Here is a 111,078-nt window from a genome sequence, read left to right on the forward strand (position 1 = left end):
CGGCCGCCCGAGCTACGGAGCGGGGGTGGCCCACTTCGTCCTGCCGTACGCCTACGCCACCAGTGACACCGCATTTTCCCGCAACCAGTTCATCGTCATCGCGCTCGCCCCCGTGGTCGTCATCACCGCCGTCGGCGTCCCGGTCATGTTCGCCCTCTCGTGGCCCGCGTTGCTGTTGCCCCTCGCGTTGAACATCGGCGGTGCGGTGGGTGATCTCTGGATGGTCACCACCCTCCGACGCTTCCCCACCAGCGTGACCGTGGTAGACGACGCGACCGGCCTCTCGGTCTACGGAGATGCGGCGGACACACCACCGGCACAGCCACGCGGTGTGGTTCGTGCCGCAGCGATGGGCTTTGGCGTGTCTGTCGGAATCCTCATCCTGCTTGCGCTCCTCGCGCCGATTCTCCTCGACGTAGCGGGCGTCACCGCGCTCAGCCTCGGCCCGCCGGAGACGCCCTGGAGCATCTTCCAATTCGAGAGCGGTCCCGACGGGTTTTCCTCCTCGCTCGGCCTCGGTGGCATTCTCGGGGTAAGCGGCGCGGTGGGCCTCGCCTACGGCCTGTTCGCCGCCGGTCGCACGCCGACCGCCTGACTGGACCACGACCTATTTCCACTGGCGCTCGAATCGTCTGATATGCTCGATTTACGAAGTGACACCGTGACGCGCCCCGACGACGCGATGCGGGAGGCGGCCGCGAACGCAGCGGTCGGCGACGACGTGTACGGCGAGGACCCGACGGTCAACGAACTCGAAGCCCGCGCCGCCGACGTCATCGGGAAGGAAGCGGCCCTGTTCGTCCCCTCCGGGACGATGGGCAACCAGATTGCAGCGAAGGTTCACACAGAGCCGGGCGACGAAGTGCTCGTCGAACGCGAGAGCCACATCTACAAGTGGGAACTCGGTGGCCTCGCCCAGCACTCCCAATTGCAGGTTCGCACCGTAGACGGCGGCGAGCGCGGCGTGCTCACGCCCGCAGCGATTCGGGAGAATTACGTCGAGGCGGACGATCACATGGCCGGCACCGGCCTCGTCTGCGTCGAAAACACCCACAACGCGAAGGGCGGTGTCGTCGTCTCACCCGACCAGATGGACGCGGCCGGGAAGGCGGCCCACAACCACGGCGTCCCGCTCCACGTGGACGGCGCACGCATCTTCAACGCCGCCGCGGCCGCCGACGTGCCCGCCAGTCGGTTAGTCGCGGAAGCCGACTCGGTCATGTTCTGCCTCTCGAAGGGCCTCGGAGCGCCCGTCGGGTCGATGCTCGCCGGCGACGAGGCGTTCATCGAAGCGGCCCGTCGCGTGCGAAAACTCATGGGCGGCGGCATGCGACAGGCGGGGATGATTGCCGCACCGGGCCTGCTGGCGCTCGAAAACCGCACGCGCCTCGCCGAGGACCACGAGAACGCGACGCGACTGGCCGCAGGGTTGCGAGGGCAGGGTTTCACCGTCCAGGAACCGGAGACGAACATCGTCCTCGTCGAGACGGGCGACCGGACGACCGACGAGTTCCTCGCAGCCTGTGAGGAAGCGGGCGTCCTCGGCGTCCCATTCGCGGCGGGCGTCGTGCGATTCTGTACGCACTGGGACGTCTCTCGTGAGGACGTAGACACAGCAATCGACGCCGTCGGGCGGGCGCTCGCCTAACGCCGGCCGCCGTCCATCCCCTCGCGGAAGGCGAGGAGCGTTCGTCGCATGAACAGATAGACAGCGAGGATGAACGAGAGGAACACCACGACGAGTCCGACGAGGACGAGCGTATTGGCGTCCATGCCAAATATCATGCAATTTCGTTCCCGCTACGCGGGGAAAGTCGTTTCGGGGTCGATCATGTGCAAACATTGATAGCTCCTGGCTCGAAACCGAGAGACGATGCCTTTGCTGCCCTCCTCCCCCTCGTCCGAGGCCGGCGACGATGCCGTCCCTCGCGTCATCGGCGTCGACAGCGAGGACGCAGACGCTCTCCTCGGGGCGCTCTCCTCGGAGACCGCCCGCCGAATCCTGACGGAACTGCACGACGAACCGGCCCACCCCTCTGCGCTCGCAGCCCGTATCGACTCGTCGCTCCAGAACGTCCAGTACCACCTGGAACGCCTCGAATCTGCGGGGGCGATTTCGGTCGTAGACACCATTTACTCGGAGAAGGGCCGTGAGATGAAGGTGTACGCTCCCGCGGACAAACCGCTGGTCATTTTCGCCGGGCGCGAACAGGAGACCGGCGGCCTGCGAAACGCCGTCGCCCGCCTGTTCTCCGGCGTCGCGATTCTCGCGGGTGCGAGTCTCGCCGTCCAGGCGTGGGCCGGTCGAAACGGCCTGGGACTGGGCGGCGGGAGCGACGAAAGCGCGACCCAGACGGCGACGACGGCCGCCCAGACGGCAACCGCCTCGGCAGACGGAGGCGGTGCCGGCGGCTTCAGCGTTGCCGAGGCAACGACGGAGGCCACGACGGAAACGGCCACACAGACCGCAGAAGCCGCGACGTACGCGACGGACGCCGCGACCACGGCGACACAGGGAGTTGGCCTTCCCCCCGGAGCCCTCTTCTTTGCCGGTGGGGCTATCGTGCTGCTCGCGTGGGCAGTAGTGACCTACAGGGATAGGTAAAATCCCTCTTTGACCTTACCGAGATTACATTTGCACAGGTTGCATACAGAGAACTGCGGCTGAAAAATGCCGGCCCGTACCCGCTGACGTCCGACCGTGTGGGGTCACGTCAGCCCTCCAAACGGACCTGCTGGCCGGTCACCCAGACGCCCTCGACATCACGGTGTCGAACGGCTCGTGGCGACCACCCAGCAGCACATCATCTCTCTATCGAAAACGTGTCGAAGGCCGCCCCGGTTGGTTCGATGAGGCGGCCTTCCACGTGGTCATCGAAAACCTCGAGCTCCGCGTGCGCCGGCCGATACCAGCGCGGGTCCGCGTGGCTGCCCGGATTCAGAAACCCGATGTCACCCCGTACTTCGTAGCCCGGCTGATGGGAGTGGCCGAATACGACGAGGTCCGCGTTCGACTGTCGTCCGAACATCGTGAGCGACGTGTCCGTGTGGCGATGGCCGTGCGTGAGGGCGATTCTGAGGCCGTCGAACTCAACGACGCGCTCTGCGGGGAGTCGCTCGCGGACGGCGCTCACGTCCGAGTTTCCGTACACCCCTTCGAGCCGCGTTGCTTCTTCCTCGAAGGCGTCGAGTGCGGCGGCGGTGTAGAAGTCGCCCGCGTGGAGCACGAGGTCGGCCTCGGCGACGGCGTCGAGCGTGCGCCCGCTGAGGCAGTGGCCCGCGTCGCCGTGGGTGTCTGAGACGACCGTAATCATGCCGGTTACTACGCATCGGTGACACATGACTCCCCCGGAACGATTTTTGCCCCGGGATGACAGGTATCGATAATGGCCGGAAGCAAATCCGTCGTCTACGCCGCTCTGTTCGCGAACGGAGCGATTTCTGTGCTCAAGTTCTTCGGCTTCCTGCTCACGGGAAGCCCCGCGATGCTCTCCGAGACGTACCACTCGATTTCCGACACCGGGAATCAAGTGTTCCTCCTCATCGGCATTCGTTACGGCGAGAAAGAAGCCAGTCGCGACCACCCCTTCGGTTACGGGAAAGCGCAGTTCTTCTACTCGTTTCTCGTGAGCGTTCTTCTGTTCGGCATCGCCGGATGGGAGAGCGCGCGCCACGGTTACGACGCCATCATGCACCCGCATGTCCCGAGCACCGGGTCTGTCACCTTGCTCGGCGCGACCGTCCCCTCCGTCTGGGTGAACTACGCAGTCCTCATCGGCGCGATTCTGTTCGAGAGTTACGCGTTCAAGAAAGCCTACGACGCGATGAAAAAGCAAATCGACCAGCACGAGTGGTCTGGCTTCCGTGAAGCGTTCAAAAAGACGAGCGACGTGACGACGCTGACGGCGCTCACCGAGGACACCATCGCGCTCGGCGGGGCCGGTATCGCCCTCGGGGGTATCTATCTCACTCGCGTGACCGGAAACCCGATTTACGACGCCACCGCCGCGCTCCTCATCGGCCTCATGCTCATGTCCTTCGCCGTCGCCCTCGCGTGGGAGAACAAGCGTCTGCTGCTCGGCGAGAGCCTCCCGATGACCGAAGAACAGGACCTGCGGGACATCGTCCGCAACTGGAAGGGCGTCGAGAAAATCGAAGACTTTCGGACGGTCTACTTCGGCCCCGAGCAGCTCATCGTGGTCGCAGACGTGGCCTTTAGAAATGGCTTCGACACCGAGGAAATCGACGATATCATCACCGAGATGGAGGACGCCCTCAAGGCCGAAGAACCGGGCGTGAAGAAGGTGTACATCGAGCCCGAAGTGCTCGAGTGAACCGGTGGCGGCCACTTCCGTTCCGGTCGGCGAAGTGTTTTAACCGATTGCGGCGAAGTTTTTGCCAACGTGGCAGACGAAGGGTACCTGCGGTTCTTCCCGTACGACGCGCCCTACGAGAACCAGCACGAGGCGATGGACCGCATCTACAACTCGCTCGCCCGCGAGCAGGACGTCCTCTTCGAGGGGGCCTGCGGGACTGGCAAGACCCTCTCTGCGCTCGTCCCTGCTCTCGAATACGCCCGCGAAACGGGCAAAACCGTCGTCATCACGACCAACGTCCACCAGCAGATGCGTCAGTTCATCGCCGAGGCGCGGGCGATTACGCGCAAAGAACCGATTCGCGCCGTCGTGTTCAAGGGCAAACGCTCGATGTGCCACATCGACGTGGGCTACGAGGAGTGTCAGGTGCTTCGGGACACCACCCGCGAGTACGTCGAAACCGAGCAGGACAGAGAGCAGTTAGAGGACCGCCAGCAGGAACTGCTCGAAGCCAGCCAGTCGGGCGAGGAAGGGGCCGCAGAAGCGAGAAGCGCCGTCATGGACGAACTCGAAACCCTCGGCGACGACCTCGCAGACCTCGAATCGAACGTCTGTGAACACTACTACAACAACCTCACCGCGGACACGAGCGAGTTCTTCTCGTGGCTGTTCGCGGACGTGCGCACCCCGGACGACGTGTACGACTACGCAGAGCAGCGAAAGCTGTGTGGCTACGAACTTCTGAAGGAGGGAATGGAGGGCGTCGACCTCGTCGTCTGTAACTACCACCACCTGCTTGACCCGATGATTCGCGAGCAGTTTTTCCGGTGGTTAGACCGCGACCCCGAGGACATCATCGTCGCCTTCGACGAGGCGCACAACATCGAGGACGCCGCCCGCAAACACGCCTCGAAGACGCTCACCCAGAACACGCTCGACCAGGCGCTCGACGAACTCGAAGACGCAGACGACCCGCGCAAGCAACCGGCGAAGAACGTCATCGGAGCGTTCCGCCGGGCGCTCGAAAACGTCCTCGACGACAACCTCAGCTACGGTGAGAAAAAACGCATCAAAGAGAACTGGAAAGACGTCACCATCGCCAACGACGACAGGCGCGACGATCTGACGCTCGCGTTCCTCCAGCAGTATTCCGGACAGGGCATCTCACAGGACCTAGAGCAGGCACAGGCGCTCGGGGCCGCGCTGGACCAGACGTACGAGGACAACTACAAGAACGGCGACACCACCACGCGACAGGAGTGTCAGACCCTGCAGGCCGCCCGCTTCATCGCCCTCTGGATGGAGGAAGGCGCGAAAGGCGGCCAGCATCCGGTCCTTTCGGTGCGGCGCAACGAACAGACAAACGAGGTGTACGCCCGCGCCGAACTCTACACCTGCATCCCCCAGCAGGTCACCCGGACGCTGTTCGAAGAGGTTCACGCGAGCATCCTGATGAGCGCGACTCTGCGCCCGTTCGACGTGTTCGAGGACGTGGTCGGCCTCGAAGACCCGGCGACGATGGCCTACGGCCTCCAGTTCCCCGAAGCGAACCGCCGCACGTTCGCCGTGGAGACGCCCGCACTGTTTTCGAGCGAGCGCGACAACCCCGAAACGCAGGCCGAGATTGCAGACGTGCTCAGAGACGCGATTCGGATGACGCCCGGCAACACGCTCGTCTTCTTCCCGAGTTATTCGGAGGCCGAACGCTACTTCGGGATGGTGAACGGAACGGTGGACGCGAAACTGTTCCGCGACGAGCCTGGCCAGTCGGTCGAAGAGATGCGAAAGGCGTTCTCGAGTCACGACCACGCCGCCCTCTTTACCTCGCTCTGGGGAACCTTGACCGAGGGAGTGAGCTTCGACGGCAACGACGCCCGCTCTGTCGTCGTCGTCGGCGTCCCGTACCCGCACCTGAACGACCGGATGGAGGCGGTGCAGGCGGCCTACGACGCCGCCTTCTCCGACCGTGGCCGCGACGCTGGCTGGGAGTACGCCGTCGAGATTCCGACAGTCAGAAAGACCCGGCAGGCGCTCGGGCGCGTGATTCGGTCGCCCGAAGACTTCGGAGTGCGGGCGCTCGTGGATAAACGCTACACGGAGGCCGCCCGCCGCGACATGGGCAAGTACAGCGTGCGGGGGACGTTCCCGCCAGAAGAGCGCAGCGAGATGCTTGACATCGCGCCGGACAAACTCAAGTTCGCGATGCTCAACTTCTACGGAGACATGGACGCCTGGGGGCCGGACGGCCCGCCCGCACCCTAGGCCGGAAGCCGAATCCTGCTCGCGACCTCGCGGTGTTTCGCGTCGAACAGTTCCAACTGCGAGACGGTCCACGTTATCGGGTCGATGTCGACGTCGAGCGACCCGCCTCGCCCGAGCGTGATGTGTGGAGTGTAGTCGTCGCCTTCGAGGCCGGCGACCGGTTCGAAGGTCGCGGCGAGGCGCTTGTGGAGTTCGACGAGGCCGGGGCTCTCGATGGCGAGGTAGACGACCGGCCCTGGGCCGCGAGGCGGTTGCTCGAAGGAATCGATGCCCGTCACCCGCGCCTCGAAGGCGGGTGCGCCGGCGAGCGCCTGCCGAAGACGCGATTCGAGCGTGTAGAAGTCTTCGTCACCCAGCCGTTTGACGAGCAGTGTGTGGCGCTCGCGGACCCGGTCGAAGCCCACGAGCTGTGGAAAGAGGTCCGCGGCGAGGCGCGAAACCTCACCGGGAACTGGAACGTTCAGGCTGTACACTCAGATAGTGTCGAGGAACCAGAGAACGATAAGCGCGATGATGATGAGGCCCATGATAGAGCTCATGAATTCGAAGGCGAAATCGAGGACACTGAGGACGATTTCGAGGACGACCCAGACCACGACGAGGCCCAGAATGAGCTTTAGCAGGTCCTCTACGTTTATCGAACGGAGTGCATCTGACATAGTCAACGTTTCTCACGATTAGATAAAAATTCTCCGGGAAATGAATGTCAGCGTGAGTGTTCACGGTGATGAGATGGCAAACGACAGTCGGGTTCCCGGGAGAAGTCAACGAAAGATTATAATGAACGATGACGTACGACTACGCGAACGGACGAGTTACCATGGTACAAGTCGAATCCCTACTCCTGCCGTTGTTGATGGGGGTGTTTCTGGCTGGCGTCGTCGCCTACCTCCTTCGCAACGGACCAGTGCGGTCCCTCTCGACGCCGGACCGCGACGTGACGACCCGTCTGACCAACTTCGCACACCATCCCGCGACATGGGTGCTCGGCTTCCTCGTCCTCGCCGTGGGCTTTGGCGGCGGCATCATCCTCTACATCAGCGACGATATGGTGTCGTCGGAGGTCAACCAGGCCGTCGGCATCGTGCTGGCCGTCGCCGCGGTCGGCACGTTCGCAGGATTCCTCTTTTCTGGCGTGTACGGCTCTGCCCGCGCTCGCGGGTTGACCAGTGCACAGGCGACGATGGTCGGTGGCTGGGGCATCGCGCTCCTGTTTCTCGGCGCAATCGTCCTGAAACTCGTCACCGCCGGGTGATTCACACCCGGCCGGGCCGCCAGTACAGTAGCGTCGCAGCGACGAGGAACGCCGCCGTCGAGATGTCGAGTGAGTAAATCGACGCGGAGGCGAGCAGCCCGGCCGACCCACCGACGCCCGCGACGAGCGTGGCGAGCAGGGGGAAGCTACAGGCGAGACAAGAGACGAGGCCAAACACGGCCGAGACGGCGGCGCGGGTCGCATCGAGCAACGTGACGTAGAACAGGTAGGCGAGTGCGAGGTAGCCGATGACGCGATACGGGATGAACGAGACGTGCCCCCACGGAGCGGTGTAGAAGACTCGCGGGCCGAAGCCCGGAGCCGACATCGTCAGTTGAAGGCCGCTCGGCAGGTGACTGTGACCCACCTGGAGCGCGGCGATTTCGACCAGTCCCGTGAGGAACGCGAGGACGAAGAAATAGACGCCCGCGATGCAGAGTGCGAGTATCCTGACGGGGCGAGTCGGCCGAATCGGCTTCGCGTGGACGACGGCCCAGAGACCCACGTTGATCCAGAGAAACGGGTAGACGAGGTAGCGATAGCTGCTCACGGTGGTCGTCGGCAGGGTGAGGTAGGCGAGCACCGCGAGGAGTTCGATGGCAAACAGCGCCGCCCAGAACGTCACGCCCATTGGCAAGGCGCGGCGGGCCTGTGCGACCGTCGGCGTCATGTAATCGAGTACGACGCCGCGAGCGTCAGCGCGAGCGCGGCAAGCAACCCGATGAGCACGACCACGGTCACGGCCCGCGGTTCGGTCAACAGGTGCTGGTAGTAGCCCGCGACGAACAGCGCCTTCACGAACGAGAGGACGATGATGACCGCGAACGCCGTCCAGTAGGCGAGGCCGGCGAATTCGATTAACACCTGTGCCGTCGCCATCACGAAGAGGACGACGTAAATCGCTGCGTAGAGTTTTGTTGAGGTCATATTTGTTCACCTACAGGATGTAGAACAGCGGGAAGAGGAACAGCCAGACGATGTCCACGAAGTGCCAGTACAGCCCGAAGTACTCGATGGACCGGCCTTCACCCATGTACGCCCCCCGCCAGGTGCGTGCGAGCAGGTAGAGGATGATGACGAGGCCGACGATGACGTGGGCCGCGTGCAGTCCCGTCGTCAGGAAGAACGTCGAGGTTCGGACGTTCGTCGAGAGCCAGAGTCCCTCGTGGAACAGTTCGACCCACTCGATACCCTTGTTGATGAGGAAGCCAATACCGAGCAGGAACGTCGCTGTAAGGGCGGCGAGCAGGCCGCGGCGACTCTTCTTGTGGGCGGCCACGAGCGCGAGCACGATGCTGAAACTGCTCGTGAGCAAGAGGTAGGTGTTCACCAGCCCCGGGATAGGGTCGTGGGGAACTGGTTCCCACTCTACCCAGCCGAAGGCGACGCGGATGAACACGTACGACCCGATGAACGCGCCGAACAGGACGACGTCGGAGGCGAGGAAGATCCAGACCCCGAGTTTCGTGTTCTCGATGTTGGCGAAGGGCCAGCGCTCGCCCATCGGTTCCGCTGGGCCGTGGAACTCCTCTAAACCCATGTACACGAGCGCGGCGAGGCCGAGGACGAACCCGGTGACGCCGACGACAACGTAGAAGCCCCCGGCGAAGCCCGGTTCGAGTTCGCCCTGATGGAACCCGGAGAGACCGAGGAACGTAAAGAACGCCGCGACGCCGATGACGAACGGCCAGATGCTCGCGTGGCTCGCGTGGTGGTCGTGGGCATCGACGACGCCGCCGTCGGTGACCTCACCGCCGTCGGTCGCCTCGGGCGTCTTATCGAAGGTGAGGATGCCGGAGCCGTAACTCGGCGTGCCGGGGAAGTTGTCGAGCGGTGGCGGCGAAGAAACGGCCCATTCGGCCGTCGTCGCGTACGTCCACGGGTTGTCGTCTGCCTTCTCACCCGCCCAGAGGCTCGTCGTGAGGTTGTAGAACATCACGAGGAACGACGCTCCGAGGATGAAGCCACCGACCGTCGCGAGCTGGTGCCAGGTGATGAGCGCGACGTTGTACTCGAAGACGCGCCGGGGGGTCTCCCACGCGATGAACATCGGGAAGTAGAGCAGGTTGAACCCGACGAAGTAGAGCACGAAGTGGACCTTTCCGAGGAACTCGTTGTACATCCGCCCACTCATCTTGGGGAACCAGTAGTAGAGGCCGCCGAACAGTGCCGTCACCCCACCGACCATCACGTAGTGGAAGTGAGCGACCACCCAGTAGGTACCGCGGAACTCGTAGTCGAGGACGACTGCGCCGAGGAACACCCCGGTGATGCCGCCGATGATGAACAGCAACAGCGCCCCGAACGAGAACAGGAAGGGCGTCGTAAAGCGTATTCTCCCCTTTATCATCGTATAGATGAGCGCGAACACCATCAGGTCGAACGGCAGCGAGATGCCGATGGTGGTCGCCATGAACAGCGTCTTAATCTGGAGGTTAATCGAGGTGAGGAACATGTGGTGCATCCACACCATGAAGCTCTGGATCGCGACGAGCACCATCGCGGCGATGAACCAGCGTCGACCCACCAGCCGTCGGCCGGTGAACGTCTGGAACGTCTCTGCCATCACGCCGAGGGCGGGGAAGAAGACGATGTACACCTCGGGGTGACCGAAGAACCAGAACAGGTGCGCCCAGAGGACGGACCCCGCCGGGTTGTCGAAGAAGTACGTCGTCCCGAGCAGGCGGTCAGAGAGCAGGATGATGAGCGCCGCGAGCAGTGCCGCGAACGCGAACAGCATCATCCAGACGGTGAGCAGGATGGTCCAGGAGAAAAGCGGCATCCGCCGGAGGGTAAGCCCTTTCGCGCGCATCCGGTGCATCGTCGTGAGGAAGTTCACCGAGGAGACGGTGACGGAGGCGACGAACAGCATGAGCGCGAGAATCGCGGTGCTGGCCCCGACTTCGGGGGTGAACACCGGCGCGTTGAGCGGGGCGTACATCGTCCAGCCGCCCGAGAACGTCCCCTCCTGGAAGAACGAGACGCCGAGCAGGAGGCCCGAGGCGAGGTAGAGCCAGTAAGAGAGGGAGTTGAGTCGCGGGAAGGCGAGGTCTTTCGCCCCGAGTTGCAGCGGTACGACGTAGTTCGCAAAGCCGAACGCGAGCGGCGAGAGGAACCAGAACACCATGATGAGGCCGTGCAGCGAGACCGTCTGGTTGTACGCCGACGCAGAGAGGATGCTCGGGCCGGGCGTCCACAACTGCACGCGGATGAGCAGTGCGAGGATGCCCCCGAACACGAGGAAGAACAGCGCCGTGACGGTGTAGAGGATCCCGATGTCCTTGTGGTTCGTCGTGACGAGCCAGCGTTTGACCGAGGAGGTGGGCGGGAGCCCCGTCTCTGTCTCTGCGGGTTCGAGGTCGCGCTCTGCGTCCGTCGTCGGCAGGCCGCCGTCGGTTTCCACCCCGTTCGCCTCGTCAGTCGTCGGTCGGTCGTCGAATGTCATGCAATCACCTTCGCAGTCGTCGTCTGATTTGCGGGCGTCGTCTCATTGGTCGCCGTCGTGTTCGCGTACCAGGCGTCGAACGCGGCGCGCTCCATGACGATGATGTCAGCGCTCATGGCCGAATGACCGGTGCCACAGAGCTCGAAACACTCAGCGCGGTAGGTTCCCGGTTCCTCTGCGAGCCCCCAGGTCGTCGTCTCCTGACCGGGGATGGCGTCAGTTTTCACTCGCAAACCGGGAATGCCAAAGGCGTGGAACACGTCCTCAGATGTCACGACGAACCGGACGCGCTGGTCTTCTGGAATCCGGAGTTCGCCCGACGTCGTGTGGCCGTTTGGATACTCGAACTTCCAGCCGAACTGGAAGCCGGTGACCTTCACGACCATCTCGTCGTTCGGTTGGGCGGCCGCTGGCTGTTCGACGAACAGGAGCGTGCCGTAGGTCCAGGCAATGAGGGAGAGAACGATGACCGAACTGAGGAAGAACGAGAGGAAGAGTTTCCGACCGCCGCCACCGCCGGTGGGGAGTTCGCCGAGCATCGGCCGGTCTACGGCCTCGTCCGTGCGCCCCGGCGTGTCGCGGTACTTGTACGCGTTGTAGAGCATGTATGAGATGACGACCACGCCAACGAGCGTCCCGAGAACGAGAAACACGAGGAAGATTTGCTGGAAAACGTTGGCTCTCGTACCACCTGGAATTAGCCCACCGGGACCCCCGTTGAGGAAGATGCCGAGGACCGCTGTCACCCCATTCATTGTCACAATCGATTATTACATTGATTTTACCACACTTATTGATTTCGGGGGACAGCACCAATCTGCGGTCGTTTCTGACAGTGTTCGCCCTGTAAACTGGACGCACGTGTAGTTCAGTCGGGGCAGGCAGGCGAACACTTTTGCCAGTTGTCGTGCAATGGAACCCCATGGCTGACAATGACACTCAATATGTTCCGGAGCTATCGGACGACCTCTCGGAGACTGACTTCGACCGGTTGACCGGTGTTATTACGGACGGGTTCATCGGTGCCATCGGCGGACTGGTCGGGACTGCCGTGATGACGGTGGTGCTGGTCGTGGCCGCGAGCCTCGGCGCGTTCGAAATCAACCAGTTCGCCTTGTTCGCTTCGCTGTTCGGCGCGGACTTCCTGCTCCCGAACAATCCGACCGCAATCGGGTACGGGGCGTTCCTCATCGGCGGGATGGTGTTCTGGCCGCTGATGCTCGCCTCGCTCGGCGCGTATCTGCCCGGCGAGAAGTACGCGACGAAGGGCCTCTCCTTTGGTTTCGTCCTCTGGACGGGCTTCGCGCCAGCGTTCTACACTGGCTTTGGCGGCCTCGCGCTCGCGCTCTACCTCCTGTTGACGCTCATTGGCCACTTCGCCTACGGATTCACGCTCGGGTCGGTGTTCGACTACTTCTCGACCCGGCCAAGCACGCTCGTCTGAACCCGCAACCTTTTTGTACGACACCCCCAAGGAATTCAACACATGCAACGGACTGCCGTCGTTGGCTCACGCGTCTCTGTGAGCACGGCGTCCGTCTCCTTCTCCGTGCGACCGCGACCGGGCCTCTAGGCCCTTAATCACATTTCTCCATCGTCCGGTTCGCATCACGTCCTCAGAACTCACAACCGCTGGTTCTGAGCGTCATCACCCATCGTACACACCACACCAATGACAACAGAATCCACCAAAGTCGCCCTCGCCTTCTCCGGCGGGCTCGACACGACCGTTTGCGTCCCACTGCTCGAAGAAGAATACGGCTACGACGAAGTCGTCGGCATCACCGTCGACGTCGGCCAGCCAGCAGAAGAGTTCGCGGAAGCCGAAGAGACCGCAGAAGCCCTCGACTTAGAACACTACGTCATCGACGCGAAAGCCGAGTTCGCGAACCTCTGTCTCGACTCCGTGAAGGCCAACGCCGACTACCAGGGCTACCCGCTCGGCACGGCGCTCGCCCGCCCGATCATCGCCGAAGCCATCCTCGAAAAGGCCCTCGACGTCGGCTGTACCGGCATCGCCCACGGCTGTACGGGCAAGGGCAACGACCAACTGCGCTTCGAGGCCGTCTGGCGCGAATCAGACCTCGAAGTCATCGCCCCCGTCCGCGAACTCGGCCTCACCCGCGAGTGGGAAATCGAGTACGCAGCGGAGAAGAACCTCCCCGTAGAGGGCGGCAACGAGGGCGCGTGGAGTATCGACACGAACCTCTGGAGTCGCTCCGTCGAGGGCGACGACTTAGAGGACCCCGCCTACATCCCACCCGAGGACATCTACGAGTGGACCACTGCGCCCACTGGCGAGACAGAACTCGTCGAAATCGAATTCGAGAACGGCTATCCCGTCGCCATCGACGACGAGGAGATGGACGCCGTCTCCGTCATCGAGTACCTGAACGAGTTCGCCGGGAAGTTCGGCATCGGCCGCACCGACATGATGGAAGACCGCATGCTCGGCCTGAAAGTGCGCGAGAACTACGAGCACCCCGCCGCGACGGTGCTGCTCAACGCCCACGAGGGCTTAGAGCAACTCGTCCTCACCAAAGAGGAACGCTCGTTCAAGCAGCAAATCGACGCCCAGTGGTCCGAGAAGGCCTACGAGGGCCTCGTGAACGCTCCGCTCGTGAAGGCGCTCGAAGGCTTCATCGACACGACCCAGGAGCGCGTCACCGGCACGGTGACGGTGAAGTTCCAGGGCGGACAGGCCCGCGTCGTCGCGCGCGAGAGCGAGTACGCGGTGTACTCTGAGTCGGCCGCCTCGTTCAACACCGAGACGGTCGACGGCATCACGCAGGCCGATGCGACGGGCGTCGCGAAGTACCACGGCTTCCAGTCGCGCCTCGCGAACTCGATTCTCGCGGAGGCTAAGCAGGAAGCACCCACCCCGATGGCGGACGGCGGCGAGGACCAGTGAAGATGGTAGAGGAGTTCGCAGACGGTGACGTCGTTCGGCGGGAACGCTTCAGCGGCGGCCCCGCCCGCGGATTCCTCTCCTCGATGGACGCAGACGCTCGCATCTTCACCGCCGACCTCGAAGTCGACCGCGCCCACGTCCTGATGCTCGCAGAGCAGGGCATCATCGACGAGACGGAGGCGGGCCAGATTCTGCAGGCGTTGAACGTCGTCGAAGTGGAGGGCTTCGCGGCCCTGCCCGACGGCGAGGACATCCACGCCGCCATCGAGACGGCAGTCATCAACCAAATCGGTCCCGTCGGCGGGAAGATGCACACCGCACGCAGTCGCAACGACGAGGTAGCGGCGTGCATCCGCCACCGCTTCCGCGCGGACCTGCTCGATGCCGCCGAGGCGACGCTCGCGTTCCGCGAGGTGCTCGTGGAGGTGGCCGAGAAACACGCAACGACGCTCATGCCCGGATTCACGCACCTCCAGCCCGCCCAGCCGACGACGGTTGGTCACTACCTGCTCAGCTACGAGCAGGCGCTGTCACGGGATACAGCGCGTCTCATGGACGCCTACTCGCGTGTAAACCAGTCGCCCCTCGGCGGGGCGGCCTTTGCGGGCACTCCGTTCGACATCGACCGCGAGCGCACCGCGGAACTGCTCGGGTTCGACGGCGTCCTCGAAAACTCGATGGACGCCAGTTCCACGCGGGATTTCCTCGTGGAGGGCGTGAGCGCCCTCGCGAACCTCGCGACGACGCTCTCGGGACTCGCAGAAGACATCGTCGTCTTCGCGAACAAGGGGTACGTCGAACTGTCTGACGACTACTCTTCGACGTCCTCCATCATGCCCCAGAAGAAGAACCCCGACACGCTCGAACTCGTCCGCTCGACGGCGGGCAACGCGAGCGCGGGCCTGAACGGGCTGCTCACGACGCTCAAGGGACTGCCCCGGGCGTACAACCGCGACTTACAGAACGCGACGCCCCACGCCTGGGCCGCCGCGGACGCCGTGCTCGAAGCGACGAACGTCGCCGCGGGCGCGGTGGCGACGGCGACGTGGCAAGAGGAAACACTTGCTGCTGAGGCGGGGGCCGGGTTCTCCACGGCGACCGGCGTCGCGGACCTGCTCGCGATGTCCGGCGTCCCCTTCCGCACGGCCCACGAGGTCGTGGCGACCGCCGCGGAGGAGGGCCAGGACTACGAGACGATCGCGGCGGCCGCCGAGGACCTGCTCGGCGCGCCCCTCACGGACTATGTCTCCAAAGAAGCCGTCGAGGGGGCACTCGACCCCGCACAGAGCGTCGAGAGCCGTGATTCGCAGGGTGGGCCTGCCGTGAAGGCGGTCACTTCCCAACTCGAGACGGCCACTGACGAACTCGAATCAGACGGCGAGTGCGTAGCGTTCCACCGCGAGAACCTCCAGGAGAGCCACGACGTACTCCACGACGAGGTGAGCCAGTATGCTTGAACGACCGCCGTCCCCTCGAGGGGCGAATAACACATCTGGAATTTGATAATGCGAATTCAGAAAACGCGAATATTGCCAGTTCGTTGCGGTTAGACGGCAGTCTGTTCATTATTTTTCCTTGACAAGTTCGATGGATTTATAGGGGTTCGGGGAGGAGGAGCAACCACCATGGCAGAATGTGTCGAATGTGGAGCCGACGTGGCGCTTCACGACGACTTGGAAGTGGGAGAGATCGTCGATTGTACAACCTGCGGAGCCGAACTCGAAGTAGTGGACGTAAACCCGCCAGTCCTCGAGAAGGCCCCCGAGCTGGAAGAGGACTGGGGGGAGTAAATTGCAGGCCACGAACTCCCAGCTGACGATGGCTCAGAGGTGGCTCGCATGAACGTCGGCATCCTCTACTCGCGCATCCGCAAGGACGAGAAACTCCTGCTCGCGGAACTGCGCGACCGCGGTCACGACGTGACGAAAATCGACGTCCGCAAGGTGCAGTTTGGCCTCGACGAGGCCCCCGCCATCTTCGACGACGTGGACATCGTGCTCGACCGCTGTCTCGCGACCAGCCGGAGCAAGTACGCGACCCAGTACGTCGCCGCCTACGGCATTCCGGTCGTGAACAGCCCGGAGACCGCCGAGGTCTGTGCGGACAAGGCGAAAAACAGCCTCGCACTCGCACAGGCGGGCGTGCCGACGCCCGCGACGGACGTGGCGTTCACCAAGGAGGCCGCGATGGCGTCCATCGAGCAGTTCGGTTACCCGTGCGTCCTCAAACCCGTCGTTGGGTCGTGGGGCCGTCTGATGGCCAAAATCGACTCGCGGGACGCCGCCGAAGCTATCTTAGAACACAAGGCGACGCTCGGGCACTACGAGCACAAGGTGTTCTACATCCAGGAGTTCGTGGACAAACCGGGTCGCGACATCCGCGTGCTCGCGACCGATGGCGAACCCGTCGCCGCGATGGTCCGCAGTTCAGAGCACTGGCTGACCAACGCCGCGAAAGGGGCGAAGACGGAATCGTTCGAACTCGACGACGAGGCCAAAGAACTCGTGAAGAAGGCCAGCGACGCCGTCGGCGGCGGACTACTCGGTATCGACCTCATGGAAACGGGAGCCGGATACACGGTCCACGAGGTCAACCACACCGTCGAATTCAAGGCACTTACTGACGCCACCGACGTGGACGTGCCCGCGGCCGTCGTCGATTGGCTCGAATCCAAAGTGAAGGTCGAGGTTCCCGCCTGATGAGCGAGCACCTCTCTGCCGCCGTCGTCGGCGGCTCCGGCTTCACCGGCGGCGAACTCCTGCGCCTGCTCACCGGCCACCCCGACTTCGAGGTGGCCCAGGCCACGAGTCGCGAGTACGCAAACAAGTCCGTCGGCTCCGTCCACCCGAACCTCCGGGGGACGGACCTCCGCTTTACGCAACCTGACGACCTGGAGAGCGTGGACATCCTGTTCGCCGCGACGCCCCACGGCGTCTCGATGCAGCACATCGACGGCTTCCAGGAGGCCGCGGACACCGTCGTGGACCTGAGCGCGGACTTCCGCCTCCAGACCACGGAACAGTACGACCAGTGGTACGACGGCCACGAACGTCCCGAGTTGCTCGAAAAGTCGGTGTACGCGCTGCCGGAACTCCACCGCGCGGACCTCCCCGGCGCGGACCTGATTGCCGCTGGTGGCTGCAACGCTACGGCGACGATTATGGGGCTCTACCCGCTGTTCGAGGCGGGCATCCTCAGCGGCGACGAGCAGGTCGTCGTCGACGTGAAAGTCGGGTCCTCTGAGGGTGGTGCGAGCGGTGGGAAAGCCTCCTCGCACGCAGAACGCTCGGGCATCGTCCGCCCCTACGCGCCCATCACGCACCGCCACGAAGCCGAAATCGAGCAGGAACTCGGCCTGCGCGTCTCCTTTACCGTCCACGCCGTGGACATGATTCGCGGCGCGGCGGCCACCTGTCACGTCTTCCCGAACGAACCCGTCTCGAAGGGTGACCTCTGGAAGGCCTATCGTGGAAGCTACGAGGACGAACCGTTCGTCCGCATGGCTTCCGGCGGCGGTGGCGTCTATCGCTACCCCGAACCCAAGGCGGTGGCCGGGACGAACTTCGCCGAAGTCGGCTTCGAACTCGACGCCCGCAACAAGCGCCTCGTCGTGTTCTCGGCCATCGACAACATGATGAAAGGCTCCGCCGGGCAGGCGATTCACGCGGCCAACATCGCCCTCGGCTTAGAAGAGACCGCAGGCTTAGACTTCCTCGGCCTGCACCCCGTGGGGGCCCCGTAGATGACGACGGTCGTTAAGATAGGCGGCGCACGTGCCGTCAACCCCGAGGGCGCAGTTGCAGACATCGCGTCTCTCGTCGAGGGAGGCGAACAGGTCGTCGTCGTCCACGGCGGCTCTACCGCCGTCGACGACACCTTAGAACGCCTCGGCGAGCAACCCGAGTACGTCGAGACCCCCGGTGGCGTCGTCGGGCGCTTTACCGACGAGACCACCATCGAGGTGTTCAAGATGGTCATGCCCGGCCTGCTAAACACCGACCTCACGACGCTCTTGCAGAACGCAGGCGTCAACGCAGTCGGCCTCTCCGGCGTGGACGGAAAACTGCTTTCCGGCCCCCGGAAGTCGGCCGTCCGCGTGCTCGAAGACGGCAAGAAGAAGATTCGCCGCGGCGACCACTCGGGGAAGATTACCGACGTGAACGCCGACCTGCTCGAAACGCTGCTCGCGGGCGGCTACACGCCCGTCGCGACGGTTCCCATGCTCGCAGACGACGGAGTTCCCGTCAACGCAGACGCAGACCGGGCGGCGGCCGCCATCGCGGGCGCACTCGGTGCGACGCTCGTCGTCCTCACGGACGTGCCGGGCGTTCTCGCCGACCCGGACGACGCATCGACACTCATCTCGCGGGCGACGACGCCCGAGGAGTTCGCCACCATCGAAGACGCCGCGGAAGGGTTCATGACGAAGAAGGTCATGGCCGCGACCGAGGCGCTCTCCGGCGGGGCGGCCGAAGTCGTCGTCGCAGACGCGAACGCAGAGGCACCCCTCACCGCCGCGGTCAACGGCGGTGGGACCCACATCACTCCCGGCGCACTCCAGTCATGAGCGGCTTCGTCTTTTCAGAAAAACCGATTCGTATCGACTCCGGCAGCGGCGTCACTCTCACCGACGAGGGCGGCACCGAGTACCTCGATTTCGGTGCAAGCTACGCCTGTACCCCGCTCGGACACAGCCACCCGGCGGTCACGGAAGCCGTCTCCGCCCAAGCCGAGCAACTGACCTACGTGCAGGCGTCCTACCCGGTTTCCGCCCGCGACGACCTGTACGACCGGCTCGCGGACCTCGCTCCCGGCGACATCTCGAACGTCTGGCTCTGTAACTCCGGAACGGAGGCGAACGAGGCGGCCATCAAGTTCGCTCGCAGCGCCACCGACAGCACGAAAATCGTCGCGACGACGCGCAGTTTCCACGGCCGCACCGCCGGCGCACTGTCCGCGACGTGGAAGAAGAAGTACAAAGCGCCCTTCGAACCGCTCATGGACGGCGTGGAGTTCGTCCCCTACGGCGACGAAGCAGCGCTCGCCGAGGCGGTGGACAACGAGACGGCGGCCGTACTCCTCGAACCGATTCAGGGGGAGGGTGGCATCAATCCCGCACCCGAAGGCTACCTCCAGGCGGCCCGTGAAGTTACCGAGGAGACGGGTGCGGCGCTCGTCTTCGACGAGATTCAGACCGGCCTCGGCCGGACGGGGACGCTCTGGGCCTGCGAGCAGGCGGGCGTCGTCCCGGACATCCTGACCAGCGCGAAGGGGCTCGCAAACGGCCTCCCCATTGGCGCGACGCTCGTCGCCGACTGGATTGCCGAGGACGCCGGACCACACGGTTCGACGTTCAGCGGCGGCCCGGTCATCTGCGCGGCGGCGAACGCCACGCTCTCGACGCTCGTCGACGAGGAGATACCAGCCCACGCCGCCGAAATGGGCGACTACCTCACGAGCCAACTGGAGGCGAAAGTCGGCGACGAGGTCCGCGACATCCGCGGCGAAGGCCTGATGGTCGGCGTCGAAGTCAAACGCGGGGCGAACCGGATGCTCCGCGACTTCGCCCTCGACCACCAGATTCTCGCGCTGCCCGCCGGACGGACCGTCGTCCGGTTCCTGCCGCCGCTCGTCATCGACGAGTCGCACGCAGACACGGTTGTAGACGCCCTCGCCGAGATACTGAAATGACCGACCCACAGACCCTCCTCGCGGACCTCGTCTCGATTCCCTCGGTGAGTGGCGACGAGGCCGCAGCCGCAGAGCGCCTCGCTGCCTACTTCGAAGAACACGACCGCGAGGTCTGGATTGACGAGGTTGGCAACGTCCGCGCGCCGGGCGACGACAGCGTTCTGCTCACCTCGCACATCGACACCGTGCCCGGCGAGATACCCGTGGAAATTGCGCCCGCAGAAGACGGCTCCGGAGACGCCCTCTGGGGCCGCGGCAGCGTGGACGCGACCGGTCCGCTCGCCGCGATGGCGGCTGCCGCCGTTTCGACCGGCGCGAGTTTCGTCGGCGTGGTGCGCGAAGAGACCGACTCCCTCGGCGCGCGCCACCTCGTCGAGACCCGCGAGTCGGTTCCCGACGCGGTGGTGAACGGCGAACCGAGCGGCTCGAACGGCATCACGCTCGGCTACCGCGGGTTCCTGCCCGGGACGTACATCGCGACGAGCGAGTCCGGGCACACCTCCCGGCCCGAGAACAACGCACTCCAGGACGCCATCGCGTGGTGGAGCGCGGTGGCCGAGGAGTTCGCCGTCCCCGAAGACACGCCCGTCTTCGAGCAAGTGACGGCGAAACCAACCGCCTTCCACGGCGGGACGACCGAAGACGGCCTCGCGGTGGAAGCGACCGCCACCATCCAGTTTCGCATCCCGCCGAGTCTCACCGCGGACGACATCCGCGAGATTGCGGAGTCGCACCTCCACACGGGAACCATCACCTGGCGTCGCCACATCCCGCCCGTGATGATGAGTCCCCGGACGCCAATCGCCCGGGCGTTTCGGGTGGCGATTCGCAAAGAAAGCATGAAACCGCGCTTGCTCCGGAAGACCGGCACGAGCGACATGAACATCTTCGCCGGCGAGTGGGACTGCCCGATGGTGACCTACGGACCCGGGAACTCTGACCTGGACCACGCGCCGAACGAACACCTCCCCCTCGCGGAGTTCGACCGCGCCGTGTCGGTGCTCGAATCCGTCTGTGAGAACTTGCAATCATGACCCGTCACTTCCTCGATATCGACGACCTCTCGACCGACGAACTGTCCGACGTGCTCGACACGGCGACCGAACTGAAAGCCGCCGTCGAAGCCGGCGAGCAACACGAGTGGCTCTCGAACCAGACGCTCGGGATGCTGTTCGAGAAGCCGAGCACGCGAACGCGAATCTCTTTCGAGACGGGGATGACCCAGTTGGGCGGACACGCCATCTTCCTCGGTCCCGACGACATCCAGTTGAGCCGCGGCGAACCGCTCAAGGACACCTCACGAGCGGTCTCGCGGTACGTCGATTTCCTCATGGCGCGCGTGTTCGACCACGCCGACCTCGTGGAACTCGCGACGTATTCGGACGTGCCCGTGGTGAACGGCCTCACCGACGACGCCCACCCCTGCCAGACGCTCGCCGACCTGCTCACCATCAAAGAGCAGTTCGGTGGCTTCGACGACGTGTCGGTCGCATGGGTCGGCGACGGGAACAACGTCGCCCAGTCGTTCGTCCTCGGCGCGGCGATGGTCGGCCTCGACGTGACGGTGGCGACGCCCGAAGATTACGAACTCGACGAGGCCGTCGTCGGCACGGCGGCCGGCCTCGGGCAAGCCCCCGACATCACGACCGATCCGCAGGAGGCAGTTGCGGGCGCGGACGTGGTCTACACCGACGTCTGGGTCAGCATGGGCCAGGAGAACCAGCGGGCGATGAAGTTGGAGGCGTTCGACGGCTTCCAGTTGAACGAGACGCTGCTCGACGACGAGACGCTCGTCATGCACTGCCTGCCCGCCCACCGCGGCGAGGAGATTACCGACGCCGTGATGGAATCCGAGCGCTCCATCGTCTGGCAGCAGGCCGAAAATCGCATGCACGCCCAGAAGGCGCTGCTCACCTTCCTCGCCGACGCCGAGTGACTGATAACGGTTGCTCGCGTCGTCTCCGCCAATGGCGTCACCCCTCGTCGTCGATGCAGGCGAACTGACCGCAGACGAGATTCTCACCGCAATCCGCGACGGCCAGCGCGTCGTGGTCAAAACGTCGATGCTCGGCACGCCGAAGCAAGTCACCCTCCGGTACGACGGCGACGTCTTCTACTGCGATACGCCGACCCGACTGCACAAACACACGACCGAAGAGGAGATGCGAACGTGCATCCTCAAAAACGGCTACACCCGCGACGCGGCGGAAGCCGACGAATCGGGGTAAGCCACCGGTAACGCCGGGTTTTATTCGCATCCCGGACATATTGCGGGCATGGTATCGGCCGATCCAGACCCCCAGCGATTTCGCGATTTGATGGTCGGCGGCGAGCCGGGCTTCGAGGGCGTCATGACCTGCGTCTTCGACATCCAGACCCACGAGAGCCGCACCTATCTCATGTTGCTCGACAATCCCGGCAGCACCGTCGCCGAACTGGCAGAGCAGATGGAGCGCGACCGGAGTAACGTCAATCGCTCGCTCGCCACGCTACTGGAAAAAGGCCTCGCAAACCGCGAGCGCCGCCTGCTCGACGGTGGTGGCCACGTCTATCAGTACACGGCAACCGACCTCCCCGAAGCCCGTGAACTCATGCACGAGACACTCGATGAGTGGGCCGCCTACGTCCACAGTCGCATCGACGAGTTCGGCGAGGAGAAAGAGGGGTAATTCGGCGCCCGATTCTTACACCAATCGCCTCCTTTTTGCATCCACACTGCTTTGGCGCGAACAATGACGAATCTCCAGCTGGAACCAGAACCCGAGGTTCCCGACGTCGCCGACGACGGCGTCTGGCTCGCGTGTATCGAGTGCGGTGAGGCCCACGCACCCTTCGACGACATCCTCTACACCTGTCCCGAGTGCGACGGCCTGCTCGAAGCCCGCTACGACGAGTACCCGACGTTCGACGACTTCTCGGGCCGAGGAGTCTGGCGCTACAGCGCGACCATGCCCGTCGAGATGGGCGTCACGCTGCAAGAGGGCGACACGCCGCTCTACCCGGTTCCTGAAATCGAGGACGAAGTCGGCGTTTCGTACCTCCGCATCAAGCACGAGGGCATGAACCCGACGGGCAGTTTCAAGGACCGCGGCATGACCGTGGGCGTGCAGGTCGCCCGCGTCCTCGGCGTGGACCGCCTCGCGTGTGCGAGCACGGGGAACACGTCTGCGGCACTCGCCGCCTACGGAACCCGCGCCGGACTCGAAACGCTCGTCTTGCTGCCAGCCGGCAAGGTCGCCGCGGGCAAGGTCGCACAGGCAAGCCTCCACGGGGCACGCATTTTGGAAGTCGATGGCAACTTCGACACCTGCCTCGACATCGTCTCGGACCTCGCAGACCGCGGCGAAGCCTACTTACTGAACTCGCTGAACCCGTTCCGCTTAGAGGGCCAGAAGACGATTGGTCTCGAAATTCTCGAATCCGTCCGCGACGAGACCGGAGAATTCCCCGACCGAATCGTCCTGCCCGTCGGCAACGCCGGGAACACGGCGGCGCTCTACAAGGCGTTCCGCGAACTCGTTGCCTCGGGCGAACTTCCGGAAGACGAAGTGCCGAAACTGACTGGCGTGCAGGCCGAGGGTGCAGCACCGATGGTCGAGGCCATCGAAAACGGCGCGGACGAGGTGACGCGCTGGGACGAAGTCGAGACGAAGGCGACGGCCATCCGCATCGGGAACCCGGTGAACGCGCCAAAGGCACTCCCCGGAATTCGCGCGACGGGCGGGACGGCCATCGCCGTTTCGGACGAGGAGATTACCGACGCTCAGCGCTCCCTTGCAGAGGAAGGCGTGGGCGTCGAACCCGCGAGTGCGGCCTCCGTCGCGGGCCTCCGAAAGCTTCGTGAGCAGGGCGTCATTTCTGCTGATGAGCGCGTGGTCTGTCTCACGACGGGCCACCTGCTCAAGGACCCCGACGCGGCGGCGGCCGCGGGCCGCGACCCCGAGCCAGTGCCGGGCACGACCGAGGGCGTTCTCTCGCATCTCTCGGAGTAAACCGAGAGACGGCGGCGGTTCGTGAGACGTGCGTGTGCTCCGCGTCTCACGTCCGTCTGACTCACATTCATGTGGGAGTGTGACATAGTGTGTAATCCCCGAATCATGTCACAGCGAAGTCGGCTCGATAGTCCGCGTGGGGTGGACGACGACCTCTCTCCCAACAAACGCGCAATGTACCAGACGAGAATCGCCGCGCTGAAATCAGAAATCAAGAGCCTCGAAGCAGAGCTCAAGGCCGCAGAACAGCGTACTGAGGCCATCGTCGACCAGTACGAGCAGATTCTCGAAGCACGCACGAGTGCCCCTCGTGAGGCAGACACGGATGCAGACCCAGATTCCCACCAGACAGCGCAGACCGCGAAAGAACGCGTCCAACAGTTCCTGACTCGGTAGCCCCCACTGTAAGCGACTCCCACCTCGGTTCGGGGCCGTTCTCACCCCCCCTTCCTCCAATACTCGTCCGCCAGAGAGCGCTCAGTCGTCGAGCGTAATCGTCCGAATCTCGATGATGCGCTCGTCGTTCTCGATGGTTTCCTTGCTTTCGGCCGTGAGTTCGTCGTCTAAGTTGTAGACCGAAAGCGCCTCTCCGCCGATGGTTTCGCGGGCGTTGAACATCCCCGCGATGTTGATGCCGGCGTCGCCGAGGACCGTCCCGATGAACCCGATGACACCCGGCGCGTCGTAGTTGCGGGCGACGAGCATCTGGCCGTGCGGGATGGCGTCCACGCGGTAGCCGTCGATGCGGACGATGCGCGGGTCGTTACCCGCAAAGAGCGTTCCGGAAACGGCGAGTTCGTCGCCGTCTTCGTTCCCGACGGTGACCGTGATGAGACTCTGGAAGTCCTCAGACTGGTGAGACTTCGACTCGACTACGTCGATGCCGCGCTCGTCTGCGATACGCGGGGCGTTTACGGCGTTGACCTGCCATTCGAGCGGTTCGAACACACCCTTGAGCGCGCTCGCCGTCACGAGGTCGATGTCCTCTGCGGCGATGTCCCCAGCGTAGGTGACCTCGACCTTCCCGATACGGTCGCCGTAGAGCTGGGCTGCGACCTTGCCCGCCGTCTCCGCGAGGTCGATGTACGGCTTGACCCGCGGGAAGGCACTCTCGTCCATCGACGGCGCGTTGAGCGCGTTCATGACCGGTTCTTCTGCGAAGGCGGCGAGAATCTGGTCTGCGATGCTCGTCGAGACGCTCTCCTGGGCGGCTTCCGTGCTCGCACCGAGATGTGGCGTGACGACGACGTTATCGACCGAGAGCAGCGGGTTGTCCGGCGAGATTGGCTCGTCCGCAAACACGTCGAGGGCCGCGCCCTTGAGCACGCCGTCGGCGCAGGCCGCTGCGAGCGCCTCCTCGTCTACGATGCCGCCGCGGGCGCAGTTGACGACGTAGCCGCCTTCTAACTGGGCGAGTTCTGCTTCGCCGATGAGGTTCGCCGTCTCGGGCGTGAGCGGCGTGTGAATCGTGAGGAAATCCGCCTTCGAAAGACAATCAGAGAGGTCCACGAGTTCCGCGCCAATCTGGGCGGCGCGGTCCTCGGAGATGTAGGGGTCGTAGGCGACGAGGTCCATGCCGAGCGCCCCGAGGCGCTTTGCGACTTCCTGGCCGACCCGCCCGAGGCCGAGGATGCCGAGGGTCTTGCCGTTGAGTTCCGTCCCGAGGTAGTCGCCCTTGGCCCACTCGCCCGCTTTCAGGCGGATGTGTGCCTGCGGGATGTTCCGGGCAGCGGCGAAGGCCATCGCGACGGTGTGCTCTGCAGCGGCTCGCACGTTCCCTTCGGGTGCGTTCGCGACGATGACGCCGTGTTCGGTGGCGGCGTCGATGTCGATGTTGTCCACGCCGATGCCGGCTCGCCCGACGATGATGAGGTCGGTTGCAGCCTCGAACACGGCGGCAGAAACGTCAGTTCCAGACCGGACGACGAGTGCGTGTGCGTCAGAAACAGCGTCGAGGAGTGCATCACCTTCGACGTCGTAAGCCGTCTCTACATCGTGGCCCGCTTCACGGAGTTGCTGAAGCCCTGCCTCAGCGATGGGGTCCGTGACGAGTACGTTCATGTCTCGGCAGAACGGGGCGTGAAGGTTAACGCTTTCTCCACTCGCTACAAATGCCGCCTTCTCCCGGTAGTAGCACGACGCTCTGTGCATCGTGACCTTTTATATGACTGACTCGAAGGACAACATGACGTGAGGGATTCTGAGCGCGGCGACGGTGCTGATTCACGCACGTCTGAGTCCCTACTCCGTGCCGACGCCGTCACCGAGGGAACGAACGTTCTCATCGCAGGCCCAGCGATGACCGAAAAGCGCCGTCTCGCGCTCTCGCTCGTCGGCGGCGCAGACGACAACGGCGCACTGTTCATCACCACGAGCAAGAACGCGACCCAAATTCGCCGCGAGTTCGAAGCGGTCACGGGCGGGTCTGGCGATGCCCTCCGCGTCGTCGACTGTGTGGGCGGCGACCAGCAGTTCGGCCGGGAGAGCGACGACAGGCGGACGAGTTACGTCTCGTCTGCGGCGGACATGACCGGCATCGGCATCGCGGCGACCGGCATGATGCAACAACTGTACCGCGACGACTCGGTAGAAGACGTGCGCGTCGGCCTGAGTTCGCTTTCGACGATTCTCATGTTCGCGGACCTGAAACGGCTGTACCAGTTCACGCACGTGCTCACCGGCCGCATCGAGAGCGTCGGCTTTCGCGGGGTGTTCACGCTCGATTCGACGGCCGCGGACGAAGAGACCCTCAACATTCTCAAGCAACTGTTCGACGTGTACGTAGAGACCAGAGACACCGACGACGGCCTCGAACTCCGCGTGCGCGGCGACGACATCGGCCCCCGTGAGTGGACGCCGTACTAATTTCGAACGAGCAATTCCTGCCCGGTTGACGAAGTCATTCTCGCTAACGTCTGCCGAAGACGGAACGCTCAAGTCCCATCGCCCGGCGGATTGCGTATGGAACTGGTCGCATTCGACTTCGACGGGACGCTCTCCGATTCGGAGATGACGGTCCTGCTCGGAGACCGCTGTGGCGTCGCCGCCGAGATGGCGGACATCACGGAACGGGCGATGAACAACGAACTCAGCTACGCTGAGAGCCTTCGCTCGCGGGCAGAACTGCTCGCCGGCCTCGCAGACGAAGAAGCGCAGACGGCCTTCGACGCGGTTCGCCTGCGTCCTGGCGCGGCCGACCTCATCCGCAAACTCCGCGAGGCGGGCGTCCACGTCGCCATCCTCACCGGCGGATTCGAACGCGGCGTCGAGGCGGCGCTCGCCCGTGAAGGCGTCTCCGTCGATACCATCGTCGCGAACCGCCTGCTCGTCGAAGACGGTGAATTGACGGGGGAAGTCGAAGGGCCGCTCATCGAGGGCACGAAAGACACGGCGCTCGAAAACCTGACCACAGACCTCGGCATCGACCTCCGAGACACCGTGGCCGTCGGCGACGGCGCGAACGACCTGCCGATGCTCAAAGTCGCGGGCCTCGCGGTTGGCTACCTGCCGAAACCGGCGGTCAGGCCGCACTGTCAAATCGTCGTCGCGCGGATGGACCGCCTCGAAAAAGTGCTTACAGAAGACGGCGTCCTCTAGTTCGAGGCTGCGTCTATCGCCTGGTCTAGGTCCGCGAGGATGTCCGCTGGGTCTTCGAGACCCACGGAGAGGCGGACGAGGTCCGGCCTGACGCCGCTCGATTCCTTTTCCTCCTCGGTGAGTTGCTGGTGGGTCGTACTCGCCGGGTGGATAATGAGCGTCTTCGCGTCGCCGACGTTCGCGAGCAGACTCGCGAGTTGCGTCGATTCGGTCATCTTCTTGGCCGTCTCGTAGCCGCCTTCGAGGCCGAAGGTGAGCATGCCGCCGTAACCGCCGTCTAAATACTTCGTCGCGTTGTCGTGGGTCTCGTGACTTTCGAGACCGGGGTAGGTCACCCACGCCACGTCCGGGTGGTCGTCTAAGTACTCGGCGACGATCTGGGCGTTCTCGCAGTGGCGCTCCATGCGCAGTGGCAGCGTCTCCAGTTTCTGGAGCGTGGTCCACGCGTCGAACGGCGACTGTGGGTTACCGAGGTCGCGTAGGCCGCGGGCGAGCGCCGTCACGGTGAACGCCGCCTCGCCGAAGCGTTCGCGGAAGTTCACGCCGTGGTAGGCGGGGTTGTCTTCGGTGATTTCTGGGTAGTCGCCGTCCTCCCACGGGAAGGTTCCCGAGTCGATGAGTGCGCCGCCAACCGTCGTCCCCGCGCCGGTAATCCACTTGGTCGTGGAGTGCCAGATGAGGTCTGCGCCGTGGTCGAACGGGTTGCACAGATACGGCGTCGCGAACGTGTTGTCCACGAACAGCGGCACGTTGTTCTCGTGCGCGATATCGGCAAGACGCTCGAAGTCCGGCGTCACGAGCGCGGGGTTGCCGATGGTCTCGACGTGGACGTAGGCGGTATCCTCGTCGATGGCTTCCGCGTAGCCCTCGTAGTCGAGTGGGTCGACGAAGCGCGTGGTGACGCCACGGCGCGGCGCGGAGTGGCTGAGGTAGGTGTGGGTGCCGCCGTAGATGGCCGACGACGACACGACGTTCTTGCCCGCCTCCGCGAGGATGAAGTTCGCGAGGTCGAACGACGCCATGCCCGAGGAGGTGGCGAGTGCGCCGACGCCGCCTTCGAGTGCGGCGAGGCGTTCCTGCAGCATCGTCACGGTCGGGTTCATCAGCCGCGAGTAGATGTTGCCCTCCTCTTCGAGCGCGAAGAGGCGTGCTGCGTGGTCTGCGTCGTCGAAGACGTACGAGGTCGTCTGGTGAATCGGTGGTGCGCGTGCGCCCGTCGCCGGGTCGGGGTCCTGTCCCGCGTGCAGGCTCTGGGTCGCAAAGCGCGGCGAATGCTCGTCTGTCATTGTTCGTGCCCCAGTTATTTCTACAAGTAATATAAAAGTATGCAATATGCCGGGCAATAATTGCCCCGGGCTACGACAGACGATTGGATTGACAAGTTATACGAACCGTCCCGCCGATGAGAATGACTATGCTTCGGGCGATTTCGCGACGACTGGTCGGGTTCGTGAGCGACTACCCACTCAAAACGACTGGTGCCGTGGCGGCCCTCGTCGCTGGCGCAGTCGCCTACCGGTCGCTTACAGCAGTCGCGACTGCCGGCGGCACGAGCACGATGGGCCTCACGCCGACCCACCTCCTCGAATTCGCGAGCACCCACCCGGCCTACGTGCTCGCCCTCGTTGTCGGTCTCGGGTTCGTCGCGCTCGCGGAGTAGTCAGTTCCCGAAGAGACTCGTGTGGACGGGCGCAAACTGGCGGTCTGATTTGTCCGTGACGGTGTCGGTCACGGCCCGCCCACCGACGCCCGCTTCGAGGAAGTCGGCGAGTGGCGGGCCGACCTTCTCGGGTTCGACAAGGAACGCGTCGTGGCCGTGGTCGGACGTGATTTTGTGGTGGGCCGTCGGCGTGTCGTTCTGTCTGAACGCGACTGCGAGGTCCTCCGCTTGCTCGGTGGTGAAGTGCCAGTCACCGGTAAACGAGAGGAGGAGCGCCTCGCCGGTGAACGCGCCGAGCGCGTCCGCATCGGACTCGTAGCCCGCAGACAGGTCGTAGTTGTCCATCGCCCGCGTCAGGTAGAGATAGCTGTTGGCGTCGAAGCGTTCGACGAACTTCTCGGCCTGATAGTCGAGGTAGGATTCGACGTCGCGGTAGGGGAAGAACGCGGCCGCCGGGTCCACTGGGAACGAGTCGCGAGCGGCGTCTCTGCCGGCCGACCGGCGACCGAACTTGCGCTCCATCGAGTGCTTCGAGAGGTACATCGTGTGCCCAATCTGACGGGCGAGCGCGAGGCCGTCTTTCGGCGCGGGGCCGTCGTAGTAGTCCCCGCCGTTCCAGTTCGCGTCGGTCGTAATCGCTCGCCGCGCGATGGCATCGAGGGCGAGACACTGGGAGTCGAGCCGGGCGGCGGTGGCGACGGCCACGACGAGGTCCACCTGGTCGGGATGGCGCTTGGCCCAGTCGAGGGCGTTCATGCCGCCGACGCTCCCGCCGACGACGGCGTGTAGATTCGGGACGCCGAGGTGGTCGAGCAGTTCGCGCTGGGCACGGGTCCAGTCGCCGACGGTCACCGGCGGGAAGTCGGTCCCCCACGGGTCGCCCTCGGGACCTTCGCTCGCCGGGCCGGTCGAGCCGTAACACGACCCCGGAACGTTCGCGCAGACGACGTAATATTCGGTGGTGTCGATAGCCTTGCCGGGGCCGACGATGTCGTCCCACCACGCCGTCGCCTGGCCGCCGTGGCTCCCCCGGCGGAGGCCCGAGACGTGAGCACTCCCAGTGAGAGCGTGACAGACCAGTACCGCGTTTTCGCCCGTGAACTCGCCGTAGGTCTCGTAGGCGAGCTCGAGATTCGGAATCGACTCGCCACACTCGAATTCGAACGCGCCGAGTTCGGCGACGTCGTGGGTGTTCATGGCAGTGCCTCGGCTAAATCTGCGATGATGTCGTCCACGTCCTCGATGCCGACCGAGAGCCGAATCAGGTCCGGCAGGACGCCGCTTTCTAACTGTTCTTCCTCCGTGAGCTGGGCGTGGGTCGTGCTCGCCGGGTGGATGAGCAGCGTCTTCGCGTCGCCGACGTTCGCGAGGAAACTCGCGAGATCGGTGCGCTCACAGACGCCCTTGGCCGCGTCGTAGCCGCCTTTCGGGCCGAAGGCAATCATGCCGCCGTAGCCTCCCGAAAGGTACTTCGAGGCGTTGTCGTGGGTCTCGTGGTCGGGGAGTCCGGGATACGTCACCCACTCGACGCCGGGGTGGTCTGCGAGGAACTCGGCGACCGCCTGGGCGTTCTCGCAGTGGCGCTCCATCCGAAGGGGGAGGGTTTCGATGCCCTGGAGCGTGACCCACGCGTTAAACGGTGACTGCCCGCTTCCCGTGCTCCTGACGGCGCGGTGGCGGGCCGTCTCCACGAGTGCCCGGTCGCCAAAGCGCTCCGCGAAGTTCGTCCCGTGGAAGGCCGGATTCGGCTGGCCCACTTCAGGATAGTCGTGCCAATCGAACTCGCCGCCGGCGATGAGTGCGCCGCCAACCGTCGTTCCCGACCCGTGAAGCCACTTGGTCGTCGAGTGCCAGATGAGGTCTGCGCCGTGGTCGAACGGGTTGCACAGATACGGCGTCGCGAACGTGTTGTCGACGAAGAGCGGTGCGCCGCGTTCGTGCGCAATCTCCGCGATGCGTGCTAAATCGGGCGTCACGAGCGCCGGGTTCGAGATGCTCTCGACGTGGACGTAGGCGGTGTCCTCGTCGATTGCCTCGGCGTAGGCGTCGTAATCGAGCGTCGGAACGAACCGCGGTTCGATGCCTCGATTCCCCGCCGTGTTCGAGAAGTACGAATGAGTACCGCCGTAGATGGAAGCCGCGGAGACGATGTTGTCGCCGGGGCGGGCGAGCGTCGTGGTGGCGGCGTCGAGGGCGGCCATCCCCGCCGACGTGGCGAGTGCCGCGCTCCCGCCTTCGAGCGAGGCGAGACGGGCTTCGAGCATGGCCGTCGTGGGGTTCGAAAAGCGCGAGTAGATGTTACCGTCGTCTTCGAGCGAGAACCGGGCGGCGGCCGTCGCCGCGTCCGGGAAGACGTACGATGTCGTCTGGTAGATGGGCGGGGCACGCGCCCCTGTCGCAGGGTCCGGCTCCTGGCCCGCGTGCAGACAGCGCGTGGCAAAGCCCGGCCGCTCTGAGTCAGTCATGTGTCTGACTCATATTTCTCTACGTTTCTATAACTGCCAGTATAGGCAATACCTGCTGGGTGCGGATTCGGAGGTGTAAAAGGTGGGTCAGCGCACGAATTCGGAAGCTGCGAGCAGACGATGGTGCGCTGGGAACGCACTTCTGAAATCGGGTAGACGACTTCCTCCGCGGGGAGTTCTTCTTGCTCACTGAGTTTCGAGAGAGTTACAGAGCAACTAACGCGCCTGATAGTCACTCTATTGAGAATGTCCGGAGTGCGTCTTTTGGCGGTGAATGGCTCATTATTCGCCAAGCACAGAGGTTTAGCCCGTACAGGTGCTTCCTACTCGTATGGTCGGGTCCGACCGATTTCGCCTCGCGCTCGTGGTATTCGTCGTCCTGTTCGCCCAGGTCCTCCTGTACCCTGGCGTCCCGGACCTGCTCGCCGCGCTCGGCGCGACTACCAGCCTCGACGCTGGGATGTGGTTTCTCACCGCCGAGTTCCTCGGCTTCGTGCTGTTCGCCGGCCTCTGGGGCACGCTGAGCGACGCCACCGGCCGCAGAGCCCCCTACATCGCGCTCGGCGCACTCGGCGGAGCCGTCGGCTACGCCCTGCTCGCGTCGCTTCCGGTCGTGGGCGTCTCCGCCTTCGGCGCGGTGCTCGTCCTCCGATTCCTCCAGGGAGCCGTCACCATCGCCGCCTTCTCGCTCGCGATGACAATGCTCATGGACTTAGACGGCGGTCACGGCAAGAACATGGGTGCTGCGGGCATCGCCATCGGCCTCGGCACCGCACTCGGCGCACCGCTCGGCGGCCGGCTCACGACAATTGACCCGCTCGCGCCGCTCTATCTGGCGAGCGGCCTCCTCACCGTGGTCGCCTTCCTCACGATATTCGTCACCGACCGCGCCCCGAAGAATCACGACGGCCTCGCCGCGGCTCTCGCCGGTCTCCGCGCGAAACCCGTCCTCCTCCTGCCCTACGCCTTCGGCTTCATCGACCGCCTGACGGCGGGCTTTTTCGCCCTCGTCGGGACGTTCTACTTCCGGACGGCCTTCGGCCTCGACGCCGCCCAGACCGGTCTCATCCTCGCGCTGTTTTTCGTCCCGTTCGCCCTGCTCCAGTATCCCTTCGGCATCCTCTCTGACCGCATCGGCCGGGTCGGGCCGGTCGTCGTCGGGTCGGGCCTCTACGGCGTGGCCGTCATCGCCGTCGGCGTCGTTCCGACGCTGGACGCCGCCCGCGCTGGAATGGTCGTCGTCGGCATCCTCGGCGCGCTCATGGCCCCGGCGACGATGGCGCTCGTAAACGACCTCTCGCGGGACACCGAACGCGGCATCGCCATGGGCGGGTTCAACATCTTCGGGAGTATCGGCTTCCTCACCGGCATCGTGGTCGGCGGGGCCGTCGCGGACACCTACGGCTTCCTCGCCGCCTTCCTCGTCGCTGGTGGCCTCGAAATCGTCGTCGCACTGGTCGCGCTACCGGTGTTCGTGCGACTGAACCTGGAGAAAAAATCGCTGTTCGGCGCGGAACCCGACGCAGATTAGCCGACCGTGATGAGTTCGTAGCCCCCGGAGACGAGTTCGCCCACGTCCGGGCCGTGGTTTTCCCGTCCGCCGAGGAGTTCGACGCCCGCCACTTCGACGTCGTCGTAGACGCCGAAGGCGTTTGCACAGTAGCCACACGCACCAGCGATGAGGCCGCGCTCTCGTGCCTCGTCGTAGTACGTGTTCACCGGGTTGTCCGGCTTTTCATCGAGGACGGCGGGCCACTCGGTCGCCGCGCCGTCGAAGTAGACTTCTGCGGTGTACCCGGCGTCGTCTAAGTCCAGCGCGTACTCAATGCCGTTCGCTGCGGGTCCGATGCTCTTTTTGTCCGCGTTCAGGAGAATCGCGAATTTCTTGTCGGCCATTTGCGTCCGGGCCTGTGGACGGTCGAGAGGTAAGTGGCAGGCGGGTGGACGACGTGTTCGCACAACCAACCCAGGTAAAAGAGCCGCGTGTTCAGCCGTCCAGTTCGGCGCGAGCCGCGTCGAGTCCGGCTTCCGTGTCGGCGTCGAATCCGGCGTCGTTCATAGCCTCGCCGACCGTCCGAATGCCTCGGAGAATCTGGTCGTCATCTAAGTTCCCCATGTTCGAGACGCGGAAGATACGCCCGCCGAGGTGGGCCTGCCCGCCGCTGATGGAGACGTTGCGCTCTTTGACGGCGTCGAAGAAATCGCTCGGCGATTCTTTGATGCTCTCGGGTAGCGAGACGGCGGTGAGCGTGTTCGAGTAGCTCGAGTCGTCGTTGAGTGCGGCGAACAGCGAGAGACCCATCGCCTCGAATCCGGCGCGGAAGGCGGCCGACTGACGGCGGTGGCGGGCGATGCGCGTCGACATCGTCTCGTCTTCGATTTGTTCGACGGCGACCGCGAGCGCCCGAAACAGCGGGACGGCGCTCGTAAACGGCGTCTGATGGGAGTCGGCCTTGCGCAGATGCCACTCCAGGTCCTCGTAGAAGGGAGCGCTTTCGCCGTCCAGATGCTCGACGGCGCGGTCTGCGACGTACATCGCGCTCACGCCGGGCGGTGCGGCGAGCGCCTTCTGGGAGTCGGTGATGGCGATATCGACGTTCCAGTCGTCGATTTTGAACTCGTCGCCGCCGATGCTGGTGACGCCGTCCACGACGAAGCGAGCGTCCGCGGCGGCGACGAGTTCGCCGACCTGCTCGACCGGGTTCAGAATCCCCGTCGAGGTTTCGTTGTGAACCATCGTCACCACGTCCGTCTCGTCGGTGATGACGTCGGCGACGGCGTCGAGGTCGAACGATTCACCCCAGTCGACTTCGACGGCCGAAACCTGCGCGTGGCGGTCTGCGATGCGCTTGAACCGACGACCGAACTTGCCGTTTACGAGCGCGACGACCTCGCTGTCGTCGTGGGTGAGGTTCGCGACGGCGGCTTCCATGCCCATCGTCGCCGTGCCGTTCAGAATGAGGCTCGTTCCTCCCGCGGACGTACAGGACCCGTCGAGCGTCGAACATTCGAAGATGTAGTCGAGCCCGGACTGCGCGCGGGCGTAGGTCGCTTCGAACTCGGCCGAGCGGTGAGAGACCATAGACCCATCCATGGCTCGTCGCACGGCGTCGGTTATCGGGACTGGTCCTGGGTTCAGCAGGAGGAACTCCTCCGACATATCTCCCACTTCGAGGCCCAACAGATAACCCCTGTGGGTTTGGCCAAGTCTCGCCAGTGTTCAGGCATGTTCACACGCGACTGTCGGCGCCGTGCCCCGGAGATTTTAGCACCGGGCGACCGAAGCGTCGGTAATGACCGACGGCGACGACAATCCCTATCTCGACGACCCCGAAACCGAGTTTCGCCCCCTCGCCGACCTGAGCGAGGACGAAGCAGCCGAGGAGGTCGAATTGCTTCGCGAGGCCATCCGAAATCACGACCGACGGTACTACGTCGAAAACCAACCACTCATCGCAGACCGGGTCTACGACGCGCTGTTCAGCCGCCTCCAGGACTTAGAGGACGCCTTCGACCTCTGGGCGGAAGACAGTCCGACCCGCCGGGTGGGCGAGGAACCGCTCGACGAACTCGAAACCGTCGAACACGTCGCCCCGATGAAGTCCATCGACTCCTCCGGCGAGGAGACCGACGTGCGCGCTTTCGACCAGCGCGTCCGGAACGCGGTCGGTGAGGTGGCCTACTTCTGCGAACCGAAGTTCGACGGCCTCTCGGTCGAAGTCGTCTACGAGGACGGGCGCTACGTTCGGGCAGCCACCCGCGGCGACGGCGTCACGGGCGAGGACGTGACCGCGAACGTGCGAACCATTCGATCTGTCCCCCAGCGGCTCCACGGTGATCACCCCGACACCCTCGTCGTGCGCGGCGAGGTGTTCATGCCCCGAGACGCCTTCCAGGCGCACAACCGCGAGCGCATCGAGGCCGGAGACGACCCCTTCGCCAACCCCCGAAACGCGGCGGCAGGGACGCTCCGCCAACTCGACCCGCAGATTACCGCACAGCGACCCCTCGACTGTTTCTTCTTCGGCGTGCTCGAATCGAGCCGCGAGTTCGAAACCCACGAGGAGCAACACGATTTGCTTCCCGAGTGGGGCCTCAAATCATCCGCCCGGTCGAAACGCGTGCCCGACATCGACGGCGCAATCGGGTATCGAGACGACCTGCAGGCGGCCCGAGACGACCTGAACTACGAAATCGACGGGACGGTCATCAAGGTGAACGACCTCGCGGCATGTGCGGAACTTGGCTCCACGTCGCGAGCCCCGCGGTGGGCCTACGCCTACAAGTTCCCGGCGCGAACCGAGCAGACGCGCATCGCCGACATCGTCGTGCAGGTGGGCAGAACCGGCCGCCTGACGCCCGTCGCCCTGCTCGACCCGGTGGACGTGTCGGGGGTCACCGTCTCCAGAGCGACCCTCCACAACCCCGGCGAAATCGAGTCGCTGAACGTGAACGTGGGCGACGAGATCCGCGTCGAGCGCGCCGGAGACGTGATTCCGTACGTCTCGGAAGTTGTCGAGAAACACTCCGAGGGACACTTCGAGTACCCAGACACCTGCCCTGTCTGTGACAGTCCGGTCGAGCGCGAGGGGCCACTCGCGTTCTGTACCGGCGGGTTCGCCTGCCGCGCCCAACTCGAACGCGCCGTCCAGCACTACGCCAGTCGGAGCGCACTCGACATCGAGGGTCTCGGCGCAGAGAAGGTGGTTCAACTCATCGACGCCGACCTCATCGAGACCATCGCCGACCTCTACACCCTCTCGCGGGAGGACCTGGTTGAACTCGAGGGGTGGGGCGAGAAGAGCGCGGACAACCTGCTCGCGGAACTCGACGCCGCAAAACAGCCCGCCCTCGCTGACTTCCTCGTCGGACTCGGCATCCCGTCGGTCGGGCCGACCACGGCTCGGTCGCTCGCCCGAGAGTTCGGAACCCTCGACGCCGTCATGGAAGCAAGTGAAGCAGCGTTACAGGACGTGCCGGACGTCGGTCCGACGGTCGCCAGTGACATCCACGCCTTCTTCGACTCCGAGGAGAACCGCCGCGTCATCGAGCAGTTACGCGAGCGCGGTGTCGAACCCGAGACGGCAGAGACGGCCGCCGGAAACGAACTCGACGGTCTCACCTTCGTGTTCACCGGCAGTCTCTCGGAGATGACTCGCGGCGAGGCACAGGAACTCGTCCAGCAACACGGGGCGAACGCCACAGGAAGCGTCTCCGGGAACACCGACTACCTCGTCGCCGGGGAGAATCCGGGCGCGAGTAAAACGAACGATGCGGAGGAAAACGACGTGCCGATTCTCGACGAGAAAGCGTTCTGGGACCTGCTCGAAACAAAGGGCGTCACTGCTTCCAGATGAGCCCCGAGATGTCTCCCGAGAGGACGACTTCGTCCGCCTCGTTCGTACACGTCGTGGTCGCGTCGATATTGTAGCGGTCTTCTCGCTCGTCGATGGTGTCGAGAACCATCTCGCAGGTGATGGTTTCGCCGGTGAAGACGGGTCGGCGAAACCGAAACTCCATCGTGTGCGCGAGGAAGTTGATGTCGCCGCCGAGTTTGGTGGGGAGGGTAGCGGTGAGCAGGCCCTGAGCCATGAGTCTGCCCTCCTCGTCGGGTTCGGTGTGGCGGGGCTGGTCGTCACCGCTAATCTCGCCGAACTGGTGGACGTCCTCGTGCATGAAGCGACGCTGGTGCGTGTAGGTCTCGCCTTCTTCGAGCTGCATCAGTGGCGGAGGCCACGAAGGCGGGAAAGAAAGGTGTTGTGCGCCTCAGAGGTCGGCGTTCTCGAAGCGATAGTAGCCAATCGCGAGAGGGACGGCGGCCCAGACGAGCAGGACGAGCAGGCCGAACCACGGTTCCATGAATACCGACGGCACGTTTCCAGCGGACTGGATGCCCGCGTTCGCCGGAAGCACCAGGCCAATCGCGTTGCTGTAGGCCGAACTCGGACTGATGTTCGCAATGAACAGGTACCAGTCAGGCGGATTCGGGGTGAAAAACACTCCTTCAATCGCGTAGAGGAGCAGCGACGGGATGAACCCCCAGACGAACTCGAAGAGGACGAAGAAGGCGAACACGAGTGCCGTGGCCTTCGACGCAGAGCCGGTCGCGCCGGAGATGCCGACGCCGACGCTCACGAACACGACGCCGAACAGGAGCGTGAGCAGGGTGAAGCCGACGAACGCCGACGCGGAGAACGAACTGTAGAGCACGACCACGACGACGGCCGCGAGGACGAACCCGGCGAGGATGGCCGTCGCGAGGACGCCAGAACGACCGAGCAGTTTCCCGAGAACCACGTCTCGGCGGGTGTGTGGGAGCGCGAGCAGGAACTTCAGACTCCCGCTCTCGCGTTCTCCGACGATTGCCTTGTACCCGACCAGCAGCCCCGTGAGTGGGACGAGTGTGCCGACTGGCCCGAGCAGGAAGACGATGAGGCCGACGGTAGAGAGTGCTCTGTTCCCGGCGGTCGGCGCGATGTATTCGGCGAAGACGTACGCCGCACCGACGGCGAAGAGGACGAATACCGTGGCGAGCGCGATGAGGACTTTCGAACGGATGGCGTCCGCGAAGTCCTTCTTCGCGACGGTGACGGCGGTCACGCCGAAACCTCCGTGTACGAGGCGAACAGGTCTTCGAGCGACGCCTCTTTCGTCGAGAAGTCGGTCACGGTCGCGCCGTTGTCTTCGAGCGTGGTGAGGACGCGCGTCTTCGTCCCGTCCTCGCAGGCGACTGTGACCGTGTCGTCCTCGTGAGATACGTCGAGCACGCCCGGCAGCGAACGGACGGCGTCGAGCGCGCCGTCAGGAAGTGCGGCGACGGTGATGACGAGCGTCGTCCCCGCGCCGGTCTCGTCTCTGAGCGCAGAGAGCGTGTCCTCGGCGACGAGTTCGCCCTTCCGGAGAATCCCAACGCGGTCACAGATGGCTTCGACCTGTTCTAAAATATGACTGGAGAAGAACACGGTCGCGCCGCGGTCGCGTTCTTCGGTGATGATGCGACGCATCTCGCGGGCCCCGTTCGGGTCGAGGCCGGTCGATGGTTCGTCCAGGATGAGCAGTTCGGGGCTGCCAGCGATGGCCATCGCGAGTGCCAGTCGCTGGCGCATCCCCTTCGAGTACCCACCCGCTTTCCGGTCGCCCTCGCCTTCGAGGCCGACTCGTCGGAGGAGTGCGTCGGGGTCGTCGCTCGCCTCCTTCGATTCGATGGCGAACTCGACGTGCTTGCGGCCGGTCAAACGGTTGTACATCGAGAAGCCTTCGGGGAGGACGCCCGTCTGCTGGCGAACCGCGAGGCTTTCGGCCTGCGCGTCGTGGCCGAGGACGGTAACCGTCCCCGCCGTCGGGCGGATGAAGTCGAGCAGGAGGTTGATGGTGGTGGACTTTCCCGCCCCGTTCGGGCCGAGAAAGCCATAGATTTCGCCGCGCTCGACCGTCAGGTCGAGGGTTTTCAGGGCGGCCACGTCGTCGTATCGCTTGGTGACGTTGGCCAGTTCGATGGCGGCCATACGTGGCGCTTCCGCGCTTTCGGTGAAAAGTGTTGGGTCAGACTTCGTCGTCCGGGTCGTGGCGCTCGGCCATCCGCGCGGCCTCTTTCTCGTAGCGTTCGCGCGTCTCCTCGTCGGCTACGTCATACACGTTTGCCGGGTCGGCGCTGATGGCGGCGGTGGTCGGAATACGCCCGAGGGCGGCCGTCGAGCGTTCTTTCGGCAGGTACCGCGCGCCGTCTTCGGTGGCGTAGACGAGCGAGATGAGTCCCTTGTCGTCGTAGGTGCGATGGACCAGCCAGAGGCGCAGGGAATCGTCCGTGTCAGGTGACATCTACGGCCCCGTTAGGGAGTGGATACGTTTAATCTGGCGGGACCGGTCGCCGGTCGCGGACGCGCAGGATACGACGTTCGTCCGACACTTCGACCTCGGTGAGCGTCCGGTTCGCCGAGCCGTTAAATATCGCTTTCAACGCACCAGAAACGATATGCTTGTGGAAACGAATGAAACGGGCTGAAACGGTGGTAAAACGGTCGTACACCCTTATCCTGCGGTCACCAGATTGGACAGGTGCAAACCATGAACCAATCGAGGAGTGGGGAACACACGGACACAGGATCGCGCACGTGGACTAGACGCGCCGTCGTGGGCACGGTGTGTGGCACCGCGATCGCCGCGGTTGCCGGCTGTACCGGCCCCGGCGGGTCGGCGAACAACACGACGACGACCGAACAGACGACCATCGGTGAGACGACCAGCGAGGAGATGACCGAAACCACGAGCGAAGAAACGACCAGCGAGACCACTACGACGATGAACGAGACGACGACCATGGACAACGAAACTACGACGATGGGCAACGAGACGACCACGGTCAACGGGACGACAGGAACTACCGAGGAGGAGACGACAGAAACAACAGAGGAGACGTAGGGACGGCGGGGAAGCGAGGAGCGTTCGGGGGAGGGGAGTGAGGCGGAGGCCGCGCGTTACGTTCAACCGTCTCCGGGCGATACGAGGGGTATGGACGCGGCCGCCCTTCGGGAGCAGGCGACATCCCTCCCCAGCGAGCCGGGGGTCTACCAGTTCCTGGAGGGCGACACCACGCTCTACGTCGGGAAAGCGGTCGACTTACGCAGTCGGGTGCGGTCGTACGCCGACCCACGCAGTTTTCGCATCGGACAGATGGTCGAACGCGCAGAGACCGTCGACTACGCCGTCACTGACACGGAGACGCAGGCGCTGTTGCTCGAAGCGAACCTCATCAAGCGCCACCAGCCGAAGTACAACGTCCGGCTGAAAGACGACAAGTCATATCCACTCGTCCAGCTCACGGGCCACGAGTACCCGCGCATCGAAGTGACCCGCGACCCCGAGCAGGGCGCGACCGTCTTCGGCCCGTACACGAACCGTCGCCGGGTGGACGAAGTGGTGAAGGCCATCCGTGAGACCTACGGTATCCGGGGCTGTTCTGACCACAAATTCGCCGGGCGCACTCGCCCTTGCATCGACTTCAACATCGGGCTGTGTACTGCCCCCTGCACCGGCGAAATCGGGAAGGGAGCCTACGTCGCCGACGTGGATGCTGTCGTCCGCTTTTTCGAAGGCGAGAGCGGCATACTCACGGAACCGCTCGAGGCCGAGATGGAACGCGCCGCCGCCAATCAGGAGTTCGAGCGGGCGGCGAATCTGCGCGACCGCCTCGACGCGGCCCGTCGGTTTCACGGGGGCGGCGGTGACGTCGTCGCCAAATCGGGGAGCGAGATGGTCGTGGACGTGCTCGGCGTCGTCATCGAGGGCGAGACGGCGACGGTGGCCCGCCTGCACAGCGAGCGCGGCCAACTCGTCGACCGCAAGCAGTACACTATGGACGCCCCCGAGGGTGGCGAGGAACGGGTCGCTGCCGTGCTCGCTGCGTTCATCCCGCAGTTTTACGCCGAGCGAGAGTTGCCCGACGCCATCTTGCTGCCAGAGCGCCACGACGACCCGGAAATCGACCGATGGCTGGAAGCCGAAGGGGTCTCCGCCCGCGTACCGGGCGCGGGCCGCGAGGCGACGCTCGTCGATTTGGCGCTCAAAAACGCCCGGCGGTCGCCGGCAACCGACGAGGGTCGGGCACTCGGCGACGCCCTTGGCATGGGTCGAATTCGTCGCATCGAGGGGTTCGACGTGAGCCACGCCCAGGGGAAGGCCGTCGTCGGGAGCAACGTGACGTTCGTGGACGGGTCGGCAGCGAAGGCCGACTACCGGCGGAAGAAGCTCACCGACACGAACGACGACTACGCGAACATGCGTGACCTGATTCGCTGGCGGGCAGAACGCGCCGTGGAGGGTCGAGACGACCGCCCGGACCCCGACCTCCTGCTCATCGACGGGGGCGAAGGGCAGTTGAATGCCGCCCGCGAGGCACTCTCGGAAGTCGGGTGGGACGTACCAGCCATCGCTCTTGCGAAGGCAGAAGAACTCGTGATTACCTCCGAGGGGACCTACGACTGGCCCTCGAAGGCACCGCAGCTGCACCTCCTCCAGCGCGTGCGCGACGAGTCCCACCGCTTTGCGGTCCAGTACCACCAGACGCTCCGCGACGAGGTGAAGACCGTCCTCGACGACATCCCCGGGGTCGGTCCGGAGCTGCGAAAGCGACTCCTGCGACGGTTCGGAAGCGTCGATGGCATCCGGGCCGCCTCGGTGAGCGAGTTGCAGTCGGTGGCCGGCGTCGGTGCGTCGCGGGCCGAGCAGATACGCCGTCGCCTCCAATAGTCAACGAGGCTAACAATTAACTCGGGGTACTGAGAAGTGACCGTATGGATAGCTTCTTCTACCAACTCGGAAAGCTCTCGAGAGGCGCAGACGGGGGCGGTCTGGGTCGTGTAGTCGCGCTCGCCGCCGCCGTGGTTCTGTTCCTGGTCCTCCTCTCGGTTCTCGACGGAATCGCGATTCTCGGCCTCCTCGCCCTCGCCGGGGCGGCCATCATCGTCGCGAAGTCCGTCGTCATCGTCCAGGCCTACGAAAAGCAGGCGCTCACCGTCTTCGGTGAGTTCCGCGACCTGCTCGGTCCCGGTATCCGATTCGTCCCGCCGTTCGTCTCCGAGACCTACGCGTTCGACATGCGGACCCAGACGATGGACGTTCCAGAGCAGGAAGCCATCACCCGCGACAACTCGCCGGTCATCGCGAACGCGGTCCTCTACCTCAGAGTGACCGATGCAAAGCGGGCGTTCCTCGAAGTGGACGACTACATGCGCGCCACTTCGAACCTCGCCCAGACGACGCTGCGCGCTGTGTTGGGTGACATGGAACTCGACGACACGCTCTCGCGGCGTCGCGAGATAAACGACCGCATCCGCCGCGAACTGGAAGGGCCCACCGACGCGTGGGGCATCCGCGTCGAGGCGGTGGAGGTCCAGAACATCACGCCGAGTCGCGACGTGGTCGCCGCGATGGAAGAACAAACCTCGGCAGAACGTCGCCGCCGCGCGATGATTCTCGAAGCGCAGGGTGAACGGCGCAGTTCCATCGAGCGCGCTCAGGGTGAGAAAGACTCCTCGGTCATCCGCGCACAGGGTGAAAAGCAGGCCCAGATGTTAGAAGCGCAGGGTGACTCCATCGCGACGACGCTCCGGGCACGCGCCGCGGAGGCGATGGGCGAGCGGGCCGTCCTCGACAAGGGACTGGAATCGCTCGAAGCCATCGGGACGAGCCCCTCCACTACCTACATCATGCCACAGGAACTGACCTCGCTGGTCGGCCGCTACGGCAAGCACCTCACCGGGAGCGACGTGAGCGCGAACGGCGAGGAACTTCTGAGTCAGGCGTTCGACGCAGAGACCCGCGAGTTGCTCGGGCTGGACGACATCGACGAGATTCTGAAGCAGGTAGAAGTGGCGGAGGCGAATACGGTGCCCGAAGAAGTCGAAGCCGAGTAGCAATTTAATTTTCAATAAGACAATTTCAGTTGTTTTATGCAGTTCCACCGGGACGTGTGCGTATGGCTTCGGACGACGCCACGACGACGGCCACGGGTACGACCACGCTCGACGCTTCGTTCACGGAGATGAGCGAGATTCTGATGCCGAACGATACGAACAATCTCGGCCGCGCCCTCGGTGGCTCTGTCCTCCACTGGATGGACATCTGCGGGGCGATTGCAGCGCGACGCTTCTGCGAGGGGCAGGTCGTCACCGCGTCGATGGACCACGTCGATTTCACGGGGGCTATCGACCTCGGAGACATCGTCACGCTCGAAGCCTACGTCTTCGACACCGGTCGGACGAGCATGGACGTGAAGGTGAACGTTTCCGCAGAACGCCCGAGCGAGGGTGAGTGCCAGCAGACGGCAACCTCGTTTTTTACCTTCGTCGCCCTCGACGAGGCCGAACAGCCGGCCACGGTTCCCGACCTCGACTGTCCGACGACGAAGCAAGAAGGGCTGCGCGACCTCGCGCTCGAACAGCGGCGGGCGCGTCGGATGGAACTCGCGGCCGCACTCGAATGACGGACGCAACTGGACTGGCGATAACTTCATATAACCCGTCTTTCTGTCCATCTCAAGCCACCCGATGACGACAGGACTGTATGGAGATACGACGCGCCACAGAAGCCGACTTCGACGCCATCAGAGACGTCGCCTACGCCGCGTGGAAGGCGACCTACGACGACATTCTGGACGAGGACACCATCACTCGGACGGTCGAAGAATGGTACGCGCCCGACGCGCTTCGAACCCTCATCGACCAACGGGAAACCGACTTTCTCGTCGCCGACGATGGCGGGGTCGTCGCGTTCTGCCACGGCGTCTCGACCGCGAACGAGGGAGACATCGTCCGCCTCTACACGCATCCCGACCGCTGGGACGAGGGTATCGGCTACCGACTCTACGAGCGATTCCGCGACGACCTGCGCGACGACGGCGTGGCCGAGATGCGAGCCATCGTCGTGGACGGCGATGAAATGGCGGAGACGCTGTTTACGCGAATGGGCTTTCGAAAGTCGGGGTCGGGCAGCGTGACGATGGCCGACCAGGAAGTGGCAGAGTCGGTGTACTCACGGGCGGTTTAGTTACCAGTCGAGCGACCCACCGCTCTGGTACTCCGTGACCTTCGTTTCGAAGAAGTTCTTCTCCTTGTTCAGGTCGACCGCCTCCGACATCCACGGGAAGGGGTTGTCAGTGTGGAACTGCTTTTCTAAGTCCAGTTGTTGCAATCGACGGTCTGCGATGTACTCGACGTATTCTGCGAACTGTTCCGCGTTCATCCCGAGAATCGCGTCCGGACAGGCCTCGCGGGCGTATATCTGTTCGAGTTCCACGGCCTCGACGATGAGGTCGGTCACCTCCGCATCGAACTCCTCGGTCCAGACGCCCGGATGCTCGCGGCGAATCTCGTTTACGAGGTCCACGCCGAAGGCGAGGTGGACCGACTCGTCGCGCATGATGTACTCGAACTGCTCGCCGATGCCGACCATCTTCCCCTGTCGCTTGAGGGCGAGCATCATCGCAAACCCAGCGTAGAAGAAGATGCCTTCCATGATGACGTAGAAGCCGACGAGGTCGCGTAAGAACGCTCGCACGTCGTCGTCCGTCTCGATGGTGAAAGTCGGGTCGTCCACCACCTGCGTGAGTTCGACCACGAATTCGTCTTTCTCAGCGATGGAGGGAATACGGTCGTACATTCCGTAGATGTACTCGGGGTCGAGGCCGAGCGAGTCACAGCAGTAGATGAACGTGTCCGTGTGGATGGCCTCCTCGTAGGCTTGCCGAAGGAGGTACTGGCGACACTCGGGGGCAGTCACGTACTCGTAGAGGGCGAGGACGATGTTGTTCGCGGTGAGCGATTCCGCCGTCGAGAAAAATCCCATGTTCCACTCGACGAGGCGGCGTTCCTCGTCGCTCAATTTCCCGTTTTGCCACTGGAACACGTCGTCCTGCATCGGAACCTCTTCTGGCGTCCAGTTGTTCGCGACGCCCGCCTTGTAGTACTCGCGGGCCCACCCGTAATCGATTGGCAGAATCTTGTTCGGGTCGTGTTCGGTGGTGGTATCGAGGAGCGTCATTGGCAGGACTCGCAGGTCGGGTCGGAGACGCGACAGAGGTCTCCCTCGTCTGTGTTCGATTGCTCGCCGCGGGTCTGGGTCTTCCCGTATTCATCTAGGTCGAGGGTGGACTTCTCGATTTGACTCGCGCCGAGCGTTCTGAGGTAATAGGTCGTCTTCAGGCCGAGTTCCCAGGCGGTGGTGTAGATGTCGTCTAAGAGTTTGCCGTCGGTGGCCGGGAAGAAGACGTTGTGGCTCTGGCTCTGGTCGATCCAGACGCCTCGCTGGGCGGTGAGGCGCAACTGGTGGCGCGGGTCGATTTCGAACGCGCCGCGGTGTTTCTCGCGAAGTTCCGCGGGGATGTCTCGAATCTCTTGAATCGAGCCGTCGTGGTACTTGATTCGGTCCACCATGCCCGCATCCCAGAGACCCGCAGCTTTCAGGTCGGCGACGAGGGACTCGTTTACGACGGTGAACTCCCCGCTCATGTTCGACTTGACGTAGAGATTCGAGTAGATTGGTTCGATGGAGGGCGTCGTCCCCGCAATCGTCGAAATCGTCGCGGTGGGAGCGACCGCCATCGTATTCGAGTTGCGCATCCCGTGGTCGGCGACGTGGTCACGGAGTTCGTTCCAGTCGAGACGTTCGGTCACGTCGAGGGGAATCTCCCGGTAGCGTTCGGCTTCGAGCAGGTCGATGGTGTCCTGTGGGAAGATTCCACGTGACCACTTCGACCCCTCGTAGGAGTCGTACGAACCGCGTTCTGCGGCGAGTTTCGACGACCCGAGAATCGCGTGGTAGGAGACGAACTCCTGGGCTTCGTCCGCGAAGACGACCGCTCGTTCGGAGGCGAACGGGATGTCCTGTTCGAGGAGAGCAGCGTGAAAGCCCATGACGCCGAGGCCGACAGGTCGATGGCGCAGGTTCGACCGCTCTGCTTCCTCGGTCGGGTAGAAGTTCAGGTCGACCACGTTGTCGAGCATTCGCATCGCTGTCTCGACGGTGTCGGCGAGTTTCTCGCGGTCGAGGCCGCCTCCGGTGACGTGTCGAGAGAGATTTACCGAGCCGAGATTGCAGACGGCCGTTTCCTCCGCGTTCGTGTTGAGCGTGATTTCGGTACACAGATTCGAGGAGTTCACCACGCCGGCGTGGTCCTGTGGCGACCGGACATTACACGGGTCTTTGAACGTAATCCAGGGGTGACCCGTCTCGAACAGCCGGGTGAGCAGTTTCCGCCAGAGGTCTTTCGCGGCGACCTGCTCGTACTGGCGAAACTCGCCCGCCTCGGCACGGCGCTCGTACTCACGGTACTTCTCTGTGAACTCCTGACCGTAGGTTTCGTGGAGGTCGGGCACCTCGTCGGGAGAAAAGAGCGTCCACTGCTCGTCGGCCTGGACGCGCTCCATGAACAGGTCTGGAATCCACGCGGCGGTGTTCATGTCGTGGGTGCGACGGCGCTCATCGCCCGTGTTCCGGCGCAAATCGACGAACGCCGGGAAGTCGAGATGCCAGCATTCGAGATAGGCGCAGGCCGCGCCGCGACGCTTTCCCGAGCGGTTGATGGCCGCCGTCACGTCGTTCGAAATCTTGAGGAACGGGACGACGCCGGTGGATTCGACGCCCGTGCTCTCGATGAGTGCTCCCGCTGCCCGGAGATTCGTCCAGTCGTTGCCGAGGCCCCCGGACCACTTCGAGAGATTCGCGTGCTGTTTGTAGGCGTCGAAGATGTCGTCCAAATCGTCGCGAACGGTGGTGAGATAACACGACGAAAGCTGTGGATGGGCAGTTCCGGCGTGGAACAGCGTCGGTGTCGAGGTGACGAAGTCGAGCGATGAGAGGACGTCGTAGAAATCGACGGCGTGGTCGATTCGTCGCTGTTCGTCCTCGTTCAACGCGAGACCCATCGCCACGCGCATCCAGAACGTCTGGGGGAGTTCGAGCGGTTGTTCGTCCGTCTCTGGGCGCAGGAAGTACCGCTGGACGAGCGTCTCCATTGCCATATAGTCCAGTCGGTCGTCGCGTGACGGGACGAGACAGTCTGCGAGTTCGTCAAGGTCGTACTCGCCCATTCGGGCGTCGAGCAGGCCGCTGTCCACGCCCTCGCGGATGCTCGCCTTGAAGTGGTCGCGATACGCCCTATCCACGTCGTCGGAGAGCGGTGTGCCGAGCAGACGTTCGTAGTACCCACGGCGAAATACGGCGGCCGCGAGGCGGTCGAACAGGGGGTCGCGCTCGATGCGAGCAGTGAGCGACTGGACGACGGCCTCAAACAGTTCTTCGCGCGACGTCCCGTCGTAGAGGGTGCGTTCGATTTCAGAGACGAGTTCGTTGCGCACGTCGGGTGCGAGCGACCCCTCGACGCTCCCCGATGCACGGTCGAGTATCGTCTGTACCGAGTCGGTCTGTGAGTTGGATTGTTGGTAACTCATGGATAGATTTCAGCCGAGCGTTGCCACTCAGAGCCGGCGCAGAGCGCCGCTCGAAACCGAGAGCGGCCTCGGCCGCGGTGTATGCAGTCGTGCTCCGCCATCGCGGTTAAACCTTTCCAATATTGGTTTCAATAAAACAAATTTAGTTGTATTAAGAGGCCGTGAGTGCAACTCGACGTGTATCCGGGCAACGGTCGTGGAAAAATCGTGCGAACCTCAGGCTTCGCCGGGGGCCGGGACTCCGTCGTCTGCGTCGAGATCGAACTCCTTTCTGAGTTTCTGGATGCGGTCCCGGATGTCGGCGGCCAGTTCGAACTCCAAGTTGTCCGCCGCCTCCTGCATCCGGTCTTCGAGTTCGTAGATGAGGTCCAACGCCTCGTCGTCCGTCTCCGGAGTCACGCGGGCGACGTTGCGCTGTTTCTTCTTGCTCCCGGGGAGACTCGTCTTCCCGACTTCCTTCTGGATAGTCTGGGGTTCGAAGCCGTGTTCCTCGTTGAACTCGGTCTGAATCTGCCGACGGCGCTGGGTCTCGTCGATGGCCGTCCGCATCGCATCGGTCGTGTCGTCGGCGTAGAGGATGACCTCGCCGTTGACGTTGCGGGCAGCGCGTCCCATCGTCTGGATGAGCGTCGTCGAAGACCGGAGGAAGCCCTGCTGGTCTGCGTCGAGGACGGCGACTAGCGAGACTTCAGGAATGTCGAGGCCCTCGCGCAGCAGATTGATGCCGACGAGCACGTCGAACTCGCCGAGGCGCAGGCCGCGAATCAACTCGTGGCGCTCCAGCGTATCCGTCTCGTCGTGCATGTACTCGACCGCCACGCCAGCCTCCTCGAAGTATTCGGTGAGGTCTTCTGCCATGCGTTTCGTGAGCGTCGTCACGAGGACGCGCTCCTCGCGCTCGACGCGCTCTGCGATTCGGTCGAGTAGGTCTTCGACCTGTCCCCCCGCCGGTGAAATCTCCACCTTCGGGTCCACGAGATGCGTCGGACGAACGATTTGTTCGACGATTTGCGCCGAGTGTTCACGCTCATAGTCTGCCGGCGTCGCACTCACGTACAGCGTCTGGTCGGTCTTCTCCTGGAACTCTTCGAAGGTGAGCGGCCGGTTGTCGTAGGCCGTCGGGAGACGGAATCCGTTGCCAACCAGCGAGTCCTTTCGCGATTTGTCACCCGCGAACTGACCCTTAATCTGTGGGAGCGTGACGTGGGATTCGTCGATGACGGTCAGGAAGTCGTCGGGGAAGTAGTCGAGCAGCGTGTACGGCGGGTCGCCCACCTGCCGGTTGTCGAGGTGGACCGAGTAGTTCTCGATGCCGGAGCAGTACCCCGTCTCGCGCATCATCTCTAAGTCGAACGTCGTGCGCTCTTCGATGCGCTGGGCGGCGATGAGGTCGCCCTTGCGCTGGAAGTAGTTGATGCGGTCTTCGAGGAGGTCCTCGATTTCCTCGATGGCCTGTTCCAGACGCTGTTCTGGAATCGAATAGTGCTCTGCAGGGTGGACGAGGACGGCCGGTTCCTCGCTTTTGACCCCACCCTCCAGGGTGTCCACCTTCAACATCCGGTCGATTTCGTCGCCCCAGAACTCGATGCGGACGGCGAACCGGCCGTACATCGGGAACACTTCGAGGGTGTCGCCGCGGACGCGGAACGTCCCGTTCGTGAAGTCGACGTCGTTGCGGTCGTAGTTCAGGTCCACGAGGCGTTTTAGCACCTCGTCGCGGTCGATTTGCTGACCCTGCTCTAAGCGCAGCGCCATCGATTCGTAGTTGCGCGGGTCACCGAGGCCGTAGATGGCGGAGACGGAGGCGACCACGATGACGTCGTCGCGGGTCAGCAGCGAGCGCGTCGCCGAGTGGCGCAGGCGGTCGATTTCCTCGTTGATGGAGGCGTCCTTGTCAATGTAGGTGTCCGTCTGCTCGATGTACGCCTCTGGCTGGTAGTAGTCGTAGTACGAAACGAAATACTCGACTGCGTTGTCCGGAAAGAGGTTCTTGAACTCTTCGTACAACTGGGCGGCGAGGGTCTTGTTGTGGGCGATGACGAGCGTCGGCTTCTGTATCTCCTCTATCACCCAGCTCACCGTGTTCGTCTTCCCCGACCCCGTCACGCCGAGCAGGGTCTGGCGGTCCATTCCCTCGCGAAACCCTGCCGCGAGTTGCTCGATTGCTTCGGGCTGGTCACCCGCAGGGTCGAACGGCGCTTCCACCCGAAACGGTCGCCCCTTTCCCGGTTGGTCTGGGGACAACGGACCGGAATCACTCATTGGCCGGTGTTGGGCCCCGAGCCACTTGACCTGTGTGCCTGCCCACTCAGAGAACGCCGTCGAACGACGGGGTGAGCGCCGCCCAACCGTGCTTCCTGACGTGCAACGAGAGGGCACAGACGAGGGCGATGACGCCGGCCACCGTGGCGATGGCGAAGGCGACGCGATACCCTGCGTCGGTGTAGATGCGCGACCCGGCCACCGTCTCGCCGGTCCAGTAGGCGTCGAGGATGACACCCATCAGCGTCGGGAACAGCGCCGCGCCGATGTAGCCAAGGGTGTTCACCGTCCCCGTCGAGACGCCGCTCGCGGCGCTGTCGTGGCGCTCCTTGATGACCGTGTAGGCGATGGCGAACCCGCCCATCAGGAAGCCGATGAGGAAGAACATGGCCGCGACGAAGGCAAGCGGGGGCGTGCCAGAGAGTGCGACGCCGCCGAGGACGGCAGTGTAGACGAATCCCGCGACGACGAGAATCGCCGTCCGATTTTCGAGGCGGTCAGAAATCCACCCGAAGGTGGGCGGGCCGAGGACGAGACCGACGCTCCCGAGCAACGTGTAGGTCGACGCCTCGGTCACGGTCAGACCGTACTGCTGGACGACGAAGGGGACGCCCCACAGGCCGAGCAGCGTGATGTTGACGCCGATGATGCAAAACAACATCAGCCCCGCGAGCCACGTCTCGCGTTCTCTGAGGACGCCACCGAGGTTCGACGCGACTTCAGAGAGCGAGAGGGCGGGCGAGGACGGAACGCCGTCGATTGGGTCGAGGCCCGCTTGCTTCGGCGTGTCGCGGGCAAGGACGTAGATGGCCACCGCGAGGAAGAAGCCAAAGCTACCGAGGACGAGAATGGTATCGCGCCACCCGACACCCGCCACGACGATGGCGAGGGGCGTCGTCGCGAGGATACCGCCGAGCCCCGAAACCCCGACGGTCAGGCCGTTCAGGGTGGCGAACTCGTTCGCCCGATACCAGTTCGCGACGAATCGGAGGATGGAGATGTAGATGACCGACGCGCCCAATCCGAGCAGGGCGCGGCTCGCGAACGCCGTGACGAAACTGTTCGCAAAGGCGAACGCGACTGCCCCGATACTCATGACGAGGACGGCGACGGTCGCGGTTTTTCTGATACCAGCGCGGTCTACGAGCACGCCGGAGGGTAACTGGAGCGCGGCGTAGATGTAGAAAAACGCAGCGTGCAACGTGCCGAGACCCGCGCCGGTGGTGTCGAATGCGCGCATCAGCTCGTCCGCGAGGACGGCAGTCGAGAGCCGATAGAGACTCACGAGGATGAACGCGACGGCGAGGGCCCCCCACACCACCCACCGGCGACGGGACGGGTCGGACCAGAAGTTCACGTGCGGTGTGACAGTGAGTGTCGTAAAAAGTGTTCACGAAGCGGCAGAGTTGCCGTCAGTACTCGAATTGGAGATTTTCCGGATGTTCCGACACGACCCACCAGCGGGCTTCCTCACGCGGATGGCGACGCTTCAGGTGCGTCGTGAGCGTCGCGTGGTTCGAAAAGTCTCGGCCACAGAGGTTGCACCGGTGGTGGTTGTTGTGTGGCATACTATACCAATCGACGGCGAGAAGAATGAATTTGCGTGCTGGACGACCGACGAATCGGTGTAGAAGACGGTGGGGGGAGCTATCGAGTCACCGCCAAACGCACCGGTCAGCAGACCGGTTTCGGGTTCACTCCCATGCCTTCGAGCGTCTCCGTATACTCTCGGTAGGCCGCCTGCAGTGCCTCGCTCGCGGCGTCGAGTGCGGTTGCCCAGTCCTCCTCTGCGTCACAGAGTTCCGCGAGCGCGGCGACCGCCTGTTCTTCCTGCTCGTCCAGGTCGCTCGAAAGGTCACGGAACAGCTGGGAAGTCTTCGGGTCTGCCTTCCCGACGAAGAAACCGACGAGTTGCTTCTTCGACGCCCGGGCGACGAGAACGCGCCCGCAGAACCCGCCGAGGCGGGCGATGGGGTCTTCGAGGTCGCGGAGGTAGGTCTGAATCGCCGGGACGCGGTCGCCGAGGTCATCGTCGTCGAGTTTTGCAGCGACCTGCTCGTAGTGGTCGTACTCGTCTTCGGCGGCCGCCTCGAACACGGCGCGCGCGGTGTCGTTTTCCTCAGACTCCGCCCATGCCTCGAACGTCTCTGCGGCGGTGTGTTCTGCCGTGGCGGCGGCCTTCAGGACGGGTTTCTTGTCCAAGTCGCCGTGCGTGTCGGCGTAGAGTGCCTTCGAGGAGCCAAGTCGTGAGAGCGGTGTCTTGTTCTCCTCTCGGACGGTGTCGAGGAAGTCCTCTGGAGTCATAGCATGCGATACGACTGCTCGCCGGATTTATCCATCGGTGTCGGTTACGTCTGCTCCGCGGGCTTTGGCCGGCGAGGGACCCGCACATGTGACAACTGACCGACTATACTATGGCGTCTGCTGTCGTACGGGCTGTAATGCTCCTTCTGGCCACGCAAGTTGGGGGCGACCTCCCTCCGCTTACGGTGGATATGCTGGTCGTTTTCGGCATCGCTCTCCTTGCGTTCAGCCTGTTCGTGAGCGAGCGCGTCCCCGTCGACGTGACGGCGCTCATCATTATGTTCGTGCTCATCGTCCTCGGTTCCTGGACGAATATCACGCCCGAAGAGGGTATTTCCGGATTCTCCAACATGGGAACCATCACCGTCCTCGCGATGTTCGTACTGAGCGCGGGCATCACCCGAACCGGGGCAGTCCAGCGCCTCGGCACACGAATGGCGGCGTACGCTGGAACGGACGAACGCAAACAACTGCTCGCCACGCTCACAGTCGCCGGAATCCCTTCAGGATTCATCAACAACACACCCATCGTCGCGATGCTCGTTCCCGTCGTCTCTGACCTCGCACAGAAGGGGCGCACCTCTCCATCGAAACTCCTCATCCCCCTCTCGTACGCCTCCATGGTGGGCGGCATGCTCACGCTCATCGGCACTTCGACAAACCTGGTCGCGAGCAGCGTCTCCGCACGCCTCATCGACCACCCATTCTCCATGTTTGAGTTCACGAAACTCGGCGTCCTCGTGTTCTTAACGGGGGCGATCTACCTCATCTTCGTCGGTCACCGGCTGATTCCAGAACGCATCAAGCCCGCTGAAAACTACGTCACCGAGTACGACCTCGCGCCGTATCTGGCGGAAGTCGTCGTCAACGAAGCGTCACCGCTGGTGGGTCAACGTCTCCGAGGGGGGCTTCGCAGCACAGAGTTCGACTTCGACGTTATCCAGGTGATTCGAGAGGGAGAGACGTTCCTCGAGCCGTTGGACAGCGTCAGAATTCGTGCGAACGATAAACTCGTCCTCCGAGCGAACATCGACATCGTTCGACGGCTCGTGGCGACTAAAGGGCTGTCGCTCGGGTCGACAGACGGCAGCAGCGACGAAGCGCTTGCGACTGACCTGGGGTCACAGACACTGGCCGAACTCATCCTCCCCTCCTGGTCCGGGCTCTTGGGGCAATCGCTCCGAAGTTCCACCTTTCGACAGCGGTACGACGCGAACGTACTGGCGATCCGCCGCGGAGGTGAACTCCTCCAACAACGGTTGAATCACATTCGCCTCCGAAGTGGTGACACGCTGTTGATTCAGGCGACCGAGGAGAGCCTCGACAAATTGTCGAACGACCGTGACATCATCGTCGTCTCCCAAGCGCCACAACGGGAGTTTCTCGAATCGAAGACATCGCTCGCAATTGGGATTGTCGTCAGCGTCGTCGTCCTCGCCGCACTCGGCGTCCTCGACATCCTCGTCGCGGCAATCGGTGGCGTCATCGCAATGGTTCTCGGCGGTATCCTCAGACCCCACGAGATTTACGATGCCGTCGATTGGGACGTCATCTTCCTGCTCGCCGGCGTCATCCCACTGGGAATGGCGTTCGAACAGACGGGCGCAGCCACCCTCCTCGGTGGCCTCGTTGCGTTGAGCGGCAACGTCCTCCCCCTCATCGGCGTTCTGTGGGTGTTTTACGTCGTCACGGCGCTGATGACCGCGCTCCTCAGCAATACCGCGAGCGTCGTCCTGATGATTCCCGTCGCCGTTTCCACTGCAGCTCAGGTGGGTGCGAACCCGTTCGCGTTCGTCCTCGCGGTGACCTTCGCGGCGAGCGCCGATTTCATGACACCGATTGGCTACCAGACGAACCTCCTCGTCTACGGCCCCGGCGGGTATCGATTCACCGACTACTTCCGGGTGGGTGCACCGCTTCAAGTGCTTCTCTCGCTCGTAACGGTGCTCGGAATCGCGTTCTTCTGGGGTTTGTAGCCGCGTGAGGGTCGACGAGTGGGTTGCGGGACGCGTCGCTACGAGATGCTGTGCACAATAAACGTAGTGATGAAGGCGTTCAGTTCCCGCGCTCGATTGGCGCGTCCACGAGGTTGCCCCACTCGGTCCACGACCCGTCGTAGTTCACGACGCTGTCGTAGCCGAGGAGTTCGGAGAGCGCGAACCACGCAATCGAGGAGCGCTCGCCGATACGGCAGTAGGTGACGACCTCCTGGTCGTTTTTGATGCCCTGGCTCTCGTAGAGTTCGCGGAGTTCGTCCGCGGACTTGAATGTGCCGTCGTCGGTGACCGTCGCGGCCCACGAGATGTTAGCCGCACCGGGGATGTGGCCGCCGCGCTGGGCGGTCTCCTGAAGGCCTGGCGGGGCGAGAATCTCGCCGGAGAACTCCTCTGGACTGCGCACGTCGACGAGCGGAACGCCGCGGTCGATGGCCTTCTCGACGTCCGTGCGGTAGGCGCGAATGCCCTCGAACGGCCCACGAGCGTTGTACGTCTGCTCGCTGAAGGACGGCACCTCGTCGGTGGTTGGGTAGTCGTTTTCGACCCAGTAGTCGCGGCCACCGTTGAGGAGGCGAACGTCCTCGTGGCCGTAGTACTTGAACTGCCAGTAGGTGTAGGCGGCGAACCAGTTCGAGTTGTCACCGTAGAGGACGACCGTCGAGTCCTCGGTGATGCCGTGGCTGCCGAGCAGGTTCTCGAAGTCCTCCTTCTGGAGGATGTCTCGCTCGACCTGGTCCTGCAGTTCAGTCTCCCAGTTGAAGCCGATTGCGCCCGGCGCGTGGGCCTCGTCGTAGGCTTCCGTGTCTACGTCGACTTCCACCAGTCGATACTCGGAGTCGTCGCTCTGAAACTCATCGAGGTGACTCTCCACCCAGTCCGCGGAGACGAGGACGTCTTTTGCGTAATCGCTCATGGTTGCGCTAGACCCTACGCTACCCACCTTCATAGTAGTATGACTCAAGGCAGGTCCGGCCTCTCCTCCCACCTCGCCGTAAGTGTTGCCGGGAGCTACGACGAGCGAAAAACCGGGCGCTGACGCAGTTGGTAGCCAATCAGCGAGTCTGGATACAAAAGGTGGCTTGTGAGAGCGTCTTCGCGAAAGTCCGGAATCCCGGCAACAGCGTCCGGCATCCCCGAGTCGCAGCGCGAAACCGCCGTTAGTGAAGGGTTGAAGCATCGTGCTCGCGTGGCAAGCGTATGGACGAACTCATCGTCTCGGCCGAGTGGGTCGCCGAGCGACTGGGCGACATCGCCGTCGTGGACGTGCGCGACGCCTGGGAATTCGACGGCATCGGGCACATCCCGGGCGCCGTGAACGTTCCCTTCGACAGCTTTCGCGACGAGGACGGCGGCGACGAGGGGATGCTCCCCGGAGCGGACGCATTCTCGCGATTGATGCAGGAAGCAGGCATCGCCCGTGGCGACCACATCGTCGCCTACGACGACACCCACGGCGTCTTTGCCGCTCGATTTCTCGTGACTGCGCAGCTCTACGGTCACGACCCGGCGAAGTTGCACCTCCTCTCGGGTGACTTCAGTTCGTGGCAACTCGAACACGAGACGACGAGCGAAGGGGCAGAGCGCGAGCCGAGCAACTACGAAGCCACGATTCCCGACGACCGCCCGCTCATCGGGGCTGACGAAGTGGCCGCCGCAATCGGCACGGACACCGTCATCGTGGACACCCGCGAGCAGTCGGAGTTCGAGGAAGGGCACATCGAAGGTGCAGTCCAGTTCGACTGGCGAGAACTCGTCGACGACGAGACGCGCGGCATTCTCGCGCCCGACGAGGCAACGGAGATTCTTGAATCAAAAGACATCGTTCCCGAGAAATCGGTCATTCTCTACTGCAACACCGCTCGGCGCATCAGTCACACCTACCTCGTTCTCCGGTGGCTCGGCTTTTCCGACATCTCGTTCTACGAAGGGAGTCTCACCGAGTGGGAACGTCGCGGCATGACGATTGAAACGGGGAGCTAAAACTGCGCGTCGAACAGAGAACTAAAACAGCGTTCCGCGACGCATCTGGCGGTCACTGAGCAGGTCCAGCGCTTCGACGAGCAACGCGATGACGAGCGGCCCGGCGATGAAGCCCATGACACCGACGCTGAGGATGCCACCGACGAATCCGACGAAGTAGAGGCTTCCCGGGAGGTCCGCAGACCACTCGGCGAGTCGGGGGCGAATGAGCGCGTCGGGGACGAACGCGATGACGATTAATCCGAGGACGAGAACGGCCACCGCGGCGTCGATTTCTCCGATACTCACCTGATAGCCCGCGAGTCCAATCACCAGAATGCTCGGGCCGACGATGGGGATGAACTGGAGGATGCCGGCGATGACGGCGAGTGCGAAAAACGACTCGTAGCCGAGCAGGAAAAACACGGCGAGCGCGAGGACGAACGTCCCGAGGGCGGTGGCCGCCTGCAGGACGTAAATCGCGAACAGCGTGTCCCGGATGCGCTCGTGAATCGCCATCACGATGTCGTGATAGTCGCGAGGGATAGGGCGGAAAATCGCCGCCCCGACACCGCGTGGCTCGAGCAGGATGGCGAACACGAGGAAGGTGAACAGTGCCGCCTTGAGCGCGAGGACGGGTGCGGCTTGCACCCCCGAGATGGCGAGGTCAGTCAGTGTATCGTTCGCGTAGGTGATGGCGTCGTCCGTCTGGAGCGTGTAGAAAAACCCGCTGTAGCGAATCGTGATTTCCGGCGGCAGATTCTGGATGAAGTCTACGAACTGATTACGACGAAGGTAGAGGACGATGCCCACGGGCGCGAGCAACGCGGCCACCCCGAGAAAGGCGAAGATGGTGGCAACCGCACTGGCGTAGCGCGGTTTCAGGTGGTACGTGACGAGCCACTCACGGACGGGAAAGAGGACGTACGCCACAGTGGTTGCGAAAAAGACAGTCGCGAGAACGTCGACCAGCAAGGCAGCCGTGAGCAGCGTAAAGAACACAACCAACCCGACGAGGACGTACTGACGCTGGCCAGGTGAGGACACAGCCTACCACTCTGCGCGCAACTGACAAAATACTTGCCACGATTGCGACGGGTGTCACCGTAATATCGAGCGAGTGCGGTGACGAATCCGGCAACTTTCCAGTCGAAATGAAGGGGTTCGAGGCGGTGACGCGGTGAAAATCAGCAGCTCAACAGAACGGAACTGGCCACTCAGGGGGCAACGCCCACGGTGAGCAACGTGCCGAGTTCGCGGTATCGCTCGACCATGTCCGCGCGGGTTTCGAACCCTTCGTGCGGGAAGGCGTCCTCGTCCGGAATCTCGACGTCCCAGTCGCCGATGTGGTCCTGCTCTGCGACGTAGAGCCCCGCGTTGCGGAACGCATCGCGGTACTGCTCGCGCGTCCAGCGCGTCATCTCGACGGAGATGTTGTCCTGCCACTTGTGGGAGTGGACGTTCTCCTCGTAGTAGTTCACCGCACAGTAGAACGTGCCGCCGGGTGCGAGGACCCGGGCGATCTCTCGGAGCGTCTTGTGCGGGTCTGTGGCGTAGTAAAACGCCTCCATCGTCCAGACGTGGTCGATGCTGTCGTCGGCGAACGGCAGGTCGTTGAAGTCACCGACGACGTAGCCCGAATCGAGGTTTTCGGTGTAACTGCGGGCGTTTTTCGCCATCTCCGGCGAGCCGTCGAGGCCGTAGGTTCGACCCGCGTCTTTCGTCTCACGGAGGGCGCGGACGGCGTAGCCGCTTCCCGTCCCGAGGTCGAGAATCGTGTCGCCCGGTTCGACCGGCATCCGAGCGAGTGCGTGTTTCGCCGTGTGCCAGTGGCGGTCTTCCATCCCTTTGTCGCGGCCGTCGGTGGCCCAGGCGTCGAACTCCTGGCGAATGCTCATGCGTGGACAGATGAAGTCGGCCACCAAAACGGATTCGACGTGTTTCTGCCCGGAGCTACTCGACCCACCCCGCCCGGGCGTTTATCCTGCTCGACCTCCGAGAAGGCGTATGGTCGGTAAGAAGCGTCGGTACGCCCTCGCTGATTCGGCGCAACAGGTAGTCGGCGGGTTCCTGCTCGCAGGCCCCTTCGTCGTCACCGAAGAGGTCTGGGTACTCGCACGGAACATGACAGTCTGGCACGGGCTCGTGACCCTCGCGCTCGTCTTCGCCATCGGCTACGGTGCGCTGTACAAGGCGGACGACGGCCGCGACCCGGACCGCGAGGCCGACGTGGGTGGCATTCCCATTCGCTTCGTTTCGCTCATGGCCGTCGCCTTCGGCTCGGTCATCATCCTCGCTATCGCCTTCGCCGCCCCACAGACGTTCCTCTCTGACCTCGCAACAACGGCCCGCTACGAAGTGACGGCAAAAGCCGTCTCCGTCGGAGCCATCTTCAGCGTCGTTGGGGCGGCGACCGCGGACAGCGTGTTCTGAGTACCATCCGTAGCATGCTTCTGGCCGCTCCTGTCACGTCGAGCACACCCGCAGGCTTAAGGTATCGCCGACCGCTCTTTCGCCATATGGATTACGCCCTCGCGATCGAGAACACGCCAGACTCCATCCCGGGCGGCACCGGCCTCCTGCTCGTCCACCCGAGCACCGGGGAGACCGACCGCATCGACACCGATTTTCTCAACACCGACACCGACTACATCCTCGTCATCTCCACGCGCACCACCGCGCGTGAGGTCGAACAAAAACTCGAATACTACGGCGTAGACCGGGGAAAGACCGAAATTCTGGACGCGCTCTCGATCGAACGCGGCTACTCCCGACGAAGTGGCAAGGGCATCCACTACGTCTCCTCACCCGACGACTTGGAAGGAATCGTCCGGGCGACCCGCAAGTTTCTCGAACGCCACAAAGGCTCGAAACTCCGCGTCAGCGTCGATTCGGTCACCGAGATGGCCTACTACGCCGACGAAGAACGCGCCAGAGAAGCGGTCGTCGAACTCCTCGAACTGCTCGACGAACACGACGCCGTTGGCCTGTTCCACCTCGCAGAAGAGGTTCACGACGAATCCGTCGTCACCAACTATCGCGACCTGTTCGACGCAATCATCACGCTCGACGAAGACGGCAACGTCTCGAGCGAGTTCTGAGCGACAGACGGCGAGCGGATTTTCGAAACGTCGGTTACGACGAGCGGTCGGCTCTGCTGTAGGAAAGCGCATTGTTGACTCGAAACTGCACTGTTGACTCGAAAACGCCTCGTCGCCTCAAGGAACCCTCGTCGTCTCGAAGAATCTACGCTTCGCGCAACCGCTCGAAGGTCTTTTCTGCCCACTTCACTGCGTAGGGAGCGCCGTGTTCGCGGTAGGCCTGCGTGTCAAGTGCACCGAAGGGCGCTGGCAGTTCCAATCCGTGTTTCACCGCGCTACAGGCGTACTCGGTCGCGGCGGCGAAGTCCGTCTTCCCGAGGGCGACGTCCCGTGTGAGGTTCGAAAGCCGGGGTTCCATCCGGACGCCGGCGTCCTGCCACGCGTCGAAGAGGTCGGGATGAGTGTCCTGCCACGAGGCGAACACGTCTCGCGTCTGGAGACCAAGGTAGGCGTCGTAGAGGGCGGCCGCTATCTGGTAGGTATCGACCGGTCCGAGCGCGAGTGCGTCGTCGAGGTCACGGTAGGCGTCCCCGAAGAAGGGTAAGAAGTGCTCGGGTTCACCCGTCCCGAGTTCGACGAACGCTTCGGCGATGAGGAAATCGATGAACGCCTTCGGCGACCCCTGCGTTCGGGCTTTCACGAACACGAGCGGCGGGGTCGTCTGTCGTGTCCAGACGACGCTACCGTCCCCGGGCATTCCGATGGTGAAAGTGTTACTCGCGTATTGTGTGAGCAACTGCGGGGCGTCCTCGGGCAGCCATTCGGCTGGATACGAGGTCGGCGAGAGCGAGTCGACGAGCAGTCCGAGACTCTCTGCCTGGTCCGGTGGGAGCGTCTCGAAGTCGGTCTCCGTGTCGAGTACTATCGCTCCGGGTGCGTGTTCGTCACGGACCGCCGCGAGCGCCTCAGAGAGGTCACGCGCGTCGAACATCACGCAGCGAGCGCGAGGCTCGCGATGATAGCGAGCGCGAGCAGTGCTGAAACGCCGACGGTAGTGACCACAATCTTGGTTGCCTGACTCATACCGCGTCTGTTTCCGTGCGAGCGGTTAAAACCTTCAGTTCGCGGCGACGGAGGAGCGGGGAGACAGTTTTGAGAGGCGCGAACGGAGAAACGCGAGCGGTTCGTGTCGAGCTTTGAAGAGATAGGGGAGGAGTTCGACTGGAAACGAACGGTTTGAGAGCAGGGAAAAGCTCGCTAGAAACAGCGGGAACGTGGGGAAGAGAAGTTCGACTGGAGACGGGTTACTTCTCTTCGTCGCGGCCGCCAATCCAGGTTTCCGGGACCTCGATGATGTACCGACCGTTTTCCTGGAGTGCGATGATGTACTCATCGCGGTCGTAGAGCTCCATGAGGTTGAGTTCGTACTGGCCGGGTTCGAGGATTTTGATGCTCTCGAACTGGTCGTTCAGTTCCTCGCGGAGTTCCTCCATCGACGGACGTTCCGCTTTCGGGCTGCCGACGACGCGGCCTTCTGCTGGGGGATTCTTCTCCGGTTTCGCCGGGAGTTCGTCCGGGCTCACCATCTCGCCGCGGGCGCTCGCCTGTGCGCGGTCCTCGCGGTCGACCTCGGATTCGGCCGGTGGTTCAGCGGGCGCTTCGATGATGGAATCGTCGTCGGCCTGTGCCACGGGTCGAGCGGCGTCGGCTGCCCCCGACGCGGAGGCAGGAGGTGTTTCGTCTCGACGCACCCAGTCGCGCACTTTCGTGGTGGCCTTGCCGACCGACTGCGTTACGGAGGACTCGCGCTCCGGTGGCTGTTCCTCCGGGTCGGGAGTTGACCCAGAGGGATAGAACTGGAACTTGTTCCCGCCACAGTCCGGACAGCCCGAAAGCATCTCCTTCGACCCGTCACTGAACTCGTGACCGCAGGACGTACACTGGTGTGGCATTATTGCCGAGTGACGAGGGCGCTGATGAGGTTCTCGTCTTTGTGGAGTGTTTCGATACGGTTCGCCGGCCCGATGACCGTGAGTTTCGCCGTCGAGCGACGACCCATGAGGCGGTCGAGGAGACTGCCGTCCGAGGCATCCTGCTTCGGATAGGTCTCGATTTCGATGCCGTTGAACTCGTCTGGGCTAATCTCGCTCATCGTGACCTCGATGAGTTTCGACTCCTCTGACGGTGAGAGCCCTTCCTCGAGAATCACGATGTTTCCCGCGTGAACGCCGTCTAAGATGGTTCTGATTTTCTCCATGCTGGTGAGCCTGTCCATCCGCTCGCCGCTGAACAGGTCGATTTGCACGCCATCTTTGTTTGTTGCTTCTGCCATACCTAATCACCCGAAGTAGTCCGAAATCTTGTCGTACACTTCGTCCATGTTTTCGCCCTCGAGCGCCGAGAGTGGAATCGTCTCGTGTTGAGGGAACGCATTGCGAATGCGCTGGACGTTCGATCCGTCGAGATCCGTCTTGTTCGCGAGGATGAGCACCGGGAGCTTCTGACTCTCGATGATGCCGATGAGCATCGTGTTCACCTGCGTGAACGGGTCCGTGGAACTGTCGAGGACGTAGATGACGCCATCGACGTCCTCGCGGAGCCAGTGCATGGCCTCTGCGACGCCTTCCGTGGCCTCGCGGGAGCGACGAACCGCGTCGTCCTTCTCCATGTCGTGCTCTAAGAATTCCTTGTAATCGACCTTCGTCGTGACACCCGGCGTGTCGACGATGTCGATGGTGACGGACTTCCCGTTGCGCTTGATTTCGACGTTCTCTTTTCTGCGTGCTCGGCGCGTCTCGTGTGGAATGTGACTCTCCGGGCCGATAGCGTCGCCAGTCCAGTCGCGAGCGATGCGATTGGCGAGCGTCGTCTTACCCGCGTTCGGCGGTCCGTAGATGCCAATGCGCTTCGGCTCGGAGCCGGAGAACAACTTATCGGTGACCCGTGAGATACTATCTCGTAGTTCGGCGAAAATGCCCATTTTGTTACTCGTGTTTCCTTTTTTGAATCATTGTGTCGGAGTGTTCCCAGTCTGTACACAGGACCACGGCGAATATACCCATCCTATTCTCCCGCTCCCCTGGAATATGTCGTTGGCAAGGGTGCTTCTGAACATAGAAGCACCCTGAATTCACTTAAGCGTGCGTCAGACATGTGTCTGGATTTATAGACAACCCACGAACGTTGGCCTCAAGGGTGTTTCGGTGCCGTAGACGAGCGAGACTGTGAAACCGAACCCGAGTCCATGAGGGAAACGGATGCAGAAAGGTGAATGGGTGATGGTCGAAGGAAAGGGAGAGTGTGGTGGGGAGGAAGGATGGGTTTGTGGAGAGGGAGCAATGGTAGAGAGAGCGTGGTGATGGGGAAAGACGGGGTTGGGAAGGAAGGACGGGATTGTAGAGGGAAAGACGGGATTGTAGAGAAAGAGCGTGGTGTAACTCCAGTTGAAATGGAGGGGTTGTGAGGGAGGGGATTCGCTCGATTTCAACTGCGAGGGCAGATGAGACGGTCAATTTATTCGTCGGTAGAGATGGGCAACCGGAAGACTGGCGTTCCACTTGAACCGGTCGGCTGGGCGCGATATATTGATGATTGTTCATTTAGATTATGGGGTCGGGTCGGGAGAAGAGGCGAGAACAGGGCTCTCCCAGGAGATATCGAATAGTTACGAAACGTGAGAGAACGGAGGACGGGGAAGGAGCCCCCCACCCCCTTGTTTCGAGTCGAGAGGGGAGAAAGAGAGGGGGTGGGGAGCTGCCGCTTACCCTTATTTCAGCCCTAGAACCACCAAAACCATTACCGCGAGGTCTACTACGGTTATGGTTGGGGCATCTATCATATAAAGATACCTCTTTTGATAGACCTCTCCTCACACCCCCTCCCCCTCCTTTTCTCCGTTCCACCGGAAACAAAGGGGTGGGGGGCACCCCTTCTCTCATATCCACTCCTTCTCTCACCAGCTTCCCCTCGTGACGCGCCATTCACAGAAACCACGACGCTCCAGCCTCCTTCCCTGTCTCCAGACTGCCCGTCCAATTCTCACCTAGAGGTTCCTCTAGCAAAGACCATTCTGAACCTTTCCTTCTAGTGCAAACTAGTACCACTAGAGGAATTCTGTGCTTGCGACCCCTCCGCTTCCAGTCGAACCTTCCGCTGTTCCCGAGATCTCCCGGTGATTTCCTTGCGCGCGGTCTCACCTGTTCGTGGGTTCAGTTCGCCGCCGTCCCTCCATATTTGCGGCAATATTCCCACCACTGTTGGACAACCCCTTCGTTTCCACTGGAACGGTTAGTGCAGACTACTTGGTCCCTCTGTAGATCAGTGGTCCCTCTGTGGATTAGTGTCCCTCAGGGCTCAGAGATTCCTCTGGGAGTCCTATTTGGGAAAGTTTGTGGATCCTGTAAGGGAAATCCTGTTCGGGAGATGCCGAACGCTCGGTGCGAAGCGAAGAACCTGAAAGCGATGCGCAACTCGTCCTTCCCAGAAGGTCAAATTCGGATAGGACCCGCTGAACGAGGATAGGACCCGCTGAACGAGGATAGGACCCGCTGAACGAGGTCGACTCGATCGAGTGAATTCGAATTGCGATAGAATTCAATTTGACATGAAACCCGATTCGACACGAACGGTGAACCCGAGACACTCTGGTTCGAGTTGAAACCCCACTCCTCACGACGGCTTGCATCGTGACTGCTGGTCCAATCGAAACTATCCGGACGAGTGAGGGTTCGAGACTGTCGATTCCACGTGAATCTCGGCGGAAAATCTATCTGTGAAGCACAACATTTAATAGAATCTCTACCTCTGGTTCGTGTGCATCAAGTGGACAGACGGCCGCACACCCAATGGCCTGCAGGAAGGATTCTAGGGCCGTTCCGGGGCTCTCCTCCCGGCTGCCGTGCCTGTTCCACCCGAAAGATAGGGGATATCATCGATGGAACCTGACGACACCCACACGGATGGCGGAACCGAAGAGACGAACGCGGCGACAGAGTTCGACGTGGACTTAGACGAAGTCGTCCTCGACGAACACGGGCTCGAAGACCCCGAAGAAGCGTCGCAAGGTCTCTTCGACGACCTCCTGAGTGGCGAGCCCATCTTCGAGAACAAGGAGGTTCTTCGACCGTCCTACACTCCGCACAAGCTCCCCCACCGCGTCGAACAAATCAACAACATGGCGACGATTCTCGTCGCGGCACTCCGTGGCGAGACTCCCTCTAACATTCTCATCTACGGCAAGACGGGAACTGGAAAGACGGCGAGTGCAAAGTTCGTCTCCAAGGAACTCGAAACCACCTCACAGAAGTACGAGGTGCCCTGTGAGGTCGAGTACATCAACTGCGAGGTGACGGACACCCAGTATCGCGTGCTCGCCCAACTCGCGAACAAGTTCATCGAGAAAAACGAGCAGGTCATCGAAGACAAACTTTCCCGCTTCGAATCCCTTCGCGAGCGCGCAACAGAGAATCCCGCTGCACTCGAAGAGACGAACTTTTCGACGCTCGAGGAACTCGACGACCGAGTCGAAACCCTCGAAGACGACCTGGCGTCGTTCGAACCGGTCCCGATGACCGGATGGCCGACCGACCGGGTGTACAGCACCTTCTTCGAGGCCGTCGATTACCACGAGCGCGTGGTCGTCATCATGCTCGACGAAATCGACAAACTCGTCGAGAAATCCGGCGACGACACTCTCTACAATCTCTCGCGAATGAACTCCGAACTCTCTAACTCTCGCATCTCCATCATCGGCATCTCCAACGACCTCAAGTTCACCGACTTCCTCGATCCGCGGGTCAAATCGTCGCTCGGCGAGGAGGAAATCGTCTTCCCGCCGTACGACGCGAATCAACTTCGCGACATCCTCCAGCACCGCGCCGACGTCTCGTTTAAACCCGACTCGCTCTCTGACGACGTGATTCCGCTGTGTGCTGCCTTCGCCGCGCAAGAACACGGCGACGCCCGTCGCGCGCTCGACCTGCTCAGAACGGCGGGCGAACTCGCAGAGCGCGACCAGACCGACCGCGTCGAAGAGAAACACGTCCGTAAGGCCCAGGATAAAATCGAACTCGACCGCGTCGTCGAGGTCGTCCGCACCCTTCCAACCCAATCGAAACTGGTGCTCTTTTCGACCATCATGTTGGAGAAAAACGGCGTCCACAACATCAACACGGGCGAGGTGTACAACATCTACAAACGACTCTGTGGCGAAATCGACGCCGATATCCTCACCCAGCGTCGGGTCACCGACCTCATCAGCGAACTCGACATGCTCGGCATCGTGAACGCCGTCGTCGTCAGCAAGGGCCGCTACGGCCGGACGAAGGAAATCAGCCTCTCGGTCCCCATCGACGAAACCGAGGCCGTCCTCCTCTCGGATTCGCGACTCAGCGAAATCGGCGACGTTCAGCCGTTCGTTCAGGCCCGCTTCGATAACTGACAAAACACAATCAGTTATTGGACTGTCGTATCGTAATTCGTTCTCGTCGGTGACTTCATCGCTCATACCTTCTGTTTTCCCGGATTGGACTGACGTGTGGCGGGAAACTGTTTTGTCACTCCTCGGTGAAGTCTCATCCATGAGCATCATCGTCGGGGCGCTCCTCCCAGACCCGTACTACGAGCGCATCGAGTCCGTCTGGGCGGACATCGAAGCGGAGTTCGGGGCAAACGGAATCCACAATCCGTTTCCGCATTTTACCCAGTACGGGGTCACCGAACCCGCGACGGTCCCGGTCGTCGAGTCGGCCCTCGAAGCGGTGGTAGCTCGCCACGACCCGGTCACGGTTCGAACCGACGGTATCGGCATCTTCCCCGGTAACACGTTCTACATTCCCGTAACGCAGTCGAGAGCGCTCGCGCAGCTCCACGAAGACGTGGTCGATGACGTCTCGCGACTCGGCGATGCACCCTCATCGTACTACGAACCAGGAAGCTGGTTCCCGCACGTTGGCCTCGCCATCCAGATTCCCGACGCAAACACGGGCGACCTGGCGTCGTTTCTCCTCGACTACGACTTTTCGTGGGAATTCGATATCGAGACGCTTGCAGTCATGGCGTGGCAACCGGAGGATGCAACATTCACGCTCGAAACGACCCATTCGCTCAGCGCAGGCTGATGCAGAAAAATCGACCCGAAGCGTTTCTCAGGCGGCGATCCGTGGTCGGCCGAACAGCACCATGCCACCGAGGACAGTGAACGTCTGAGAGACCCATAGTCTGATGTTACCGAGAATCGGAATGCGGAACTCTGCGGTTCCGATGACCCACGCTGGCTTGACTGGGTTCTGATTGCCGACCTGGTCGTAGATGCTGTTTGCGTCACCTTTGGTTACGAATCCCTCGTTCGGGGCCGGACAGTGGGCGAGTTCCTGGCAATTGTCTGCCCCCTGCATGTAGTCGGGGTTGGCCTTGTCGTACCAGTTTTCGCTCTCGTTTACGTAGAACATCGCCCGGTGGATGATGGGGGTCGTTCGATCATTGCCATTCGGTTGGAACACGATGACGTCACCCGGATTGTTGAACTTCGTGTACTCGGTTTGCTGGCCGATTGCGTAGGTGACGACGCCGGTGTCCTGATAATTTTCTGCCGCCGCGAACCGGTGTTCCTCCATGACGAAGACGAGGTCGCCGGTCATCATGTTCGGCTCCATGCTGCCGCTTTCGACGGCGACCATCGGCGGCCAGATGCCGCTCACGGCGAACAGAAGTAAGCCGACGAGGACGACGGCCCCGACGCTCACGAGGAGTTCACGTGCGTAGGCGACAGCACCGTGGTCGGTCGTCGCGAGCCATTTCAACCACCCTACTAGCCCCGTCGGGTTATCGTCGGGCCGGTCACCCGGGACACTCATTGACGGCCCTTCGCAGGGGGGTCGTTTCAACGTTTGGCTTTGGTTCGCTATACTTTTGCCACTCCCCGAAGACACTCGGATGTGCCACTCGAGAGTGACGCCCGCGTCGTCAGCGAACTCGTCAGTCGTGGATTCAACGCAGAACGCGAGGCTGTCACCCTCATCGCTGGTGCAGCGGACCCCGCACAGACGCTCGAGCGCGTTCTCTCCCAATTGCCGGAGAACGCGCTCGTGGTCACCGCCGCCCACGTTCGGTCAACCCTCGACGAGACGGACCCCTCTACTTCAACTGCAGATGTCACACCAGAAACAGTGGCAAAGACTGATACAACTCCAGTAGAAACGTCCCCAGAATCGTTCGAACGGACGGTAGACCGAGCGCTCCGTTCGCTCCAGATTGCGAACGACATGACCGGTGAGAGTACCGGAACGGGCCGATACGAGGACTTCGTCGCGGTGTTTCGCGACCGGTACGAGCGACTCTCTTCGAAACTGCGTTCCCGCGTGAACCATCGCACGACGCGGGCGCTCAAATCGATGCCTGGAAACAGCGAGGCTGGTATCATCGGGATGGTCAGTGACGTTCGGTCGACGGCGAACGGCCACTGGATAATCGAACTCGAAGACACGAACGGTGTGTTCCCGTGTCTCGTGATGAAAGACCGGCCGCTTGCGGACCTCGTAGACGAGATTTTACTCGACGAGGTCATCGCTGTGGACGGGACGCTTTCGGACGACGCCGGTATCCTGTTCGTCGAGTCGCTCTACTTCCCGGACATCCCACGAACCCACAAACCGACGACCGCTGACCGTCACGTGCAGGCGGCGCTCATCAGCGACGTGCACGTCGGCAGCCAGGAGTTCATGGCCGACGCGTGGAGCGATTTTGCCCACTGGCTCCACACCGAGGAGGCGGAGCACGTGGAGTACATGTGCATCGCAGGCGACATGGTGGAGGGTGTCGGTATCTACCCGAACCAGGACGAGGAACTCACCATCATCGACATCTACGACCAGTACGAGGAGTTCAACGAGTACCTGAAAGAGGTGCCTGGCGACATGGACATCGTCATGATTCCAGGCAACCACGACGCGGTGCGCCTCGCAGAACCACAACCCGGCTTTTCGGACGAACTGCGCGACATCATGAGCGCACACGACGCGAAAATCGCCTCGAACCCTTCGGTCGTGACGCTCGAGGGCGTCTCCATTCTGATGTACCACGGCGTTTCACTCGACGAGGTCATCGCCGAACTCCCCGCCGACAAGGCCAGTTACGAAGAGCCACACAAGGCGATGTACCAGCTGCTCAAAAAGCGCCACGTCGCGCCCCAGTATGGCGGTCACACCCGTGTCGCACCCGAAGAGAAGGACTATCTCGTCATCGACGAGGTGCCGGACATTTTCCACACTGGGCACGTCCACAAACTCGGCTACGGGATGTACCACAACGTGCTGGCGCTCAACAGCGGGTGCTGGCAGGCTCAGACGGATTTCCAGAAGAGCGTGAACATCGACCCGGATTCGGGCTTCGCGCCCATCGTCGACCTCGACACGCTGGAGATGACGATTCGCTCGTTCAGCTAGGGTCTTTGCGGAACCTCACGGTCGGCGTGGTGCCGAATCGCGGCCCCGACCCGACGCGGGCAAAGCCCACGCTGTCTGCGGCGTCGAGAATCGGTGCCTCGTCCTCTGGAACCAGTAATTCGACGCTCATTCGCTCTTTCGAGGCGAAACGGAGGGGTTCGTCGAGCAGCCGTTTCGCCACCTTCGTCTCGCCTGAAAGCTGCGTCACGTACACCGTTCGGTGCTCTGCGTCGAAACTCACGAAGCCGATGATGTCGCCTTTCGTCTCCGCGACGCGCACACTCCGGTCGTGGATGAGATTCCGCATCACGTCGCTCGGAGAACCGGTCATCTCGGCCAGTGTGCCCGCGTCGTCTTCAACGGCATCCCGCACGTCCATAGCCTCCCCTTGGCGGGCATTAGAGTTAAATCCCTGACCCGGATGGTTCTTGTCGCTTCCATTCCTAACAGTGTCATGGTGGATGATAGCACTGGACAAGAAGGGCCGGACGTGGTACGATGTGACTTCTGTCGGCACCCGATACCGGAGGAACCGGTTCTGGCCAGTGACGAGGCGGTAGACTACCAGTTCTGCTCGCTTGCGTGCCGAGACGCGCTCGAAACCAGCGAATTCGTCTTCACGGAGTACCACGGCTTCATGTGGTTCGACCCGGGCGTCTCGGCGCTCGAACAGAGCCTTCCGCAGGGAGCGCCACGGAACGCCTTCGTCCTCCTGAGTGGACCCGCCGGAACCCGCGACCGGGCGCTGCAAGCCGAACTCGTCTGGCGCACCCTCCGCCGGGGTGAATCGGCGGTCATCGTAACGTTTCAAGAGCCGCCCGGCTCGCTCGTCCAGCAGTTTCTCACCTTCGACTGGAACGTCCTCCCCTACTTAGAGCGCGACCAGTTGCACATCCTCGACTGTTTCACCTACCGCCTCTCGACGCGAGAGCGGATGTACGAGCGGCTGAACGAGTGGAACCAGCACCTCTACCGCGTCGCCCAGGGAGCGACGACGACGATTCGCGACCCGACGGACATCGACGAGGTGACGAATAAACTCGACAACTGCCTCGAGAACCACCACATCGTCGATTCGGGGATGGTGCTCATCGACTCGCTCACCGAGTTCGGGGCGCTCGTCCAGCCGGTGCGGGCCTACGACTTCGTCCGCACCATCAGGGCGGACGTGTGCAAAGGGCGGTTCGTTCCCGTCTACGCCGGCGCGACCGTCGTCACCGAAGAATCGCTCTTCCCCCACGACCTCGAATACGTCGTCGATGGGGTCATCGACCTCCGGCTCACCGAATCACTCGTTCCGGATACGCTGCTCAAACAGATTCGCATCCGCAAGATGAAGGGCGTCCTCGTCATCCCCGAGTGGCACACCTACGAGTACACCTCTGGCCTCGGAATGGTCACCTTCGACCCAGAAGAGGAGCAACGAAAGAGCGAGCGCCGTGAGGAAGAAACTGAACAATCGGCCGAATCGGCCGGTTCGAACGACGATACAGCAGCAGAACTTCCAGACGATGGGACGGAAATGTAACAGACGGCAATCATTCGGAGGATGAACAACGTTATCTCACGGGACTCATAAAGAGGGGCCAATGAGTCACGTTCACACGCACGCGGTGGTAGCATGCGCGTAGTTGCGAAGTTCGGCGGTACCAGCCTCGGCAGCGGCGACCGAATCAATCGAGCGGCCGATTCGATCGCCGCGGCGGTCGCCGCGGGCCACGAAATCGCGGTCGTCGCGAGCGCGATGGGCTCGACCACCGACGACCTCCTCGAAGAGATTACCTTCGAGGCCGACGACGCAGACCGTGCAGAAATCGTGAGCATGGGCGAGCGGACGAGCGTCCGAATGTTGAAAGCCGCTCTCAGCGCCCGTGGCGTCGACGCGAAGTTCCTCGAACCGGGCAGCGAAGAGTGGCCAATCATCACCGACGAACACGGCGAGGTCGACGTCGAAGCGACGAAGGCCCGCGCCGCGGAGCTCGCGAAATCGATGGAGGGCGTCGTCCCGGTCATCACCGGCTTCCTCGCACAGGACCACACCGGCAAAGTCACCACCCTCGGACGCGGCGGCAGCGACACCACGGCGGTCATGCTCGGGAAGTACACCGGCGCAGACCAGGTCGTCATCGTTACCGACGTAGAGGGCGTCATGACCGGCGACCCACGCGTCGTCGAGGGCGCGCGCAACGTCTCCCAGATTACCGTCGACGAACTGCGCGACCTGTCGTTCCGCGGCGCAGAGGTCGTCGCCCCGAGCGCACTCACCTACAAGGACGAGAACCTCGACGTGCGCGTCGTCCACTACCAGCACGGCGACCTCCTGTCCGGTGGCACGAGTATCGAGGGTCAGTTCGAGAACCTCATCGACCTGCGGGAGACTCAACTGGCCTGCATTACGGTTGCGGGTCGGTCCATCCGAAACGAACCGGGGATTCTCGCGACGCTCTCTCAGACGCTCGCCGAGGCGGAAATCAACATCGACGCCGTCGCAAGCGGGATGGACTCGGTGACCTTCTACATCGCTACGGACCGCGCTGCGGAGGCAGAAAAGGTCCTCCACCAGTGCGTCGTCGATGAGGAACTGCTCTCCAGCGTGACAGTGGACGACGACATCGCCGTCATCCGCGTCACGGGCGGCCTGATGAGCCAACCCGGCGTCGTCCGGGACATCATTTCGCCGCTCGCGGACGCCCACATCTCGATTCACGACGTCATCACGAGCGCCTCGTCGGTCGGCATCTTCGTCGACTGGGACGTCCGCGAAGACGCGCTCAAAGCGATTCAGACCAACTTCTGACCGACACCGCTGTTTCTGGACAGCACTGTCCACCTTTGCACACTGGTTCTCGATGTCTCGCCAGAGTGTTCACTCCTGTATGCGTGAAATTATGTACCTCCCGCTACCCCTTCCGACCAATGACCGCGTACAAATCGAAGATGGTCGAGCGGATTCACCTGCCGTCTCGTGAGGTCCGAGACGAGAACTTGGAAGCTGCCGGCTACAACGTGTTCAACCTTCCCTCGAAGGACGTGTACATCGACCTGCTCACCGACTCCGGAACGGGGACGATGAGCGCAGAGCAATGGGCCGCGATGATGCTCGGCGACGAAGCCTACGCCGGCAGCAGCAGTTTCGAGAACCTCAAAGACGCCGTTTCCGACGTAATGGGCATGGAGTACGTCGTCCCCACCCATCAGGGCCGCGGTGCCGAGAACGTCCTCTACGGGACGCTGCTCGAGGAGGGCGACGTCGTGCCGAACAACACCCACTTCGACACCACTCGTGCGCACATCGCGAATGCGGGTGCTGAAGCCGTCGATTGCCCCGTCAGCGGCGCGATGGAGATGCAGTCTGACGAGCCCTTCAAGGGCAACTTCGATATCGAGAAGGGCTGGGACGTGGTCGAGGAACACGGCGAAGACGCCATCCCCGTCGTCGTCCTCACCATCACGAACAACTCCACCGCCGGCCAGCCGGTGAGTATGGCGAACATCCGCGCCGTGAGCGAGTTCGCCGCCCAAATCGACGCCACGTTCGTCATGGACGCTTGCCGGTTCGCCGAGAACGCCTACTTCATCCAGCAGCGAGAGGAAGACTACGAACACCACTCGATTGCCGACATCGCCCGTGAGGAACTCTCCTACGCCGACGCGCTCGTCATGAGCGGAAAGAAAGACGCCCTCGTCAACATCGGCGGCTTCGTCGCCTGCCGCGACGCCGACCTCTTCGAACACACCCGTCAGCGAGCCATCCTCTACGAGGGCTTTTCGACCTACGGCGGCCTCGCCGGACGCGACATCGAGGCGATGGCACAGGGACTTCGCGAGGCGGTGACCCAGGAGTACGTCGAATCGCGGGTCGGACAGGTCCAGGAACTCGCTGGGCTCCTCGACGACGCGAACCTCCCGGTGTACCTGCCGGCGGGCGGCCACGCCGTCTACCTCGACGCCGAGGGCTTCTTCCCACACATTCCCCTCGAAGAATTCCCCGGACAGGCACTCGTCTGCGAACTCTACCGCGAGGGTGGAGTTCGCGGCGTCGAACTCGGAAGCTTCGCCTTCCCCGGAACGAACCGGCCCGAACTCGTCCGACTGGCCCTCCCACGGCGGACGTACAACCGCGAGCATCTGGAACATATTGCGGAGACAGTCGCCGGCGTCTACGAGCGTCGTGACTCGGTGTCCGGCCTCGAAATCGTCTCGGAACCGCCGATGAAGGAACTGCGCCACTTCTCTGCGGAACTCAGACCGGTCTGAGCTGCCTCCCTATCCGCCGGCAGTTTACCGTCCGCGGCGGAGTCGCCGGGCGATGTCTTCGGGAAGGCCGACCTCGCGAACTTTCTTCTCGACTGCGTCGATGTCGTAGCTGACGCGTCGTTCGGTCACCGCCATCGAATCGAGGTCTACGACGGCGTAGGCCGCTCGCGGGTCGCCGTCGCGGGGTTGACCGACGCTCCCCGGGTTCAACACGACGCCCTCCTCGAACGTGCGGTGGCCCTGGACGTGCGTGTGACCCGTCACGAGCAAATTTTCGCCACGGAGCATCGACGGCGAGAAGACGTCGGGGTACGTGTAGCGGTCCGGGTCGTCGGGATGCCCGTGGACGAGTTTGACCCGTCCGTCGAACTCGGTTCGTTCGACCGGCAGGGCGGCGAGCCACTCGTGCTGTGCCTCGGTCAGGACGCGTTCTGCGTAGCGAACGCCCGCCTGCGCCATCCCGTTGAAGTGGTCGGCGGTGCCGGTCACGACGGCCCGGTCGTGGTTGCCTCGAATCGTCAGAACGTCGTGTTCGTGAAGCAGGTCTACACACTCGCCGGGCCACGGATTGTAGCCGACCACGTCCCCGGCGCAGACGAGCGCGTCTACCGAGGACATCGCGTCGAAGACGGCCTCCAGTGCGGGGAGGTTTCCGTGGACGTCAGAGATGACGCCGAGTTGCATACCGCAAAACAGGTGACGAAGTCCCTTAATTCCCGTTCCGGATCGCCGTCTCGAACCCGTCTGCTGTTCGTGAGACGGCGGCGGCACAGACCGCGTGTTCGAAGTCGGCGTCGTAGACCGCATTCGCCGCCTCGGTGGCGACTTTCGTGTTCAGGTCGTAGGCTTCGGGTGTGTCGCTCTCGTAGGTGGCGACGAGCGTTGGTTCCGTGACTTGCGTCACGATGAGAGCGTCGTTGCGGACGATGCCGATGAAACTCTCTTCGCCCACCGTGCCAGCGATGCGCGGGGTGTCGTAGCTATCCTTTTCGTAGTCCATCGTGAGCAGCGCCTCGACGAGCGCGTCACGGGCGGGGTAGCCCCGTTCGATTTTCTCCGTGATGGGGTCGACGTGCGAGCCGTTGCCGACGACGGCCGTGTCGCCCGCGATTCGCAGGCAGTTGTACGAGACGTAGGGATTGTCTGTCGGTTCTGCGTCCGCCGTCGGGGCGACGGTCAGGGTTCCTTCGCGGTCGACGACGTGTCGATTCGGAAACGAGCGGGAAGAAACGCGGTACGCCCCGATTCCGGGGCCAATGACGATGAACCGTCCAACGTACATACACGGTACTGCATAGTTTGGGCATAAGTAGCCGTCGATATATGCACGTTCGTCCGTGCGAAAATCGGTGACACACGGAGCGCGAACGCGCAACGCTTACAAAGGGGTGGCGTCTACCGATGTGTGCTGAAGGAGTCCCATGGGGTAGTGGCCAATCCTGTCAGCTTCTGGGGCTGACGACCGCAGTTCGAATCTGCGTGGGACTATCTCTGAACGATTCCACCTGATTCGAGCAGGGAGCGTCTTCGACGCGACCGAGTTCGAATCTGCGTGGGACTACTAACCGGCGTTCGTTTCGAACGTCACACAATTCTCTCAGACCAACTCGCACAGCCGAGGGCTTCCCCGGGCCACCACTGAACCCCCTCATTTCGAGTGTAAAACTCTCACAGAAGGCAGTATTGTTGTTCTCGTGACTAGAGAATAGGCCGTTCGTTGCAGTCGAAAATATGGTTTTCTTGCTGGTTCCGCGTCAGTCACTCTCACGCAAACGGTTATCGGTGTTTCTGACGTATCTCCGGGTGAGAAGCCGTGGTGGGTGGGATGCTGAGACGACTGTATCGTCTCCTGGGCGTGGGGTTCGTCGTGCTGATGGCCCTGAGTATCGCGGTGGCGCCGGTTGCGGCACAGGAGGACGACGTGCTGTTCATCTTCCAGAGCCATCACCTGACGGTGTGGTTATCGGGCGACGCACTCGTCAGCGACGACGGCGGGTTCACGACGCGGGCCGACGGCGTCCCGTACGTCCACGCTTCAGAACAGTTTTTCGTTGTCTACGAGTTCCTCGGCGACCCGGGGTACGACTATTACTTCGTCTGCCTCTCGACTGAGACCTACGCCGAAAGCTGTACCGACTGGCTCACCGTGAGCGACGGCGGCGCGTACACCGCCTGGTACACCGTTTCGCCGGACAGTTTCGACTACGGAACCGAGTACCTCAACCTCACGCTCTATCGCTGGAACTCATCCGACGAGCAAGTCGAGTACGTGGATAACGTCTGGTTCTACGTCGATTTCATCCCGGACACGGCCCCTGAGGAGGAGACGGCCGTCGTGACCCAGAGCCAGAACACGCCCAAACCGGCTAACACGGCGGTGACCACCGAGTCTATCGGCGGTGACACGATGCAGGGTCGCTCTGCCGACGACCTTGCGAACGAACGCGGGTTCCTTTCGAGTGGCGACCGCGGCCTCACGGACCCGGAGACGCTCGCAATCATCGGCCTCGTGGTCTCTATCATCGGCGTGCTCGTCGAACTCACGAGGGGGCGCTAGCGGTGGCCCGCGGCGCACCCCTCGTCTGGAGTTCGCTTATCGCGCTGCCGTTTCTGGTCGGCGGCGGGCGTATCCTCCTCGATCTGACGACGCTCGTCTACCCGCAAATTCTCGGCTGGGCGCTCGTCGGCTTCGGCCTCGTCATCGCCCTCGTGGGCGTGTACGTCCAGCTCGCCGCACCCACCGCGGTTCAACTGAGCGACAACGAGTACGTCATCGACCTCCGCCACCCGACCCAGCGCGTCGCTGCGATACGACTGGTCGTCGGCTTTGCGTTCCTGCTCGCCGCGACCTACCTCACCTACTTCACGCAGGAACCGCTCGTCTACCCGCTCGTCGCGCTCATCGTCGGGCTGGTGTTGTTCTCACAGGGGTTGGTCACCTACTGGCAGAACTCGCTCACGAGCTACTACCTGACCAACGAACGCATCATCAGCGAGTACCGGTTCCTCTCGCTCGTCCGCAAGGAACTCCCCCTCTCTAAGGTGCGTGGCATCCAGGAGAACCGGTCGGTCCTCGAGACGCTCGTCGGTCTCGGCAACGTCCAGATCGCCGCCGGCGGTAGCGGCCACCTCGAAATCATCCTGCGTAACATTCGCGATTCGACCGGCTTCGCAGACCACCTGCGCGAACTCGTCTGACTCGCCACGCGTTCACAAACCCCTTCGTTTCCACTGCAACTTTTCAGGCGGGCGTGTACGCGCCGTCACTCGACTTTCTGGCCGTGTCACTCGCCACCATTCCAGTGGAAACGAAGGGGTGGTGTGTTACCACTTTCCGCACACTTAGGTGGGTGTCCGGGGAAGGAGGACCATGCTTCCCACCCACTTCGAGGAGTTCGAAGCCGGACAGACGTTCGAGTTCGGGAGCGTGACGCTCTCTGAAGCGGAGATAATCGAATTCGCAGAGACGTACGACCCCCAGCCGTTTCATGTGGACCCGGAGGCGGCGGCCGAGTCGATGTTCGGTGGACTCATCGCGAGCGGGTGGCAGACCTGTGCGGTGTCGATGCGCCTGCTCGCCGACAACCTCCTGAACGAAACGGCGAGTCTCGGAGCCAGCGGCGTAGACGAGTTACGCTGGCATCGACCCGTCAGGCCCGGTGACACCCTCTCGGTGCGCGTTGAGGTACTCGACACCGAACCGGCGGCGAATGACCCGAATCGCGGGCACGTCCGCTACGAGTTTTCGGCGTTCAACCAGGACGACGATCGCGTGCTGTCGATGGAGGCGCTCGGAATGTTTGCGCGGGTGCCCTAGCGGTCCAGGAACTCGGTGACTCGCCGCTGGGTCTCGTCTTCCTGGTACGCCGTGAGCGCGTGGTGAATCGCCTGATTCATCGCCTCGTCTAAGTTTGACGGGCGCGCGGAGTGGACCTGGCGCTTTGCGATGCCGAGGACGTAGGTTGGTTTCTCCGCGAGCGTGTCTTCGAGGTCCGCGACCATCGCGTCGAACTCGCCTTCGGCTGCGACCTGCTCGACGAGACCGACGTCGAAAGCCCGCTGGGCGTCGATGTTCTTGCCCGTCATGATGAGCCACTTGGTCATCCCCTCGCCAATCATGCCAGGTAACTTCTGTGCGCCGCCCAAGTCCATCGCGAGGCCCATGTTCGCCTCCGGGAGGCCAAATTTCGAGCGGTGACTCGCCACCCGGATGTCACAGGCCAGCGTGAGTTCGAGGCCGCCGCCGAGTGCGTAGCCGTCGATGGCGGCGACGATGGGCACGTCCAGCCCCTCGATAGTTCTGAGTGCGTCGTGGACGACTTCGAGGTTGTCGCGGACGGCAATCGGCTTTTGCTGGGCCCATTCTGGAACACCCGCCATGTCCACACCCGCAGAGAAGTGGTCGCCCGCCCCGCGAATCGTCACCACATCGAGGTCCTCGTCTGCGAACTCGCGGAACGCGTCGTGAAGTTCGACGAAGGTCTCGCCGGTCATCGCGTTCAGTTTCTCCGGACGGTTCAGCGTCACCGTGGCGCGGCCGGCGTCGCGCTCCACGAGAATCGTCTCGTATGCCATTGGTACACAACCACTCGTTTCGTCGGCAAAGTAGTTGCCGGTGGGTGATTCTGCGTCAAAAATTGCACCGCGCGTGGCTCAGAGTCCCTCGAACAATCCGGCCTCGACCACCTGCATCAGGATGGTTGCAAATTCTGTGTTCGAACTCCAGAGACCCGCTTCCTCACCCGAACGGTGAGCGGCCACCGAAAGCAGGATGACGTCGTCGTCACCGAGCAGGAATCGCCCGGTTTGGGCGTCGCTCGGTCGATACCCACGCGGTGGTTCGGCCTCGATGTCGATGTCGCCGACGATTTCCGTAACGCTGGGGTCGTCACTGAGCACCGTCACGTCCACGCCTCGCGCGTCGGCGGAGGCGAGGGCTTCACACACACCGGGCGGGAAATGGCGTGGGTCACCCGTTCCGAACACGAGGCGGTCGGTGGTCCCCTCAATGAGAGTCACGGCGCGATTGTTGATGCGCGCCGCCCCGCTGATGGTCCAGATGTCCTCGCGCTCTTCGATGCCCGTCCCCTCGGAGATGGCCTGTTCGACGTAACTGAACGCCCGATTTTGCTCGCGCTCGAAGCGCCGCGTGAGCAGTTCCCGCGCCTCCTCGATGGCCACCGGTTTGTACGTGATGGGGTTCGACTCCTGAATCTCGATGAGGCCCTGCGATTCGAGACTCTCTGCAGTGGCGTACACCTGCGAGCGGGGAACGCTCGTCGCCTCGTTCACCTCGCGGGCGGTGCCCGTCCGCAACCGCTGGAGGGTGATGAACACCTTCGCCTCGTACGTCGTTAACCCGAGTTGTTCTAGCGATTCGACTGCGTCGTGAAAGTCTGCTTCGCCGGTGGCGTTCTCACTGCCACTCATCGCACACCTCTTTCTGTCCCGGCCCGAGCAGTCATTTTCTTTCCTACACTCTGATGGACAGATACATTACCTTTTTCTCTCAGGTTCCACTCAGCGCACCGCGGACTCGACGTGAGAAATCGCCGCCAGCGGAGATTTCACTGATTTCACACCGTCGATTTCGTGAGTGTGAAGACCTGCGACAGGTTTGCCGAAATCGAGCGCGTGACCGAGCTCAGAAAGCGTTCCGTAATGTCCGTCGATTGCAATGACGGCCGCACCGTTCAGTACGACGAGGACGTTTCTCGCGTTCCCGATGCCCGTCGCGATGGGCGTGGTGACGAACGCGTTCGCCTGCGCCGGATCCGTGCCCGGCAGAATGCCAATCGTCTCTCCGTCTTCTTCTCGCGCGCCGCGACACGCCGCCTCCATCACGCCGCCCCGACCACCACAGACGACGGCGTGACCACGCGAGGCGAGTTCGTTGCCGACCGCCACGGCCAGGTCGTACGTCTCGTCGTCCACGGTGCTCCCGCCAATGACACTCACACGCATGGCTCGACGGTAGTGTGGCAGCACGAAAAAGGTCCGCCGCCCGGGTGAGCACCCAGCGGGCGGCACGCACCTGAAACTCCCCAGTTTCAGAACTTCTGCAGCCGAATCTCGTCGTCCGTGATTTCGCCGATGGCGTTCTCCTGCAGCGGGTACGTGTCCTCGTCACGGTCCGCCCACCCCAATTTCGACATCAGCGTGTCTGTGAGGCCGGGGTCGGGTTCGACGTATGCCGTCCCGTGTTCGACGTCGATGACCCGACCGACCTGTTCACCCTGTGCGCCCACGACGGGCTTCCCCTCGTCTCCTTCTGTGATGCTGTGAGGCATACGCGCTCACGTTGTCGAGCCACACGGATAGGTGTTCTTGCCACAAGTAGCGAACGGGAAATTAACTACGGCTGGCACAGTTCATCCGGCTGGGCAAATGATTAATGTGGGTCGTTACCACTCCATGCCGCCGTTTACCGAGAGAATCTGTCCGGTCATGTAGGCAGACTGCGCGCTCGCGATGTACGACACCATCCCCGTGATGTCGTCTACTTCCGCAAACCGGCCGAGCGGGATGCGACTCAGGATTTTCTCTTGGACCCGGTCGGGGACCGTCTCCAGCATCTCGGTGCGGACGAACCCGGGGGCGACGCAGTTGGCCGTCGAATTGTACCGGGCCATCTCGAGGGCGATGGTTCGGGTGAATCCGAACAGGCCGCTCTTTGTCGTCGCGTAGTTGGCCTGTCCGTAGTTCCCTTGCTGACCGACCACGCTCGAAATGTTGATCAGTCGGCCGTGTTCGGCTTCGAGGAGGTCGTCGAAAAAGCAGTTCGTGCAGTTGAACACGCCACCAAGGTTCACGTCGATGACCCGGTCCCAGTCCTCGCGGGTCATGCTCTTGAACGTCTTGTCGACGGTGATGCCCGCGTTGTTCACGAGCACGTCGACGGGGCCGACGAGGTCGTGGACGCGCTCGCACATTCCGCTCACCTCGTCGTAGTTCGAGACGTCACACTGGAGTGAAACGGCAGTTCCGCCATTGGCCTCGATTTCGTCGACGACGGCCGCCGCCTCGGCCTCGCTCGACCGATAGTTCACCACGACCGTTGCACCGTTCCGTGCCAGATCGAGTGCGATTCCTCGGCCAATACCGCGAGACCCGCCGGTCACCAGACACGTCTGGTTTGTGAGCATGTCCCACACTTCGCAGGGAGAAAGGAAAGTCGTTCCGGGGTCAGACCTGGTCTTTCCAGGACTGCGCCCGCTCTTCTGACACCTTGGCAACCTCCGCGATGGTCGCCACGTCTGCGACTGCGAGGTCGGTCACCGTCTTGATGCCCGCCTCACGGAGTCGGTCTGCGTAGGTCGGCCCGATGCCGTCTACGGATTCGACGTCCGGCGCGGGGTCTTCTTCGGAGACGAGACTCGATTGCTCGGTCTCGTCTGCTTCCGTGTCTTCGATTTCGATGGTCGCGCCCGCGTCTTCGGCTTCGACGGCCTCCTCGCCGTCTGCGTCGGGTTCGACCTCGGCTTCTGCTTCCGGTTCCTCCTCGACCGGCGAGTGGTCGTAGAACCACTGGCTCACGCGCGGCCAGAGGTCGCGGTGGGAACTGCCGGAGACCGAGAGGCCGATGTGACCGGTTGGGAACTCGTAGGTCTCCACGTCGTCGCTGCCGATGACGTCGTTGAACGGCTTCGAGGACTCTGGGGGAATGAGGTGGTCGTACTCGCCCATAATCTGGAGGACCGGCATGTCGATGTTCTCCAGGTTCACGCGCTTGCCGTTCAGTTCGAGTTCGTTCTTATAGAGTTTGTTCTGCTGGTAGATGTCCTCTAAGAACTGGACGTAGGCGTTGCCCGCCACGTCGATGCCGTCCGAGAGCCACATCTCCATGCGGCCGAAATTCTCGACGAAGTCCTCGTTCTCCAAGTTGTCGAACAGGCGGACGTACTTGTTGACGTAGTTGTCCACTGGGTCCATGAGCGCGAAGCCCACGTCGAGCAACTCACTGGGCATGTTGCCGAGCGTGTCGGCGACGGACTCGGGCGAGTAGTACTCCTCGTCGCCCCAGAGTTCGAGGACGCCACCCGTATCGTTGAAACACAGGCCAGCGGCCATCAGGCCGAGGCTGCGGACTTTCTCCGGGTGGAGTGCGGCGTACATCGCGCTCATCGTCCCGCCCATGCAGTAGCCGAGGACGTTGATGGAATCCTGGCCGGAGCGCTCGCGGACGACGTCCACGCAGTTCTCGATGTAGCGGTTGACGTAGTCGTCGAGCGTCAGGTGGGCGTCCATCCGGGACGGTTCGTTCCAGTCGATGAGGTACACGTCGTGACCCGCGTCGAGCAGGTGGCGAACCACGCTGCGGTCTGGCTGGAGGTCCAGGATGTACGGTCGATTGATGAGCGCGTAGACGATGAGGATGGGGACCTTGTGCTGTTCGTCGGTCCGCGACTCGTAGTGGAGCAGTTCCAGCTTGTTCTCGGTGTAGACGACCTCACTCGGCGTCTCGCCTACGTCGACTTCGAGCATTCGCGCCAGCTGCTCGGGGGCGATGTCGCCCTTTTCGAAGCCCTCGGTGGCGGCTTCGAACGCACGGCGCTGGAGGTCAAGGGTCGCTGCGACCGGGTTCATGAAAGCCATCTCAGTTCTCCTCTAGGAGCTGGTCAAGCTTGTCTTCGACGCGCTGCTGGCGGCGCTCGAGTTCGACGAGGCGCTCGCCGACTTCCATAACGTCACTGCGCGTGGCGAAGCCCCACTGCTGGAGGGCGTCTTCGCTCGCGGCGTCCGCCTGGTCGCGCATCTCCATCATCGCCTCGACGAACTGGCCGGTGCCGGCGGCGAACGCGGAGGTGCTCATGGCCTCTTTGAACGCCTTGTTGGCGCTCTGGAGCCAGATGTCGCGGAACTCGGTTACGTCCACGTCCTCGCCCTCGGCCATGTCGCTCGCTCGCGTCATCATTCGCTCTGCGGCGTCCATCCACACCTCGTAGGCGCGGGAGTAGCCTTCCATGCCCTGGGTGAGCTGTTCTTCGTCCGGCACGGAGTCCTCGAAGGCGTCGGCCCAGGCGTCGAGGAAGGCCGATTGGGCTTCCATGTTCTTCTCGAACGAACGCGCGACGCTGTCGTTCCACTGTTCTACGAACTGACTCCACTGCTCTTGCATCTCGTTTTGGCTCATATTACTCATGATAAATAATCGGGTGACCGCGGTAAAAAGTGATTCGCCGAATCAGGCTTCGAGCTGCTCGCGGGCCTGGTCCTGGAACTCCTCTGCCTGGGACTCGAAGCGCTCGACTGCTTCGACCGTCTGGGACTCCATGTCCTCGTTGGTCTCGAGCATGAGCTTCGTCTGCTCTTTGAGCGCGTCGAGGTACTCCTCGGAGAGTTCGTCGTAGTTCTCGACGCTGCGCTCGAACTCCTGTTCGAAGCCGTCGAACAGTTCGGCGTGGCTCTCTGCGAGCGTGTCGAACTGCTCGTCGACGATGTCACGGACCTGCTCTACGTTGCCGCGGGAGCCGGGCACCGTTGCCTCGATTGCGTCTAAGTAGCTGTGGAAAGCGGCCTTCGTGAAGGCGACGCCCGACTGCTGGGCGGACTTCTGGCTCTCGACACCGTTGAGGAAGAGCTTACCCATGTTCTTCTGGAAGGAGATGGTCTGCTCTGCCATGCGCTGGCTCTGGTTGATCATCGTGCGCTGCATCTCGAATGCTGCCGAAACAGGCGTTGTGTATTGACTCATGATTTAATCCTCTCTGTTGCGTTTGACCGGAATGACGACCGTTTGGACGATGTCGCCTTCTTCAATGTCGAGCGCCTCGCGCTCGGCGTCGGGGATGCTGATGCGTCCCCCGCTCTGGACACGGGTCTTGAACGTCGCCATGCCCATACTCATCGCGCCAAGCTGCGAGAGACCGGAAAGCCCCGACCCCGTACTCGCCCCGAACATGGACTGCATAAGGTCCTGTTGCTGGTCGAGTGCCTGCTGGCTCGCCTGCTGGAACTGCCGGGCAAACTGCGCCGGCGTCCACATCATCTCGTCATTCTCGGTCATTGCTCAACACCACCTACACCCTCCAAAGGGATAAAGATTACTCAAGATACCATCTATTACCATTCAATGGTTCTGGGTGGTAGTGCTTGTACATATCAACACAATACTTTATGATGTGCGAGAACGAATCGCAGGTATTGATGAGTTCTGAACCGCGGCACCAATCGTTGGCAGAAACGTGGATGAAAACGTCCACACGTCTGTTCAACAGTGCATGGGAGGCGAATCGGGCAACCCTCGCTGCGTTCGGGGTTCCGACGCTGAGTTCGAATGGTGAAACCTCGACCAGCGACACGGAAGCAGAAGACGACGACGTACACGCGCTCGCAGGCGTGAATCTCGACGACTGGGACGTCGAAGTCACCGCAGACCGGCGAGACGCCCTCGACATCGGCGACAAAGTCCGATTCACGAAGACGATTACAGAGGAGGACGTCATCGAGTTCGCGCGCGCGAGCGGCGACACGAACCGGCTGCACCTCGACGCAGAGTACGCAGAAAAGACACGCTTCAAGGGTCGCATCGTCCACGGCACACTCGCCGCGGGCCTCATCAGCGCCGCGCTGGCTCGCCTTCCCGGCCTCGTCATCTACCTCTCGCAAGACGTGGAGTTCCGCAACCCGATTCGCATCGGCGACCGCGTCACCGCGGAGGTGGAAATCGTAGAGGACCTCGGCAACTACCGATATCGCCTCTCGACCATCGTCACCGACGGCGAGGACACCATCGTCGACGGCGAAGCCGTCGTCCTCCTCGACAAGCGCCCAGCGGCCTAGGACTGCCCGTTCAAGAACGACTGGACCACGCCGTTGAACGCTCGCGGCTGTTCCCGAGGCGGCCAGTGGCCACAATTTTCGAAGACGTGCAGGTCGCTATCACTGATTTTCTCCGCCGCGCGAACCGACCAGGATACCGGAAACAGCGGGTCGTCTTTGCCGTGGACGAGCAGCGTGGGGACTGACACCTCATCTAACTCTCCGACGTAGTTCGTTTTCAGCCCACCGAGCAGGAATTCGCTTCGCTGCCAACTCGTGAGCGCCTCGCCCACCGCCGGGTCCTGGGTCGCCTGGTACACGTCGTCTACGAATTCGGCTTCCGCGTTGCTCGTGAATTGGCGGAGACTCTCGCGCACGGAAAAGCGCGACCCGGTCGCTCCGGCCCACCAGAACGAATCGAAGCCGGGTGTCCAGAGCGCCACTGACGCCGGAAACCGCCAGGGGGCGTCGCTCCCGAGACCGTGGCTGTTCACGAGAACCAGCCGGTCGACCTCGTCGTCGAGCGCGTGGCCGAGCGCAACCGCCCCACCCATCGAAATGCCGACGAGCGTGGGCGAATCGATGTCGAGGTCGTCGAGGAACGCGGCGAGAACGTCCTGATAGTAGTCCGTGGTGTACCGGCGGTTCGGCTTCTCGCTCTCGCCGTGGCCGGGGAAGTCGAGGGCGTAGACCTCGTGGTCTTCGGCCAGCACCGGCAGCGTGTGTCGCCAGGAGACGGTGGCCGCGTCGAGGCCGATGCCGTGTAACAGGACAATAGGGTCCCCCTCTCCGGCGGTCAGATAGCGAACGCCGACGGACTCGTTTTCGACGGTCAACTCGACGTGTTTCGACGTCGGCGAGAGCATACTCATCGGAGAATCATCAGAAAGGACGGCATTTGAGGCTTTGGGATGCGGCTACTTCTGGTCGTACGCGCCGCCGCGTTCCAGTTCCCCCCGCCGCCTGAGAACGTGGGGCGTCCGACACACGCCTTCCGCACCCGTCACCTGCGGGACGGTGCAGTTGTTACAGCTCTCACAGACGACCCGACTGTCGACCTGCCGGAGCAAGCGCGTCGCGAGTCGCGGTTCCGCGTAGAACGGCCGGGCCAACCCGACCATATCGCACGCACCGGTCGAGAGCAGGCGGTCGATTTGTGGCCGCGACCGAACGCCACCTTCCAGCAACACTGGCACGTCCACCACCCCGCGGACGGCCCGACAGATTGCCTCGTTCCACCCCGCATCTCGCGAGAACCGCCGCGCCTGTAGGCGATTGGCGAGTGCAACCAGTCGCGCTCGCCATCGCCCGCCGAACGCTGCTTCGTACCCCGACTGCAAGTCGTCTAATTGCCACGCTCGCGCCGGAAACGCACCACGAACGATGCTCGTATCCCAGAACGTGGAGACCTGCACGGGCGCGAGCGCATCGAACCCGAGGTCGGCGGCTCGGCGGGCCAGTTCCACGCCGTCGTCGAACGAGAGTCGCGGCCGCGCGAATGCGGGGGCCGCCGTCTCCGCCGGAATCTTCGTCACGAGCGGCACGTCGCCCGCATGATCGCGAATCGCCTCGTAGACGCATTCGAGAAATCGAAAGCCGTCGGCGAACTCGTCTTCCCGTCGGTTGTAGTACGGCGAGAGGAACTGCTGGATGATGCCCATGTTCGCTCCGGCGAGGTGGATGCCGTCGTACCCGGCGTCCACCGCGTGTCCCGCCGCGACGCCGAAATCCGCCGCCAGGTCGTACACCTCGTCGGTCGAGAGGACGCGTGCATCGTAGGCAAGTACGCCGAACCGGTCGAGTGCCCGGAGCACTGCCGGGGGCCGCGAGACGGCCAGTTGCGGGAGGTGTGGGTGTTTCTGCCGGTAGCCCGCGTGCCACGTCTCCATGCTCCGCAAGCCGCCGTGTTCGAGTTGCAAGAAAATACGCCCGCCGTGGTCGTGAATCGCGTCGGTGAGTCCAGAGAGGGTCGCGACGAACGCGGGGTCGTGAACGCGCGTCATACCGGGGGCCGCACAGCCGCCCTCGCCTTGAACGATGGTCGCCCCCTGAAAGATGAGTCCGACGCCCGACGCGGCGGCTGGTTCGAGTTTCTCCGTGAGTATCTCGACCGAATCCGGCCCCGTGCCTGCACATTCCAGTAACGGGGCGCGGTACAGTCGATTGGCCACGTCACAGCCACCGAGTGCCACCGGATCGTGAATCGATGGCATGAGGCCGCATACGCGGGACGAACACAAAAAGCAGCGGATTAGAGGCCAACCCAGGAGAGGATGCGACCGAGGAACAACAGTCCGACAAGGATGCCGATGGTCACGAGAATGCCGACGCCGAGCCCGACGCCGGAATACGTCTTCTCCTGCTCACTTCGACACATCGAGCAGAGCAACCTGCTCCAGCACGAGGGCTTCGAGCGACGCATTCGACGCGCCGCGTTCCGCCTCGCCAATGTCGAAGAAGGTGCAGACGCGCTCTTCGTCGTAGTGACCGAGTGTTTTCTTCTCGGTCAGCAGGTCGGAAACCGCCGCGCTCGCCGCCTGTTCGTCTCCGTTCTCGCGCTCCGCATCGACCAACACGACGAGGTCACACTCGCCCTCGTTCGCCCCAATGGCGAGCGCCCGGTTTATCTGGCGGCGGGCGGCGACGTAGAGCAGAATTTCGACCGCGCGGTCGTCGGCGACGTTCTCACCGCGTTCGAACGCCCGGTCCGCGAGTTCCACCGCCCGCCGAAGGTGCGCGTCGCTCACGACGTACCGCGAGTCGAACGCCTGAATCGTACAATCGGTCTCCGCACCAATCTCCTGTAACCGGCTGACGAAGGCGGTGATGTCTTCGATTTCAGCCGTTCCTTCGACCACGCGCATCAGAAATCACCGAACGTCGCCTGGTCCTCTTCGCTCTCGTCGTCTGGCGACTGGGTGGCCGACGTCGCCTGCGCCTTTGCCTCCGAATCGGGGTCCACGCCGCTCATCGAGGCGTCCTGCCTCCCGGCGTTTTCGAGGATGTTCTCTGCGGTCTTGCGCCGGCCGCGGAGCGCCCCGAGAACGACCGCCTTGTCCGCATTTCGAAGCTCTGCGCGGGTCGTGATGCCGGCTTCGAACAGCCGGCGGGCGCGTTTTCGACCCACACCGCGCACGCCCGCGAGGTCGAGAAGTTCCTCGCCAACGCCGTACTGGACGCGCTTTCGCGCCTCTCTGACGGCGGGTGCCCATTGCAGGTCGAGTTCCCCAGCGAGGCGCTCTGCGGCTCCGAGCAACCAGTCGGCCGTCTCCACCTTCCCGCGGATGTCGCCCGGCCCGATGCCGTAGCGGTCGGTGATGCGGTCTTCGTCCTCCTCGCTCGCCCAGTCTTCCATCATGCGGGCGGTTTTGTGCGCCGAAAGCCAGTCCTCGAAGGGGCCGGCGTCGAACTCGCTCGGCATCCGGCCGAGGTACTCATCCTCGCGCTCGTAGGCCTCTTCGGTGTACTGTTCGCGGTCGCCGGAGCGCAGATAGAGCTGATACATGTTCGGCGTCCGACTCACGAGGTGATACAACCCGAAGGCGGTCGGGCGTTCGTCTGTCGCGCGGAGGCCGTCGATGATTTCGGCGGCGCTCATCGGGTCTACGTACAGCCGCGAGACGGTGTGGCCGATGCTCGTCGCGAACATATCGTCGCCCTCGCGTTCTAAGAACCCGTTCACTTCGAGGTAGTCGAGGACGTTGTCGAGCACCTGTTCGATGCGCCCCTGTTCGGTCGTCTGCGTCGCGTAGAGCGTCTGGTCTAAGAATTCGAGCAAGCCCTCGCGGGAATCGGCGAAGCCGGAGGCCACGGTCGCGAGGATGTGGGTGCGCATCGCGGGTTCGGCGGCCAGTTTCGAGCGCACGTTCTCGGGACCGGTCCAGATGTAGCGGTCGAACAACTCGTCGAGTTCGTCATGGGAGTTCGCGAGCAAGACGGCTTCGCCGTGGGGGTCGAGTCCTGGCCGCCCCGCCCGCCCGCACATCTGGTGGACTTCGAGCACCGAGAGCGGTTTCATCCCGCCGAGCGTGCCATCGTAGCGCCGCCAGTCGCGGACGATGACGCGGCGACTCGGCGTGTTCACGCCTGCTGCGAGCGTCGGTGTCGCGGAAACCACCTTGATGAGCCGCTCGCGGAACGCATCCTCGACGAGCGTCCGGTGGTCGTTAGTCAGCCCGGCGTGGTGGAACGCTGCGCCTCGCTTCACCGCGTCCGCGAGGTTGTCGCTCGTCTCCGTGTCCGAAATATCGCGAATCTCTTTTGCGAGTTCCGCGAGTTGCCGTTTCTCGTCTGCGTCGAGGAAGTCTTCGACGGCCCCTGCGAGGCGGCGCGCGGCGGCCTCCGCGTTCCGCCGCGAATTGACGAATACGAGCGTCGAGCCGCCGTCTTCGAGCGTATCTTTGACGATAGCCGCGGTCGGTTTCTCGCCGTTTCTGACCGGGAGTGACCGCTGTGTACCGTCTTCCAGATGGAGCGCCTGTCCGTAGTGGACGCCCTTCTGTAACTCGATTGGCCGCCAGTCGGAGTCGATGAGCGTCGCGTCCAGCCAGTCTGCGATGTCCTCGGGGTTGCCAACGGTCGCAGAGAGCGCGACCGTCTGGAGGCCGGGGTTGCGCTGGCGGAGTTTCGCGAGGGTGACTTCGAGCGTCGGACCGCGATTGCGGTCGTCGACGAGGTGGACTTCGTCCGCGACGGCGCAGGTCAATTCGTCGATCCACGGTGCGCCGTTTCGCACGAGCGAGTCCACTTTCTCGCTGGTCGCGACGACGATGTCGCACTTGCCGAGCCACTCGCCGTCAGATTCGTAGTTGCCCGTCGAGACGCCGATTGTCAGGCCGTACTGCTCGAACTGCTCGAACTCGGCCTTTTTTTCGCTCGCGAGCGCGCGCAGGGGAACGATATAGAGTGCTTTCCCGCCGCGCTCGACGCTCGCGAGCATGGCGAGTTGGGCGATGAGCGTCTTCCCACTCGCCGTCGGCACGCTCGCGACGATGCTCTGTCCCTCCGTGATTCCCGCCTCGACTGCTTCGCCCTGTGGCGGATAGAGCGATTCGATACCGGCGTCCTGCAGGTGGCCCGGGAACCACTCGGGGACGGAAGTGAGGTCCGCGACATCCATTACTCCCTTGTTGGGAGGTCTTTGCGTTTAAAGTGTCGCACCCTCCGTCAACCCTAATACCCACTCGGCCAAAGCGCAGGCCATGAAAATCGAATTCGACCGCGACACCTGCATCGGAATGTTCCAGTGCGTCGCCGAGTGGGAGGAAGGCTTCGCCCGCGACGAGACCGAAGGGAAGGCTGACCTCATCGACGGCGAGGAAGTCGACGAGGACATCTTCGTCCGCGAAGTGCCCGAGGGCGAGGAGTTCGACGCCAAGTTCGCCGCCCGCGTCTGCCCGGTGGACGCCATCACCGTCTACGACGACGACGGCGAGCAACTCATCCCCTGAGCGACGCCACCCGCGAATTCTGACCGAATGGCCCCGCTCACCTACCTCTCGTTTTCGCTGCTCACACTCGGCGTACCAGCCCTGGCGCTCGCCGCAACGACTGATAGAACCCGCCTCCGTCGTACGCTCGTCGCCGTCACCGTCCTCGCCACGCTCACCACCGTCTACGCCCTGCCCTGGGACGGCTATCTCATCCGTGAAGGCGTTTGGTTCTATCCCACCGACGCCGTCGTGGGGCGAATCGGCTACACGCCGTTCGGTGAGTTCGCCTTCTTCTTCCTCCAACCACTGCTGACGGGACTGCTCTTTTCGCGGTTGTTCGCGGGCGTCGCCGCTGACGTACCGAAGGCTCCGTTTCCGGCGAAACCCGTCGGCGCTGGCGGCTGGTTCGCCCTCGCACTCGCCGGCGGCGCACTGCTCTCTGTGCCCGGCGGCTACTACCTCGGCGCGCTCTTGCTCTGGGTCTGCCCGCTCTGTGGCCTGCTCTGGGCGTTCGGCGGGCACGTCATCTGGCAACAACGCCGAGTCGTCGCGCATTCTGCGCTGTTGGTCACGGGCTACCTCCTCGTGGTCGATTGGCTCGCGCTCATCCTCGGCATCTGGGTCGTTTCGCCCGCCCACACGCTCGGCCTCGTGGCCGCCGGAATCCCGCTCGAAGAGGCGTTGTTCTTCGCGCTCACGACCCTGCTCGTCGTCCAGGCGCTCTGTCTGCTCGCGTGGGTCGCGGCCCGAACCGGGGCCGACCGGCTTATCTAGTCCGAATTGACAAAACGATTATATTCTCGGCTGAACCTTACTTCTGTAGGTGAGATCATGGCACGGCGACGTGAGCACCGACACCTCGCAGAATGGGCCGCACTGGTAGGGGTGCCTGTTCCAGAGGAAAAGCGGGCACAACCGGACACCGGTGAGTGAACGCACTCGCTCGAGAGCGACGTACCTCCTCGACGAGCGAGCGCGAAAAAATGGCGGACTGCACCGACCGCGGCGCGTTTAGCTGATTTTCTGGTACTGCTCGGAGAGCTTGTCGGCCGCTGCGCCGAGTTGCTCGCGTTCGAGTTCGCTCAGGTCCCAGTCGACGATTTCTTCGACGCCGTTTGCGCCGAGTTTGACCGGCACGCCGAGGCCGACGTCCTCGTGACCGTACTCGCCGTCGAGCGCGACGCTCGCGGGTAGGACGACACCCGTGTCGTTGAGGATGGCTTCGACCATGTGGGCGACACCCGTCGCGGGGCCCCACTGGGTCGCGCCCTTGCGCTCGATGACGTTCATCGCGGACTCTTTGAGGTCTGCGAGGATTTCCTCCTTCTCGCTGTCGGAGAACTGCGGGTCCGCGCCGTTGATGCGGACCTTCGAGAAGACGGGCACTTGGGCGTCGCCGTGCTCGCCGAGGATGGTGGCTTCGACGTTCTTGACCGGCGCGTCGAAGCGGTCGCTGAGCACGTAGCGGAAGCGCGCGGAGTCGAGGCGGCCACCGAAGCCGATGACTTTCTCGCGGGCGCGGTCGCCGGTCTCGTACAGATGACGGTTCAGCAGGTCGACGGGGTTCGACGTGGTGACGCTGATGAAGTCGTCGTTGTACTCGGCGAGCGAGGAGCCGATGTCCTCCATGATGGGCGCGTTGTCGCCCGCGAGGTCGATGCGGGTCTGGCCTGGCTTGCGCGGGATGCCGGCCGTGATGACGACGACGTCGGAGCCTTCGGTCGCCGAGTAGTCGCCCTGCACGACGCGCGTGTTCGAATCGTACGCGATGCCGTGGTTCGTGTCGGCGGCCTGGCCGACCGTCTTGTCTTCCATCTTCGGGATGTCCACGAAGACGAGTTCGTCGACCACGTCGCGAAGCGCGAGGTTGTACCCAGCAGCGGCACCGACAGTGCCTGCAGCACCGACTATGCTAACTTTCGCCATAATACCTGAACCACTCTCTGTTTGCGGGTTAAACGCTTCGAAACCGCGGCCTGCTTGCGGGAAAATTGTGCCGCAAACTTCGCCGTAGCTCTTTTTGAGGTCGCCCGCGTGTCCTCACACATGAGTGGGTTCGACAAAGAGGCGGAGCGCGAACGACTCCGCCAGCAGTTCGAGAAGGACGAAGCCTCCCGCAAGGAGACCGCGCGCATGAGCGAACTCCTGCTCAAGGGCGCGACGATGACCAACAAACACTGTGAGGTCTGTGGCGACCCCATCTTCCGCTACCAGGGCCAGGAGTTCTGTGCCACTTGCGAAGGGCGCGAACAGGACGCCGCGGCCCAGCAGGCTGAGCAGCCTGCCGCGCAAGCCACCCCAGAGCAAGCCGAGGACACCGCAAACGGCGAACACCCGGTCGAAACGGAAGCCGCGGAAGCGAAGGCTCGAGAGGCCCAGTCTGCGCAATCGGAGACTGACTCCCCACCGACGCCGGAACCAGCCCCTGCGCCGACGCCGGACGCACAACCACCGGCGCAGGAACCCGCGCCAACACCACAGGCAGCCGAATCCGCGATGGACAACCTCGGAAAACAGGCGACGGAAGTCGCTCGCACCCCTGCTCCTACCCAATCGTCTCACGCACAACCGTCCCAATCGACGCCGTCGCAGTCGGCCACCGGAAGTGACCTCGCGGCCGCCCAGCAGTCGCTCGTCCGCACGCTCACGAAACTCACGACCGCCGCGGAAGAATCGGACGACGTCGGACGGACAAAGGAGTATCTCGAAGCGGCACACGAAGCTGCAGAGGCACTTCGCGCGGTGAAGAAGGCGAGTCGCTGAGCGCGTCACGGAGCCGAGTTTATTCGTTCCGTTTCGATTTGTAGTCGCTGCCCACGACTTCTCTGATGCGTTCTGCGGTCACTTTGCCGACGCCTTTGACTTCCATCAACTCCTCCTCGGTCGCTTCCATCACGGCTTCGACGGTGCCGAAGGCAGACAGCAGCGCCCGCGCTGTCACCGGCCCGATGTCGGCGATGGAGGCGACGACGTACTCCTGTTGTTCGGTGAGCGTCTTCTTCGTCTTCTTGCCGTGGACGCGCACCTCACGCTGTTCTGTCTTCTGCTCGCGCGACGCGATGATTTCGAGCAGGTCCGCGGTGTCTTTCTGGTCTTCGGTGCGAAGAATGCTCGCGCCGAAATCGACCGCGAGCGACGCCAGTGCCCCGCGAATCGCGTTCGGATGGACGTTGCGCTCGCCGTAGAGGTTCTCTCCCTCGATGATGACCACCGGGCGGCCGTAGTACCGCGCCGCGTCGCCGACCTGCTCGAACATCGAGCGGTCGCCGCCGGTGAGCGTGTCGAGGAAGTCGGAGACGGACTTTCGCTCCACGACGACGCGGTCCGAGAGCACGTAGTCGCCGACTTCGAGCGTCTCCAATCGAATCTTGATGCCGTCGCGTTTCGAGAGGTCACGGGCGATGGTCGAGTCGAGTTCGCGCTGGTCGGCGACGATTTCGACCACGTCCTCGTCAGCCACGCCGCCCGCACGGGGCACGTCTTTCTCCACGTCCTCCTCTTGCTCGGCGGCAGATTCGGACTTCGCCTCGGCGAAGTCGGTGAGGGCTGGCTGGACGTTTTTCTTGGTCTGCTTCGTCTCGCTTCCGCCGTTCGTCTCGGCTTTGGCGGCCCCATCCGCGTTCGCGAACTTGCTCAGGTCGTGTTGGCCGAGTTCCGTCTCGATGTCGCCGACGAGCCCTTTCAGCTTCCCGAGTTCGTCTTGCATCTTCGACTCCTCGCGCTTTGACTTCCAGAAGAACGCCTCGTCCCGGGTGTTCTTGGCGATGAGGACGGCGACCCGGCCTTCGGCCTGCCGGCCGGTCCGCCCCTTGCGCTGAATCGACCGAATGCCCTTCGGGACGGGTTCGTAGAACAGCACCATGTCCACTTCGGGTACGTCGAGTCCTTCCTCTGCGACGGAGGTGGAGACGAGCACCTCGAACTCGCCGTTTCGGAACTGGTCGAGCGTCTCCTGTTGTTGTTTCTGGGTCATCCCGTCGGACCCCTCGCGGTCGCCCTGCCCGACGAACTTGCGCACCGAAAAGTGCGCAGAGAGGAACTCGACGAGCGTCTCTGCGGTGTCGCGGTACTCCGTGAACACGATGACGCGCTCGCCGTCTTTGATGCCGAGGGTCTCTGCGATGAGCATCCGCGTCTGGGAGAGTTTCGGGTGCAGACCGTCGTACTCGCGGGCTTTCCGCATCGCCTCGCGAATCTTCGGCTCGGAGACGAGGCGCTGGCTCGCCTTCGACGCCCCCGACGAGCGCGCCTCGTTTCGCAGGCGCTCGAAGTAGGCGACGAGCGACTCCACGCCCTGGGATTCGACGACCTCCACGGCGTGTTTGAGCTTCATCACTTCGGCGTGGACGCTCATCCCCTTGTACCCCTCAGACTGGTCGTTGCGGATGAGTTTCTGGAGTTCCTTCTGGGCGGCGAACAGTTCCTTCCGGGAGATGTCCACGCGGGCAGATTTCAACACGCCGAGTTGCTTCAGTCTCTCTAAGCGGTCTTTGACCACCTCGTTCATCCCGTCACGAATCTCCAAAATTTCCTGTGGAACCTGCACTTCTTTCCACTCGATGTCGGTGTCGTGGGTGTACTCGTCGACGTCAGAGTCGCCCTCGCTCATCACGGCCACGTTCGAGAGGCCGAGGTTCTCACAGACGGTCATGATTTCTTCGCTGTCGCCGCCGGGCGAGGCGCTCATCCCGGTGACGAGCGGTCGGTCGGCGTCCGCGTGGTAGCGTTCGGCGATATAACAGTAGGCGTAGTCGCCCGTCGCGCGGTGACACTCGTCGAAGGTGAGGTGGGTCACATCTGCGAGCGAGACGCGACTGCCGACGAGGTCGTTTTCGACCACCTGCGGGGTGGCGATGACGACCGTCGCGTCCTGCCAGAGGTCGACCCGGTCGTCGGGGCGGACTTCGCCGGTAAACACGACGATTTCCTCGTCGGGGATGTCGAGGGCCATCCGGTAGAACTCGGCGTGCTGCTGTACGAGCGGTTTCGTCGGCGCGAGCATGAGTGACTTGCCGCCGTGCTGGTGGAGGCGCTGGGCGGTGACGAGCAGGCTGACCGTCGTCTTTCCGAGGCCGGTCGGCAGGCAGACGAGCGTGTGGCCCGTCTGGGCGTCGCCCGCGAGTTCGATCTGATAGAGTCGGCGTTCGATGACCGACGGTCTGAGCAATGGATGGTCTACGTAGGCTTGCTGGTCCGTCGCCGCCATTTGCCGAAAATTCGTCGCCCCTTCGGTTAAGGGTTCGTGTAGCAGGGTGAAAGTGGCCGACTGCTTATTGTGCAGTCCTGCGAAGGCCTCCCCATGACGGTTTACGAATCTGATATCCCCGGTGTCGGGCGGAAATTCGAACTCGAACTCGGCGGCGGCGCGCGCCTCATCACGCTCATCCACCACGACGGCCATCGCGAGGTGTTCTACCGCGCGAATCCCGACGCAGACAGCCAGAAACTGTTCGACCTGGATAGCCAGCGGGCCCGCCAGTTCGGGTCGATTCTCGAAGGCGCGTACTTCGAGTCGGTGGCCGTCGAGAACCTCTCTGTCCCGCTCGGTAACGCCATCATCAACTGGGAGCAGGTGCCCGCCGACTCGCCATTGTCGGGCAAAACGCTCGCAGACACGAACATTCGCGCCGAAACCGGTGCTTCCGTCATCGCCATTCAGCGCGGTGAAGAGACCATCCCGAACCCCGACCCGACGGCGACCATCGAACCCGGCGACTACCTTGTCGCCCTCGGCACCCGCGAACAGGTCGCCGCCCTAAATACCCTCCTCGCCTCCGGGGCCTGAAATGGCGACGGAGAATCTTCTTCTCGAAGCAGGTGTCGTGTTCGCCGTCCTCGCTGTTGGCGGGGGTATCGCCAGCCGACTCGGCCAGTCCGTGATTCCCGCCTACATTATCTTTGGCATCCTCATCGGGCCGTTCGCCCCCGAAGTCGCCGGCCAGTCGCTCACCCTCGTCGAAACCCGCGAGTTCATCGACCTACTCGCGGAACTCGGCATCGTCTTCCTGCTCTTTTTCATCGGCCTCGAATTCAGCTTCGACCGCCTGTTGCAGGCGGGGCGCAAACTCGGCGAGGCCGGAAGCGTAGACTTCCTCGTGAACTTCGGCATCGGCGTTGTCGCCGGATTCGTGTTCGGGTTCGACCCCGTCGAGACGTTCTTCCTCGCCGGTATCGTCTACGCTTCGTCTTCCGCCATCATCACCAAGACGCTCGTCGACCTCGGGTGGATTGCAGACCCGGAGAGTGAACCAATCCTCGGCGTCCTCGTCTTCGAAGATATCGTTCTCGCCGTCTATCTCGCCATCCTCACGGCCCTCGCCTTCGGCGACGGCGGGATGAACGAAATCGCGAGCAGTCTCGCCCGCTCGGGCGCGTTCCTCGTCGTCCTCGTCGCCCTTGCCGCCAGAGGCGAACCGCTCGTCGAACGCCTGCTTGACGTGCAATCTTCAGAAATCTTCCTGCTCCGGGTGGTCGCCGCAATCGTCTTCGTCGGCGGGCTTGCCCTCGCCTTCGGGGTCTCCGAGGCCGTCGCCGCCTTCTTCATCGGGGCCGCATTCGGGACCACCTCGCACGCCCACCGAATCGAACGCATCATCTCTTCAGAGCGCGACATCTACGCCGCCGTGTTCTTCTTCTCTATCGGCCTCGGCACCGACCCGCGCCTCCTCGTCACCGTTCTCGTACCGGTGCTCGTCCTCGTCGTCCTCACGACGGGGAGCAAACTCCTGAGTGGCTACGTGACGGGTCGACGCTACAACCTCACCGCCCGGCGTTCGCTGCGCGTTTCGCTCGCCATGATTGCTCGTGGTGAGTTCTCGCTTGTCGTCGCCGCCCTCGCCGCCGCGGCGGGCGGGTCTGCCATTCTCGGCGAGACGATTCCGGCCATCGGCGTCGGCTACGTGCTCGTCATGAGCATCCTCGGAACGGTCGCGATGCGTTACTCACGGACGGTCGAGCGCTGGTTCGGGGTTGCTGTCTGATTCGCCGACGACACACCGGCCCTCGTTTCTCGATTCGACACCCGGTACGCGCGTACAGTACGGGGTGTACTGGAGTCGGTAGACGTCGCCGCGATTTTCGAGGTAATAGCCCGCACCGACGCCGTCGTGGTGGGGCACTTCAGCGAGCGCATCCGTCACCTCGTTGTACTGGGTGCGGGTGAGGTCGAACTGCTCCTGTGGATTCGACTCGCTGACGCGCTGGGTTACCGTCTGGAGGACGACGATGCCAGCGACGCGCTCGTCGGCCATCGACACGACTGTCGCCTCCGCCGGCGGTTTTGCCGCCCACCGCACGGTGAGCAGGCCGCCTTCGATTCCTTCGAGGTTGAGACAGCCCGCAGTCGCCGTGAAGATGCCCGCAGCAACCGCTTTGAGCGCGTCTCGGCGAGTCGGTGCGGGAGTCATGGCCGACAAATTTGGCCGCCTTCTAAAGAATGTTATTGCCGTCGTTCACCACGGCAAGAACGTCAAGTGCTGGATGGGTTCTGGGAGGTAGGTTATCGCGACGTACATCGTCACCGCCGCACCGATTGGGATGGTGAGGTTATCGTCGATGACGTACCCCGCGATGACCGGTTTCACGCCGTCTGCGACGGTGGCCGCGATGGCTCCGAGGACGGCAACGAGGACGGGGACGAACCAGACGCCGATGAACAGCGTCACGCCAAACATCGCGAGCAGGACGTACGCCTGCTTGGCCGCCCGCAATTCCCCCGACCCGAGAACCCCACTGATGGGGTCGCCAATAGAGAGCATGAGCATCGCGGGAATCGCGATGTCGGGGTCGAACACCAACGCGACGAAGGTCACGCCCCACACGTAGAGGGCGTACCCAGCGAGGTTGTCCTGTTCGTACTCGCGGGTGAGTTCGTCGTAGATTTTCCAGTCGAGACCGACGACGAGGCGGATGGCCTCGAGGGCTAACACGACGACCGACCCGGCGATGAGGGCGTAGCCCAGCTGCTCCCAGGTGAAAACGCCGACCCAGTAGGAGAGGGGGGCGAGGATGCCCGAAACGTGAACGAGTCGGCGTTCGATTTCGTCGTCCATCAGATGTCGTCAAACGAACGGTCGCCCGCCCGCAACGCGAGCAAGAGTTCGGGGAGGTCGTCGATGGCCACGCGGGCCTGGGCGGTCGTGTCGCGTTCGCGGACGGTCACCGTGCCGTCTTCGAGCGATTCGTAGTCCACGGTGACGCAGAACGGCGTGCCGATTTCATCCTGTCGGCGGTAGCGACGACCGATGTTGCCCGAATCGTCGTAGGCCGAGGAGAGACCGTACTGGCGGAGCGTGTCTGCGATTTCACGGGCCTGCTCGCCCATGCCGTCGCGGTCCATTAGCGGGAAGACGGCGACGTTCGTCGGCGCGAGTTCGGGGACGAGTTTGAGGAAGGTTCGTTCCTCGCCGTCGACTTCGTCGTCGCGGAGGGCGTGTTCGAGCACGGTGTGGACGATGCGGCCGACACCGAACGACGGCTCGACGACGTGGGGTGTGATGTGCTCGCCCGATTCGGTCTGTTCTTCGACGGCGAAGCCGGTCTTGTCCACTGGGATGGTGTAAGATTCGCCGTCGACTTCGACCGTCACCTCGTCGCCGTCGAACGCGCTTCGGTCGCGAGCGGCGAGGTTCGAGAGGGCATCGACAATCTGGCCGGCGGCCGAGCCGTATTCTGGACCGAGGTAGGCCATGTCCGGGTCCACGACGGCGCGTTCGACCGTCTTCGGTTCGTCGTACTGCTTGAAGATGGTGAACTCCTCGCCCGAGTGTGCGCCGTGGTGCGAGAGGTCGTAGTCGCCCCGGTAGGCGAAGCCAGTGATTTCGACCCAGTTGCCGCCGAGTTCGGCCTCCGCATCCCAGCAGTCGCTCGCGTAGTGGGCACGCTCGCCGGGGAGGTGCTGGCGGTATCGGAAGCGGTCCATGTCGACGCCGATGCGCTCGTACCAGCCCTTCGCGACGCCGAGGTAGTAGCCGACCCACGGACTCTCGATGACGCCCTGTTCGACGGCGTCTGCGACGGTCATCGTGACGTACTCCGTGCCGTCTGCTTGCTGCTGTGCTGCGGGGTAGAGTTTGAGTTCGACGTCTGCGACGCGGTGCAGCGGCGGTTCGTCCTCCTCGGGGTCGATGAAGTGTTCGAGTTCCGCCTGCGTGAACTCCCGGACGCGAATCAGGCCGCGCCGCGGGCTAATCTCGTTGCGGTAGGCCGCGCCAATCTGGGCGACGCCAAACGGCAATTGGTTGCGGGCGTACTCCTTCAGCCGCGGGAACTCGACGAAGATACCCTGGGCCGTCTCGGGGCGCAGGTAACCCGGCGAGGAACTGCCGGGGCCGATGTTCGTCGCGAACATGAGGTTGAACTCAGAGACGTCCGTGCCCGCGAGTTTCGCGTGACAGTTCGGACATTCGATGTCGTACTCGGCGATGAGTTGGGCCACCTCTTCGGGCGAATAGCTCTCTGCCTCTTCGATACCCGTGTTGTCCTCGACGAGGTGGTCTGCCCGATGATTCTCGCCACACTCGGGACACTCGACGATCATGTCGTCGAAGCCGTCCAAGTGGCCGGACGCCTCGAACACCGGTTCTGGCATGATGTTCGGCGCGTCGATTTCCTGATGACCCTCTTTGACCACGAACTGGTCGCGCCACGTCTCCTCTAAATTACGCTTCAGCGCCGCCCCCTGCGGGCCGTAGACGTAGAAACCGGCGACACCGCCGTAGGCACCGGCCGCGGGGAAGTAGAAACCACGTCGCTTCGCGAGTTCCGAGAGTCGTTCTGTGTCGTCGCTCATTGGAGACAGGCTACGAGGAGGTCCATATCGCGGACGATGCCGACGAGTTCGTCACCGCTCATGACCGGAATCTGTTCGATGTCTTCGTTGCGCATCATCTTGGCCGCGTCCTGTGCGGTTCGGCGGCGACCGATGGTCTTCAGGTCGCTGCTCATGAACTTGCTGACAGGGCCGGAGGGCAGTTCGACGTTGCGGGTCGGCAGGTAGCGGTTACCCGTCGCCTTGATGCCCTCCCACATCCACTCGTCGTCCTCGTTGGCGATGGAACTGCCCGTGTCGTCCTCGCCCTCGACGACGCGAGCGACGTTCAGGATGTCCACTTCGGTGATGATACCCGCGACTTCTGCTTCCTCATCTAAGACGACGCCGTAGGCCTCGTCGGCGTAGGAGAGTTCGCGCTCGCAGACGCGCAGTGGCGCACCCGAAAACACGGTGTTGACGCGGTACTCGTACAGTTCGCCGACCTCCATGTCGCCGGGGGCGTCGCCGGCGGCGATGGCGCGAACCACGTCGGTCACGGTGATGATGCCCTCGAGTTGGCCGTCGACGACGGGGACACGGCGTGCGCCCTCCGCAATCATCAGTTCTGCAACCTCGGTGATGTCTGCGTCCGCCTCGGTCGAGGGGACTTCTTCGACGAGCAGCGCGAGCTGGTCTTCGTCCGGGTCCGCAATCAGGGATTCACGAGAGACGAGACCGCGAAACTCCTCACCGTCGTCGGTCTGCTTGATGACCGGAACCGAGGAGAACTTTCGCTCCTGGAGATATTCGAGCACGTCGTCTCGCGTGCCGGGTAACTCCACCGTCACGAGCGAGTCACGCGGCGTCATCGCATCAGAGACTTTCATTGCCCTTACTTGCGCCATGCAGGTACTAAGTACTTCCACCTTGTGCCACCGGGGCTGCATACGCCGAAGAAAACCCTTCCGTTTGACTGGAACCCTTACTCTTCTAACTGGTCGTTTAGCTGCTCTTCTTTTTCTCGAAGTTGCCCTTCTACTTCGGCGCTGCTGACCGCGCGGCCACTCACGTCTCCTTGATTCTGCCCCATCGCCGCGCCGTAGTGCTCCTTGAAGTCTTCCGCGTGCGGGAAGAACTTGGCGGGGTCGTCGTGTTTGAACGACCCGAGCATCGTCCCGTCGAGTTTCTGGACGTGGGTGAAGATGTGGCCCACCTCCATCGCGTGGCTCACGGTGTTCGCGGCGTTCCAGAGTTCGTACTGCCCGGCGATGAAAATCGCGTTCTTCGAGTCTTCGTCTACGAGTTTCGTGACGAAGAAGACGTGCCCGTCTGCCTCCTGACGGAAGACGTCGTACTCGGGGAACTCGCCCTGTTCGAATGCCTTGACAAAGTCATCTGCGTAGTTGCCCGGGATGACGTGCACGATACCGAACCGACCTTCCGGCCCGACGCTTGGGGGTTCGGTGGCCGTGTGGCCCGACGCGACGTAGTAGGCGTTCCAGCCCTGTTCTTCGTACTCCGCCGCCATTGCCTTCATCTCCTCTATCGTGGCCGTCCAGCCACTTTTCAGGACGTCTGCATCCTGCGCGAGGCGCTCTGCATACTCCTGCTCGTCGTCCGCATGTTCAGGCATACCATTCCTCGTTTCTGCTCGCGGTAAAAGTTGTTGACTCTAGGCACCAATCCCCAAGCCAAACTCCATCACGAGCGAGATGGCGAGCGTGAGGAGGCTCGCGAGAAACAACTTCGTCGAGCTTCGCATCCGGTCGTTTACGGGGAGGTGCATCCCCCCGAGCGGCGTGATGCGGTCGAGGAGTCGCTCGAAGGGGGTCGCGTCGCGACTCGGATTCTGGTCCTTCCACGGCGCGGTTGGCCGTAACTGGAAGGCGGCGACGCCAAACGCGAGAAAGCCGAGGACGAACAGCATGTTCTTCACACCTGGCCAGCCACTGCCCAGGACGAATCCGAGGACGTACGAAACCGCGAACAGGACGAACGTCACGGCGAAGATGTACACCAGTGCGTCGAGCGTTTGCTGGCGTCGCAGTGACGGGTCGCCGTTCATCGAGTGAAGACGTGGTTTTCTAAGTACTCAGACGGCTCTTCGTACTCCGGTTTGTGCCGGTGACAGAGGCTCACGCGACCGGATTCGCTGACGCGCAGTTGCTCCGGTTTCACGATTTCGCCTTCTGCGTACTCTCCGTCCATGCCCTCTGGCACGACGCCGTCACAGATGCTACCGAACTCTGCTCTGAGATAGGCGGCGGCCTCTTTCTCGTTGCCGTTCGCCACGAGTTCCTCGGCTTCGTCCAGATGCTCGCGAATCTGTGCTGGTACGGTCAGGTCGCCGAACACCTCGCGGTTTATCTCCTCGATGTTCGAGAAGCGCGTCTCCATGCCGAGGATTTCGCGCGCTCGTTCGCCGATGGATTTGTCAGCGCGCGTGCGCTCGCGAACGATTTCGCGGAGCAACTCGACGCCGTCCCAGATGTCGTCGTCAAGGTCCTGGTACTTCGGCGGGCGAATCTTCGTCGGACAGCGCGTGCTGAACGGACAGCCTTTCGGCGGGTCACGCGGACTCGGCGGCGTGCCGCGAAGCGTGATGCGCTGGCGTTCGACCGTCGGGTCCGGGTCCGGAATCGCAGAGAGCAGCGACAGCGTGTACGGATTCGCCGGGTCGTTGAACAGCTCTTCCGTATCGCCGATCTCCATGATGTGGCCGAGGTACATCACGGCCGTCCGGTCGCAGATGTGCCGGACCACCGAGAGGTCGTGGGCGATGAACAGGTAGGTCAGTCCGAACTCCTCCTGGAGGTCTTCGAGCAGGTTCAGAATCTTCGCCTGCACGGAGACGTCGAGTGCGGAGACCGGTTCGTCGAGGACGACGAACTCCGGTTCGAGCGCGAGCGCGCGGGCAATGCCGATGCGCTGGCGCTGACCCCCGGAGAACTGGTGGGGATACCGGTAGTAGTGTTCCTCGCGCAGGCCCACGGTTTCGAGCAGGTTCCGAACCTTGTCCCTACGGTCTCGGGGTGTTCCGATTCCGTGGACGTCGAGCGGTTCGCGGATAATCTCCCCGACCGTCATGCGGTCGTTGAGGCTCGATTCTGGGTCCTGAAACACGATCTGAGCGTTGCGCCGCCAGTTCTTCAGGTCGTCGCCGGACAGTTTCGTGATGTCCGTGCCCTTGTACTTGACTTCGCCACTCGTCGCCTTCTCCAGGCGGACGAGCGTGCGCCCGAGCGTGGTCTTCCCACAGCCCGATTCGCCGACGAGACCGAGAGTCTCGCCCTTCTTGATTTCGAAGTTGACGCCGTCGACTGCCTTGACCGGGTTGCCTCCGAGAAGCCCGCTGCTCTCGTAGTAGGTCTTCAGGTTGTTCACCTCGACCAGCGTCTGGCCAGTGGCGACGGTCGTCTCGAACTCACTTGCGGATTCGCTCATTGTTCATACTCCCCGCTTCGTGCGCGGTGGGTTTCGACTGCGTCCTCCGTCGTCTCGTCTTCGGGATAGAGGAGGCAGGCGGCGGTGTGATTGGTTGCCGATTCGTCCACGGGGACGGAAACCGGGTGCACCGAGTTGCACTCGTCGAACGCCTTCGGACACCGCGGGGCGAACCGACAGTACGTCGCCGGTTCGTTCGGCGTCGGCACCTCGCCCTTGATGGTGCGCAGGCGCTTTTCGCCGGGGTGTCGTCCCGGAATGCTCTCCAGTAACCCCTCCGTGTACGGATGCTTGGGGTTCCCGAACAGTTCGACAGACGGTGCGGACTCGATAATCTCGCCCGCGTACATCACGTTCACGCGGTCTGCAATCTCCGCGATGACACCCATGTCGTGGGTGATGAACATGATAGAGAGGCCGCGTTCTTCCTGAATCTCCTCTAAGAGTTCCAGAATCTGGGCCTGAATCGTCACGTCGAGTGCAGTGGTCGGTTCGTCGGCGATGATGAGTTCGGGTTTGGACGCCAGTGCCATCGCGATGACGGCCCGCTGGCGCATCCCACCGGAGAACTGGTGTGGATACTCGTCGATGCGGCGGCGGGCGTCCGGAATACTCACGGCTTCGAGCAGGCGGATTGCCTCCTCGGTCGCCTCGTGGCCTCGCAGGCCACGGTGGAGGCGCAGTACCTCCTTTATCTGGTTCCCGACGGTGTACACCGGGTTGAGCGAGGTGAGCGGGTCCTGGAAAATCATCGAGATGCCGCGTCCGCGAATCTTGCGGTACTCGGCCTCGGTCTTCCCGACCAGTTCCTCGCCCTTGAAGCGAATCGACGACCCGTCCAGGATTTTGCCCGGATTATCGACGATGCCCATAATCGAGCGGGCGGTCACCGACTTCCCGGAGCCAGACTCGCCGACGATACCGACGGTCTCACCCTCACGGATATCGAAGCTGATGCCGTCTACGGCGCGGATGACCTCCTTGTCAGTGAAGAAGGCCGTGCGCAGGTTGCTGACCGAGAGGACGGGTTCGCCCGTCTCTCGCTGGCGGGTGTCCTGGAGTTCGTCCATGGAGCTCATCCACCACCACCTCCGGCAGCGGCAGCAGCCTCACCACCAGTCTCGCCAACACCACTCTTCGGGTCAAGCGAGTCGCGGATGCCGTCGCCGAGGGCGTTGAACGCCGTCACGACGAGCACGATGAGGATGCCGGGGATGAGCGAGACGTGCCACGCCTGAGTGGTCACGTAGTCCTGCCCGGCGTTGATGGCACTGCCCCACTCAGGGGTCGGCGGCGAGATGCCGAGCCCGAGGAACGAGAGGGCGGACGTGCCGATGATGATGCCACCGAGGGTCATCGACCCGTAGATGAGCAGGTAGCCGAGGATGTACGGCAACATGTGTTTTTTCATCGTCACGGTCGAGCGTTGGCCGTAACTGCGGGCGGCGTCCACCCACTCCTGCTCGGAGACCTGGAACGCTGGCCCACGGATGGCACGCCAGAGGAACGGCCAGCCCGTCCCGGCGAAGATGAGCGCGATGAGCAAGCCACCGTTGTAGATGCTCGATAGCCAGTGGTCTGAGAACACCACAGAGAGCAAGATGAGGATGAGCAACTGTGGCAGGCTCATGATGGAGTCACTCGCCACCACAGTCGCAAGGTCCACGAGGCCCTTGTAGTACGCCGTCAGCAGGCCGAAACTGGCCGCGAGGAACGTACTAATGGAGATGGACAAGAGGCCGATGAATAGCGACACCCTTGCCCCATGGACCATGAAGGTAAACAGGTCTTGCCCGGGTGTCGGCATCGTGCCGAACGGGTGGAACCGGCCATAGTCGTCGTACTGCCACGGCTGGATGTTCGTACTGCCGGCACCGCGCGAGGCGGTCATCAGGTTCGCGTCTCCGACGAAGACCTCCTGGACCGACTGCGTGTCTTCGTTGAAGTATTTGAACTGGTTCTGGTACGGCCGGTCGATGTTCGCGTCGAACGTCGTCGGGCCGAGGGTCGGCGCGAAGATGGCCATGACCACGAAGAGGAACACGATGGTGAAGCCGAACTGACCCCATCGGTGGCTCTTCATCCGCCGGACGACGTCGTCGCGTGGCGTCCAGTCGGCGTAGCGGTAGTTGTCACGGAACACTTTGTAGCCCATGAGCACCCATCCGAGGAATGCGAAGGCGTAGGTGTAGGTCAGGAGGACGCGAATCAGCCAGGCCCACTTGGGTTCGAGACCCATGAAGGTGTTCACCCACGGGCCGTTGGCCGATTCTTGCCACCCCTGATTCGGGATGAGTTCCCGAGAGGTGAGCGTTGGAATCTCTGCTGTCTTCGCCGCCGTGTCCATGAGAGTGGCGGCAATGGAAGCGCCCGTATCACCCGGAATCGCGTCGAAGAGAGAGCCGATGAACCCGATTAGCGTCGTTGCGAGGGCACCGAATTCGAGCGCGATAAGGAGCGCCATGATGGCCCCCCAGATGAGCGCAGGACGTGGATTCTCCTGAATTCGCTGGAGAAGCGGTACGTCTTCTGTTACGCTGTTTTGGCTCATTGTTAGTTGTTATCGTAGCCGACTCGTGGGTCGATGATGGTGTACAGGAAGTCCTGCAGGATGTTCACGGAGAGCGTGAGCAGGATGAAGATGTACATCAGCGACCCCACGAGTGGGAGGTCGCCTTGGACGGTCGCGTCGAAGAACAGTTTGCCGATGCCGTTGATGGCGAACACTGTCTCGACGAGCACGGACCCGCCGATGAGGAGGAACGCTTCACCCGTGATGATGGGCACCAGCGGGATGAGCGCGTTGCGGAACACGTGCTTCCAGACGATTGCGCGGCGAGGCAGGCCCTTCGCGCGGGCCGTCTCGACGTAGTTCGAGTTGATGGTTTCGAGAACCGCCGTCCGGCCGATACGCATCTCGTTACCCATCGACGACGACCCGAGCACCAGTGCTGCGGGCATGATTTGCTTTATCGCGGTGAGCAGTCGCTCTGGGTCAGAGAGGTTGGTGAGTGGTGGTGCCCGAATGATGTCTGTTTCGACGATCCACGCACTCCAGTTGAAGCCGAACAATACTTTCTGTGACTGCGTGAGCAAACTCACCAGAATGACGGCGAGCCAGAAGTTCGGCATCGCACGCCACACAATCCCACCGAAGGAAGCGACGTAGTCGCTCCAGGTGTTGGGGTGGAGGCCGGCGTAGAAGCCGAGCGGGATGCCGATGAAGATGGCGATGAGAACAGACCAGAAGCCGAGCCAGATGGTGCGAGGCGCACGCGTGGCGATAACTTCGTAGACGGTCGTGTCGGGGGAGATAACCCACGACTGGCCGAGGTTGAACGTGAAGAGGTCCCAGAGGAATTGGAAGTACTGTTCCCAGATGGGGACCGGCGCACCGCTCGGTGTTTCGAGACCAAGGCGGACGGCAATTTCGTGATACGCTTCCGCGGACCCGGTCGGGCCGAGAATCGACGCGACTGGGTCGACCGGACCAACCCGGATGATGAGGAAGGTAATCGAACTCGAGAACACGAGGATTGGAATTGCGAGCAGTACCCGTCGGAGGAAGTAACTCCAGCGGCTCACAATCTGTCACCCCCGTGCCATGCTGTGTAAGTCATAATTAATGCTGTAGGCTATTGTTTCGTTACCTGTTACGGCAATTATCTCTTTCGTTCCCGAAGCGCTCTATCGGCGCTCAGCCGTGCGAAAAAACGGAAACGAGTGGACGAAGATTACTGCTCTTTCCAGGTGCGGTTAAGCATCTGACGCGAGGTCCCCATGCCGCCGAACACTGGCACGTGGACGTTGTTGTAGTAGAAGCGCTCGCGGAGGTTGTGGAACGTGTTGACGAACACGACGTCCTCCCAGTTCGCTTCTTCCATCTCGACGTAGGCTTCGTTGCGGATGTCCTGTGCTTCCTGCGTCGGTGCCCGGTTGTCGAGGACGCGCTCGAAGGCTGCTTTTGCACGGTCTGAGGCTTCGGTGCCGCTCCAGTTCGTGTAGGACAGTGGGCCTTCCTGTGAGGTGTCCGTGCGTGGTGGGTAGATGAGCTGCAGGAAGTTGTCTGCACCTGGCCAGTCAGCGATCCAGCCGAGGGTGTAGGCTTCTAAGTTGCCGTTGCGACCGCGCTCGAGCATCGCTGCGAACTCTGCCTGCTCGATTTCTAAGTCGATGTAGGCAGCGCCGAGGCGACCCTGGAGAATCTGTGCGATCTGGCTCCACGTGTTGGAGGTGTAGTGGGTGAAGGTCAGGCTGTAGCGGTTGTCCTCGCCGTAGCCGGCCTCTTCCATGACCTGCTGTGCGCCCTGCACGTCGGCCGTGTTGTACCCGTACGGGTAGCTCTCTTCAGCGTGCTGGTTGTACGCGTTCCCTGCACCTGGGTAGATGAGCGGCGGCGTCAGGTGGTACGCCGGTGCGACGCGGCTCTTGAACACTTGCTCTGCGAACTCCTTCTGGTTGGTCACGTAGGCGACTGCCTGACGGACTGCCTTTGGCACGTTAGCCGTGTTGAAGCCGAAGTAGAACGTCGAGATTTCCGGCACGCGGACGTAGTTGACGGTCTCGCCGTTGCGGACCGGTCCGTAGGTACCGATGTCGCGGCCGAGGTCGTCCGTGGTGTCCACGGAGACGAGGCCTGGGTCGTACTGCGCCGTCGGGATGGAGAGGAAGTCGGACTTCTTGTCCATCGACCACTCGTAGGCGGCGTTGTCGTCCTCGATGATTTCCCACTTGATGCTGTCGAGGTACGCCTTGTCGCCGTGGTAGTCGTCGTAGCGCGTGACCGTCGCGTTCGAACCCTGGTCCCAGTTCCCGAACGTGAATGGGCCACAGCCGATTGGGTTGGACGTCGCGAAGTCGGACTGGGACATCTCGCCGTCGTAGCCTTCGATGTCGCCGACGATGCCCTCTGGGATACACGCGAACGAGGAGTACGCGAGCATCGCGAGCGTCGAAGCGAATGCCTGTTCGAGTTCGAAGGTGAGTTCCGTCTCACTGCTCGCCTCTACGGCCATCGAGCCGGGCGAGTAGTTCCCGTCGCCGTCGGTCTCGTGAACGACACCGAGCGAGTCGAGGATGAAGTAGGTACGACGCGAGTTCTCGGAGGCTGCGAGGCGCTCCCAGGAGTAGACGAAGTCACTGGCCGTCACCGAGTTGCCATTGTGGTACGTGGCGTCCTTGAGGGTGAAGGTATACTGCGTGAAGTCGTCGTTGGTCGTATAGTCTTCTGCGAGACTCTGGACAACCGCAGTCTCCCCGTTCGGGTAGAGCATGAGGTTGTCGAAAATCTGGCGAATGACGCGACCCGAGGCCGTGTCCGTGGCCTTGATTGGGTCGAGCGTCGTCATCGTGGAGTTGATGAGGTTGAGGGTGCCACCCGTCTGTGGCTCCATCGTGGCGGTCGTCGTGGTGTCGCCGCCACCCGTGGTCGTCTGACCGTCGCCGGTCGTCGTCGTATCGTCTTCGCCGCCACCACCGGTACACCCAGCGAGTGCCGTTGCGGTCGCAGCTGCGCCCGTCGCTTGCAGGAAGCGACGTCGGTTGAGGCTGTTACTGTCTGTCATCCGTCTGCTCCTTTTTGTTGTTACCCGATAAATTTACCGCTGTTTCGCTGTTGCGTCCCATGCCTTCCGGTAGCACGGTTTTGGTATACTTTGACATGGCAATCAGCACAGAATGGAGTTAACCCTTTTTACGAATATAACTGTCGTAGACTGAAATTTGCGTTTCACCTATCAATCTCGCTGAAAGCAGCCATTTCAGCGACGTGCGCGCGCGTAATGACACAATTAAAAATGCAAAAAGCTGCAGACGCTGACCCCATCAGGGCGCGCCGCCAATCGTCCCGATTCGGAGACTTTATATTCTTTGTTATGATATAGCATAGTATGGCACCGGACATTACGGCTCGGTCGGAACCGGTCTTTGACGAAGCCGAGGTTATGGCCTCGGTCGATGAATCGGGGAGCGTCGCCCGACTCATTATTGCCGACATTTGCCGTGATGACGCATGGGTATCCTGCCGCGCAGAAGAGGCCGTCACACTCTCTGCCTGGGCCTGACCCACACGCCACTCGTTCTCTCGAACCGCACTGTCACGAGGACAGACCTGTACACTTTTCATCGCGCCCACCGTGGCCAGCGTATGCACTACTGCGACGTCTCCCTCGACGACAGTCCCGTGTCGAACGCTGAGACGGCGCTTTTCTTCGGGCTAGCCGCGCAGGGAGCAGCCGCGGCCGGCCGAACCGCCGCCGAACCGCGCACCCCGACCCACTGGCTACGATGAGACCGGAGGACGAACGCTACTTCGAGACGCTCGAAACCCGGCTCGACGAAGCGATGGCTCTCGCGACGAAAGCCAAAGAGCAAGGTAACGACCCGAAACCGGAAGTCGAGATTCCCATCGCGAAGGACATGGCAGACCGCGTCGAGAACATCCTCGGCATCGAAGGCGTGGCCGCCCGCGTCCGCGAACTCGAAGACCAGATGAGCCGCGAGGAAGCGGCCCTCGAACTCGCCAAGGACTTCGCTGCTGGCGACGTCGGTGACTACGAAACCCGAGAAGGCAAAGTCGAAGGCGCGGTCAGAACGGCTGTCGCACTTCTCACCGAGGGCGTCGTCGCCGCGCCCATCGAGGGCATCGACCGCGTCGAAATCGTTCCGAACGACGACGGCACGGAGTTCGTCCGCGTCTTCTACGCTGGCCCCATTCGCTCCGCCGGGGGGACTGCACAGGCGCTCTCCGTGCTCGTGGCCGACTACACCCGCGCACTCATCGGCATCGACCAGTACAAACCGCGAGACGACGAGGTCGAACGCTACGCAGAAGAACTCGAACTCTACGACAAAGAGACGGGCCTCCAGTACACGCCGAAGCCAAAGGAGACGAAGTTCATCGCCCGCAACTGCCCCATCTGCCTAGATGGGGAAGCCACCGGGAGTGAGGAAGTCTCCGGTTTTCGCGACTTAGAGCGCGTCGGCACCAACAACCCTCGTGGCGGGATGTGTCTCGTCCTCGGCGAAGGGATTGCCCAGAAGGCACCGAAAATCAAACGCTACACCTCCGCCCTCGACGAAATCGACTGGCCGTGGCTCGACGATCTCATCGACGGGACCATCGGCAAGGAAGACGGGGAGGAACCCGAGGCCGACGAAGACGCACCCGACGAAGCGGAGGCGACCGAGGCCGAACCTGCGGCCGACGAGCCAGAACCAGCCGTCGAAGTCGAAGGCCCACCGCGGGCCGAACCGAAGACCAAGTTCCTGCGCGACCTCATCGCCGGCCGTCCCGTGTTTTCACACCCGAGCATGCCCGGCGGCTTTCGCCTCCGCTACGGGCGCTCTCGCAACCACGGGTTCGCGACCGCTGGCGTCCAACCGGCGACGATGCACGTCGTGGACGACTTCCTCGCAACCGGGACCCAAATCAAGACCGAACGCCCCGGAAAAGCGGGCGGGGTCATCCCGGTAGACTCCATCGAAGGCCCGACGGTCAAACTCGCGAACGGCGACGTTCGCCGCATCGACGACCCGGCCGAGGCGCTGAAACTCCGCAATGGAGTCGTCGAAATTCTAGACCTCGGCGAGTACCTCGTCAACTTCGGCGAGTTCGTCGAGAACAACCACCCGCTGATTCCCGCCTCGTACGTCTTCGAGTGGTGGGTCCAGGACTTCGAGCACGCCGGCGCGGACGTCCAGGCGCTCGCCGACGACGCCCGCGTTGACCTCGAACATCCCAGCCCCGAGCAGGCACTCACCTGGGCGCGAGAGTACGACGCGCCGCTTCACCCCGATTACACCTACCTCTGGCACGACCTCTCGGTCGAGCAGTTCGAGATGCTCGCCGACGCCGTCGCCGAGGGCTACGTCGAAGACGGGGCTCTCTACGTCCCGAACGAAGACGATCCTCGTCAGTCCCTCGAATGGCTTCTCATCGAACATTCACAGGGTCCCGAAGAAATCCGTATCCCGGTCTGGAAACCGCTCGTCGCCTCGCTTGGCCTCTCCGAATCGCTCGACAAACAGTGGGATGACCTCTCAGCCACGTCGCGTGCGTGGCCGAACGCGCACAATGCAGTAAACGAAGTCGCTCCGTTCTCCCTGCAGGAACGCGCCCCGACCCGCATCGGAAACCGGATGGGACGCCCCGAAAAGTCGGAGAAACGCGACCTGAGCCCGGCGGTCCACACCCTCTTCCCCATCGGCGAGGCCGGCGGCAGCCAGCGCTCCGTCTCAGAAGCCGCGAACCACTTCGCCGACCGCAACGCGACTCGGGGCGAAGTCGAAGTCACCGTCGGCAAACGAAAATGCACCGCCTGCGGTGAAATCACATTCAAGAACAAGTGCCCCGACTGCCAGGGCGCGACCGAGCCACAGTACGAATGCTGGTCCTGTGAAATCGAGGTCGAACCCGACGAGGGGGGCCGCGCCGAGTGTCCACGCTGTGGCAAAGCAGCCTCCACCGAGTGGCGTCGTCCGGTCAACATCCGCGAGGAGTACCGCAACGCCCTCGCGAACGTCGGCGAGCGCGAAACCGCCTTTGACATCTTGAAGGGCGTGAAGGGCTTGACCTCGAAACACAAAACGCCCGAACCGATGGAGAAGGGCATCCTCCGGAGCAAAAACGGCGTCTCCGTGTTCAAAGACGGCACCGTCCGCTACGACATGACCGACCTGCCCGTGACCGCCATCCGCCCGGACGAACTCGACATCACCGTCGGGCAACTCCGCGAACTTGGCTACAACGAGGACGTAAACGGCGACCCCTTAGAACACGACGACCAGGTCGTCGAACTTCGCGTCCAGGACATCGTCCTCTCGGACGGCGCAGCAGAGCACATGCTTCGCATCGGCGGCTTCGTCGACGACCTCCTGACCCAGTACTACGAC

Annotated in this window: 114 protein-coding genes and 1 tRNA gene (2 of these 115 only partly in view); 53 read left to right on the plus strand and 62 right to left on the minus strand. The window is 62.9% G+C overall.

Annotated features, from left to right (window positions below; genetic code table 11):
- Together P1M51_RS14680 and P1M51_RS14685 are read left to right on the plus strand one after the other, a co-directional pair.
- A protein-coding gene (locus tag P1M51_RS14680) for a DUF3267 domain-containing protein (RefSeq protein WP_276245912.1) crosses the window boundary here: on the plus strand, positions 1 to 595 show its 3' portion. It extends 275 nt beyond the left edge of the window; 595 of the gene's 870 nt are visible here — the last part of the coding sequence; its start codon lies beyond the left edge, outside the window; its stop codon occupies positions 593 to 595.
- Positions 596 to 637: 42 nt separating this feature from the next.
- The gene (locus tag P1M51_RS14685) at positions 638 to 1,648 is read left to right on the plus strand and encodes a low specificity L-threonine aldolase (RefSeq protein WP_276245913.1); all 1,011 of its coding nucleotides are present in this window, start codon (positions 638 to 640) and stop codon (positions 1,646 to 1,648) included.
- Here the strand turns inward: P1M51_RS14685 and P1M51_RS14690 are convergent.
- The gene (locus P1M51_RS14690) at positions 1,645 to 1,785 is read right to left on the minus strand and encodes a hypothetical protein (RefSeq protein ID WP_276245914.1); all 141 of its coding nucleotides are present in this window, start codon (positions 1,783 to 1,785) and stop codon (positions 1,645 to 1,647) included. The two genes, P1M51_RS14685 and P1M51_RS14690, sit on opposite strands and share 4 nt — an antisense overlap.
- Positions 1,786 to 1,873: 88 nt before the next feature.
- Between P1M51_RS14690 and P1M51_RS14695 the strand changes: the two genes are divergently transcribed.
- Positions 1,874 to 2,605, plus strand: a complete 732-nt coding sequence (locus tag P1M51_RS14695) for a winged helix-turn-helix domain-containing protein (RefSeq protein WP_276245915.1) — start codon at positions 1,874 to 1,876, stop codon at positions 2,603 to 2,605.
- A 199-nt stretch (positions 2,606 to 2,804) separates the two neighbouring features.
- On the opposite strand, the gene P1M51_RS14700 is transcribed toward P1M51_RS14695, so the two are convergent.
- Positions 2,805 to 3,314, minus strand: coding sequence for a metallophosphoesterase (locus tag P1M51_RS14700; RefSeq protein ID WP_276245916.1), 510 nt, complete (start codon positions 3,312 to 3,314; stop codon positions 2,805 to 2,807).
- A gap of 72 nt (positions 3,315 to 3,386) precedes the next feature.
- Between P1M51_RS14700 and P1M51_RS14705 the strand changes: the two genes are divergently transcribed.
- Both P1M51_RS14705 and P1M51_RS14710 read left to right on the plus strand, forming a co-directional pair.
- Entirely contained in the window at positions 3,387 to 4,334 is a 948-nt protein-coding gene (locus P1M51_RS14705) for a cation diffusion facilitator family transporter (protein ID WP_276245917.1), read from the plus strand.
- Positions 4,335 to 4,403: 69 nt separating this feature from the next.
- Positions 4,404 to 6,578 carry an ATP-dependent DNA helicase gene (locus P1M51_RS14710; RefSeq protein ID WP_369685308.1) on the plus strand — a complete coding sequence of 725 codons (2,175 nt, stop codon included), beginning with the start codon at positions 4,404 to 4,406 and terminating at the stop codon, positions 6,576 to 6,578.
- Here P1M51_RS14710 and P1M51_RS14715 read toward each other — a convergent pair.
- Positions 6,575 to 7,051 (minus strand): 2'-5' RNA ligase family protein, encoded by a 477-nt coding sequence (locus tag P1M51_RS14715; protein ID WP_276245918.1) that lies wholly within the window; start codon positions 7,049 to 7,051, stop codon positions 6,575 to 6,577. The two genes, P1M51_RS14710 and P1M51_RS14715, sit on opposite strands and share 4 nt — an antisense overlap.
- Positions 7,052 to 7,237 carry a hypothetical protein gene (locus P1M51_RS14720; protein WP_276245919.1) on the minus strand — a complete coding sequence of 62 codons (186 nt, stop codon included), beginning with the start codon at positions 7,235 to 7,237 and terminating at the stop codon, positions 7,052 to 7,054. It abuts the gene before it with no gap.
- 161 nt (positions 7,238 to 7,398) lie between these two features.
- Between P1M51_RS14720 and P1M51_RS14725 the strand changes: the two genes are divergently transcribed.
- Positions 7,399 to 7,833, plus strand: a complete 435-nt coding sequence (locus P1M51_RS14725) for a hypothetical protein (protein WP_276245920.1) — start codon at positions 7,399 to 7,401, stop codon at positions 7,831 to 7,833.
- Position 7,834: 1 nt separating this feature from the next.
- Here P1M51_RS14725 and P1M51_RS14730 read toward each other — a convergent pair whose 3' ends face one another.
- Genes P1M51_RS14730 through coxB form a run of 4 tightly spaced genes read right to left on the minus strand, consistent with a single transcriptional unit; the run spans position 7,835 to position 12,033 of the window.
- Positions 7,835 to 8,503: a hypothetical protein gene (locus P1M51_RS14730; protein ID WP_276245921.1), complete on the minus strand. Its 669-nt coding sequence runs from the start codon at positions 8,501 to 8,503 to the stop codon at positions 7,835 to 7,837.
- The gene (locus tag P1M51_RS14735) at positions 8,500 to 8,760 is read right to left on the minus strand and encodes a cytochrome C oxidase subunit IV family protein (RefSeq protein WP_276245922.1); all 261 of its coding nucleotides are present in this window, start codon (positions 8,758 to 8,760) and stop codon (positions 8,500 to 8,502) included. The genes P1M51_RS14730 and P1M51_RS14735 overlap by 4 nt, the downstream gene beginning before the upstream one ends.
- 10 nt (positions 8,761 to 8,770) lie before the next feature.
- Entirely contained in the window at positions 8,771 to 11,278 is a 2,508-nt protein-coding gene (locus P1M51_RS14740) for a cbb3-type cytochrome c oxidase subunit I (RefSeq protein WP_276274660.1), read from the minus strand.
- Positions 11,275 to 12,033, minus strand: coding sequence for a cytochrome c oxidase subunit II (gene coxB, locus P1M51_RS14745; RefSeq protein ID WP_276245924.1), 759 nt, complete (start codon positions 12,031 to 12,033; stop codon positions 11,275 to 11,277). Before coxB ends, P1M51_RS14740 begins: the two co-directional genes overlap by 4 nt.
- Before the next feature lie 167 nt (positions 12,034 to 12,200).
- Here coxB and P1M51_RS14750 point away from each other — a divergent pair, with 167 nt between their 5' ends.
- The 14 genes from P1M51_RS14750 (at position 12,201) to P1M51_RS14815 (ending at position 24,268) form a co-directional block, all read left to right on the plus strand.
- Positions 12,201 to 12,722 carry a DUF6789 family protein gene (locus P1M51_RS14750; RefSeq protein ID WP_276245925.1) on the plus strand — a complete coding sequence of 174 codons (522 nt, stop codon included), beginning with the start codon at positions 12,201 to 12,203 and terminating at the stop codon, positions 12,720 to 12,722.
- A 228-nt stretch (positions 12,723 to 12,950) separates the two neighbouring features.
- Entirely contained in the window at positions 12,951 to 14,189 is a 1,239-nt protein-coding gene (locus P1M51_RS14755) for an argininosuccinate synthase (protein ID WP_276245926.1), read from the plus strand.
- 2 nt (positions 14,190 to 14,191) lie between these two features.
- Positions 14,192 to 15,646 (plus strand): argininosuccinate lyase, encoded by a 1,455-nt coding sequence (gene argH, locus P1M51_RS14760; protein ID WP_276245927.1) that lies wholly within the window; start codon positions 14,192 to 14,194, stop codon positions 15,644 to 15,646.
- Between the two features lie 168 nt (positions 15,647 to 15,814).
- Positions 15,815 to 15,979: a lysine biosynthesis protein LysW gene (gene lysW, locus P1M51_RS14765; protein ID WP_276245928.1), complete on the plus strand. Its 165-nt coding sequence runs from the start codon at positions 15,815 to 15,817 to the stop codon at positions 15,977 to 15,979.
- A gap of 48 nt (positions 15,980 to 16,027) precedes the next feature.
- Positions 16,028 to 16,888 carry a lysine biosynthesis protein LysX gene (lysX, locus tag P1M51_RS14770; RefSeq protein WP_276245929.1) on the plus strand — a complete coding sequence of 287 codons (861 nt, stop codon included), beginning with the start codon at positions 16,028 to 16,030 and terminating at the stop codon, positions 16,886 to 16,888.
- Positions 16,888 to 17,931: an N-acetyl-gamma-glutamyl-phosphate reductase gene (gene argC, locus P1M51_RS14775; protein WP_276245930.1), complete on the plus strand. Its 1,044-nt coding sequence runs from the start codon at positions 16,888 to 16,890 to the stop codon at positions 17,929 to 17,931. Before lysX ends, argC begins: the two co-directional genes overlap by 1 nt.
- Complete coding sequence (locus P1M51_RS14780) at positions 17,932 to 18,756, plus strand: acetylglutamate/acetylaminoadipate kinase (RefSeq protein WP_276245931.1); 825 nt, start codon at positions 17,932 to 17,934, stop codon at positions 18,754 to 18,756. It begins immediately after the preceding gene.
- Entirely contained in the window at positions 18,753 to 19,880 is a 1,128-nt protein-coding gene (locus P1M51_RS14785) for an aspartate aminotransferase family protein (RefSeq protein WP_276245932.1), read from the plus strand. Before P1M51_RS14780 ends, P1M51_RS14785 begins: the two co-directional genes overlap by 4 nt.
- Entirely contained in the window at positions 19,877 to 20,914 is a 1,038-nt protein-coding gene (locus P1M51_RS14790) for a [LysW]-lysine hydrolase (protein WP_276245933.1), read from the plus strand. Before P1M51_RS14785 ends, P1M51_RS14790 begins: the two co-directional genes overlap by 4 nt.
- Positions 20,911 to 21,816: an ornithine carbamoyltransferase gene (gene argF / locus P1M51_RS14795; protein WP_276245934.1), complete on the plus strand. Its 906-nt coding sequence runs from the start codon at positions 20,911 to 20,913 to the stop codon at positions 21,814 to 21,816. Before P1M51_RS14790 ends, argF begins: the two co-directional genes overlap by 4 nt.
- Before the next feature lie 31 nt (positions 21,817 to 21,847).
- Positions 21,848 to 22,108 (plus strand): hypothetical protein, encoded by a 261-nt coding sequence (locus P1M51_RS14800; RefSeq protein WP_276245935.1) that lies wholly within the window; start codon positions 21,848 to 21,850, stop codon positions 22,106 to 22,108.
- A 48-nt stretch (positions 22,109 to 22,156) separates the two neighbouring features.
- Positions 22,157 to 22,549: a helix-turn-helix domain-containing protein gene (locus P1M51_RS14805; RefSeq protein WP_276245936.1), complete on the plus strand. Its 393-nt coding sequence runs from the start codon at positions 22,157 to 22,159 to the stop codon at positions 22,547 to 22,549.
- Positions 22,550 to 22,612: 63 nt separating this feature from the next.
- Positions 22,613 to 23,872: a threonine synthase gene (gene thrC, locus P1M51_RS14810; protein WP_276245937.1), complete on the plus strand. Its 1,260-nt coding sequence runs from the start codon at positions 22,613 to 22,615 to the stop codon at positions 23,870 to 23,872.
- A 105-nt stretch (positions 23,873 to 23,977) separates the two neighbouring features.
- The gene (locus tag P1M51_RS14815) at positions 23,978 to 24,268 is read left to right on the plus strand and encodes a hypothetical protein (RefSeq protein WP_276245938.1); all 291 of its coding nucleotides are present in this window, start codon (positions 23,978 to 23,980) and stop codon (positions 24,266 to 24,268) included.
- Between the two features lie 81 nt (positions 24,269 to 24,349).
- Here the strand turns inward: P1M51_RS14815 and serA are convergent, their stop codons facing one another.
- The gene (gene serA, locus P1M51_RS14820) at positions 24,350 to 25,933 is read right to left on the minus strand and encodes a phosphoglycerate dehydrogenase (RefSeq protein WP_276245939.1); all 1,584 of its coding nucleotides are present in this window, start codon (positions 25,931 to 25,933) and stop codon (positions 24,350 to 24,352) included.
- Between the two features lie 129 nt (positions 25,934 to 26,062).
- Between serA and P1M51_RS14825 the strand changes: the two genes are divergently transcribed.
- Positions 26,063 to 26,737: a recombinase RecA gene (locus tag P1M51_RS14825; RefSeq protein WP_276274661.1), complete on the plus strand. Its 675-nt coding sequence runs from the start codon at positions 26,063 to 26,065 to the stop codon at positions 26,735 to 26,737.
- Positions 26,738 to 26,833: 96 nt separating this feature from the next.
- Positions 26,834 to 27,469: a phosphoserine phosphatase SerB gene (serB, locus tag P1M51_RS14830; protein WP_276245941.1), complete on the plus strand. Its 636-nt coding sequence runs from the start codon at positions 26,834 to 26,836 to the stop codon at positions 27,467 to 27,469.
- On the opposite strand, the gene P1M51_RS14835 is transcribed toward serB, so the two are convergent.
- The gene (locus P1M51_RS14835) at positions 27,466 to 28,755 is read right to left on the minus strand and encodes an O-acetylhomoserine aminocarboxypropyltransferase/cysteine synthase family protein (RefSeq protein ID WP_276245942.1); all 1,290 of its coding nucleotides are present in this window, start codon (positions 28,753 to 28,755) and stop codon (positions 27,466 to 27,468) included. The genes serB and P1M51_RS14835 overlap by 4 nt on opposite strands.
- Before the next feature lie 128 nt (positions 28,756 to 28,883).
- Between P1M51_RS14835 and P1M51_RS14840 the strand changes: the two genes are divergently transcribed.
- Positions 28,884 to 29,129 carry a hypothetical protein gene (locus P1M51_RS14840; RefSeq protein WP_276245943.1) on the plus strand — a complete coding sequence of 82 codons (246 nt, stop codon included), beginning with the start codon at positions 28,884 to 28,886 and terminating at the stop codon, positions 29,127 to 29,129.
- Here the strand turns inward: P1M51_RS14840 and metX are convergent, their stop codons facing one another.
- Positions 29,130 to 30,326 (minus strand): homoserine O-acetyltransferase, encoded by a 1,197-nt coding sequence (gene metX / locus P1M51_RS14845; protein ID WP_276245944.1) that lies wholly within the window; start codon positions 30,324 to 30,326, stop codon positions 29,130 to 29,132.
- Positions 30,323 to 31,594, minus strand: coding sequence for an O-acetylhomoserine aminocarboxypropyltransferase/cysteine synthase family protein (locus P1M51_RS14850; RefSeq protein ID WP_276245945.1), 1,272 nt, complete (start codon positions 31,592 to 31,594; stop codon positions 30,323 to 30,325). The genes metX and P1M51_RS14850 overlap by 4 nt, the downstream gene beginning before the upstream one ends.
- A gap of 331 nt (positions 31,595 to 31,925) precedes the next feature.
- On the opposite strand from P1M51_RS14850, the gene P1M51_RS14855 reads away from it, so the two are divergent.
- The gene (locus tag P1M51_RS14855; RefSeq protein WP_276245946.1) at positions 31,926 to 33,125 is read left to right on the plus strand and encodes an MFS transporter; all 1,200 of its coding nucleotides are present in this window, start codon (positions 31,926 to 31,928) and stop codon (positions 33,123 to 33,125) included.
- Here P1M51_RS14855 and P1M51_RS14860 read toward each other — a convergent pair.
- Both P1M51_RS14860 and P1M51_RS14865 read right to left on the minus strand, forming a co-directional pair.
- On the minus strand, positions 33,122 to 33,490 hold the full coding sequence (locus P1M51_RS14860; protein WP_276274662.1) for a hypothetical protein: 369 nt from the start codon (positions 33,488 to 33,490) through the stop codon (positions 33,122 to 33,124). The genes P1M51_RS14855 and P1M51_RS14860 overlap by 4 nt on opposite strands.
- A 91-nt stretch (positions 33,491 to 33,581) precedes the next feature.
- Positions 33,582 to 34,754: an alanine--glyoxylate aminotransferase family protein gene (locus P1M51_RS14865; RefSeq protein ID WP_276274663.1), complete on the minus strand. Its 1,173-nt coding sequence runs from the start codon at positions 34,752 to 34,754 to the stop codon at positions 33,582 to 33,584.
- A gap of 133 nt (positions 34,755 to 34,887) precedes the next feature.
- Between P1M51_RS14865 and ligA the strand changes: the two genes are divergently transcribed.
- Complete coding sequence (ligA, locus tag P1M51_RS14870; RefSeq protein WP_276274664.1) at positions 34,888 to 36,951, plus strand: NAD-dependent DNA ligase LigA; 2,064 nt, start codon at positions 34,888 to 34,890, stop codon at positions 36,949 to 36,951.
- Here ligA and P1M51_RS14875 read toward each other — a convergent pair.
- The 4 genes from P1M51_RS14875 to P1M51_RS14890 are packed head-to-tail and all read right to left on the minus strand — an operon-like array spanning position 36,935 to position 39,412.
- Positions 36,935 to 37,315, minus strand: a complete 381-nt coding sequence (locus P1M51_RS14875; RefSeq protein ID WP_276245950.1) for a MaoC/PaaZ C-terminal domain-containing protein — start codon at positions 37,313 to 37,315, stop codon at positions 36,935 to 36,937. The genes ligA and P1M51_RS14875 overlap by 17 nt on opposite strands.
- Positions 37,316 to 37,360: 45 nt before the next feature.
- A complete protein-coding gene (locus P1M51_RS14880) occupies positions 37,361 to 38,194 on the minus strand; it encodes an ABC transporter permease subunit (protein ID WP_276245951.1) in 834 nt (277 codons plus the stop codon).
- Positions 38,191 to 39,099, minus strand: a complete 909-nt coding sequence (locus P1M51_RS14885) for an ABC transporter ATP-binding protein (RefSeq protein ID WP_276274665.1) — start codon at positions 39,097 to 39,099, stop codon at positions 38,191 to 38,193. The genes P1M51_RS14880 and P1M51_RS14885 overlap by 4 nt, the downstream gene beginning before the upstream one ends.
- A 37-nt stretch (positions 39,100 to 39,136) precedes the next feature.
- A complete protein-coding gene (locus P1M51_RS14890; RefSeq protein WP_276245953.1) occupies positions 39,137 to 39,412 on the minus strand; it encodes a hypothetical protein in 276 nt (91 codons plus the stop codon).
- Between the two features lie 321 nt (positions 39,413 to 39,733).
- Here P1M51_RS14890 and P1M51_RS14895 point away from each other — a divergent pair, with 321 nt between their 5' ends.
- From P1M51_RS14895 to P1M51_RS14915, 5 genes are all read left to right on the plus strand, one after another.
- Complete coding sequence (locus P1M51_RS14895) at positions 39,734 to 40,012, plus strand: hypothetical protein (protein WP_276245954.1); 279 nt, start codon at positions 39,734 to 39,736, stop codon at positions 40,010 to 40,012.
- A 90-nt stretch (positions 40,013 to 40,102) separates the two neighbouring features.
- Positions 40,103 to 41,839 carry an excinuclease ABC subunit C gene (locus P1M51_RS14900; protein WP_276274666.1) on the plus strand — a complete coding sequence of 579 codons (1,737 nt, stop codon included), beginning with the start codon at positions 40,103 to 40,105 and terminating at the stop codon, positions 41,837 to 41,839.
- Positions 41,840 to 41,883: 44 nt separating this feature from the next.
- Positions 41,884 to 43,005 (plus strand): SPFH domain-containing protein, encoded by a 1,122-nt coding sequence (locus P1M51_RS14905; RefSeq protein ID WP_276245956.1) that lies wholly within the window; start codon positions 41,884 to 41,886, stop codon positions 43,003 to 43,005.
- A gap of 62 nt (positions 43,006 to 43,067) precedes the next feature.
- Positions 43,068 to 43,574, plus strand: a complete 507-nt coding sequence (locus tag P1M51_RS14910) for an acyl-CoA thioesterase (protein WP_276245957.1) — start codon at positions 43,068 to 43,070, stop codon at positions 43,572 to 43,574.
- A gap of 80 nt (positions 43,575 to 43,654) precedes the next feature.
- Positions 43,655 to 44,137 carry a GNAT family N-acetyltransferase gene (locus tag P1M51_RS14915; RefSeq protein ID WP_276245958.1) on the plus strand — a complete coding sequence of 161 codons (483 nt, stop codon included), beginning with the start codon at positions 43,655 to 43,657 and terminating at the stop codon, positions 44,135 to 44,137.
- On the opposite strand, the gene P1M51_RS14920 is transcribed toward P1M51_RS14915, so the two are convergent.
- The 6 genes from P1M51_RS14920 to P1M51_RS14945 all read right to left on the minus strand — a co-directional run bounded on the left by P1M51_RS14920 (position 44,138) and on the right by P1M51_RS14945 (position 52,104).
- Entirely contained in the window at positions 44,138 to 45,130 is a 993-nt protein-coding gene (locus P1M51_RS14920; RefSeq protein WP_276245959.1) for a ribonucleotide-diphosphate reductase subunit beta, read from the minus strand.
- On the minus strand, positions 45,127 to 47,538 hold the full coding sequence (locus tag P1M51_RS14925) for a ribonucleoside-diphosphate reductase subunit alpha (RefSeq protein ID WP_276245960.1): 2,412 nt from the start codon (positions 47,536 to 47,538) through the stop codon (positions 45,127 to 45,129). The genes P1M51_RS14920 and P1M51_RS14925 overlap by 4 nt, the downstream gene beginning before the upstream one ends.
- A 216-nt stretch (positions 47,539 to 47,754) precedes the next feature.
- A complete protein-coding gene (gene uvrB / locus P1M51_RS14930; protein WP_276274667.1) occupies positions 47,755 to 49,800 on the minus strand; it encodes an excinuclease ABC subunit UvrB in 2,046 nt (681 codons plus the stop codon).
- Positions 49,801 to 49,846: 46 nt separating this feature from the next.
- Positions 49,847 to 51,157: an MFS transporter gene (locus P1M51_RS14935; RefSeq protein WP_276245962.1), complete on the minus strand. Its 1,311-nt coding sequence runs from the start codon at positions 51,155 to 51,157 to the stop codon at positions 49,847 to 49,849.
- 55 nt (positions 51,158 to 51,212) lie between these two features.
- Positions 51,213 to 51,368 carry a hypothetical protein gene (locus P1M51_RS14940; RefSeq protein WP_276245963.1) on the minus strand — a complete coding sequence of 52 codons (156 nt, stop codon included), beginning with the start codon at positions 51,366 to 51,368 and terminating at the stop codon, positions 51,213 to 51,215.
- Between the two features lie 106 nt (positions 51,369 to 51,474).
- Positions 51,475 to 52,104, minus strand: coding sequence for a rubrerythrin family protein (locus tag P1M51_RS14945; RefSeq protein ID WP_276245964.1), 630 nt, complete (start codon positions 52,102 to 52,104; stop codon positions 51,475 to 51,477).
- Positions 52,105 to 52,241: 137 nt separating this feature from the next.
- On the opposite strand from P1M51_RS14945, the gene P1M51_RS14950 reads away from it, so the two are divergent.
- A complete protein-coding gene (locus tag P1M51_RS14950) occupies positions 52,242 to 54,080 on the plus strand; it encodes an SLC13 family permease (protein ID WP_369685309.1) in 1,839 nt (612 codons plus the stop codon).
- 79 nt (positions 54,081 to 54,159) lie between these two features.
- Here P1M51_RS14950 and P1M51_RS14955 read toward each other — a convergent pair whose 3' ends face one another.
- Complete coding sequence (locus P1M51_RS14955; RefSeq protein WP_276245965.1) at positions 54,160 to 55,014, minus strand: sulfurtransferase; 855 nt, start codon at positions 55,012 to 55,014, stop codon at positions 54,160 to 54,162.
- Between the two features lie 284 nt (positions 55,015 to 55,298).
- Here P1M51_RS14955 and P1M51_RS14960 point away from each other — a divergent pair, with 284 nt between their 5' ends.
- A complete protein-coding gene (locus tag P1M51_RS14960; RefSeq protein WP_276245966.1) occupies positions 55,299 to 56,081 on the plus strand; it encodes a sulfurtransferase in 783 nt (260 codons plus the stop codon).
- A 21-nt stretch (positions 56,082 to 56,102) separates the two neighbouring features.
- Here P1M51_RS14960 and P1M51_RS14965 read toward each other — a convergent pair whose 3' ends face one another.
- Together P1M51_RS14965 and P1M51_RS14970 are read right to left on the minus strand one after the other, a co-directional pair.
- Positions 56,103 to 57,107 (minus strand): AI-2E family transporter, encoded by a 1,005-nt coding sequence (locus P1M51_RS14965; RefSeq protein WP_276245967.1) that lies wholly within the window; start codon positions 57,105 to 57,107, stop codon positions 56,103 to 56,105.
- A 170-nt stretch (positions 57,108 to 57,277) separates the two neighbouring features.
- Positions 57,278 to 57,958, minus strand: a complete 681-nt coding sequence (locus P1M51_RS14970) for a class I SAM-dependent methyltransferase (protein WP_276245968.1) — start codon at positions 57,956 to 57,958, stop codon at positions 57,278 to 57,280.
- A 109-nt stretch (positions 57,959 to 58,067) separates the two neighbouring features.
- On the opposite strand from P1M51_RS14970, the gene P1M51_RS14975 reads away from it, so the two are divergent.
- On the plus strand, positions 58,068 to 58,493 hold the full coding sequence (locus P1M51_RS14975) for a DUF2391 family protein (protein WP_276245969.1): 426 nt from the start codon (positions 58,068 to 58,070) through the stop codon (positions 58,491 to 58,493).
- Positions 58,494 to 58,579: 86 nt separating this feature from the next.
- On the plus strand, positions 58,580 to 59,161 hold the full coding sequence (locus tag P1M51_RS14980) for an ATPase domain-containing protein (protein ID WP_276245970.1): 582 nt from the start codon (positions 58,580 to 58,582) through the stop codon (positions 59,159 to 59,161).
- A gap of 145 nt (positions 59,162 to 59,306) precedes the next feature.
- Here P1M51_RS14980 and P1M51_RS14985 read toward each other — a convergent pair whose 3' ends face one another.
- The 4 genes from P1M51_RS14985 to P1M51_RS15000 all read right to left on the minus strand — a co-directional run bounded on the left by P1M51_RS14985 (position 59,307) and on the right by P1M51_RS15000 (position 62,081).
- Positions 59,307 to 60,092, minus strand: coding sequence for a hypothetical protein (locus P1M51_RS14985; protein WP_276245971.1), 786 nt, complete (start codon positions 60,090 to 60,092; stop codon positions 59,307 to 59,309).
- 313 nt (positions 60,093 to 60,405) lie between these two features.
- Positions 60,406 to 61,053, minus strand: coding sequence for a Zn-ribbon containing protein (locus P1M51_RS14990; RefSeq protein ID WP_276245972.1), 648 nt, complete (start codon positions 61,051 to 61,053; stop codon positions 60,406 to 60,408).
- The gene (locus P1M51_RS14995; protein ID WP_276245973.1) at positions 61,053 to 61,433 is read right to left on the minus strand and encodes a DUF2073 domain-containing protein; all 381 of its coding nucleotides are present in this window, start codon (positions 61,431 to 61,433) and stop codon (positions 61,053 to 61,055) included. Before P1M51_RS14995 ends, P1M51_RS14990 begins: the two co-directional genes overlap by 1 nt.
- A 6-nt stretch (positions 61,434 to 61,439) precedes the next feature.
- Positions 61,440 to 62,081 carry an Era-like GTP-binding protein gene (locus P1M51_RS15000; RefSeq protein ID WP_276245974.1) on the minus strand — a complete coding sequence of 214 codons (642 nt, stop codon included), beginning with the start codon at positions 62,079 to 62,081 and terminating at the stop codon, positions 61,440 to 61,442.
- 1,953 nt (positions 62,082 to 64,034) lie between these two features.
- On the opposite strand from P1M51_RS15000, the gene P1M51_RS15005 reads away from it, so the two are divergent.
- Positions 64,035 to 65,540 carry a Cdc6/Cdc18 family protein gene (locus P1M51_RS15005; RefSeq protein ID WP_276245975.1) on the plus strand — a complete coding sequence of 502 codons (1,506 nt, stop codon included), beginning with the start codon at positions 64,035 to 64,037 and terminating at the stop codon, positions 65,538 to 65,540.
- A 139-nt stretch (positions 65,541 to 65,679) separates the two neighbouring features.
- On the plus strand, positions 65,680 to 66,219 hold the full coding sequence (locus tag P1M51_RS15010) for a 2'-5' RNA ligase family protein (protein ID WP_276245976.1): 540 nt from the start codon (positions 65,680 to 65,682) through the stop codon (positions 66,217 to 66,219).
- A gap of 27 nt (positions 66,220 to 66,246) precedes the next feature.
- Here P1M51_RS15010 and P1M51_RS15015 read toward each other — a convergent pair whose 3' ends face one another.
- Positions 66,247 to 66,954 carry a S26 family signal peptidase gene (locus P1M51_RS15015; protein ID WP_276245977.1) on the minus strand — a complete coding sequence of 236 codons (708 nt, stop codon included), beginning with the start codon at positions 66,952 to 66,954 and terminating at the stop codon, positions 66,247 to 66,249.
- Between the two features lie 81 nt (positions 66,955 to 67,035).
- On the opposite strand from P1M51_RS15015, the gene P1M51_RS15020 reads away from it, so the two are divergent.
- Positions 67,036 to 68,541, plus strand: coding sequence for a DNA-directed DNA polymerase II small subunit (locus P1M51_RS15020; protein WP_276245978.1), 1,506 nt, complete (start codon positions 67,036 to 67,038; stop codon positions 68,539 to 68,541).
- On the opposite strand, the gene P1M51_RS15025 is transcribed toward P1M51_RS15020, so the two are convergent.
- A complete protein-coding gene (locus P1M51_RS15025; RefSeq protein ID WP_276245979.1) occupies positions 68,534 to 68,920 on the minus strand; it encodes a hypothetical protein in 387 nt (128 codons plus the stop codon). The genes P1M51_RS15020 and P1M51_RS15025 overlap by 8 nt on opposite strands.
- Positions 68,921 to 68,995: 75 nt before the next feature.
- Between P1M51_RS15025 and P1M51_RS15030 the strand changes: the two genes are divergently transcribed.
- The 3 genes from P1M51_RS15030 (at position 68,996) to P1M51_RS15040 (ending at position 72,798) form a co-directional block, all read left to right on the plus strand.
- Positions 68,996 to 70,069: an RAD55 family ATPase gene (locus P1M51_RS15030; RefSeq protein WP_276245980.1), complete on the plus strand. Its 1,074-nt coding sequence runs from the start codon at positions 68,996 to 68,998 to the stop codon at positions 70,067 to 70,069.
- 93 nt (positions 70,070 to 70,162) lie between these two features.
- Positions 70,163 to 71,338, plus strand: coding sequence for an aspartate kinase (locus P1M51_RS15035; RefSeq protein WP_276245981.1), 1,176 nt, complete (start codon positions 70,163 to 70,165; stop codon positions 71,336 to 71,338).
- Between the two features lie 119 nt (positions 71,339 to 71,457).
- Positions 71,458 to 72,798, plus strand: coding sequence for a tryptophanase (locus P1M51_RS15040; RefSeq protein WP_276274668.1), 1,341 nt, complete (start codon positions 71,458 to 71,460; stop codon positions 72,796 to 72,798).
- A gap of 24 nt (positions 72,799 to 72,822) precedes the next feature.
- Here the strand turns inward: P1M51_RS15040 and P1M51_RS15045 are convergent, their stop codons facing one another.
- Both P1M51_RS15045 and P1M51_RS15050 read right to left on the minus strand, forming a co-directional pair.
- Entirely contained in the window at positions 72,823 to 73,482 is a 660-nt protein-coding gene (locus P1M51_RS15045; RefSeq protein WP_276274669.1) for a metallophosphoesterase, read from the minus strand.
- A gap of 25 nt (positions 73,483 to 73,507) precedes the next feature.
- Entirely contained in the window at positions 73,508 to 74,080 is a 573-nt protein-coding gene (locus tag P1M51_RS15050; RefSeq protein WP_276274670.1) for an IMP cyclohydrolase, read from the minus strand.
- 133 nt (positions 74,081 to 74,213) lie between these two features.
- Between P1M51_RS15050 and P1M51_RS15055 the strand changes: the two genes are divergently transcribed.
- The 4 genes from P1M51_RS15055 (at position 74,214) to P1M51_RS15070 (ending at position 76,615) form a co-directional block, all read left to right on the plus strand.
- Positions 74,214 to 74,286, plus strand: a tRNA-Gln gene (locus tag P1M51_RS15055).
- Positions 74,287 to 74,671: 385 nt separating this feature from the next.
- Complete coding sequence (locus tag P1M51_RS15060; RefSeq protein ID WP_276245985.1) at positions 74,672 to 75,355, plus strand: hypothetical protein; 684 nt, start codon at positions 74,672 to 74,674, stop codon at positions 75,353 to 75,355.
- A gap of 2 nt (positions 75,356 to 75,357) precedes the next feature.
- Positions 75,358 to 75,996: a PH domain-containing protein gene (locus P1M51_RS15065; protein ID WP_276245986.1), complete on the plus strand. Its 639-nt coding sequence runs from the start codon at positions 75,358 to 75,360 to the stop codon at positions 75,994 to 75,996.
- Between the two features lie 172 nt (positions 75,997 to 76,168).
- A complete protein-coding gene (locus tag P1M51_RS15070) occupies positions 76,169 to 76,615 on the plus strand; it encodes a MaoC family dehydratase (protein WP_276245987.1) in 447 nt (148 codons plus the stop codon).
- Here P1M51_RS15070 and P1M51_RS15075 read toward each other — a convergent pair.
- From P1M51_RS15075 to P1M51_RS15115, 9 genes are all read right to left on the minus strand, one after another.
- Entirely contained in the window at positions 76,612 to 77,373 is a 762-nt protein-coding gene (locus P1M51_RS15075) for an enoyl-CoA hydratase/isomerase family protein (protein ID WP_276245988.1), read from the minus strand. The two genes, P1M51_RS15070 and P1M51_RS15075, sit on opposite strands and share 4 nt — an antisense overlap.
- A gap of 78 nt (positions 77,374 to 77,451) precedes the next feature.
- Positions 77,452 to 78,228 (minus strand): TrmB family transcriptional regulator, encoded by a 777-nt coding sequence (locus P1M51_RS15080; RefSeq protein WP_276245989.1) that lies wholly within the window; start codon positions 78,226 to 78,228, stop codon positions 77,452 to 77,454.
- 90 nt (positions 78,229 to 78,318) lie between these two features.
- Positions 78,319 to 78,762, minus strand: coding sequence for a TIGR00725 family protein (locus tag P1M51_RS15085; protein ID WP_276274671.1), 444 nt, complete (start codon positions 78,760 to 78,762; stop codon positions 78,319 to 78,321).
- An 86-nt stretch (positions 78,763 to 78,848) separates the two neighbouring features.
- Positions 78,849 to 79,088 (minus strand): PRC-barrel domain containing protein, encoded by a 240-nt coding sequence (locus P1M51_RS15090; protein ID WP_276245991.1) that lies wholly within the window; start codon positions 79,086 to 79,088, stop codon positions 78,849 to 78,851.
- Positions 79,089 to 79,202: 114 nt separating this feature from the next.
- Positions 79,203 to 79,943, minus strand: a complete 741-nt coding sequence (gene fabG, locus P1M51_RS15095) for a 3-oxoacyl-ACP reductase FabG (protein ID WP_276245992.1) — start codon at positions 79,941 to 79,943, stop codon at positions 79,203 to 79,205.
- Positions 79,944 to 79,983: 40 nt separating this feature from the next.
- Positions 79,984 to 81,393 carry a class III poly(R)-hydroxyalkanoic acid synthase subunit PhaC gene (gene phaC / locus P1M51_RS15100; RefSeq protein ID WP_276245993.1) on the minus strand — a complete coding sequence of 470 codons (1,410 nt, stop codon included), beginning with the start codon at positions 81,391 to 81,393 and terminating at the stop codon, positions 79,984 to 79,986.
- A gap of 1 nt (position 81,394) precedes the next feature.
- Positions 81,395 to 81,940 carry a poly(R)-hydroxyalkanoic acid synthase subunit PhaE gene (locus P1M51_RS15105; protein ID WP_276245994.1) on the minus strand — a complete coding sequence of 182 codons (546 nt, stop codon included), beginning with the start codon at positions 81,938 to 81,940 and terminating at the stop codon, positions 81,395 to 81,397.
- A 42-nt stretch (positions 81,941 to 81,982) separates the two neighbouring features.
- A complete protein-coding gene (locus P1M51_RS15110) occupies positions 81,983 to 82,492 on the minus strand; it encodes a hypothetical protein (RefSeq protein WP_276245995.1) in 510 nt (169 codons plus the stop codon).
- A gap of 3 nt (positions 82,493 to 82,495) precedes the next feature.
- Positions 82,496 to 82,804 (minus strand): AbrB/MazE/SpoVT family DNA-binding domain-containing protein, encoded by a 309-nt coding sequence (locus P1M51_RS15115; protein ID WP_276245996.1) that lies wholly within the window; start codon positions 82,802 to 82,804, stop codon positions 82,496 to 82,498.
- Between the two features lie 140 nt (positions 82,805 to 82,944).
- Between P1M51_RS15115 and P1M51_RS15120 the strand changes: the two genes are divergently transcribed.
- Positions 82,945 to 83,580 carry a MaoC family dehydratase gene (locus tag P1M51_RS15120; protein WP_276245997.1) on the plus strand — a complete coding sequence of 212 codons (636 nt, stop codon included), beginning with the start codon at positions 82,945 to 82,947 and terminating at the stop codon, positions 83,578 to 83,580.
- Here the strand turns inward: P1M51_RS15120 and P1M51_RS15125 are convergent.
- The 5 genes from P1M51_RS15125 to P1M51_RS15145 are packed head-to-tail and all read right to left on the minus strand — an operon-like array spanning position 83,577 to position 88,678.
- A complete protein-coding gene (locus P1M51_RS15125) occupies positions 83,577 to 84,431 on the minus strand; it encodes an alpha/beta fold hydrolase (RefSeq protein WP_276245998.1) in 855 nt (284 codons plus the stop codon). The genes P1M51_RS15120 and P1M51_RS15125 overlap by 4 nt on opposite strands.
- Positions 84,432 to 84,476: 45 nt before the next feature.
- On the minus strand, positions 84,477 to 85,772 hold the full coding sequence (locus tag P1M51_RS15130; RefSeq protein ID WP_276274672.1) for an NADH:flavin oxidoreductase: 1,296 nt from the start codon (positions 85,770 to 85,772) through the stop codon (positions 84,477 to 84,479).
- Between the two features lie 38 nt (positions 85,773 to 85,810).
- The gene (locus tag P1M51_RS15135; RefSeq protein ID WP_276246000.1) at positions 85,811 to 85,936 is read right to left on the minus strand and encodes a hypothetical protein; all 126 of its coding nucleotides are present in this window, start codon (positions 85,934 to 85,936) and stop codon (positions 85,811 to 85,813) included.
- On the minus strand, positions 85,923 to 86,423 hold the full coding sequence (gene cgi121, locus P1M51_RS15140; protein ID WP_276246001.1) for a KEOPS complex subunit Cgi121: 501 nt from the start codon (positions 86,421 to 86,423) through the stop codon (positions 85,923 to 85,925). The genes P1M51_RS15135 and cgi121 overlap by 14 nt, the downstream gene beginning before the upstream one ends.
- Positions 86,423 to 88,678, minus strand: a complete 2,256-nt coding sequence (locus P1M51_RS15145) for an ATP-dependent DNA helicase (RefSeq protein WP_276246002.1) — start codon at positions 88,676 to 88,678, stop codon at positions 86,423 to 86,425. The genes cgi121 and P1M51_RS15145 overlap by 1 nt, the downstream gene beginning before the upstream one ends.
- An 82-nt stretch (positions 88,679 to 88,760) precedes the next feature.
- On the opposite strand from P1M51_RS15145, the gene P1M51_RS15150 reads away from it, so the two are divergent.
- Entirely contained in the window at positions 88,761 to 89,009 is a 249-nt protein-coding gene (locus P1M51_RS15150; protein ID WP_276246003.1) for a ferredoxin, read from the plus strand.
- Positions 89,010 to 89,036: 27 nt separating this feature from the next.
- Positions 89,037 to 89,765, plus strand: coding sequence for a lycopene cyclase domain-containing protein (locus P1M51_RS15155; protein WP_276246004.1), 729 nt, complete (start codon positions 89,037 to 89,039; stop codon positions 89,763 to 89,765).
- Positions 89,766 to 90,002: 237 nt separating this feature from the next.
- Here P1M51_RS15155 and mdh read toward each other — a convergent pair whose 3' ends face one another.
- Complete coding sequence (gene mdh, locus P1M51_RS15160; RefSeq protein WP_276246005.1) at positions 90,003 to 90,917, minus strand: malate dehydrogenase; 915 nt, start codon at positions 90,915 to 90,917, stop codon at positions 90,003 to 90,005.
- A gap of 120 nt (positions 90,918 to 91,037) precedes the next feature.
- Between mdh and P1M51_RS15165 the strand changes: the two genes are divergently transcribed.
- Positions 91,038 to 91,754: an Sjogren's syndrome/scleroderma autoantigen 1 family protein gene (locus P1M51_RS15165; RefSeq protein ID WP_276246006.1), complete on the plus strand. Its 717-nt coding sequence runs from the start codon at positions 91,038 to 91,040 to the stop codon at positions 91,752 to 91,754.
- Between the two features lie 19 nt (positions 91,755 to 91,773).
- Here P1M51_RS15165 and P1M51_RS15170 read toward each other — a convergent pair whose 3' ends face one another.
- On the minus strand, positions 91,774 to 94,197 hold the full coding sequence (locus P1M51_RS15170; protein ID WP_276246007.1) for a DEAD/DEAH box helicase: 2,424 nt from the start codon (positions 94,195 to 94,197) through the stop codon (positions 91,774 to 91,776).
- 93 nt (positions 94,198 to 94,290) lie between these two features.
- On the opposite strand from P1M51_RS15170, the gene P1M51_RS15175 reads away from it, so the two are divergent.
- Together P1M51_RS15175 and P1M51_RS15180 are read left to right on the plus strand one after the other, a co-directional pair.
- Entirely contained in the window at positions 94,291 to 94,776 is a 486-nt protein-coding gene (locus P1M51_RS15175) for a cation:proton antiporter regulatory subunit (RefSeq protein ID WP_276246008.1), read from the plus strand.
- 1 nt (position 94,777) lies between these two features.
- The gene (locus P1M51_RS15180; RefSeq protein WP_276246009.1) at positions 94,778 to 95,971 is read left to right on the plus strand and encodes a cation:proton antiporter; all 1,194 of its coding nucleotides are present in this window, start codon (positions 94,778 to 94,780) and stop codon (positions 95,969 to 95,971) included.
- On the opposite strand, the gene P1M51_RS15185 is transcribed toward P1M51_RS15180, so the two are convergent.
- The 11 genes from P1M51_RS15185 to P1M51_RS15235 all read right to left on the minus strand — a co-directional run bounded on the left by P1M51_RS15185 (position 95,933) and on the right by P1M51_RS15235 (position 107,750).
- Positions 95,933 to 96,397 carry a hypothetical protein gene (locus tag P1M51_RS15185; RefSeq protein WP_276246010.1) on the minus strand — a complete coding sequence of 155 codons (465 nt, stop codon included), beginning with the start codon at positions 96,395 to 96,397 and terminating at the stop codon, positions 95,933 to 95,935. The two genes, P1M51_RS15180 and P1M51_RS15185, sit on opposite strands and share 39 nt — an antisense overlap.
- Before the next feature lie 45 nt (positions 96,398 to 96,442).
- Positions 96,443 to 97,042, minus strand: a complete 600-nt coding sequence (locus P1M51_RS15190) for a diacylglycerol/polyprenol kinase family protein (RefSeq protein ID WP_276274673.1) — start codon at positions 97,040 to 97,042, stop codon at positions 96,443 to 96,445.
- Positions 97,042 to 98,781, minus strand: a complete 1,740-nt coding sequence (gene glyS / locus P1M51_RS15195; protein ID WP_276246012.1) for a glycine--tRNA ligase — start codon at positions 98,779 to 98,781, stop codon at positions 97,042 to 97,044. Before glyS ends, P1M51_RS15190 begins: the two co-directional genes overlap by 1 nt.
- Entirely contained in the window at positions 98,778 to 99,629 is an 852-nt protein-coding gene (locus P1M51_RS15200) for a CBS domain-containing protein (RefSeq protein ID WP_276246013.1), read from the minus strand. Before P1M51_RS15200 ends, glyS begins: the two co-directional genes overlap by 4 nt.
- A gap of 95 nt (positions 99,630 to 99,724) precedes the next feature.
- On the minus strand, positions 99,725 to 100,375 hold the full coding sequence (locus tag P1M51_RS15205) for a hypothetical protein (protein WP_276246014.1): 651 nt from the start codon (positions 100,373 to 100,375) through the stop codon (positions 99,725 to 99,727).
- A gap of 39 nt (positions 100,376 to 100,414) precedes the next feature.
- Positions 100,415 to 100,807: a hypothetical protein gene (locus tag P1M51_RS15210; RefSeq protein ID WP_276246015.1), complete on the minus strand. Its 393-nt coding sequence runs from the start codon at positions 100,805 to 100,807 to the stop codon at positions 100,415 to 100,417.
- Complete coding sequence (locus P1M51_RS15215; protein ID WP_276246016.1) at positions 100,804 to 102,186, minus strand: ABC transporter ATP-binding protein; 1,383 nt, start codon at positions 102,184 to 102,186, stop codon at positions 100,804 to 100,806. Before P1M51_RS15215 ends, P1M51_RS15210 begins: the two co-directional genes overlap by 4 nt.
- Positions 102,183 to 103,265 (minus strand): ABC transporter ATP-binding protein, encoded by a 1,083-nt coding sequence (locus tag P1M51_RS15220; RefSeq protein ID WP_276246017.1) that lies wholly within the window; start codon positions 103,263 to 103,265, stop codon positions 102,183 to 102,185. Before P1M51_RS15220 ends, P1M51_RS15215 begins: the two co-directional genes overlap by 4 nt.
- Positions 103,262 to 104,737 (minus strand): ABC transporter permease, encoded by a 1,476-nt coding sequence (locus P1M51_RS15225; RefSeq protein ID WP_276246018.1) that lies wholly within the window; start codon positions 104,735 to 104,737, stop codon positions 103,262 to 103,264. Before P1M51_RS15225 ends, P1M51_RS15220 begins: the two co-directional genes overlap by 4 nt.
- Before the next feature lie 2 nt (positions 104,738 to 104,739).
- Complete coding sequence (locus P1M51_RS15230) at positions 104,740 to 105,771, minus strand: ABC transporter permease (protein WP_276246019.1); 1,032 nt, start codon at positions 105,769 to 105,771, stop codon at positions 104,740 to 104,742.
- A gap of 149 nt (positions 105,772 to 105,920) precedes the next feature.
- Complete coding sequence (locus P1M51_RS15235; protein WP_276246020.1) at positions 105,921 to 107,750, minus strand: ABC transporter substrate-binding protein; 1,830 nt, start codon at positions 107,748 to 107,750, stop codon at positions 105,921 to 105,923.
- Positions 107,751 to 108,074: 324 nt separating this feature from the next.
- Between P1M51_RS15235 and P1M51_RS15240 the strand changes: the two genes are divergently transcribed.
- From P1M51_RS15240 to polC, 3 genes are all read left to right on the plus strand, one after another.
- Positions 108,075 to 108,248, plus strand: coding sequence for a hypothetical protein (locus P1M51_RS15240; RefSeq protein WP_276246021.1), 174 nt, complete (start codon positions 108,075 to 108,077; stop codon positions 108,246 to 108,248).
- A gap of 83 nt (positions 108,249 to 108,331) precedes the next feature.
- Complete coding sequence (locus P1M51_RS15245; protein ID WP_276246022.1) at positions 108,332 to 108,475, plus strand: hypothetical protein; 144 nt, start codon at positions 108,332 to 108,334, stop codon at positions 108,473 to 108,475.
- Positions 108,472 to 111,078 carry the 5' portion of a DNA polymerase II large subunit gene (polC, locus tag P1M51_RS15250; protein WP_276246023.1) on the plus strand. 2,388 nt of this gene lie beyond the right edge of the window, so 2,607 of the gene's 4,995 nt are visible here — the first part of the coding sequence; it begins with the start codon at positions 108,472 to 108,474; its stop codon lies off the right edge, out of view. The genes P1M51_RS15245 and polC overlap by 4 nt, the downstream gene beginning before the upstream one ends.

Source organism: Haladaptatus sp. QDMS2, assembly GCF_029338295.1.
Lineage (GTDB): Archaea > Halobacteriota > Halobacteria > Halobacteriales > Halococcaceae > QDMS2.

Coding starts and splice junctions, on each gene's coding strand:
- P1M51_RS14750 (WP_276245925.1), top strand. CDS start 12,201: ATGGCTGACAATGACACTCAATATGTTCCGGAGCTATCGGACGACCTC.
- P1M51_RS14915 (WP_276245958.1), top strand. CDS start 43,655: ATGGAGATACGACGCGCCACAGAAGCCGACTTCGACGCCATCAGAGAC.
- P1M51_RS15205 (WP_276246014.1), bottom strand. CDS start 100,375: ATGCCTGAACATGCGGACGACGAGCAGGAGTATGCAGAGCGCCTCGCG.
- P1M51_RS15040 (WP_276274668.1), top strand. CDS start 71,458: ATGACCGCGTACAAATCGAAGATGGTCGAGCGGATTCACCTGCCGTCT.
- P1M51_RS15050 (WP_276274670.1), bottom strand. CDS start 74,080: ATGTACGTTGGACGGTTCATCGTCATTGGCCCCGGAATCGGGGCGTAC.
- P1M51_RS15000 (WP_276245974.1), bottom strand. CDS start 62,081: ATGGGCATTTTCGCCGAACTACGAGATAGTATCTCACGGGTCACCGAT.
- P1M51_RS15210 (WP_276246015.1), bottom strand. CDS start 100,807: ATGAACGGCGACCCGTCACTGCGACGCCAGCAAACGCTCGACGCACTG.
- P1M51_RS14790 (WP_276245933.1), top strand. CDS start 19,877: ATGACCGACCCACAGACCCTCCTCGCGGACCTCGTCTCGATTCCCTCG.
- P1M51_RS15030 (WP_276245980.1), top strand. CDS start 68,996: ATGGTGGATGATAGCACTGGACAAGAAGGGCCGGACGTGGTACGATGT.
- P1M51_RS15045 (WP_276274669.1), bottom strand. CDS start 73,482: ATGCAACTCGGCGTCATCTCTGACGTCCACGGAAACCTCCCCGCACTG.
- P1M51_RS14970 (WP_276245968.1), bottom strand. CDS start 57,958: ATGAGCATTCGCCAGGAGTTCGACGCCTGGGCCACCGACGGCCGCGAC.
- P1M51_RS15105 (WP_276245994.1), bottom strand. CDS start 81,940: ATGAGTAATATGAGCCAAAACGAGATGCAAGAGCAGTGGAGTCAGTTC.
- P1M51_RS14805 (WP_276245936.1), top strand. CDS start 22,157: ATGGTATCGGCCGATCCAGACCCCCAGCGATTTCGCGATTTGATGGTC.
- glyS (WP_276246012.1), bottom strand. CDS start 98,781: ATGAGCGACGACACAGAACGACTCTCGGAACTCGCGAAGCGACGTGGT.
- P1M51_RS14910 (WP_276245957.1), top strand. CDS start 43,068: ATGGCTTCGGACGACGCCACGACGACGGCCACGGGTACGACCACGCTC.
- P1M51_RS15010 (WP_276245976.1), top strand. CDS start 65,680: ATGAGCATCATCGTCGGGGCGCTCCTCCCAGACCCGTACTACGAGCGC.
- argC (WP_276245930.1), top strand. CDS start 16,888: ATGAGCGAGCACCTCTCTGCCGCCGTCGTCGGCGGCTCCGGCTTCACC.
- phaC (WP_276245993.1), bottom strand. CDS start 81,393: ATGGCTTTCATGAACCCGGTCGCAGCGACCCTTGACCTCCAGCGCCGT.
- P1M51_RS15130 (WP_276274672.1), bottom strand. CDS start 85,772: ATGCCATCGATTCACGATCCGGTGGCACTCGGTGGCTGTGACGTGGCC.
- fabG (WP_276245992.1), bottom strand. CDS start 79,943: ATGCTCACAAACCAGACGTGTCTGGTGACCGGCGGGTCTCGCGGTATT.
- P1M51_RS14940 (WP_276245963.1), bottom strand. CDS start 51,368: ATGCCACACAACAACCACCACCGGTGCAACCTCTGTGGCCGAGACTTT.
- P1M51_RS14705 (WP_276245917.1), top strand. CDS start 3,387: ATGGCCGGAAGCAAATCCGTCGTCTACGCCGCTCTGTTCGCGAACGGA.
- P1M51_RS15245 (WP_276246022.1), top strand. CDS start 108,332: ATGCACTACTGCGACGTCTCCCTCGACGACAGTCCCGTGTCGAACGCT.
- P1M51_RS14720 (WP_276245919.1), bottom strand. CDS start 7,237: ATGTCAGATGCACTCCGTTCGATAAACGTAGAGGACCTGCTAAAGCTC.
- P1M51_RS15170 (WP_276246007.1), bottom strand. CDS start 94,197: ATGGCGGCGACGGACCAGCAAGCCTACGTAGACCATCCATTGCTCAGA.
- P1M51_RS15125 (WP_276245998.1), bottom strand. CDS start 84,431: ATGAGTATGCTCTCGCCGACGTCGAAACACGTCGAGTTGACCGTCGAA.
- cgi121 (WP_276246001.1), bottom strand. CDS start 86,423: ATGCGCGTGGTCGAAGGAACGGCTGAAATCGAAGACATCACCGCCTTC.
- P1M51_RS14905 (WP_276245956.1), top strand. CDS start 41,884: ATGGATAGCTTCTTCTACCAACTCGGAAAGCTCTCGAGAGGCGCAGAC.
- P1M51_RS15085 (WP_276274671.1), bottom strand. CDS start 78,762: ATGCGTGTGAGTGTCATTGGCGGGAGCACCGTGGACGACGAGACGTAC.
- P1M51_RS15190 (WP_276274673.1), bottom strand. CDS start 97,042: ATGGACGACGAAATCGAACGCCGACTCGTTCACGTTTCGGGCATCCTC.
- argH (WP_276245927.1), top strand. CDS start 14,192: ATGGTAGAGGAGTTCGCAGACGGTGACGTCGTTCGGCGGGAACGCTTC.
- P1M51_RS15110 (WP_276245995.1), bottom strand. CDS start 82,492: ATGAGTCAATACACAACGCCTGTTTCGGCAGCATTCGAGATGCAGCGC.
- P1M51_RS15185 (WP_276246010.1), bottom strand. CDS start 96,397: ATGACTCCCGCACCGACTCGCCGAGACGCGCTCAAAGCGGTTGCTGCG.
- P1M51_RS14985 (WP_276245971.1), bottom strand. CDS start 60,092: ATGTTCGACGCGCGTGACCTCTCTGAGGCGCTCGCGGCGGTCCGTGAC.
- P1M51_RS14730 (WP_276245921.1), bottom strand. CDS start 8,503: ATGACGCCGACGGTCGCACAGGCCCGCCGCGCCTTGCCAATGGGCGTG.
- coxB (WP_276245924.1), bottom strand. CDS start 12,033: ATGAATGGGGTGACAGCGGTCCTCGGCATCTTCCTCAACGGGGGTCCC.
- P1M51_RS14960 (WP_276245966.1), top strand. CDS start 55,299: ATGGACGAACTCATCGTCTCGGCCGAGTGGGTCGCCGAGCGACTGGGC.
- P1M51_RS14955 (WP_276245965.1), bottom strand. CDS start 55,014: ATGAGCGATTACGCAAAAGACGTCCTCGTCTCCGCGGACTGGGTGGAG.
- P1M51_RS14920 (WP_276245959.1), bottom strand. CDS start 45,130: ATGACGCTCCTCGATACCACCACCGAACACGACCCGAACAAGATTCTG.
- P1M51_RS14785 (WP_276245932.1), top strand. CDS start 18,753: ATGAGCGGCTTCGTCTTTTCAGAAAAACCGATTCGTATCGACTCCGGC.
- P1M51_RS15090 (WP_276245991.1), bottom strand. CDS start 79,088: ATGCCTCACAGCATCACAGAAGGAGACGAGGGGAAGCCCGTCGTGGGC.
- P1M51_RS15220 (WP_276246017.1), bottom strand. CDS start 103,265: ATGAGCTCCATGGACGAACTCCAGGACACCCGCCAGCGAGAGACGGGC.
- lysX (WP_276245929.1), top strand. CDS start 16,028: ATGAACGTCGGCATCCTCTACTCGCGCATCCGCAAGGACGAGAAACTC.
- P1M51_RS14950 (WP_369685309.1), top strand. CDS start 52,242: ATGCTCCTTCTGGCCACGCAAGTTGGGGGCGACCTCCCTCCGCTTACG.
- P1M51_RS14900 (WP_276274666.1), top strand. CDS start 40,103: ATGGACGCGGCCGCCCTTCGGGAGCAGGCGACATCCCTCCCCAGCGAG.
- P1M51_RS14885 (WP_276274665.1), bottom strand. CDS start 39,099: ATGGCCGCCATCGAACTGGCCAACGTCACCAAGCGATACGACGACGTG.
- P1M51_RS14995 (WP_276245973.1), bottom strand. CDS start 61,433: ATGGCAGAAGCAACAAACAAAGATGGCGTGCAAATCGACCTGTTCAGC.
- mdh (WP_276246005.1), bottom strand. CDS start 90,917: ATGGCGAAAGTTAGCATAGTCGGTGCTGCAGGCACTGTCGGTGCCGCT.
- ligA (WP_276274664.1), top strand. CDS start 34,888: ATGACCGACGGCGACGACAATCCCTATCTCGACGACCCCGAAACCGAG.
- P1M51_RS14850 (WP_276245945.1), bottom strand. CDS start 31,594: ATGACTGACTCAGAGCGGCCGGGCTTTGCCACGCGCTGTCTGCACGCG.
- uvrB (WP_276274667.1), bottom strand. CDS start 49,800: ATGAGTGATTCCGGTCCGTTGTCCCCAGACCAACCGGGAAAGGGGCGA.
- P1M51_RS15175 (WP_276246008.1), top strand. CDS start 94,291: ATGACGGTTTACGAATCTGATATCCCCGGTGTCGGGCGGAAATTCGAA.
- P1M51_RS15035 (WP_276245981.1), top strand. CDS start 70,163: ATGCGCGTAGTTGCGAAGTTCGGCGGTACCAGCCTCGGCAGCGGCGAC.
- thrC (WP_276245937.1), top strand. CDS start 22,613: ATGACGAATCTCCAGCTGGAACCAGAACCCGAGGTTCCCGACGTCGCC.
- argF (WP_276245934.1), top strand. CDS start 20,911: ATGACCCGTCACTTCCTCGATATCGACGACCTCTCGACCGACGAACTG.
- P1M51_RS15025 (WP_276245979.1), bottom strand. CDS start 68,920: ATGGACGTGCGGGATGCCGTTGAAGACGACGCGGGCACACTGGCCGAG.
- P1M51_RS15240 (WP_276246021.1), top strand. CDS start 108,075: ATGGCACCGGACATTACGGCTCGGTCGGAACCGGTCTTTGACGAAGCC.
- P1M51_RS15060 (WP_276245985.1), top strand. CDS start 74,672: ATGGCCCTGAGTATCGCGGTGGCGCCGGTTGCGGCACAGGAGGACGAC.
- P1M51_RS14800 (WP_276245935.1), top strand. CDS start 21,848: ATGGCGTCACCCCTCGTCGTCGATGCAGGCGAACTGACCGCAGACGAG.
- serA (WP_276245939.1), bottom strand. CDS start 25,933: ATGAACGTACTCGTCACGGACCCCATCGCTGAGGCAGGGCTTCAGCAA.
- P1M51_RS14695 (WP_276245915.1), top strand. CDS start 1,874: ATGCCTTTGCTGCCCTCCTCCCCCTCGTCCGAGGCCGGCGACGATGCC.
- P1M51_RS14925 (WP_276245960.1), bottom strand. CDS start 47,538: ATGAGTTACCAACAATCCAACTCACAGACCGACTCGGTACAGACGATA.
- P1M51_RS14740 (WP_276274660.1), bottom strand. CDS start 11,278: ATGACATTCGACGACCGACCGACGACTGACGAGGCGAACGGGGTGGAA.
- P1M51_RS15225 (WP_276246018.1), bottom strand. CDS start 104,737: ATGAGCCAAAACAGCGTAACAGAAGACGTACCGCTTCTCCAGCGAATT.
- P1M51_RS15115 (WP_276245996.1), bottom strand. CDS start 82,804: ATGACCGAGAATGACGAGATGATGTGGACGCCGGCGCAGTTTGCCCGG.
- P1M51_RS15015 (WP_276245977.1), bottom strand. CDS start 66,954: ATGAGTGTCCCGGGTGACCGGCCCGACGATAACCCGACGGGGCTAGTA.
- P1M51_RS15150 (WP_276246003.1), top strand. CDS start 88,761: ATGAAAATCGAATTCGACCGCGACACCTGCATCGGAATGTTCCAGTGC.
- P1M51_RS15165 (WP_276246006.1), top strand. CDS start 91,038: ATGAGTGGGTTCGACAAAGAGGCGGAGCGCGAACGACTCCGCCAGCAG.
- P1M51_RS14690 (WP_276245914.1), bottom strand. CDS start 1,785: ATGATATTTGGCATGGACGCCAATACGCTCGTCCTCGTCGGACTCGTC.
- P1M51_RS15235 (WP_276246020.1), bottom strand. CDS start 107,750: ATGACAGACAGTAACAGCCTCAACCGACGTCGCTTCCTGCAAGCGACG.
- P1M51_RS14860 (WP_276274662.1), bottom strand. CDS start 33,490: ATGGCCGACAAGAAATTCGCGATTCTCCTGAACGCGGACAAAAAGAGC.
- P1M51_RS14780 (WP_276245931.1), top strand. CDS start 17,932: ATGACGACGGTCGTTAAGATAGGCGGCGCACGTGCCGTCAACCCCGAG.
- P1M51_RS14735 (WP_276245922.1), bottom strand. CDS start 8,760: ATGACCTCAACAAAACTCTACGCAGCGATTTACGTCGTCCTCTTCGTG.
- P1M51_RS14685 (WP_276245913.1), top strand. CDS start 638: ATGCTCGATTTACGAAGTGACACCGTGACGCGCCCCGACGACGCGATG.
- P1M51_RS14840 (WP_276245943.1), top strand. CDS start 28,884: ATGCTTCGGGCGATTTCGCGACGACTGGTCGGGTTCGTGAGCGACTAC.
- P1M51_RS15075 (WP_276245988.1), bottom strand. CDS start 77,373: ATGGCATACGAGACGATTCTCGTGGAGCGCGACGCCGGCCGCGCCACG.
- lysW (WP_276245928.1), top strand. CDS start 15,815: ATGGCAGAATGTGTCGAATGTGGAGCCGACGTGGCGCTTCACGACGAC.
- P1M51_RS14980 (WP_276245970.1), top strand. CDS start 58,580: ATGGATTACGCCCTCGCGATCGAGAACACGCCAGACTCCATCCCGGGC.
- P1M51_RS14875 (WP_276245950.1), bottom strand. CDS start 37,315: ATGCAGCTCGAAGAAGGCGAGACCTACACGCACCAGCGTCGCTTCATG.
- P1M51_RS15070 (WP_276245987.1), top strand. CDS start 76,169: ATGCTTCCCACCCACTTCGAGGAGTTCGAAGCCGGACAGACGTTCGAG.
- P1M51_RS15155 (WP_276246004.1), top strand. CDS start 89,037: ATGGCCCCGCTCACCTACCTCTCGTTTTCGCTGCTCACACTCGGCGTA.
- serB (WP_276245941.1), top strand. CDS start 26,834: ATGGAACTGGTCGCATTCGACTTCGACGGGACGCTCTCCGATTCGGAG.
- P1M51_RS14975 (WP_276245969.1), top strand. CDS start 58,068: ATGGTCGGTAAGAAGCGTCGGTACGCCCTCGCTGATTCGGCGCAACAG.
- P1M51_RS15145 (WP_276246002.1), bottom strand. CDS start 88,678: ATGGATGTCGCGGACCTCACTTCCGTCCCCGAGTGGTTCCCGGGCCAC.
- P1M51_RS15080 (WP_276245989.1), bottom strand. CDS start 78,228: ATGAGTGGCAGTGAGAACGCCACCGGCGAAGCAGACTTTCACGACGCA.
- P1M51_RS15005 (WP_276245975.1), top strand. CDS start 64,035: ATGGAACCTGACGACACCCACACGGATGGCGGAACCGAAGAGACGAAC.
- P1M51_RS14855 (WP_276245946.1), top strand. CDS start 31,926: ATGGTCGGGTCCGACCGATTTCGCCTCGCGCTCGTGGTATTCGTCGTC.
- P1M51_RS15180 (WP_276246009.1), top strand. CDS start 94,778: ATGGCGACGGAGAATCTTCTTCTCGAAGCAGGTGTCGTGTTCGCCGTC.
- P1M51_RS14990 (WP_276245972.1), bottom strand. CDS start 61,053: ATGCCACACCAGTGTACGTCCTGCGGTCACGAGTTCAGTGACGGGTCG.
- P1M51_RS15200 (WP_276246013.1), bottom strand. CDS start 99,629: ATGAAAGTCTCTGATGCGATGACGCCGCGTGACTCGCTCGTGACGGTG.
- P1M51_RS15120 (WP_276245997.1), top strand. CDS start 82,945: ATGAGTTCTGAACCGCGGCACCAATCGTTGGCAGAAACGTGGATGAAA.
- P1M51_RS14835 (WP_276245942.1), bottom strand. CDS start 28,755: ATGACAGACGAGCATTCGCCGCGCTTTGCGACCCAGAGCCTGCACGCG.
- P1M51_RS14865 (WP_276274663.1), bottom strand. CDS start 34,754: ATGTCGGAGGAGTTCCTCCTGCTGAACCCAGGACCAGTCCCGATAACC.
- P1M51_RS14755 (WP_276245926.1), top strand. CDS start 12,951: ATGACAACAGAATCCACCAAAGTCGCCCTCGCCTTCTCCGGCGGGCTC.
- P1M51_RS14700 (WP_276245916.1), bottom strand. CDS start 3,314: ATGATTACGGTCGTCTCAGACACCCACGGCGACGCGGGCCACTGCCTC.
- metX (WP_276245944.1), bottom strand. CDS start 30,326: ATGAACACCCACGACGTCGCCGAACTCGGCGCGTTCGAATTCGAGTGT.
- P1M51_RS14890 (WP_276245953.1), bottom strand. CDS start 39,412: ATGTCACCTGACACGGACGATTCCCTGCGCCTCTGGCTGGTCCATCGC.
- P1M51_RS15215 (WP_276246016.1), bottom strand. CDS start 102,186: ATGAGCGAATCCGCAAGTGAGTTCGAGACGACCGTCGCCACTGGCCAG.
- P1M51_RS14945 (WP_276245964.1), bottom strand. CDS start 52,104: ATGACTCCAGAGGACTTCCTCGACACCGTCCGAGAGGAGAACAAGACA.
- P1M51_RS14725 (WP_276245920.1), top strand. CDS start 7,399: ATGGTACAAGTCGAATCCCTACTCCTGCCGTTGTTGATGGGGGTGTTT.
- P1M51_RS15135 (WP_276246000.1), bottom strand. CDS start 85,936: ATGTGTCGAAGTGAGCAGGAGAAGACGTATTCCGGCGTCGGGCTCGGC.
- P1M51_RS14815 (WP_276245938.1), top strand. CDS start 23,978: ATGTCACAGCGAAGTCGGCTCGATAGTCCGCGTGGGGTGGACGACGAC.